Here is a 115343-nt window from a genome sequence, read left to right on the forward strand (position 1 = left end):
TTTAATTTATTGTATTTAAACTACAATTTAATTACATGTGATTTCACTAAATGTAGCTTTTTCTTTAGCTTCCTTCTCGCTATAGTTTGCTTCATTAAAGAGCATAAATTTATCAATTCCGTGTCCTGTAGATCTAGCTGAAACTTGCATTGTATACTCTCCAGCTTTTTTAAACTCAACATACACATTATGTGAATCATTATCAGATGTAGCGGCTTGCCATTTAAAATCTAAGTCGTTTCCACCTCTATAGATTTTAAACCAACCGTCTGCAGATGAACCTTTGGGATTTGGAGTTTTACCACTTCCTTTAGGATATACACGACTTCCATCTTTTTTTTCACCATAGAAGTCATCAGCGTCAGGAAACTTTAACCAACTATCGTTATGTTCTGTACCATTACTTCCTATAGTAACAGCAGTATTCCATAAAAATCTGTAGTTACCAGGATTATTTATTTTTATTGTAAACTCTATTAAACCATTTCCTGGTTTACCTAAAGATTGATCTCCTTCCCAAACATAATATCCTTTTCCAGTAGCTGAGTTACTAGTTTTTAAAGCCCATTTATCTGGTAGTTTTGAGTTTTCCATTTCTACAAGAACAAAACTCTCTTTTTCATTGAAAATAAATTTAGAAGGATCATCGCAAGTTTGACTTACAGGATCACCACTTCCTTGATCTGGATCTGGATTTGTATTATCATTGTCATCTTCTGAACATGATAAAAATAAAAGAGAAGAAATTAATAAAATCGCTAGGGGATTTCTTGTTTTCATGATTTATTTAATTAAAATTACGTTGTCTTTTGGCTTCGAATATAATAATAGCAGCAGCTACAGAAACATTCATAGAATCTATTTCACCCTGCATAGGTATATTTATATTCTGTGTAGCTTGATCTCTCCAGATTTGAGAAAGACCAGTTGCTTCTGTACCAACGACAATAGATGTAGGTTTAGTATAATCTACTTCATGATATTTGTTGGAATTTTGTAAAGTAGCACTATAAATATTTATTTTGTTCTCTTTTAAATACTGAATAATATTTTCTGAAGTATCAACTACTATCTTATTTGTAAATAAACATCCTACGCTAGATCTGATAATATTTGGGTTGTAAATATCTGTTTTAGAGTCAGCAATAAAAATAGCATCCAAATTAGCTGCATCTGCAGATCGAAGCATAGCACCAATATTCCCTGGTTTTTCTATGCTTTCTAAAACTAAAATTAAAGGAGTAGTCTTGTTTAGTTCCAAGTCCTTTAAGGTATGTTTTTTTGTATTCACTACAGCTATTACACCCTCAGTTGAATCTCGGTAAGCTAATCTCTCGTAAATCTCTTTTGTAATTTCTATACAATTGAAAGTATCGAAAATAGTTTCTAATTCATTGTCTGATTGACAAATATCTTTAGCAATTAAAATAGTTTCAACATCATAATTTCCTTTAGTAACAAGAGTTATCTCTCTTTTTCCTTCGACTAAGAATAGTCCTTGTTTTTTACGTTCTCTGGACTTTTCTTGAAGCTTAATTAGATTCTTTATATAAGAATTTTGAAGACTTGTGATTTGTTTCATTACACGCAAAAATACCTATTTATTTTAGTTATAATTTTTTATTTAGTTTTACTTTTTACTGAAATTGTACGTTAACTAAAAAGAACTTATTCTTTGAACATAAAAACTTAAAGTTTAATAAATGGTTAATCTCCCTATTTTATTTTTTCCTGTTAACCAAGCTGTATTTTTATTTACAAATTGTATGGCATAAAAATCTAAATTAGGTAAGTGTTTCCATGTATTGCCTCTATCTGTTGAATATGAAATTCCTGTTTTTCCTACAGTGAAAATTTCATTTCCATTTCCTTCAGGGACATATTGGACACAACTTTTGTAGTTGGGATTCATATTGTTTGCTACAATTGTCCAATCTTTTCCACCATTGGTAGTTATGGCTTTGTTTTTACAATTGTCGTTTGGTTTAGAGTAATCACCTCCAATAATGATTCCATTATTTTGATCGTAAAAATCCACAGAATAAATACCTTGCGGTCCATTACCTTGAACTATAGGAGTAGGGGATACCTGCCAAGTTTTTCCTTTATCTTCAGACTTTAAAACTCGCGCTTTTTTTCCTCCAGAAACTATCCATACAGTATCATCTAAAATTTTAATATTAGTATTACTTGCTGCAAAAAAAGCCTCGCCTGTTACGAATTTAGGTAGATCATTACAAGAAACTTTTTTCCAAGTGTTACCTCCATCGTTGGTGATTACTATAGAGGGACAATCTTCTGTAGGATCGCCAACAGCGATTCCGTTTCTTCCATTATCAAAAAAATGCATGCTGTCATAAAATACTTTTTCGTGTTCTTCTTTATAAACAATCTCATATTTCCTGTTCTTTATCTTATACAATAAAGCTGGATTACCAATACTAAGCGCATAAAAGTCTTTCCCATTAAAGGCCAAACTTCTAAAATGAGGTATAATCGAATCTTGATATGCAATATTTAACTCAGATAATCCTTCATTAATATCATAAAAACCTATTTTACCATTTGAACCAGCGTATACTACATTATTCTCATTTATTGCACTTAGAGCTCTAATACTTGTTTCATTAATCGTAAACTCTTGTATTTCCACACGACTTATTGTACGAGAGGGAGTTAGTTTTTTACAAGATATTGTTAATAATAAGATGAAGATTATAATGATTCTACCTTTCATTTTTTTGATATTTTTATAAAATTAAAAATAGGTAAAACATTTCATGTATATGAACGACGATCAACATAAAAAAAGAGCTTTAGTGATTTCTGGAGGCGGAAGTAAAGGTGCATTTGCTGGTGGTGTAGTAGAATATCTGATGCAAGAAAAGAAAAAAGAGTATGATTTGTTTTTAGGAACCTCTACAGGTAGTCTAATGGTAACTCATTTAGCACTCGGTATGGTTGATCGTTTAAAAAAGTTGTATACCAATGTTACGCAACGAAGCATTTTTAGTAACAATCCTTTTAAAATTAGGAAAGTTCATGGTGTTAAAGTGATTTCAATTCGTCACAGTAATACATTTTGGAATCTTTTAAATGGAAGAAAAACATTTGGAGAAAGTAAGAATCTTAGAAAATTGATTCGAAAAAATATCACTCCTAAAATGTATAGAACAATTCGAGAGCAGCACAAGGACGTTGTGGTCACAGTCTCTAATTTAACCGCTAATGAAATTGAGTATAAATCTATATTAGATTGTTCTTATGAAGATTTTTGTGATTGGATCTGGGGGTCGTGTAATTATGTACCTTTCATGAGTTTGTTGGAAAAAAACTCTTGTCAATATGCAGATGGGGGTTTTGGCTGTTTAGTGCCTATTAGAGAAGCGATTCTAAGAGGAGCAAAAGAAGTGGATGCTGTAATTTTAGAGACTGAAGTAAATCAAATTAATAGAATGCCTTCGAAGAATCCATTTTCGTTAATGTTAGATGTTTTCGGATTTATGTTAGAGCATGTTGAAAAACACAATGTAACTATAGGTAAGCTTTCTGCTCGATATCAAGATGTACAATTAAACCTATATTATACGCCTACAGTATTAACAACTAATTCTTTAATTTTTGATAAAAAACAAATGTCTGGTTGGTGGGAACAGGGATTTGAATATGCTAAGTTAAAAGATGAAGCTATTATGAATGATTTTAGACCAGATCTAATTGATAAAAAAACAGAAGCCTAATGAAATTTGGAAAAGTAGAACAGCCAGAGTTAGTAGATTTTTCATTTCCTGATACACATAAAGATACAATTAGATTACTGTCTGAATTTGATAAGGATAAAGAATTGTCTGTTTTTGTAGGGTGCGCAAAATGGAATAAAGTAGATTTAAAAGGCTTTTATCCAAGAGGAACAAAAGACGAATTAGTATATTATTCAAGTCAATTTAACTCAATTGAATTAAATGCTACCTTTTATCGTCAATTTCCGCCTGAACAATTCGAAAAATGGAAGAATAAAACACCTAATAATTTTAAATTCTTTCCAAAATTAACACAAGAAATTAGTCATTGGAAAAGATTAAATGAAGTAGGGGAGTTAGTAAACTATTATTTAGATGCAGCAACTCGACTAGAAGAAAAATTAGGTACTATTTTTTTACAATTGCATAGTAATTTTGGACCTAAAAATTTTGATCGATTAGAAAACTTTGTAAAAAGTTGGCCCAAAGAAATTCCATTAACAGTAGAGTGTAGGCATACAGATTGGTTTACAGATCCTAATATTTCTAAAGACTTTTTTCAGCTTTTAGAAGATTCAAGTGTGTCAAATACTTTGGTAGATACAGCCGGTAGAAGAGATATGATGCATATGCGCTTAACCAATAATGAAGCTTTTATTCGTTATGTGGGAGCTAATCATCCTTCAGATTATAATCGTTTGGATGATTGGGTTGAGCGACTTGGCGATTGGGTAGATTTAGGTTTACGCAATATTCACTTTTTTGTACACCAAAATTTAGAAGTAGAATCACCGTTGTTGGCAGCTTACTTCATTAAAAAATTGAATACAAAACTAAATGTAAACTTAAAAATACCAAATGAAGACAGTCAGCAGTCTTTATTTTAAATCAATAATAATAATTTCATTAGTTATGTAATCCTCTTTTGAATTTCCTAATTGATTTAATTCAGGGGTAAGACTAGATGCAGTTCCATTAATGATATTATCAATAGCAAAATCAAGCATAGGATCACTTCTTTCTCCTAAAAGTCCCATGTTACCATAATCTTCAGGTAATCCTTGTGTAGCTTCAATAGGAGCTCTTAGTCCATCTCTATTTGTAATTTGAGCGACATAAGGAAAAAGAGCAAAAGTATGATTTACATTGATGTTAACTTTTCTATAATCTTCAGAATCATATAATAAGGTAGAAGCATCATATACGCCTTTAGTAGTTTCTCCAATAGTAATTACATCAATAAGTGGGCGTAATCCATTAATCAATACTTCAGCAGCAGATGCAGTAGCACGAGAGGTTAGGAAAAATACTCTTGGTAAATTCAAAGCATTTAAAAGCATACGATCAGTTGGGGTTCTTTCTACAATAGTACGTTGCAAAAGAGATGAAGGAATGTTAGTATTTACTTTATTATTCCATATTTCAGAGGTTACTATACTACCTTGTAATTGACCAGCGATAAGACTTGCCATGGTTTGTATAGACTCAATATTTCCATTAGAAGCATAACGTAAATCTATAACTAAATCATTTATACTCTCACTTCTAAATGTAGCAAAAGCAGCATTCAATTCATTTAAAAATTGATCATTAAATTCGTTATAACATAAATATCCTATTTTTTGAGTACCTTCCATTAAAACATTAGTAGCAATAACTGGATTCGGAGTTAACGTACCTATAGTGAGGTCAATAATTAGAGGAGCAGGACCAGGAACAGTTATTCTAGGATTTCCATTGTTATAATCATCTGCTAATGTTATAGAGTAACCTCCAGTTCTGTTTAATAATAAGTTTCTAAAATTATTTACATTTAACGTTGTACCATCCACTTGTGTGAAAATCATTCCTCTAGTTATTCCATTATTTGCGGCACTTGTATTAGGATATACTAATTGAACGTAGCCAAATACATTTCCAGAGCCATCTCTATAATCTACGATACCAAACTCCATTCCTGTAGTTTCTACTTCACCAGCTAATCGTCGTTCTAGTATATTAAAATTATTAGTTATGATAGAAATACTATCAGTTACCATAGGTTGAAATACTAAACTCTGAAATAAAACATCTGGATTTTCAAATCCTGCTAAATATTCATTTAATTGTTCACGAGTAGAAAAATTACTATCTGAAAGGTCATTTACTTCACCTTGGAACTTATAATAAGCATTCATACCTCCCCAGACAAAATCATTAATTTCAACTTCTTGTGGGATAATTTCGTCTTTACTACAACTCATAAATAAGAATGCAGATACACTTAAAATAATTATATATTTGAAATACCTTTCCATTGTATCAATCGTTTACATTTACACTAATAACGCAATTTAAATAAAACTTAGTATTATTTTTTAGTTTTTATGTAACAAAAAAAATAGTACGTCGTCGTAAGGGTGTAAAAGTAATTATAACGTTGTGAAAATAATCATAACAATAGTTAAAATTAAGAAAACCAAACAATGAACCAGTCAGACTTTTTAAAAGCTGTATTACCATTTAAAGATAAAGTTTTTCGTTTAGCCAAACGTTTACTTGTATCTGTAGAAGAAGCAGAGGATGCTACACAAGAGCTTTACTTTAAGCTGTGGAGAAATAAAGAAAAGTTGTCTGATTACAGAAATGTAGAAGCTTTTGCGATGACTATGACAAAGAATTATTGTTTTGATCGACTAAAGTCAAAACAAGCCGGTAATTTAACTTTAGTACATAGTAATTATAAAGAGAAAGATACCACGCTAGAGAAGAAAATAGAATATAAAGATAGTGTAAACCAAGTGCATAAGCTCATTGAAAATTTGCCTGAACAACAAAAAATTATTATTCAATTAAGAGATATTGAACAATATGATTTTGATGAAATATGCGAAATGGTGAATATGAAACCAACAGCAGTAAGGGTAGCATTATCAAGAGCACGTAAAACAATTAGAGAAGCATTAATTAAACAACATAACTATGGAGTTAGCTAACATAGAAAAGTTATTAGAAAAATATCTGAATGCAGAAACCACACTTCAAGAAGAAAAAATCTTGAGTGATTATTTCACTACAAATGAGGTTCCTCCTCATTTAGAAGAGTATGGTATGTTATTTGGATATTTTAAACAAAATCAAAGTGAAACCTATACCAAAGCCATTAAGTTAAAACCTGAGAAATCTAAAAGAAAGAACTTTAAATTGCTTTCAGTAGCAGCGTCATTAGCTTTGTTAGTAAGTGTATACGTAGGTAAAAATAAATATGATGAATACCAGGCAAGAAAACAGTTTGCAGAAGTTAAAAAAGCGCTTGAATTGGTCTCATTACATTTAAATAAAGGTAACGAAGCCTTGTATGCTGTTTCTGATAATTTTAATAAAGGAACAGATGCGATTGCAAAGTTAGATACTTACGATAAAACTGTAAAAACAGTAATTCAAAAAGTAAATTATTAATCCAAAAAGTAAACAAGTAAAACCAAGTCAAAAAAAGTAAATATCATGAAAAAAGTTATTATAGTATTAGCATTAGCTTTTATCTCAAATATAGGATTTAGTCAAATTTCAATGTTTGATAAACTAGAAGATTTAGAAGATGTATCTACAGTTGTAGTTACAAAAGATTTATTCGATTTATTAAAGAAATTTCCAGATGCACAATCAGAAGATATGGAAGTGTTTAATACAGCGAAAGGATTAGAAGAACTAAAAGTTTTCTCTACAGAAAATTCAAGTATTGCTGCTGATATGGAAAAAATGGTAAATAAAGCCATTAAAGGAGGTAATATGACTCAATTGATGAGAGTTAAAGATAAAGGTTCTCGAGTTAAAATTTATATTAAAGCAAGTAAAAATAAAGATATTGTAAATGGAGTTCTAATGTTTATAAAAGACTTAAACAAGAATGAAAGAATAGAAGGAGATAAAATTAATTTACCATCTTCAACAATTATATCTTTAACTGGCGAAATTAATATGAACGAATTATCTAAAATAGCTAACAACTATCAGAAAAAATCTGATGGAGAGTAATAAAAGTTGGATTACTCTCCAACTTTTATGCTTAAAAAAACAACACCATTAACAATGAAAAAACTATTTATTTTACCTATTTTATTAATGACTTTGTTCTTAGGATCTTGTAAAAAAGAATCGTTACAAACTTATATAGTAGATCGTAAGGATAATCCAAAATTTATGACCGTTGATTTTTCTACAAACACTATTCCTTTAATGAATGAGTTAGATGAAGAAGGTCAAGAAGCGCTAAAAAGTATTCGAAAAATGAATATTGCATTTTTGTCTAAAAAGAATGCATCTGAAGCAGAATTAAAAGACGAAGCTGTAAAAATTAAGACTATTTTAAAAGCTACCAATTATAAAACATTAATGCGATTTAATGACAAGAGAGGAAAAGGAGCCATTTATTATATAGGTGAATCTGACGCTATTGATGAAATAGTAGGGTTTGTTAATGCGGAAGAAGTTGGAGTAGGAGTGGCTAGAGTATTAGGAAACGATATGAATCCAGCTACTATATTAAAGATGTTGAAAAAAGCAAAAATAGACGGTAGCGGAAATGAATTTGATGGTTTAAGATCCATTTTGCAAGGAATGAAATAAACAATTTTATATCTTCCAAATTAATACACCACAACTTTAGACATTAAAGTTGTGGTTTTTTGATTTAACTAGCCATTAACAGCATTCACACTTTAAATGTTTATTTTTGATCATAGATATAATCATTTATGAGGAAAGTATTTTTTTTAATTGCGATTTGTTTGATGTATCCTATCCAAGGAATTTCGCAACGTGTTTCAGAGTATAGAGGAGAAAAAGATAAAATACATAATCTAATACACACAAAATTAAAAGTAGATTTTAATTTTGAACAAAAAACAATGAATGGGGAAGCTTGGATTACAGCCAAGCCACACTTTTATGCTACAAATACTCTTACTTTAGATGCAAAAGCTATGCTAATTCATGAAGTAAGTATGGACAATCAAAAATTACCCTATAACTACGATAATTTTCAGCTCATTATTGATTTGCCTAAGCGTTATACAAGAGATCAGGAGTTTACAGTTTACATTAAATATACAGCGCAACCAGAAAAGGTAAAACAGAAAGGAAGTAAAGCTATTACTGCCGCTAAAGGATTATATTTTATTAATCCAACTGGAGAAATAAAGGGAAAACCTACTCAAATTTGGACACAAGGAGAAACTGAAGCAAGTAGTTGTTGGTTTCCTACTATAGATTCACCAAATCAAAAAACCTCACAAGAAACTTATATCACAGTGCCTGATAAGTTTGTTACGTTGTCTAATGGTAAATTAGAAAAACAAACTAAAAATGCTAACGGTACAAGAACTGATTATTGGAATTTTACACAAAAGCATGCGCCATATTTATTTTTTATAGGAATAGGAGAGTATGAAATTATTAGAGACACCTATAAAGAAATTCCAGTAGATTATTATGTAGAAAAAAAATACGCTCCTTATGCAAAACAGGTTTTTGGAAATACACCAGAGATGTTAGCTTTTTTCTCTAAAATTACTGGAATAGAGTATCCTTGGAATAAATACGCACAAATAGTCGGAAGAGATTATGTAAGTGGTGCTATGGAAAATACTACAGCAGTAATTCATGGAGAGCGAGCTAACCAAACACCAGGACAATTAATTGATGAAAATGCACAAGAAAATACAATAGCTCATGAAGCCTTCCATCATTGGTTTGGTAATCTAGTAACTACAGAAAGTTGGAGTAATTTAACTGTAAATGAAAGTTTTGCAAATTATAGTGAATACTTGTGGTTAGAGCATAAATATGGTAAAGATGTAGCTGATGCGCATTTGTTTGAAGACGTACAGAGTTATAAAAATGGTGAAAACTATGACAAACATTTAGTTCGATTTTATTATGATGATAAGGAAGATATGTTTGATGCGGTTAGTTATAATAAAGGTGGTACAATTTTACATATGTTGAGGAAGTATCTTGGAGACGAGGCTTTTTATGAAGGGCTAAATACATATTTAACTACCTATAAGTATGGAGCAGCTGAGGCGCATCAATTACGATTGGCATTCGAAAAAGTTAGTGGAAAAGATTTGAATTGGTTTTTCAACCAATGGTATTTTGGAAGCGGACACCCAAAACTAGATATCTCATATGATTATAATCGTTTAAGAAAAACAGTAACCGTTAATATTTTCCAGGTACAAAATCAACAGTTTCAATTTCCTTTGGCAATTGATGTTTTTGAGGAAGATAAAGTAGTACGTCATCAAATTTTTGTAAAAGAGAGTGAATCTTCTTTTACATTACCGTATACAACTCAACCTAAATTGATTCAAATTAATGCAGATGGCGTGTTGCTATGTGATATTATCGAGAATAAAGTACTAAGCGATTATATTTTTCAATTAAAAAATGCTAAACATTATCAACATCAGAGAGAAGCCTTACTAGAAGTAATAAAGAATCAACAAAATGATAGTAAAGCTTTCGATGCTGTTGCGAGTACCTTAAATCATTCAAATTATAAACTTAGAAAATTAGCTTTAGAAAATATTAACTTGTTCAATAAGTATTCTAAAAGAAGGGTAATTGAGAATATTAAAAAAATGGCAAGTAGTGATCCTAAAACTTTGGTGCAAGCAGCAGCAATTGAAACTTTAGGAAAGTTAACTGAGCCAGAGTTGAAGCCTATTTTTGTTAATGCACTTAAAAGTCCTTCGTATACAGTGGTAGGTAAGGCCTTAGTTTCATTGTATTATATTGATAAAAAATTAGCGGTAGTTAAATCCAAAGAACTTCCTTTAGAAGTTAAACAAATTATAGCCACTCCATTAACGCGTATTTATCTAGAAGAAAAAGATGAAGAGGAATTGACATTTATAGCAGGTAATGTAGTAAATGGATTATTTTTGAGTAGGGATAAAAAAGTTAAAGCTTTGTATGAAAAAGCGTATAGTAAAATTGCAAAAAGTAATAACACACAAGCAATTCAAAATCTAGTAGATGATATTGTAGTTAAAGGAAAACAATACGAGCAATATGGGTTTAATAATGTAGGTATAGATATGATGCGTAAAATGGTACAAACTCAAAAATCTGCAAATACAGCAAATGAAGTAAAAAATATTGCCATTATAAAAGATGGTCTGTCTAGATTATTAAAATAAGAGTTAAATATTTACCTTTGGTATAGTACTTGTTTTGTTAGGTAAAACTTATTTTATATGAAAAAAACTATACCATTACTATTATTTATAATCACTATACTTTGTGCATGTAGCAGTGTAAAAACAGCTCAAAAAGCAATTAATTCTGGTGATTATGAAAAAGCTATTACTTTATCAATTAAAAAACTCACTAGTAATAAGACTAAGGAGAAAAATCAGCCTTATGTGGTAATGTTAGAAGAAGCTTTTCAGAAAGCTACTGAAAGAGATCAATCTAGAATCTCTTTTTTAGAAAAACAAAATAATACTGCTAACTTAGCTGAGATTTATGATCTGTATAGAGATTTAAACTACAGACAAGAGCGAATTAGACCGCTTTTACCCTTAAGAATTTTAAAATCTAACCGACAAGCAAATTTCGATTTTAAGAATTATGATGATGCGATCTTAAAAGCTAAAGAAAAATATGTATCTAATTTATATACTGAAGCTCAATCTATTTTTAAACAAGGAAGTTCAAATAAAATATATTATAGAAAAGCTCATAATGAATTTGCTAAACTAGATAGAATATATCCTGATTATAAAAATACAAGTACGTATTTAGAAGATGCACATAATCGAGGAACTGATTATGTATTTGTATCTGTAAATAATGATACAGATCAAATTATCCCAAGACGCTTGGAAGATGATTTATTAGCAATTGATACCTATGGTTTAAATGATTTTTGGACAGTTTATCATGCACAAAAAAATAGAAATATAAATTACGATTTTGATTTAGAATTAAATTTTAGAAGTATAGAAGTTTCCCCCGAGCAAATAAAAGAACGTGAGGTAATTAAAGAAAGAAAAATAAAAGACGGTCATACTTTTTTATTAGATGATAAAGGGAAGCAAGTAAAAGATAGTCTAGGAAATAAAATAAAAGTAGATAAGTTTATAACAGTACGTTGTAGATTATATGAGTTTACACAATTTAAAAGTAGTAGAGTTACTGGTGTAGTTAGATATATAGATAATAAATCCGATCAGATTATTGAACGTTTTCCTATTGAAAGTGAATTTATTTTTGAACATTCTTATGCTGATTATGATGGTGATAAAAGAGCTTTAGATGATCCTTTATTAGATTTAATTCGATTAGAATCTGTTCGTTTTCCGAGTAATGAACAAATGGTGTATGATACAGGTACCGATTTAAAAGAGCGTTTAAAACGTATTATTTCTAGAAATAAATTTAGGAATTAATGGATTTATTTAATCAAACTAATGAATTAAAAAATTTACTACCTAGAGAAGGAACAGTGCATTATCACGGATGTGTTTTTTCTAAAAAGCAATCTGATGATTACTATGAGTATTTAAAGAACTCAATTCAATGGGAAAATGATCAGGCTATTATATTTGGAAAATTAATTATTACCAAACGTAAAGTAGCTTGGTATGGAGAACAACCTTTTGAATATACGTATTCCAATACTACAAAAGTAGCCTTACCTTTTTCTAAAGAACTAATAGAAATAAAGAAAAAAATAGAAGAGGAAACGAATGAAACGTATAATTCTTGTTTACTAAACTTATATCATGACGGATCAGAAGGTATGGCTTGGCATAGTGATGGAGAAAAAGATTTAAAGAAAAATGGTGCTATAGCTTCAGTTACTTTCGGAGCAGAGCGTAAATTTGCGTTTAAACATAAACGAACCAAGGAAGTAGCTTCAGTAGTACTTCAACATGGTTCGTTATTAGTTATGAAAGATGAAACCCAAACACATTGGTTACATCGACTTCCACCTACTAAGAAAATTCATCGTCCTAGAATTAATTTAACCTTCAGAACAATAGAAGAGTAGGGGTTAGTCTTTTTTTATAACATCACCTGATCCAACAGAATTGGTATCAATATATTTAGGATTTCCTTTGTAATATACACTTCCAGATCCAGCTACACTAGCTTTAATTCTTTCAGTAACTGTAACATGAATATCTCCAGATCCAGCTACACTTACTTTTAATGTATTTGTAGTTAAATCATAAGCTTTAATGTTACCTGAGCCAGCTATAGAACATTTCATACTATCAGCAGTACCACTCAAATTGATATTACCAGATCCTCCGATAGAACTTTTTATTGAGCTAGCTTTTACTTTAGTTTTAATATTCCCTGATCCACCTATAGAAAAATCAACCTGATCTCCATTAACTGTTTTTTCAGAAATTATACTACCAGAACCTCCTAAAGAAATACCTTCGATAGCCTCAAAAGGTACAGTAACAGTTAACTTTCTGTTGAATCTTACATTTGTATTATCCTTTATTTTAATTTTTAATTCTCCTCTTTTAACTTCAGTAATGATGTAGGGAATAATGTTTTCTTCTCCTTCTATAGTAACTTTCCCCTCTTTACCATCAACTAAAACTACATTAAAAGACCCACCAACACCTACGCTATCAAATTTACCAACAGACCTTTCTACTTTAGTAACGTTTCCATTTCCACGAATTTTTTTAGAATTCCACCATTGCCCAAAACTAGTATGAATGGTAAAAATTAGTAATGTAAATAGTAGTTTTTTCATTTTTTATTTTATTTTTAAGATGTTAATACTCCAATTTGTTAAAGAAAACTATCAATAAGAAACTTGTCTTTTTTTTTACGGTTCTATACGTAATTATGTCCATTTTTGTGGCTTATCCTATTTATGTAGGTAATCCTAATCTGGAATTTGTTGTCAAACTAGTAGCCCTTTTTTCACTTTCTTTTTTGTATTTAGAGTCAACTACAAAAGTGAATTATTGGTATGTTCTTATCTTATTGTTTTCAATTTTATCTGATTCATTATTTGTGTTTGCGGATAATTTTTTATTTGAGGCATTATTTCTGTTAATTACGAATAGATTTTTATACCTCATTATTATTCATCCTTCAATATTAAAATATTCAGTCAAGAAAATTATTTTTTATGCGGTTCCTTTTGTTTTTACATTTGGGATGATTTACTTGGTATTGTATGAATATGTTCAAGAAATTCAATTATCTGTTTTTATTTTAGGAGTATTATCTATAGTCGTTTTGTTATTTTCTTTTATAGATTTACTGAATAAAAACAGTAAGAAAACGTTATACTTTTTTATAGGAGTTTTAATCCTCCCAATTGCTGATATACTTACCGCTATTGCAAATTATATTGATGAACATTTTAGTTACATTGTAATTTACCATTACATGTATTATGTGGCTAGGTTTATGATTCTCAAATCAATGTTACTAAGGAAGTAACAAATTAATCATTCAATCGGAGAGATACCCCTCCATAACTAGATTTGATATTAATTTTTGAGTTAGATTTTTCTTTCCCAAAAGTTCCTTCATAATACTTTTTTGTAGTCTTTCTTATGGCTTTAAAAGTCTCTACATGCTCATCAGGATACTTAAAACTAGCATAACTAGTATTTACAATAAAGCTAAAACTATTATCACGCGCTGTTCCAATTTTAATTCCAGCATAACTTCCGTCAATAATAACAGAATCAAAACCTTTAGCTAAATTCTTAATTCGTAAACCGCCATAATCAGTATTTATGTTTAAACTTTTTCTTACTGTGCCAATTCGCATACCCGCATAGTCAGAATTTCCTTTTACAGTATTTACATCTTCTACAGCTATGCTACCGTAGTCACTATTAAAATCAACATGGTCTACTTTACCAATTTTTACTCCTGTATAATCTGCATTTACCTTAAGTTTTTCACTTTCATTAATAATTACTTTAGAATAATCTGCATTTACAGAACCTGATTTTACATATTGAAAAACAGAACTACCACAATAATCTAACGAGATTGTATTTGAACTATTTAGTAATTTATCAGTTTGCACAGAACCATAATCACAATTAATGTTCGTTTTTCCTTCAATACTTTCTAATTCTATATTCCCATACTTATTATTCAAATCAGCATTATTAGTAACAGGCATTTTTATGTAATAGTTAATTTTATAATTGATGTTGTTGTTATTACCCCACCAACTCCAATTAGATCTAGTACTTTCAATTTGAGTTCTGGCTTCTACTAAACTTTCACTGGCTTCAAAATTAATTTTGATAGCATCTAATTTACTATTAACTTTATCTAGGTTATTTCCTTTAACGGTAATTTTCACTTCAATTTCCACTACATTTTTATCCCAAGTACTTACATTAACATTACCATACTTATTTTTTATATACACTGTTGCATCTGATCTTACATCAAATTTTCTATTAACTGTTTTTGATTTTTCATGCTTCATTCCATCACTACCAAAAAGTAAAGTAGGAATGAGTACGCATATTAATATTTTACTAAATAAATTCATCGATTTCTATATTTTGTTCTAAGGGTTTGTTACTATTTTCTAATTGAAATAAGAGGTTTTCTAAAATTTGTAATCGTTGTTGGTAGTTATTAATCATACCATGTATAACTTGTCTTTCGTTACCAATATTTTTTAGATCTTTCTTAAAAATCCTAAACTGATCTTCTAACTCTTCAATTTGATCTAAAGCATCTTCAATAATAGTTTCTGTTTCTATATTTCTATACTTTTCTACTTCTTTCAATTCCTGATTAATAGTGGAAATAAAGAATGATTGTGTTTCAGCCATTTCTGGAGATACTTCTTCTATATTAAATCCATCATCATGACTAGAATGGTATTTACCTAGATAAAAACTGACTAAGAAAAGTAGAGAGGCCGCTACACTCATCCATTTCCACGAAATCTTATGTTTAGGTTTTGTTTGTGTATGATTTAACTTTCGTAAAAAGCGATCTTCATGTCCAGAATGAGGTTCATTAACATCAAAATCATTATTTAGAAAAAAATCGTCTAATCTATCTTTCATACTACATGTATTCTATTACTGTCTTTATTCAATATATCTTTTAACTTCTTTTTTGCTCTTGAAATTGTTGTTCTAACATTTTCATTACTATAGTTCAAAATTTGAGCTATCTCTTCATTATCGTATCCTTCAATTAAACTCAATGTTATAATAACTCTATAATTTTCTTTTAATTTTTCAATAGCAGTTAAAACTTTTTGGACGCTTAATGCATTGTAATCAATAGTGTCTGTTTCTGTATCCGTATTAGGAATTACTTCCATTTTCACTTCTTGATACCTATTATTTTTTTTTAGCTGGGTTAAACTTTTATTAATTACTATTCTTTTTAACCATGCACCAAAAGCAACTTCACCTTTAAAACTATCTAACTTTGTAAATGCTGTTAAAAATGCTTCTTGCATTAAATCTTCAGCTTCAAATTCATCCTTTAAAATTCTATAGGCTGAATTATACATAGCTTTGTAATATAGTTTATACACTTGCATCTGAGCAGAAGTGTCATTTTTTTTACAGCGTTCGATTAGTTGATTTATATGTAAGTTTGGTGCTTTCAATACTTATTTTCTACTTCAAAGACAATACTAAAATAACAATGTTACACTTTTCTAAAAAAATAAATTTTTAATAAGTTTTTATAGTTTCTAAAATTAGCAATTCGAATAATATTTATATTTGGCATAATGATTGAACAAGTAAAAATCATAGAATGTCCTCGTGATGCCATGCAAGGAATTAAAAGTCACTTTATACCAACGGAGGAAAAAGCTAGATATATTAATGCTTTGCTAAAGGTAGGTTTTGATACTATAGATTTTGGTAGTTTTGTTTCTCCAAAAGCTATTCCTCAAATGCGAGATACAGCTGACGTGTTACAACTTTTAGATTTATCTAAAACAACAAGTAAGTTATTAGCTATAGTTGCTAATGTAAGAGGGGCTAATGATGCCTGTGTTTTTGAAGAAATTGATTATTTAGGTTATCCATTTTCTATTTCTGAAAATTTCCAAATGAGGAATACACACAAAACTATTGCTGAATCAGTAGATGTTCTAAATGATATTTTGAATATTGCACATAAAAATAATAAGGAAGTAGTTGCTTATTTATCTATGGGATTTGGAAATCCTTATGGAGATCCTTGGAATGTAGAAATTGTTGCAAATTGGACAGAAAAACTTGCAAATATGGGAGTTAAAATAGTATCTTTGTCAGACACCGTGGGTAGTTCAACACCTGATGTGATTGACTACTTGTTTTCAAATTTAATCCCCAGCTATCCAAATATAGAGTTTGGAGCGCATTTACATACTACGCCATTAAAGTGGCATGAAAAGGTAAACAGTGCTTATTTAGCGGGATGTAGAAGATTTGATGGAGCAATCAAAGGCTATGGGGGGTGTCCTATGGCAAAAGATGATTTGACAGGTAATATGCCAACAGAAAAAATGTTATCATATTTCACTACTAATAAGATTAGTACAAATATTAAACCGATGAGTTTTGAGAGCTCTTACAATAAAGCTCTAGAAGTTTTTAATGCCATTTAAGTTATATGAAATTTAGTTTTTTAATAACATTCTTACTAGGTTTTTTAACGTCGTCACATCCGCCTACTGAAGCAGAAGGTGAAACTTTAGGAACTTGGGAAATAAGAAATGGTATTTTTATCGAAAATAATGATGATGAAACCAGTATAGCAAGATATAACTGGAGTGTTTTTTATAGTATTTTTCCTAAAAGAATAACACAGAAGTATATAAAGAGATTAGTGTTAATGACTGACGGAGAAGATGAAAAAACAGGAGCGTTAGGAGCATTAAATGATAAAAATACGGAATGGCAATTAGTGATTGATCCTATTGATGTAGACTTCACTAGTAAAGATAAAATGAGAAGAAATCAATCAATATATACATTGGTTCATGAATTCGGACATTTATTGACTTTGAATCACACTCAAATAAGACCAGGCGAGAAAACAGATCAAAATCCTGATGATCCTTATGTTACACTAGAAGGTATTACTAACAAGTCTAGTTATTTAAATATGTTTGTTGAGGAGTTCTGGGACGGCACCTTGCTTAAAGAGTGGGATTATATTCAGAAAAACTTTTGTTACACTGAACAAAAAAGCTGTTTAGAAAAGCTTTATGGTTTGTACAAGGAAAATTATAATGATTTTATTACCGATTATGCTGCCGAAAGTCCAGAAGAAGATATTGCTGAAAGTTGGACGGCATTTGTTTTAGGTAAGAAAATTGAAAAGCCACAAACCGTGTCGGAAAAGAAAATCAACTTTTTCTATCAATTTGAAGAATTGGTATACTACAGAAAAGTGATTCGCAAAAATATCAAACGTTACCAATAATCTTATTTAAACACTTGCTGTGAAACTCTTTAAATTTCCATTAAGCTATTACTTTTTTATTGTACTAATAGCTTTCTCTTGCAAATCAATAGATCCATTAGCTTCTTCTGAGGATTACAAATTCATAAAAAATCCAAACAATATTTATTTCAATATTATACAACTGAATGATGTATATGAAATAGCTCCAATACAAGGAAATAAGTATGGAGGAATGGCTAGAGTAGAAGCATTACACAAAAAAGTATTAGCTGAAAACCCTAATACTATGTTAGTTTTAGCAGGAGATTTTTTAAATCCCTCTCTATTAGGTACTATGAAAGTTGATGGGGAAAGAGTAAGAGGAAAACAAATGGTGGAAGTTATGAATGCTATGAATTTTGATTTGGTAGCTTTTGGTAACCATGAATTTGATTTAAGCTATGAAAACTTACAGAACAGATTAAACGAAAGCCATTTTGAATGGATTTCATCAAATGTATTTCATAAGCAAGGAGGTAAAAACCATTTCTTTCATAAAGTAATAGAAGGAAAAAAGGAAGCTGTTAATGAAACGTATATTCAGGAGTTTTCAAGTGGAGGAAAAACAATTAAAATAGGTTTTATTAGTGTTTGTATTCCATCGAACCCTAAAAGTTATGTTTCCTATTCTGATATGTTTTCTGAAGCAGAAAGAACGTATAATGAATTAAAAGATAAGGTTGATTTTGTATTAGGATTAACACATTTATCAATAGATCAAGATAAAAAGGTAGCAGCATTGCTTCCTAAGATCCCTTTACTAATGGGAGGACATGAACATACAAATACGTATGAAAAAGTAGGAAATTCATTTATTGCTAAGGCAGATGCAAATGCTAAAACGGTATATATACATCGATTTGAATATAACCCTAAAACAAATGAGCTCAATTTTAAATCAGAATTAAAAACAATTCATGATAAATTTCCTGAAGATCCAAAAGTAGGAGCTATAGTGAACAAATGGCAAAATTTATTACATGAAAAAATAAAAGAGGTTATAGACAATCCAGATGAAAAAATCTATACTGCAAAAGTTCCTTTAGAGGCTAGAGATACACCGATTAGATCTATACAAACTAATATGGGAGAGATAGTAGCGGAATCTATGAGTTATGCGTTTAATAATAAAGTTGATTGTGCTTTTGTAAATGGAGGATCTATAAGAATTGACGATGTTTTAGAAGGGGATGTAACATCACTTGATATTTTTAGAGTGCTACCATACGGTGGACCAGTACTAAAGGTAAAGCTAAAAGGTAAATTATTACAGGAAGTTCTTGATTTTGGAATTACGGCAAAAGGTACTGGAGCATATCTTCAACGTTTTAATATAACCAAAAATTTGTCAGGTGAATGGCTGATAAAAAATTCAAAAATTGATTATAATAAAGAATATATAGCTGCTACATCAGACTATTTATTGAAAGGTTTTGACATTCCTTTTCTAAAACCTTCTAACCCTCAAGTTGTTGATATCTATACACCTAAGACAGGTGAACTTTCTTCAGATGTACGAAAAAGTGTTATTGCTTTTTTAAAGACCAAATAAATTATTTGAAATAAATCTAAATAAAATTTGTGTATTCCATCTTGGGCAGTATATTTGCGTCATCAATATTATTTAAAATAAGTCTTAATAAAATGAAGAAAGTTGTCTTATCAGCGTTAATGATTTCTGCTTTATCGTTTGTTTCATGTTCAGATGATGACGATAATAATATAACTGGACCAGGAGTTAATATTCCAACAGTTAATCAAATCATTACAGGAAATGATTTTTCAAGAGCAAGTAATGGGGATTATAATAATGACTACATAAGTAATTATGCTACGTTATTTACAAGAGATGGTAAACCAACTGTATCTTTTAGCGGACAAACTACACGTTTAAAGCAAACAAAAGAGATAGGAGGGAATTTGAAATCAACTACTAGTGTTGATAATATTCAATTGAAGTTTGAAGGTCAAGATGGTAAAAGTGCTGGTTTTACTGACGCTAGTTTAAATGGAACAACTAAGATTGTTAGAGCTAAAACATCTTCATCTATTGGTTTGTTTAGCACTAACAAAAACGAATCTGGTCAAGGAAAAATTAATGTTGAATTTATTGATGCATTTATTGCTGGTCACCAAGATGTAATTGATAATTGGGCTACTACAGCTGCTGCTGGTCAGGCAGGTACGTTTACTGAAAGTAACGGAACAGATGTTAGATACGTAGATGCTAAAGGTCGTGAATTAGATCAATTATTTACAAAATCTATGGCAGGTGCGTTAGCTTATGATCAAGCGGTTAATCATTATTTTAATCGTTTAGATGATGAAAATGATGGAACTAACAATTACCGTACGTTAAATGATGCTGGTACTGTAGATGATGACAATGCTTATACAACTATGGAGCACCACTGGGATGAAGCTTTTGGTTACATCTATGGTAATACTTCAGCTCAAAACTTAATCTACAAGTATATTGATAATGTGGATGGTTTAACAAAGTTTGCAGGTATTGAACGTGATATATTTGAAGCATTTGTTGCTGGACGTATAGCAATTGTTGAAAAAGATTACGCTGCAAGAGATACACAAATAGATATTTTACGTGAAAAATTAGGTTTAGTAATTGCCGTAAGAGCGGTACACTACTTAAGTGGAGGAGCTAAAATAATTGATGCTGTTGCATCAGGGTCAGGTAAGCGTGAGGATGCTTTTCATGACTTATGTGAAGGATATGGTTTCATAAATAGTTTACGTTATGTAGTTGATGAAAATGATGAGCCATATTTTAAAGATTCTGATGTTGATGCATTCTTAACTACTTTAGATGCAGGTAATGGATTATGGGATGTTACATCTGCAGATTTAAAAAATATTGCAGACGATATCGCAGCTAAAAGTGTTGGAGGATTAGCTTGGACAGTTGAAGATGTAAATCCATAAGAATGATAAAAATGTGTGAAATTTTATTACGCATATATTAATATATTTGCGCAAGGGATGGCCTAAAAGGGTTATCCCTTCGCTGTTTTTACTTTACAAAATTTGAATTTTAAATATTTATGAAAAAAATAGTATACATAGTACCTTTTTTAACACTGCTTTACTTCTTTTCTTGTTCAAGTGATAGCTCTTCTGAAGGAGGAATAGATAATGATGATTTTAATAGAGTAAGTTTAACAACAAGTTGGGTAGATAATTTACTATTACCAGCAACTAATGATCTTAAAAGTAAAGTTATTACATTAAATACTTCAGTAATTGCTTTTACGGATACTCCTGATGCTACTACATTAGCTAAAGTTAGAACAGATTTATTTGAAGCTTACAAAGTGTGGCAACATGTTGAAATGTTTTTCTATGGAAGTAGTTTTTCTTCAGACATGAATAGTTATCCGGCAGATGTTACTAATATTACAAATAATATTAATAGTACAACGGCTGTAAATTTAGATAGAACAGTTTTAAATGCTTCTCAAGGTTTACCTGCGTTAGATTACCTAGTGAACGGTTTGCAAGCTACAGATAGTGATATTTTAGCTAGCTACGCGGAAGCTAAATATAAAGACTATCTTAAATTATTAGCTGAGCGTATGGTAACAATTACTACAAATGCACTAAGTGAATTCGAAGCTAATAAAGAGGCGAATATTGCTAAAGTTGATAATACGATTAGTTCTTATTTTAGTATTCAAATGAATGATTTTGTACAGTATACAGAAAAAGCATTCAGAGAGGCGAAAATAGCAACGCCTTCAGGAACAAGAAATAGAGACATATTTCCAAATATTTCGGTTGCAGCAAGTCCAAATTTTGTGGAATCACTATACAGTCCTGAAAATTCAAAAACATTGTATTTAGAAGCATACGATGCTATACAAGACTTTTATTACGGTAGAAGTTATTCAAGTAACACAGTTATTATTGGAGTACAAGACTATTTAAAAGCTTTAGGAACAACTATTATGGTGAACGGACAAGATATTTTATTAGATACTTATATTCAGGAGTTGTTTGCAAAAATTGATGCTGCTAATACTAATATAACTGATAACTTTTTTGAACAAACTCAAGATTACAACACAAATTTTGATGCTGTTTTTGATGCTATTCAAGAATATGTTGTCGCTGTAAAGTCTAATGTAATTAATGCGTTTAATCTAACTATTGATTTTGTAGATAGTGATGGTGATTAATCAACGTATTCATTCATACTTACATAAAAAATCAAGAGCGGCTACACTAGCCGCTTTTCGTATTTTATTTGGAGTATTAATGTTGATAAGTCTTACGCGTTTTCTAGTAAAAGGTTGGGTTCATAAGCTTTATATTGAACCTAGTTTCCATTTTAAATATTACGGCTTTTCTTGGGTTGTTGATTGGGGTAACTATACTTATCTTTTATTTTTTATTGCTATTTCAGCTTGCATTGGTATTATTTTAGGATATAAATATAGAGTTTCTATTGTTCTATTTTTTGTATCATTTACCTACATAGAGCTTATAGATAAAACCACATACTTAAATCATTACTATTTTATTAGTGTTTTAAGTTTTTTATTATGTTTTTTACCATTAAATGTTGCCTATTCCATAGATGCTTATCAAAAAAAACAAGTATTTAAATATGTACCTGCATGGACTGTAGATAGTATTAAATTACTATTGGGAATTGTATACTTCTATGCGGGTTTAGCAAAATTAAATTCAGATTGGTTATTAAGAGCACAACCGCTTAAAATATGGTTGTCTTCTAAAACAGATTTTCCGGTGATTGGTCGGTTTATGAATGATACTTGGTTTCATTTTGCCATGAGTTGGAGTGGTGCTTTATATGATTTATCCATTCCCTTTCTATTATTATATAAAAAAACAAGACCATTTGCATTTCTATTAGTAGTCGTATTTCATGTCTTTACTCGTATTCTATTTCCAATAGGCATGTTTCCTTATATTATGATATGTGCTACACTTGTTTTTTTCAGTGGAGACCTTCATGAAAAATTTCTAATTAAAATTACCAACTTATTCAGACTAAAATGTAAAGTAAACAATATAAGAGATGTATATTTGCCGAAATTTTACAGAAAAACAATTTTTGTTGTCTGTTTATTTTTGGGGGTACAGCTTGTTTTTCCTTTTCGATATGTATTATATCCTGATGAGTTATTTTGGACTGAAGAAGGATATCGATTCTCATGGAGAGTTATGTTGATAGAAAAAGCAGGATATACAACATTTAGAGTAGTAAAATACGATACAGGGAATAGTTTTACTGTAGAGAATAGTCATTTTTTAACGCCTTTTCAGAGTAAACAAATGACTACACAACCTGATTTTATTTTAGAATACGCCCATTTTTTAGGACAACATTACAAAAAGGAATTAAAAACAGATAATATTGGGATTTTTGCTGAGGGATATATTTCTTTAAACGGAAGAGTCAGTAAGCCTTACATTAATCCAAGAACAGATTTACTAAAAGTTAAAGATGGCTTCAAACATAAAGATTGGATATTACCTTTTGAGGATGAAATTAAAGGTTTATAACGTTGCATTACTTTTTTTTATCTCATTATTTTCAGCTGTAGCTCAAAGCAATCAAATCAAAGTAGTTGATGCAGAAACACAACAACCAATTTCAAGTGTAGAAGTGTACACTAAAGGAGGGGATATTGTAGGAATGACAAATGATTCTGGAACTATAAGTCTATCATCATTAAAAAAAGATAAAAAGTATCGTTTAGTATTTTTTGAATATAATTATAAAACGTTAGAATTAGATATTTTATCGAATATCGATACTAACATCACAGTGAAAATGCAACCATTAGGTGATGTACTTTCTGAAGTAGTGTTAAGTTATAAGAAAAAACAAGCTTTTGGTCTAACAACATTGAAGTCCGTAGAAGGGACACATATTTATGCGGGTAAAAAGTCTGAAGTAGTATTGTTAGATCAAGATTTGGGTAATAAAGCTACTAATAATGCTCGACAAATTTATGCTAAAGTAGCAGGTTTAAATATTTATGATAGTAATGATGGGGGCTTACAATTAAGTATTGGAGGACGTGGATTGGACCCTAACAGAACAGCTAATTTCAATACACGTCAAAATGACTATGATATCAGTGCGGATGTATTAGGTTATCCTGAGAGTTATTACACACCACCGACTGAAGGATTAGAGCAAATTCAAGTAATTAGAGGAGCGGCATCATTACAATATGGGACTCAGTTTGGAGGATTAATTAATTTTGTAACCAAAAAACCAAATCCTAAAAAGCAATTAGAAATAACGAATCGAAGTACCATAGGAAGTTTCGATTTATTTACTAATTTTACTAGTGTAAGTGGTACTACGGGGAAATTAAGTTATTACGGATATTACAATTATAAGCAAGGAGATAGTTTTAGACCTAATTCAGGATTTGATTCTAAAAACGTATTTGCTCATTTAGGATATGAATTCAATGATAACACTAAAATAGAAGCAGAATTTACACATTTAAATTACTTAGCACAGCAAGCAGGAGGGGTGTCAGATGTACAATTCTTAGAAGATCCAAGACAAAGCTATAGAACACGAAATTGGTTTGCTGTGGATTGGAATTTATTTAATGTAAAGTTAATTCATGAGTTTTCCGATCATGTGAATGCTACATTAAGCTTTTTTGCTTTAGACGCTTCAAGAAAAGCGATTGGGTTTAGAACAAATCCGTTAGATGAAAATGCAAATATATTTGAAGTTGATAGCGATGAAGTAGATGAGTTTGGAAATTTTGATTTCGAAAGAGATTTGTTAGTGGGAACTTTTCAAAACTTTGGAGCTGAAGCCAGAGTAATTACAAAATATACTCTTAAAGAACAGCCAGCAGTATTATTATTAGGAGCTAAGTTTTACAAAGCAGATAATACTGCTCAACAAGGACCAGGAAGTAAAGGAATAGATGCAGATTTTAGTTTTAGAACTAACGAATTTCCTGCATACCCAAATCAAAACAAATTTGAGTATCCAAATATGAATATCTCATTTTTTGGGGAGAATATATTTAATATTACAGATCATTTATCCATTACACCAGGTTTTCGATTCGAATATATAAAAACAGAATCTCAAGGTTCATTTTTAAATAGAGCCAATCTACAAGGAAGCAATCCAGTAATATCATTCATTCCAGATAATAATCAACTGGAAAGGAATTTTATTTTATTAGGAGTAGGAGTAAGCTATAAACCTGAGCCTTATTTTGAAACGTATTTTAATTTTTCTCAAAACTATAGATCGGTTACATTTTCTGATATTAGAACGGTAAACCCATCATTTGCTGTTGATCCAAATATTCAAGATGAAACAGGTTTTACCGCAGATTTAGGGGTACGAGGTACTTTAGATAAAACTATTTCATATGATGTAAATGTTTTCTCTTTATTATACGACAATAGAATTGGTCAAGTATTTACAACAGAACCACCATTTAGGGCACAGTGGGTAAGAGGAAATATAGGAAAAGCTTTAATCGTAGGTTTAGAATCTTTAGTACAATGGAATATTAAAGAAAGTTTTTTTGAAGAATATGATAACTTAAAGTTAGATGTTTTTTCAAATTTAGCATTAACTACTTCAGAATATAGTAGTAGTATACGTGCTAGTGTAGATGGAAACAAAGTTGAGTTTATACCTGAAATTAATCTAAAAACTGGAGTTTCATTTGGTTATAAAAATCTATTAACTTCTATTCAATACTCTTATTTATCTGAACAATTTACGGATGCTACAAATTCTGAATATGATCCAAATAATGGAGATAGAGTAGATGGAGCAATTCCTGCATATGACATCTTTGATTTTTCAGCTTCATATACATTTACAAAAAATATAAAATTAGAGTTAGGAGTAAATAATTTCTTAAATAACAGTTATTTTACAAGAAGAGCTACTGGGTATCCAGGACCAGGAATTATTCCTTCAGCCCCAAGAAATTGGTATACAACATTACAGTTTACTTTTTAGCAAGGAAGTTTCATTCGAGTGCCTCAGGAAACAGTTGATGCTCTAAGAAAAAGTTAGCTTACAAATTGATCATTGTTTAATGTTTATTGATAATTGAAAAATATTGTCTTTATGAGGAATGATAATGACCAAGTAATCTTTTTCACTTGTATTTTAAAATTGTTTAAATAACTATAATCAGATTACCTCTCTCGTGTCTCAATCAGAATAACGTTCAATATTGATCATTGTTTATTGATCATTGAAATAGAATCAATCTAAATAAAATAGATTGTAAACACCCTTAAAATAAAATATTGAATTTTATCGTATTTTTATGGTATATAATTGATTATCATGTTTAAAACGGTAAATCTACAAGAAAAGTTAATACATCTTAGAAATAAAGAACTTAGAAAATCAAATATAGATTTTTGGATCAAAGAGATTTTTGAAGAGCTAGATAAATCTAGAGAATTTACAAAGTCAAAGTTATCAAGTTCAAATTCGAATCATACCAATACATTTGATATTAATGCAATAGATCGAAATGCAATCTTTCATATTTCTCAAATTCAAAAGTTATGTATCGATTATAGATTACGTTTTTTAGATACGTCTTTTTTTAAAGGAGAATATCCTGAAGAAGTGATTTCTAAAATACATCAACTAGAACGCACTCATGATACAAAATTAGATGGATTTAAAATTATAGCCCCATCTGTATTATTTCGATTAAAAAAAGCAGATGATCCTATGTTATTCGCTCCTATGGGGAATGATTATTTTTACTTAATTCATAAGTGGGGTAATGACTTACATCCATTACGAAAGCTAAAATTTTGGTTTGTAAAAGATTTAGATAATTTTATTTTTACGTTGTTATCAATCTGTTTCCTATTATCATTAGCAACTCATACTTTTTTCTTTAGAGAACATAGTAATATCAGCTATTTTATAGTATTGTTTTTGTTCTATTTTAAAGGAGCAGTAGGCTTAAGTTTATTATGGGGTGTTTCTCTTGGAAAGAACTTTAATAAATACATTTGGCAAAGCAAATACGATAAAATTTCTTAAAGATCATTTACACGTATGTTTAAGTGTTTGGTTTATGATAATTTAGGTATTTATATTGCAATACTTTTTGCTAGTTGTAGGTAAAAGCTATGAATTCAGTAGTTTATGTAATGTGTCAATTGTATTAATCTCTCAATGTTTTAGAATAAAAAATACTCTAAAATAAGGGGGATAATAAGAACTAAATTTCTAGTCAGTTTATAATTTCTATTTCAAAATTTATTGTACTTTTAAAGTAACCAAACTTTAAAATATCATTAAATATGTTTTTTACTACTAAAAAAGAAAACCAAGTAAAAGTAGACGGAGTAACAATGAATTTACTTGATTTTAGAAAAGTAGGAAGTCTTCCAGCTACTCAATGTACAATTCCTTCAGGTCCTTTAACAAACTCTATGGGACCCTATAAATTTGATAATAAAGAAATATATGTAGTGACTGTGCTTGCTTATATCCCAGATAATGAGTTGGAAACAAAGGTGAAAGACAAGTCAGGTTTAGTGCTAATAAAAGATAAATTATACCTCAATTACAAAGGAGTAAAAGATGTAACAATAATTTTGGCAGATGGGAAACAACAAGAGTTAACATCTAGAAATTTTGTTGTTGAATATGATTGTGATGAAAACACAGATAATTATATTATTTACCAAATTAGATTTGCATATAATTTAGATGAAGGAACAGATCCTGTAGACGTAATTTTTGTACAAGATAAAGATGACGATCCAGAGACAGATAGAGGAACTGTGACTACACCTGCAAAGGATGATGAATAGTAAAATAATTATTCTTTTTCTTTTTAATTCTATCTTTTTTTACCCACAAAAGATACTAGAAAAAATGAATCATAATGCTGAAAAGATCTCTGTTAATAGAGATCTTTTTGCTAAAGCCTATAATTTTTATAAAAAGAAGAATTACGATTCTTGTTATGTATACAGTACTAAAGCATTATCAGTTTCAAAAAATACAAATGAAAAAGATATATTAAATTATATTCAAGGAGTAAGTGCCATAAAAAAAAATCTTTATAAAAAAGCTCTTATAAATATATCTGCTATTTCAGAGGGAGATTATGTGAGTTTAAAAAACTCAAAATTAGGAATGATTTACCTAAATATTAAGAATTACAAGAAATCAATTTTTTTTTATAAAAAATGGGAAAAAAATAATGTAGATACAAAATTGAGTTTAAAAAGAAATGCATTTCATAATTTAGGACTTAATTATATTCATGTTAAGGATTATGGTAACGCGAAAAAGTACTTTGATAAAGAATTAAAGCTTATTCAAAAAGAAGACACTTTATCTTTAATTCGTACAAAAATGGATTTAGCAAACGCATATTATAATCAATATTTAGATGATGATGCGATTCCATTATTTCAGGAGGCCTATGATTTAGCTATATCTTTTTCAGATATAGAGGTGAAACAAAATTCTGCTCAAAACATGGCTGTAGTAGAAAGGAATCGTAAACGTTATAAAGAAAGTGTAGAATATTACGAAGAGTTTATCAAATGGAAAGATTCTATTTGGAATCGCGATAGAATATGGGAACTAACAGAGAAAGATAAGCAACTTGCCGTAGCTCAAAAAGAAAGTGAGATTGCTTTACAGGATGAAAAACTAAAACGTCAAAGAATAGTACAAAGAGGTTTATTAGTAGGAGCAGGTGGTTTACTATTATTTATTGGTCTTTTAGGTTTTTTCTATAGGAAATTGAAAAAGAAAAACGGTTTAATTACGCAACAAAAAGAGGATTTAAACATAGCAAATAAAACCAAGGATTATTTATTTTCAGTAGTATCTCATGATTTGCGTTCTCCTATGAACACCATTAAGTTCCAACATGAGGAACTAAAAAAACACATAACGAATAATAATTTAGAAGGTATTAAGCAAGCCAATAATACAGCAATTACTGTTACCAAAAGTACAAGTCATTTACTCAATAATGTATTGCATTGGTCCTTACAGCAAAGTAATCAAATGACATATAGTGAAAAAGAATATGCATTACAACCTATTATAGAACAAGTGTTGTATGATTATGAGAACTTAATAGAAGCTAATGCAATTGAGATTAAAACGAATTACATCAAAAACTCATTAGTAAAGGTTGATCGTGAATCCCTAAAAATAGTTTTTAGAAATTTGTTAGACAATGCTGTAAAATACATGAAAGGTAAAGGTATCATTACAGTAGAAATTGGAACAGATGATCAAAATATGGCATATGTATCTATAGCAGATACTGGAATAGGAATTTCACAAGAACGATTAGAAAAAATCAATGCGTTAAAAGGAGTTAGTATCGATAAAATAAACCGTTCTGAAGGCGTAGGACTTGGGCTAATTCTATGTCAAACACTAATTAAAAAGAATAAAGGAATCCTAACATTTGAAAGCGAAGAAGGAAAAGGAACCAAGGTAGTTATTCAGTTGCCAGTTTTCAGTGAGCAATGATCAATAAACAGTTATCATTCATCAATATAAACGTCATTGCGATCGAAGTATGAGAGAAGCAATCTGTTTTTCGACAAAGAGGTGGCTTCATCTAATCTGATTATTCCCTTAGGTCCTCGAAAGGAACTTTAAATATTAGACTTTGGACTTTATAACTTTATATGTAACTTTACCTTTATAAAACCATACTACATGAAAAACCTCCGATTACTTTTATTAGAAGACTTAGACCATGAAGCTGAAGACCTAATCAGTTTTTTAGAAAAAAATGAATATGAAGTAATTAGAGTTAAAAATATACAAGAAGCAGAGTCAGAAATTAAAAATAGATTTTTTGATGTCATTATTTTAGATATAATGATCAATGGAAGACCTGAAGGAATTGACTTAGCACAACGATTAAATAAAGAGGGAGTAAATATTCCATTTTTGTTTCTAACCAGTATGCAAAGTCGATCAATTTTCGATGAAGCAAAGCTAACCAACCCATTAGTATACTTATTAAAACCATACAATAAGTTAGAATTATTATATTCTTTAGAATTAGCTATTGAATCATACTATCAACAAAGTAACAGTATTAGTTTCGATACAGATAATGGAGTTCTGAGTCCTAAATATTTGTTTATAAAACACAAAAGAAGTGTTGTTAAAGTAGATGTAGAGGCTATTAATTATATAGATGTAAAAGAAAAATACTGTAATTTACAATGTGATGAAGGAAAGTATTTAGTTAAGCTTTCATTGATAAAGCTAAAAAGTATGCTAAACAATAATAGCTTCCGACAAGTACATCGCAATTATTTGGTAAACATGAAAAGTATAAAAGAAATTTACTTAGAAGATAATTTGATTATACTTAAAAACGGGGAAAAAATTCCTTTTAGTGAACGCTATAAGCATTCTTTTATAAAAGATAACACAATTTTTAGGTAAATGAAAAGGTAACACAATATCCAAAAGAATACCATGTTACCTTAAAAGTATAATCCCCTAATTTTTAATCTATAAAAATAACTTTTGCATCTGTAGCTTTTTGAAAACCAAAGGAAAAACTACCATTTCCAGTCCAGTTTTCATGAATATATAATTGAGCATTGAATTTTTCAATATAATTTCCAAAAGATGGGTAATTAGGCAGTACCATTCGATTACATTCACCTTTTAAATGAATATTTTTATAGGCTTTATCAAAGTCTGGATAATTTATAGTACCTGCAACGTTAAACTTTAAAGAAGACTTTTCCACTAAATGTTTAATTTCTACAATCCCAGAAACTATATTTTCTTCCTGAGAAATAAGTAAAGAAAAATAGCTAATAGGAGTACTAAAATCATTTGTATTTCCTATGAACCCTTTAATAAAGTTTCTATTCTCTACATTCATTTTTTTCTTTCTTAAAACTGTCATAATTCAAATTTTATTTTGTTGTTAAACTAAATCCAACTTTCCCCTAGATAGTTTTAATTATCATGTCTAATTTATTTTAAAAAAGTAATCAATAAGTTGTTTTATCCTTGAGTGTAGCAAAACAAAGAATAAGCGTTTGATTTTGAGGAGTTAATTAAAATGAAAAATCGTTAACGTTTACATAAAGAAAATGTTACAAAAATGTAGTATATTTGTATGCAATTAATTAATAAATAAGAATTGATTGCAATATGAATGCTCATCAAGATAAATTTGTAGGAGAAGGTCTAACTTATGACGATGTTTTATTAGTTCCTGCATACTCCGAAGTACTCCCACGAGAAGTAAATATACAAGCAAAATTCACTAGAAATATTACAATAAACGTACCTATAGTATCTGCTGCTATGGATACAGTTACTGAAAGTGCCATGGCTATAGCTATAGCAAGAGAAGGAGGTATTGGTGTGCTACATAAAAATATGACTATTGAAAAGCAAGCACAAGAGGTAAGAAAAGTAAAGAGAGCAGAAAGTGGAATGATCATCGATCCAATCACGTTACCTTTAGATGCAATTGTAAGTCATGCTAAACAAGCAATGCGTGAACACAAAATTGGTGGGATTCCAGTAGTTGACGCAAATAGAAAATTAGTAGGAATTGTAACCAACAGAGATTTACGTTTCGAAAAGAATAATGAAAGACCGATTACTGAAGTTATGACTTCAGAAAATTTAATCACTACAGCAGAAGGGACTTCATTAAAAGAAGCAGAAATTATTCTTCAAAATAATAAAATTGAAAAACTACCTGTAGTTAGCGGTGATAATACCTTAGTAGGTTTAATTACTTTTAGAGATATTACAAAAACTACTCAAAAACCGATAGCGAATAAAGACAGATTAGGAAGATTAAGAGTTGCTGCAGCTTTAGGAGTAACTTTTGATGTTGTTGAAAGAGCTCAAGCTTTAGTAAACGCAGGTGTAGATGCAGTTATTATAGATACGGCTCACGGACATACAAAAGGTGTGGTTACCGTATTAAAACAAGTAAAAGAAAAGTTTCCAGATTTAGATGTAGTAGTTGGTAATATTGCTACACCAGAAGCTGCAAAATATTTAGTTGAAGCAGGAGCAGATGCTGTTAAGGTAGGTATTGGTCCAGGTTCAATTTGTACCACAAGGGTAGTAGCAGGAGTAGGTTTTCCTCAGTTTTCTGCTGTATTAGAAGTAGCTGCTGCTGTTAAAGGTTCAGGAGTTCCAGTAATTGCTGATGGAGGTATTCGATATACTGGAGATATTCCAAAAGCTATAGCTGCTGGTGCAGATTGTGTAATGTTAGGTTCTTTATTAGCAGGAACAAAAGAAAGTCCTGGTGAAACTATCATTTACGAAGGAAGAAAATTCAAGAGTTATAGAGGAATGGGATCGGTTGAAGCTATGAAACAAGGTTCAAAAGATCGTTATTTCCAAGATGTTGAAGATGATATTAAAAAATTAGTTCCAGAAGGAATAGTAGGAAGAGTGCCTTATAAAGGAGAATTATTCGAAAGTATTCATCAGTTTGTAGGAGGTTTAAGAGCAGGTATGGGATACTGTGGAGCAAAAGATATTGAAACTCTAAAGTCTACTGGAAAATTTGTGAGAATCACTTCAAGTGGTATTAATGAAAGCCATCCACATGATGTAGCAATTACTAAAGAAGCACCTAATTATAGTAGAAGATAGTTTATTGAAAATTATAATTAATAATACAAAAACTCTATTAGTGAAAACTGATAGAGTTTTTTATTTCCTCTTAAAACTAGAATACATCCACAAAATAATAACAAAAGAACACTTTTTATATAGCACCTAATTATAATGTTGTATTTTAAAAGATAATTAACCATTTAAAATTTAAATACGATGAAAAATTTAGGAAGAAAACTATCGAAAATAGAACAAAAAGAAATTCAAGGAGGGAATTTTGGATTGGGAAGAATATTATGCCAAACTGATAGCGATTGTTATAATGCAAGTCCACTTTTAGGTTCAGGAGATGTATATTGTGGTTACGGTATAAGAGGAAGAAGAAAATGTATTTTAAATTAGTTAATAATTTAATTACTTTATCAATAAACACTTACATGTAAATTGTAAGTGTTTTTTTATGCTTTGAAACGGATAATGTTAATTAATAATTAGCTAACCTTCATATAAACCTTTGATATCTTTAAGTTAATAGAAAAGTAAGAATTTTAAGGTGTTTAACCTTTAATCTGAAATTAAAATGAAAAAAATTACGCAACAATTAGTAGTATTAATTCTAACTACTTTAATTAACACTCAACTTTTTGCACAAAGCACAGCAAATGAATCTTTAGACTTAGTCATTTCTTCTACAGAAGTTATACAAGAAAGTACAGATAATGCATCTGCAGCAGTAAGAACTATTACTATAGCTTATATTTTTGGTCAACAACCAAATACAAGCGGTTTTTTAGCTACAATAAATAGGGAGTTATCTATTGTAGAAGAATATTCTGATGAAATGAATCAGTACGCTTATTTTGCGGAAAGATTAAGTGAAAATGATTTAGATACGAGTGATGTAAGAGATGCAGCTTCTCAAATAGAAGGTATTGGTGACTATGTAGAAATTAATGCAAGATCTTTGGCTACGGCTATTGAAGCTGATGATCAAATCGAAGCAACAAGATTAATTAGAGTATTGAATAGATATTTACAAAATATTCAACGTTATGCTGAAGAAGCTAGAGATAATGCGGAAGAATTAAAAGCAATTCCTGCATCATTCAAAGTGAGAATTGAATTGGTAGATTATGCTGGAAATCCTGTATCTGCTGATACTTTACCAGGTTATGTAGCTACGAATACAGAAACGAATGAGTTCTTTTATGCTGGAGAAAATCAAGGAGATCCAATAGATGTGTTTTTAAATCTTTCAGAAGGAACTTACAGATTTGATGCTTACGACGGTTATTTCGATGGAGCAAGTAGTAAAGTTGTAACATTATCAAGTGATTTGGTAAATACCGATGGAGAAATTGTAGTGACTTTAAACTATTGGTCAGAATAAAACTAAATTTCTATAGAACAAAAAAGGCTGTCTAAAAAGTATTTTCAAACGTCATTACGAAAAATTTTAATTTTGAAGTAATCTTGTTAACAGTAACTTAAATTTAAAAGATTCCTTCATATCATTCGGAATGACGACTTTTGAGACGGCCTCTTTTATTCATTCAATAAACCTTCTTTATAAAGTATTGTTCTACTAACAGGTTCTAGTTCTTTTTTTGTTTCCGGATGAATTCCACGATGTGTAAAAAACTCTCCTTTTCCTTCTCTATTTTTACCATACCAATAATTTTCTTTTCTTTCATTATCTTTCATTATTGTAAAAAAAATAGTGCTAGTGTCTACAGCTTTTTTTCTAAAAGCTTTGATGTTTATTTTATATTCTGTGTTGTCTATAGCCCCATTGGTAGTACATGATGTTTTTTCATAATGATCTCCTTTCCATACAATACAATCATAAGAATAAAAAAAATGATTTTCATTAATAACGATAGCAATATAAAGTGTGATGAATAAACTCAAACTTATAGTAACAGTCTTTTTCCAGATACTATTACTTATCGGCAAGGTAATTACTCCTCTGTTTTTTATGATAAAGTCTTCATAATTTTTATACTCTAGATATTCAGAAATTAGATTGAGTAAAGCTTTTTTGGGAGTTCCAGCACCATTTGATCTTTCCTCCACATACTTCTCATAATAATTTTTCATTGTTTTAGAAGTAACTGAAACTTGATCTTTTTTGTATTCTTCAAACTCAGGTCGTTTTAAAATATGCTCTTCAAAGAAGTCAAAATAACCATTTTTATTTTTTCTATCATTTTCTTCTTCTAACTCAAGTTTTTCATACAAAGCTTGCAACAATTCTTTCAACATATTATATGGAAATTGATTTTTCCAAAAATAAATTCTATGGAAAATTTATGGAAAAGGATATCCGTAAAATAGAAAAATATTTTCTATTTCTTTTCTGTTGATTTTCTACAAAATACTGAAAATCAGAGATATGTTTGTGGTGTGATTGATCGGGGAATCAAAATATAAACACTACGATTTTTTCACAATCTATGAGATCTACATCAGCTGACATTTTAAGAAGGGAAGCTTTTAAACGAAGCTGATTAGACACCTCACTTCCCGCGAAAGAGGCGCGCGACTCTTTTAAAATTTTAGGCTTTTCCAAGCACATTTTGGAACTGAGCACTCTTGCTTGGAAAGAACATTAATGCTCAAATTTTAATAGAGAATTTTATTATGAAACGATTATTTATAATATTCGCACTGATTATAGGGAACACCATTTTTACATCTTGTACAGATTTAACGGAGGAAAATTTAGTTACAGATGATTTACAACAAGAAATACAAGGAACAGGAGGTGGTTCAAATGGAGGAAATAATGATCCAGATCCAGATCCAGAACCTGAACCAGATCCAGAATCTGAAAATGGGAATTAAAAGACTTGATATATAATTCATAAAAGTTTTAAATTAGGAGGATGAAATTGTACAAATTAGTCCTCCTCTTTTTTTTGATCTATTATAATTTTTCGTTTGGTCAAGAAAATAATGATATCGAAAAAATTAAAAAGAAAATATCAATAGCTAAAGAAGATCGAGATTTAGCAAGGAACTACTATAAACTAGGTTATACATATAATAAACAAAAACAATTAGACAGCGCTTATAGGTATATTTTATTATCCAAAAATTTACATATAAAACTAAAAGATACTTTAGAGGTAGCAAAAAGATTATATAGTTTAGGGAAAATAGAATATAAGAAAGAATTATATTTTAAAAGCGACTCCACTCTTGTTGAGGCTTTAAAGTTATTAAAAGAGAAAAAGAATGAGCTTAAAATAACTACTTCGATATACAATTTGTTAGGAATTAATGCAAATTTGACGAATAAATACAAACAAGCTATAGAATGGTATAATAAAGCTCTATTGTTGGCAAAAGATTCTGTAAACAAGTATAGATATTTAAATAATATAGCTAATAATTTTATTTCATTAGAAAAATATAATAAGGCTAAAGATATCTTATTCAAGATAAAAACAAGTTCTTATTTTGATAGTTTAAATCTTGATTTGCGATGGAAAGTTATTGATAATTTTAACTATGCAAAACTTGAAAATGGTGAAACAGTAGAAGAAGAGGAATTTTTAAGAATTGCAGAGGCTAAAAAAGAAAAAAACGAAATAGCCAGTTTATTTACAAGTTACTCTTATTTAAGTTACTGTAATAAAAAAAATAAAAATTTAAAAAGAGCTCAATATTATGCGAATTTGATGTATAAACTTTCTTTTGATTATGATAGACCAAATGATAGAGTTTTTGCAATTGATCAAATTTTATCTTTACAACCTGGATCATACTTTAAAAAATTAAGTGAAGAAAGAATGTTTTTATCTGATAGTATAAATAATGCTAAGCAAAAAAAAAGAAACGAATTTGTAACAAATGTTTATAATTACGATGAAGCAAATAGGAAAAAATTAATAGCAGAAGCAAATTACGCAAAAGAAAAAACCAAGCACTTAGAACAAAAATCTCAAAAACAACAATGGATTTTTACAGCCATAGCTTTATTACTGACTTCAATTACCTATATCTATTATAGGAGGCAAAAAACAAAAAAAGAAAAAATAATAGAAGTCTATAAAACAGAAACCCGATTGGCTAAAAAAATACATGATGAATTGGCCAATGATGTGTATTTAGCTATGAATAAATTACAAAATAGTGAAGCAGTACAATCCTCAGAATTACTAGTTGATTTGGATAAAATATATAAACAAACAAGAGACATATCTCATGAAAATAGTCCTGTAGTCACAGGAGAAAAGTTTCAAGAGTTTTTACAACAACTTTTTATAGATTTCTCAACAGACGAGTGTAAAATTATGAATAAAGGGTTGTCAGAAATACAAGTAAATATGCTAACCAAAGAAAAGCAAATTGTAGTATATAGAGTGTTGCAAGAACTTTTAGTAAATATGAAAAAGCATAGTCAAGCTAATTTAGTAGTTATTGCTTTTGAACAAGAAAAAGATAAAATTAAAGTTCGTTATAAAGATAATGGACTAGGTACAGAACTAATCGCTAGCAAAAATGGATTGAAGAATATGGAAACCCGTATGCAATCCATTGGAGGAACAATTACATTTGATTCAGAAAAACAAAAAGGTTTTCAGGCGAAATTCCAATTTAAAAAGTAATTATGTTTCAAAAAGTATTAATAGCAGAAGATGCGGATTTAGCTTCAAGCGGAGTACGTAAGGCCTTAGAAGAATTAGAAATACCTAAAATAGAGTATTCACAATATTGCGACGAAGCTTTTATAAAATTTAAAAATGCAATTCGAATAGAAGAGCCCTTCGATTTATTAATTAGTGATTTATCATTTGTTGGAAATCCTAATACCCAACGATTACATTCTGGTGATGAATTAGTGAAGGAAGTAAAAAGTTTAGATCCTACGCTAAAAACTATACTTTTTTCAATAGAAGATAGACCATTTAAAGTAAAACAATTATGTAATGATTTAGCATTAAATGGATATGTGTGGAAGTCCAATGATGCTTTAAAAGATCTAAAAAAAGCAATTTCTTTAATTAAAGACGATAACTTTTTTATCTCTCCTCAATTAGCTCACGTACTTAGGTCGAAAGAAAGTTTTGAAATAACGTCCTTTGATATTTTCTTATTACAACATTTAGCAGAAGGATTAGAACAAAAAGAAATAAGTGAAGAACTAAAGAAAAAAGGAATAAAACCTTCTAGTACAAGTTCTGTAGAAAAAAGACTAAAATTACTTAAAGAAAACTTTAATGCAAGTAACCCTACCCAATTAGTAGCTATTACTAAAGATTTTGGGTTGATATAGTAATGAGTATTACACTTAATTTACTAAAGTAAAAATATCATAAATAAATATTGTTTAATAATTCACTTACTCTACGGCTACCCGTAGGGTTTTGTTGTTTTATACAGGTAGTTTTGAAATAATATTAATTTCAAAATAGTTATAAAATGACACAAACACCATTAGGAACCATTAGAAGAACTGGACAAAAATGTCCAGAATCAGGAGTATGGGAAGCACAGGCAAATCCATCAGGTACTATTCCATTAACTAAAGGAGAAACATTTCCGCCGCATAATAAAGAAGCGGTAGATTGGAAACTAATTGCTTATGCTTAAAAGTTATTTTTAAAGTAGTTTTTAGACCTTACGGATAGTCGTAAGGTTTTGTTTTTTAGTAAAGTTAGTTTTGAAATGTAATACAATTTGTAGTCGGTTATGTTTTCGACAAAGGTTCTCAAATGCTAACTAATTAACTAACGCCGAATTGGAATCTTATAGGCATATTAAAATTATACTCATATGAAATCTAAAGGAGTAGCTTATTTATTATGGTTCTTTCTAGGGATATTTTCTGGCCACAGATTTTATCTTGGAAAAGTAGGAAGTGGAATTTTATATTTATTAACAGGTCAGTTATTTGGCATTGGTTGGATAATTGATCTTTTTACTCTTGGAGATATGGTTGATAAATATAATTTAATGCATGGATTTATCGGACCACATAAAGGAAATGTAAATCAAAGTCAAAATGTAGTTGTAAATGTAACAGCTCCTGTTCAACAAGCTCCAAGTAAAACAGAATCTTCGATAACATAATTTCTAAAAGTGAACAATAAAACATTCTAGATAAAAATATTGTGTAACAGAAAACTATGATTGAATAAGAAGATCTTTATGAATGATCGGTAAAAAAACAAAACCTTACGACTTCCCGTAAGGTTTTGTTTTTACATAGCGTTAATTTTATCAGTAAAGATTAAAAAACGCATTAATGACCAAGGAATCAAAAATGAAAAAATATGTATTACTAAGCTCTTTTTTAGTATTGGTAGCATGCCTACTCTTAGTACTAAATCATAAAAAAGAAACACAAAAAAAAGCAAAGTATTCAAATAGTAAAGTTTGTTATGTAGCAGTAAAAGCTAGATGTACAGGATCAATCTATTGTCGAGCTTGTAAAAACTGTAGTAGATGCAAATATTGTAATAGTGGAGGGGCATGTGGTGTGTGTACTGATAAACGAAAAAGAAGAACCACAACTCCAGAAGAACAATATACCACAGCACCTAGTGAAGTATCTTTAACTACTAAAATTGCTCAAGTAAAAAAATATAATACACCACTAAGAAGTGGAGCTGATGAAAGTTTTTATGTGATTCAGAATCTAAATAAATATGAAGTTTTAAAAGTTTTAAAACTTGAAAAAGAATGGTTCAAAGTTAAAGTAATACGAACAGATGCAATTGGATTTATTCATTCAAAGTATATAATGATACTTAATAATTAAATAGATAAAAAATGAAAAGCTTTAGAATAAGTATAAGAAAAAGAATTTATATATCATTTTCCCTATTGTTTGTATTATCAGCGTTTCAACAGAAGGAACAAGAAAAAGTTTATATATGCGTAAGTATAAAGAGTGAGAGATATCACTACAACAAAGAGTGTAGAGGATTATCTGGATGCAAATCAAAAGTAAAAATGATTACAAAGAAAAAAGCAGAAAGATTTGGAAGAATTTTATGTAAAATAGAGCGGAAGAAAAATTAGAGAATTTAAAATAAAAAATCAAAAACTATTGGTTAAATGGTATAGGAGTGTACAAAATGTTATATCAAACGGTTTTTGGGAATTAGAAATGTTCCCTGAAGTACATATTTTCAAAAAAGGAAAAAGAATAGCTTCTTTTATAGATGCTTCAGATACAACTAAATCTGATTTTGTAGCCTATCTGAAAAAAATTGAACAATCAAATTAGATTTTTAAATATTAAAATTTAATTTTCACATATTTTATTTGGCTATACGTCAACGTTTTCAACAGGGTTGGCGTTTTTTGTTAATTAAATCATTGAAGTAATTAATAAAAAAATAAACCTAAATACTATATTAGCAGTTCATACAAGAATCTCTACATATTTTATGGCGCAAGAAACAAAATATACCGAAGATAATATACGATCACTCGACTGGAAAGAGCATATCCGTATGCGGCCAGGTATGTATATTGGTAAGTTAGGAGATGGTTCTTCTCCTGATGATGGAATATACATTTTAGTAAAAGAAGTTCTCGATAATTCGATAGATGAATTTGTAATGGGAACAGGAAAAACTATCGAAGTATCTATCCAAGGGAATAAAGTTATTGTTCGAGATTATGGTAGAGGAATACCTTTAGGAAAAGTCGTAGATGTAGTATCTAAAATGAATACCGGAGGTAAATACGATTCGAGAGCCTTTAAAAAATCGGTAGGATTAAATGGAGTTGGTACCAAGGCTGTAAATGCCTTATCTACTTTTTTTAGAGTAGAGAGTACTCGCGATGGAAAATCTGCTTCTGCTGAATTTGAAAGAGGTAACCTAACAAATCAAGATTTATTAGAGGAAACGTCTAGGCGAAGAGGAACTAAAGTGACCTTTATTGCTGATGATAGTATTTTTAAAAATTATAAGTATCGTCCAGAATATATTATTCGCTTACTTAAAAACTATGTGTACTTAAATCCTGGGTTAACCATAGTTTTTAATGGAGAAAAGTATTATTCTGAAAATGGATTAAAAGATTTATTAGAAGATAATAATAACAAAGAGGATATGTTATATCCTATTATCCATTTAAGAGGAGATGATATTGAAGTAGCTATTACACACAGTAAAACACAGTATTCAGAGGAATATCATTCGTTTGTTAATGGACAAAATACTACGCAAGGAGGAACACATCAAGCTGCATTTAGAGAAGCTGTAGTAAAAACAGTACGTGAATTCTATGGAAAAAACTTTGATGCATCTGATGTTAGAAAGTCGATTATAGGAGCTATATCTATAAAAGTAATGGAACCTGTTTTTGAAAGTCAAACAAAAACAAAATTAGGTTCTACAGAAATGGGAGGTGATTTGCCAACGGTTAGGACTTATATAAACGATTTTATAAAAAACAAGCTAGATAATTATTTACATAAAAATACTGAAGTAGCTGAAAAACTTCAAAAGAAAATTTTACAGGCTGAGAAAGAACGTAAAGAATTATCTGGAATTCGAAAGTTAGCAAGAGATAGAGCTAAAAAAGCAAGTTTACATAATAAGAAACTGAGAGATTGTCGTATTCATTTCGGAGATACTAAAAAAGAAGATTACTTAAATACAACCTTGTTTATTACCGAGGGAGATTCAGCTTCTGGGTCTATTACTAAATCAAGAAATGTAAATACACAAGCAGTATTCAGTTTAAAAGGAAAACCGTTAAATTCATACGGATTAACAAAGAAAATTGTATATGAAAATGAGGAGTTTAATTTACTTCAAGCAGCATTAAATATAGAAGATGGATTAGAAGGTTTACGCTACAATAATATTGTAATCGCAACTGATGCCGATGTCGATGGAATGCATATTCGTTTGTTATTAATAACCTTCTTTTTGCAGTTTTTTCCAGAAGTAATCAAAGAAGGACATCTGTACATTTTAGAAACACCATTATTTAGGGTTCGAAATAAAAAAGAAACTATTTATTGTTATTCTGAAGAAGAAAAACAACAAGCAATACATAAGTTAAGAGGGAAACCCGAAATCACACGATTTAAAGGACTAGGGGAGATTTCACCAAATGAATTTGTCCATTTCATTGGAGATAATATTCGTTTAGACCCTGTGATGTTAGATAAAGAAATGTCTATAGATCAAATGTTACAATTCTATATGGGTAAAAACACACCAGATCGCCAAAAATTTATTATCGAAAATTTAAAGGTTGAACAGGATTTAATTGAAGAAGAGAAGTAAAATAAAACTAAATAGAAATATTTCATTTGTAGCAGTTTTTTTAATCCTATTATTACTATTCTCGATTAATTTTAATGATGTAACAAATAGAAGTAATTTTTCATCTTATTTTGGAATTATGGGATTATTAGTCTTTATAATTTTAAAATCGAAGAAATAAACTTCAAAACGTATAAACGTTTATAATACATGAGCGAAGAAAATAACAATTACGAACACGACGAAGAATTAACAAACGAAAACCAAGCTGAAAATGCCGAAACCATCACTAAGGTTACTGGTATGTATAAAGATTGGTTTTTAGATTATGCATCGTATGTAATTCTAGAACGTGCTGTACCGTCTATAGAAGACGGATTTAAACCAGTACAACGTCGTATCATGCATTCAATGAAAGATCTAGATGATGGGCGTTATAATAAAGTAGCAAACATTGTTGGACATACCATGCAGTATCACCCTCATGGTGATGCATCTATTGCTGATGCCATGGTACAAATGGGACAGAAGGAATTGCTTATTGATATGCAAGGAAACTGGGGTAATATCTTAACAGGAGATAGAGCAGCAGCTTCACGTTATATTGAAGCACGTTTATCAAAGTTTGCTTTAGATGTTGTTTTCAATCCTAAAACCACGGAATGGCAACAATCATATGATGGTCGTAAAAAAGAACCTGTAAATCTTCCAGTAAAATTTCCTTTATTACTAGCTCAAGGTGCTGAAGGTATTGCGGTAGGGTTATCAACTAAAATTTTACCCCATAATTTTAATGAATTGATAGACGCTTCTATCAAATATTTAAGAGGTAGAAGTTTTTCTATAGTTCCTGATTTTTTAACTGGTGGAATTGCAGATTTTACCAATTATAATGATGGTAAAAGAGGAGGTAAAGTTCGTGTACGTGCTAAAATTTCGCAATTAGATAAAAAGACCTTGGTCATTACTGAAATTCCTTTTGCTACTACTACAACATCATTGATTGATAGTATTTTAAAAGCTAATGACAAGGGAAAAATTAAAATCAAAAAGATAGAAGATAATACTGCAGCTAATGTAGAAATTTTGGTGCATTTACCACCAAATGTCTCTCCGGATAAAACCATAGATGCATTATATGCATTTACAAGTTGTGAGAATTCAATTTCTCCTTTATGCTGTATTATTGAAGACAACAAACCTATTTTTATTGGAGTTTCTGATGTGTTAAAACGTTCTACAGATTTTACCGTAGAATTATTAAAACAAGAATTAGAGATTCAATTGAATGAGTTAGAAGAACAATGGCATTTTTCTTCTTTAGAACGCATTTTTATTGAAAACAGAATCTATCGTGACATAGAGGAACAAGAAACTTGGGAAGGTGTAATTGAAGCAATTGATTTAGGATTAAAACCTCATACCACACATTTAAAAAGAGCTGTTACCGAAGAAGATATTGTACGACTTACTGAAATTAGAATTAAAAAGATTTCTAAGTTTGATATTGATAAAGCAAAACAATTTATTGAGAGTTTAGAAGAAAAAATAGCAGAAGTAAAAGAGCATTTAGCTAATCTAGTAGAGTTTGCTATTGATTATTTCAAAGAATTAAAATCGAAATACGGAAAAGGTAAAGAGCGTAAAACTGAAATCAGAATATTTGATGATATTGTAGCTACAAAAGTAGTAATGCGCAACGCCAAATTGTATGTAAATAGAGAAGAAGGGTTTATCGGAACTTCCTTACGTAAAGATGAATTTGTTTCTGATTGTGCGGATATCGATGATATCATTGTATTTCGAGAAGATGGTACTATGATAGTTACCAAAGTAGGAAGTAAAACCTTTGTTGGTAAAGGTATTATTCATATTGCAGTTTTCAAGAAAAAAGACAAGAGAACTGTTTACAATCTAATTTATAAAGATGGTGCTCGAGGACCAAGTTATATGAAGCGTTTTAATGTTACGGCGGTAACTAGAGATCGTGAATACGACTTAACTAATGGAAATAAAGGGTCTAAAGTTTTATATTTCTCTGCTAATCCTAATGGTGAAGCTGAGGTGGTAACTATTTTATTGAGAGCTGTAGGAAGTATTAAAAAATTAAAATGGGACTTAGATTTTGCTGATCTAGCAATAAAAGGTAGGAGTGTAAGAGGTAATTTAGTTACCAAGCATAGTATAAAGAAAGTTGAATTTAAAGAAGCAGGTGTCTCTACTTTAAAGCCTCGTAAAATTTGGTTTGATGATACTGTAAAACGTTTAAATGTAGATGAAAGAGGTGAGCTTTTAGGAGAATTTAAAGCAGAAGATAAAATTCTAATTGTAAAACAATCAGGAACGATAAAGGCAGTAACACCAGATTTAGCAATGCATTTCGACAATGATATGATTGTTTTAGAAAAATGGAAACCCAATAAGCCTATTTCAGCAATTTATTTTGATGGACATAAAGAGCGTTATTTTGTTAAGCGTTTTCTATTAGAAACTACAGATAAGGAAGAAACATTTATTACAGATCATGAAAAATCACAGTTACAAATTGTGGCTACTGATTATAGACCTATGGTAGAAGTTATTTTTTCTAAAAGAGCTTTACCAAGTATGAAGGTAAATTTTGAAGAATTTATAGCAATAAAAGGAATAAAAGCAATAGGAAATCAGTTAACTATGGCTAAGATTCGTACAGTTAATTTATTAGAGTCATTACCTTACGAAGAACCTGAGGAAGAAAAGGTTGAAAATATTGAGGTAAATGATGAAGAAACTGTTGTAACTTCTGAAGAAACTAATGAAGATCTAACTAAGCAAGAGAAAGCTAAAAAAGCTTTAGAAGCTGCCATTAAAAAGAAGAAAGAAGGAGGAGATGATGACAGTCAGACAGCTTTATTTTAAGTAGAGAAGAGCATTATTGAATAAAATTGGAAAAATGGTTCCATTTCATTTTGATTTAACAACTCCTTTAGGAATAGCATTGTATGTAATACTAGTACTATTTCTAGCTTGGATAGTATCTAGAATAACTAGATATCTGATTTTATTGGTAATAAAATCAAAAAAATCAGATCGATTTGGAAGAACTAGCATTCAATTCCTACGAAATTCAGTTAAGTTCTTTATAGGTATTTGCGCCTTAATTTATATTGTATTAACAGTACCAATACTTAGAAGTAAAGCTACAATAATATTCTCAGGAGCCGGTATTATCGCAGCTATACTGGGTTTTGCGGCACAAGCTGCATTATCGAATTTAATTGCAGGAGCATTTATTGTAATTTTTAAACCGTTTAGAGTTGGTGATTATATAAAGTTGGATGAAAAAAGAGTAGGAATAGTAGAAGATATTACATTACGTCATACTGTAATTAATAATTTTGAGAACAAACGCTTAATCATACCAAACTCCGTAATCAGTACAGATTCTGTATTAAACCACACGATACAAGATTCCCATGTTTTAAGTTTTAATAATTTTAAAATAGGATTACGAGCTGATATTGATCTAGCGAGAAAAATTATACGAGAAGAAGCTATAAAGTTACCCATGGTAATGGATACAGAAGCTGAATCTATAGACGTTCGTGTAATTGATATCCATGAAAGTTTTATTCATATCCGTGCGTATGTATGGATGAATGAACCTTTTCAAGAATTTAGAGGAAAATGTGCTTTAAAAGAAGCTGTACACAAACGATTTATTCTTGAAGGTGTAGATTTACCTATTCCAATTAATAAAATCGAACACATCGAATAATCCTAAATTATACCAATGCGTTCAATTTAGATAATGAAATTATATTCGCTTTCTCTATAAGATATTACATCTGTGTGTGTTCATACTCTGGATGAGGTTCAGGTATACTATTTTTATCATCACCAATCATTTCTCGGATATCAATTTCTATAGCTCTGGAAATAGTCGTAATAGGTACGTCATTAGCGATGCCTTCAAACGGATTTTCAGATACATCACCAATACGTTCCATGGTAAAGAAAATCCAAGAAATAATTATACTAAATGGAACAGTTAACCATACAAAGTTTTTAACAAGAATACTTTGAAATATATTTTGAGTATTATAATTGGCTAGTGATTGACCAATTTTATCAAATTCAGTCATTAAACCAAATGGTAATAAGAAAACAAAAATCCAAGCAAAAAATAAGTTAAGCGTTGCAAATTGCCTTGGATAAGGGAAATTTTTTATACGTTCTGCTTTTCCTTGAAGTGTGAATAATTCCTCAATCATATTTTTAAATTCGATATGACGGAAATCATCGATTAATCCCTCTAGTTTTAATTCTTTAAAATGTTTAGATTGTAGATTTAGCGTGGCAGTTTGCTTGTTCGTTTTATCTAATACATATTCTTTTTCATCATCAGTTAAATACCCTTCAAGCTCCTGATGTAGTGAATACTGATACTCTTGAATATGCATTTTCTCCATTACTTCTTGATCTGATTTATTATTTATGGTAGTCTCCCAAGGTTTTTTTACTCTTAATGCATGTCTAAGTGAAGTCATCCATGCTACATGACGCATTATGATTGTTTTTTTAATTTGAAAAAACTCAGCATCTGTTCTATGTTGTTCCGCATGTTCATTGGTTATAAAATCATTTACCATAGTAGCTAATAATCGAGAAGCATTTACAATTCCTCCGTATATTTTTCTGGCCTCCCATAATCGACCATAAGAAGCATTATTTTTAAAACCAATAATGAACGCTAGAGCGGTACCTACAAGTCCTATAGGTAACCAAGGTAAATGTAACCATTTCCAATCTAGTATTTCATATAAAACCACCGGAATTGTAGACATTAATACAAATAAATAAATGTATCTCCTTGTCCAGCTCAACATGCGTTTGATGGAGTAATTCTTTTTAGTATACATATTTCTTATTTTTAATTATGTGAAGCAGTGTTATAATTCAGAAAGTAATGATGCTCTTAAAAAGAGCATCACTACAAAATGACCTGGGAATTAACCTAAATTAATCTCTTTGAATCTCTTGCAAGTCAATCAACATATTTTCCCAGTTCTTCTGATTTTCATGATCAAATTGAGCACCATTTTCATCAGCAATAGTGAAACGTTTAATAGCAGGGGTTTTACTTGTTGCTTGGTATAATTGATAAGCTTCTTCGTTTAAAGCTTCTTTAATAGGTAAATCAATAGAAGCATATACAGCACGTTTACAAGCCTCAATAGATTCTGCTGGGAATTTAGCAATACGCTCAGCTAATGCATCTACATAAGCTCCTATTTCATCGGCATCTAATGCTTTGTTAATTGTACCAAATTTTTCTGCTTCGTCAGCATCCCAATCTCTAGCACCTAAAATGATTTCTAAGGCTTTACCTAAACCTGCTTGTCTAGCCATACGAGATGCACCACCACCACAAGGTAGAATTCCCATACCAACTTCCATTTGCATAAATTTAGCTTTTCCTCTAGCTGCAAAACGCATATCTAAAGCCAAAGCCATTTCGTGTCCACCACCACGTGCAAATCCTTCTATTTTTGCAATTGTAGCTTGTGGTACATTACTTAATCTTTCTAAAACAGCTTGTAAGTCTAATAATTTAACTTCATTTCTAGGTACAACTTCTTCAGACATATCTCTTAATAAGTTAGTATCATAGTGGCATACCCAGTAACCAGGGTTAGAAGATTGGAAAACTACTACTTTAACACTTCTGTCACGCTCTAGGCGTAAACAAAGACTGCTTAAGTCTGCCAACATTTCTTGTCCCTGAACATTTACAGGTCCAAAATTAATAGTTACATATAAAATGCCTCCTTTTTGTTCTGCTGTAAACGTTTGAAAATTTTTGTAGTCCATGATTATTATATATTTAAATTTAATTAATGATTCCCGCGAATGTGTGTTGTTTTATTTTACCATTTTCAATGATGTAAGTGTCGGTAGCAAGCTGTACATGGATATGTTCATTTTTACCATGCCAAACAAAATAGACTACATTGTCATGTGTTTCTTGCTTAACAGTTATAAAATCAAAATCTTTAAAGTTTGGAAGAAATTCGTTGTAAAATTCAAAGATTTCATCATGTCCCTTGTAAGTATGATCAGGTGTGATGAATAATGCGTCATCTGTGTAGTCTTGAATTACTTGAGATGGATCTAGTGTATCAACAGCTTTCATATGACTGTCAAATACATTTTGTGGAGTTTTCATTTTACCTTGTTTTTAATTACAATGCAAAATTACATTGGGCTATGAGGTGAAATTTTGTAAGAAATGAAGTAGCTTTAGTAAAAAACTAAGATGTAGGATTAGAAACTGCTATTTTATGGGCTGAACGATAACTACTCGGAGTAGTTCCTTTATAAGAAATAAACGTTTTATCTAAATGACTACTATCTGTAAAACCTAATTCAAAAGCTATTTCAGTTAGAGTTAAATCAGTATATTTTAATCTAGTTTCGGCTAATTTAATTTTATGATTTAAGATGTATTTCTTTAAACTAATTCCCATTTCTTTTTTAAAGTATTGACCAATATAATTCTCTGAAACATTGAATTTAGTAGCAATACCTTTATTTGAAATTTGTTCCGAATCATAAATATTGTAATGAATAAAATCAATTATCTTTTGAATTTTTGAAGTACCTGTTTTTGAACTTGTATAGCTAATGTTTCTCGAAATAATTTGTAGAATAGAATGTAAAGTATTCTTTAAAATGACTTCATCTCTTAAGTTGGAATGATTGTACTCATTACAAAGTACAGAAAATAAATCATGAATATTATTTTCTTCAATTTCAGAATGAAGATTTATATCAGAAGTTCTATTAGTACTGCATAAAATAGTTTCTATTTTTTTAAACCATTCTTTTCGTTGTGTTTGATCTTGATCAGACGAAAAATTTCCAAAAAAACTATTTAAAAACTTTATTGCAGATACCGTAGTAGGTGCTTGAATTTCAAAATTATATTTGTCATTGGGAATCAAAATAAAAATTTGATTATCACCGTAAGGTACTCTATGATCATTAATAATAAGTGTACCCTGACCTTTTTCAATGAATAAAATTTCAAAAAACCGTATAGGCATATATTTACAAAATGCAATAGAAGTAACCTCTTTGAAATGTTGAATCACGATATTTTCAAAAATTGTTCTAGGCATTTTAATTATATTTTAAAATTAGTTTAGTCTTTTTTGTGTAAAGTTAATGAATAACTACAATTAAGAGTTTAGATTTAGTTATCTTTACTGTTATCTCATAACCAAATAAATAATTAAAAATTTAAACTAAAGAAAACACCTTTTGTTTATACCGAGATAAAATTAAATAATCCCCATATTATTAATTTTAATTTTTGAAAAAAGTGTTAATGATTTATAGTGAGGTTTTTTACTATATAATATATAAAGTATTTTGCTCCGTTTTATTTTAAAAAATAATCATTCCATAAAATGGGATTAAACGTTATACTATAATTATCGAACATCTTTCTAAGATTAAAATAAATTAGACATTCTGATTTAACCTTAGTATTAATTTTAAACTACGATAATGATAACGCCAGAAACAACTCAAGATGAAACAAGTAGACTTGAAGAACTTCTGTCTTATAATATCCTTGATACACTATCTGAAAGGGATTATGATAATTTAACCGCTATAGCATCAACTATATGTGAAACTCCAATTTCCTTAATCAGTTTATTAGACGATAAACGTCAATGGTTTAAATCTAATCATGGTTTATCAGTTAAAGAAACTCCAAAAGAATACGCATTTTGTGCTCACGCAATACACAACCCTAATGATGTATTTATAGTTCCAGATTCTAGACAAGATATACGTTTTCATGATAATCCATTAGTGACTGGTGAACCTTTAGTAATATTTTATGCTGGTGTACCTTTATTAAGTAAAAATGGAGCACCTCTTGGAACTTTATGTGTTATAGATCATAAACCTAGAGAATTAAGTGAAAACCAAGTCAATTCATTAAAGGCGCTTGCTAATCAAGTTATGATATTAATGGAGCACAGAAAGAAAGATAAATTATTAAAAGAAACAATAACAGAGCTTGAGAATAGTAAAAAATTTCAAGAGTTGATAATGAATAGTATTCCGGGGTATTTATTTGTTAAAGATGAAAACTTTAGGCTTATTCAAGCAAATTCTGCATTCATTTCATTGTATCCTGAACAAATGAAAGATAAGATAATTGGCTATACAACATTTGAACAATATAGTGATACTGAAGCAGAAGGATTTTTAAAATATGATAAACAAGCTTTTAAAGAAGGTAGATCAGAAGTATATGAAGCGGTAAACTTTCCTAATGGAGAATTAAAAACAGTACACACTACAAAAATTCGTTTTGAAGATGAAAACCATCACAAATTTATACTAGGAATAGCTAAGGATGTAACAGAAAAATTAGAAGAAGAAAAAGTATTGAGTGAACTTTACCAAATAGCTTCTTCTGAAGGTTTTACTTTTGATGAACGAATGTTAGCTACTTTAGAAGTAGGGAAGGAGTACTTTAAACTGGATTTAGGTATTATCAGTGAAATAATAGATACAGAATATATAGTAAAACATATTTCTGAAAATAATGAAGTACAGCAAAATCAAGTTTTTGAATTTAAAGGAACTTACTGTGTACATACTTTTGGAGCCAATGAGGTAAAATCATGGCATAATGTTGGTAAAAGTGAGATTGCTCAGCATCCTTGTTATGAAAATTTTGGGTTGGATGCTTATATAGGGACTACTGTATTTGTAAATAATGAAGCTTATGGTACATTGAATTTTACATCAGTATCAGATAGAAGAACTCCTTTTTCTGAACGAGAAAAATATTTCATGAACATGATTGCCCAATTTGTAGGCAATGAAATAGTAAAAGAAAAACATAGAAAAGAAAGAGAAGAACTAATTAACAACTTACAGAAAGCAAATTCAGAATTAGAGCAATTTGCATATATAGCAACTCACGATATTAAAACCCCCGTAATTAATATAGATAATTATTTGAATTTCTTAAAAGAAGATACCGATATTCAAAACAAGTATTCTAAAACAGCCATAGAATGGATTGATAAATCTATAAAACAAGCTCAGCAAACTATTGGGGATTTAGTATTGGTAACCAGAGAACGAAAACAAAAAAATATTGAACTAGAAGATGTGATATTAGAAGAGATGTTCAAGCTAGCAAAAATAGATTTACAAGCTGAAATTCAAAAGTCCAAAGCCATTATTAAAACAAATTTTAGGAAGTACCCGATAATACAATATAATAAGGTGAAAGGACAAAGCCTCATGTTAAACTTAATGAGTAATGCTATTAAATTTAGATCTCCTGTAAAGCAACTTAAAATAGAGCTCCAAACCGAAAAAGTTGGAGAGTATATTTGTTTATCTATTAAAGATAATGGGATGGGTATTAATTTAAAAAATGATAAAGAGAAAGTTTTTGGTTTATTTAAAAGAGCGCATCCTAGAATACCAGGAAGTGGTATAGGACTTTATATGATAAAACAGTCTGTTGAAAATATAGGGGGTAAAATCGAAGTAGAAAGCAGTAAAGGAAAAGGAAGTGTATTTAGAGTATATTTTAAAGTTTAAATGCTGTAAGTAGTTAGAAAACAGTTAAATTTGTTAGTAATTAACTTCTAACACTACTTAAAATCGTATGTCTAAACTAAACTGTATACTTTTAATTGATGATGATGCAGCAACAAATATGTATCATAAAATTGTTATAGATAGATCTGAGATCGCAAATCATGTTCAAGTATGTATTGATGGGCAAGATGCATTAAATTATCTAACAAATAAAGGAGAATATGTGAACAACGGAGTAACGTATCCACGTCCAGTACTGATCTTTTTAGATATTAATATGCCTGGGATGAATGGATTTGAATTTCTGGATGCATATCAACTTTTACCTGAAGAACAAAAGGGAAACCTTATTATTATGATGCTAACTACTTCATTAAATGAAGAAGATAAAGTAAAAGCAAAATCATATAAAGAGGTATCTGGTTTTTTAAATAAACCGTTAAGTAAGGATGTTTTAGATGGAATAATAGAACAATATTTTTAAGCATATTCTTCTCAGATTATATTTCTACATGATCAACTTTTACAGCGTCATCATTAGGTACAATTTCATAACCTAATTTATCTCCTAGTACTTGAATAAATGAAGCTCCAAGAAAGATAATCTGTGAGGTATAATATACCCAGAGCATTAATAAAGCTAAAACACTTGCTGAGCCAAAAGTTGAAGAAATATGACTGTGTGATATATAGATGGCAATACCAACTTTTCCAAAAAGGAATAATAAAGAGGTTAAGGTTCCTCCCAAGAGGGCAATTTTCCAATGTACAATAGCATCTCCTAAAAATTTAAACATAATTGCAAAAGCGAAAGCTGCAATAATAAAAGAGATGAAATGTTCATATAGATATACAAATCGAAATTCGTTAGATAAGTTTTGAGCATGATGGATTAGAAAAGCATGGATAGTTGTGCTAATTAACAATATAAAAAACAAAGTAATTAGTGTCGCGAAAGCAAAAAAATGTTTTGATAAATAGTTAAGTATACTATTTCTTGGTTTCGCTTTTATATTCCAAATACTATTAAAAGAATTATGTATTTGACTAAACATTCCTGAAGCACTTAAAGCTAAAGTAACAAACCCAATAATTGTTGTCATTAAATTATTATGATGTATATGTTGGTTCTTAATAATTTCTTGAATTTGGTTAGCTCCGTTATTACCTAATGTGTCTTTCAATTGATTATAAATTTCTCCAGATACAGTTTCTTTCCCAAAAAATAAACCTAAGAGAGAAGTAACAATAACAATAATAGGTAATATTGAAAATACGCCATAATAAGCCAAAGCAGCACCCTTTTGAAAGGTGTTACTATTTAAAAAATGATTGAAAACCTCTTTTACAAATCGAATCATTCTATTTGTGCTGTTTTGTTCGTTCTACTGCTTTATAAATATATTCAATAATAAAACTAAAAGTAATAATCCCAAGTGCAATAAAAACATCAATTTTACTAACTGTAAAGTGTTGAATTAATAAAGCTAGCATGGCGAAAAAACAAAGTATTGTACCTATTAAAGGGATACTTTTACTGCTACCTGTGTTTTTAGCCAGCTTAAATCCAACTAAGTTAACAACAGCAAAGATTAATAAAAAGCCAACACTACCAGCAGTTGAAATACTTTCTAATTGTAGTGTATTTACGAGAATAAGGGTTACAACGGCTGTAATAAGTAATCCAACGGGTTGATTCCATAATTGACAAGTAAATTGCTTAGGTAGTTCATCATCTTCAGCAATTTCATAATTTACTCTACTACCTCCATATAATGATGCATTAATTGCTGAGAATGTTGAGATTAATGCAGCAATTGTAATAATACTAAAACCTATTTTTCCAAGCATTGGTTTAGCGGCTTCTGCTAATACATAATCTTGTGCGGTAGCTATATCTTTAAAATCTAATGATCCTACTGTTATTATGGCTATAGTAATATACAAGCATATTACAAATAGTACTGACCAAAAATATGCTCTTGGAATATTTTTTTCTGGATTTTCTATATCAGGTGCGGCATTGGCAATTAATTCAAAACCTTCATAAGCCACAAAAATTACCATTCCTGCAGTAAGTAATTTAAAAGAAGATTCCCAATGTTTAGGAGACAGCTGTTCTAGATATGAATTGCCAATTAGACCGTATAAACCAAAACCAACAAACGACAGCAAAATAATAAGTTTAATAATCACGGCATAGGATTCTATTTTTCCGACTACAGCTATACTATAATAATTAATGGCTGTTGCCAGAATTACAATGCTAGAAGCGTAAATATGAGAGTCTAAAACCTTATTATCGGTTAACTGAAATAAATTTGGTGCATATGAACCAAAAGCTGATGCATAAAGCGCCAGCATGATGATGTAACTTATCCAAAGTAAATTGTTAATTCCCCCGCTAAAAATTCCAATTCCAAAACCTTCATTAATAAATTTAACCGTACCACCTCTATCTGGATATTTAAGAGATAATTTTACGTAGCTATATGAAGTGATCAAAGCAATTAAACCTGCAATTAAAAAGGAAATAGGAGTTCCACCTTTTGCTAATGCCACAGCCAACCCAAGTACGGCAAAAATACCTCCACCGACCATACCGCCGATTCCAATTGAAATAGCTTCTTTTAATCCAATTTTTTTACTCATGTTTAATTTGGTTTTAATTCTTAGTTGATTTAGGCAACAAATTATTGATTTTTGCTATTCCAATTGTTAAGGTATCAATAAGGTTGATAATAAAAAAATCAAGCTTATAAATAGGCTAATAATGATTTACTCAGTAGTTAATTCCTGTAAGAAACTTTCAAAACTTTTAGTAAAATCAATGTAAACTTGTCCTGTAGCTGGTCCATTAAAGCCAGTATGTATTTTTCGTACTTTTCCTTTTTTACCAATAATAATAGTAGTAGGATAAGAGAGTACATGATTCAACATAGGTAACTTCTCTTGAGCTGATATTTTATTGGATGATCCATATTGTGCTAATAACACTGGATAAGTAATACCGGTTTGTTCTTTCATTCTGTTGATATATTCAAAAGCTTCTTCAGGCGTTTTAGCAACTTCAAAAGCTAATCCTACAAATTCAATCCCTTTGTTTTTATTTTTCGTATAAAATTCAGAATAATATCTGCTTTCATCTAAGCAGTTTGGACACCAAGATCCCATAATTTGGACTACAACAACTTTGTCTGTATAGTGCTCGTCAGTTAAAGAGACTAACTTTCCTTTTTCATCAGGAAAAGAAAAAGTAATACCATCATATCCTTTTTTTAAGTAGGTTAATGTTTCTGCATCAGGTAACTCATAAGTGTTGTTCAATTTAGCTGTAAATGGTTCTTTCCAATGGTTTCCAGAGTAAAAATGACCATTCATTGTTGAGTCGTTAACTTTAGCCGTAAAATAAAAAGCATGAGCACCATCAAAAGTAGAAAGTTGTAATACATCGTTATTCAATACACCTTCTAAATACCTATAGTCTCCAGTAGTGGTTCTAAAAGTTCCAGTAACTTTTTCCCCTTCTTGCTTAAAAATTCCCTTAGCTATATAACGATCTTCTGCTACATCAGGACTAAATACGGTTTCCCAGCTCCCTGTGATATTAGTTTTCGGTGCTCCAGAACTAGTAAAACGTTGATTACCTTTTGTAGCTGTAAAAGGAACAATTCTATTTAAACTCTCTTTAACAAATTCACCAGATAACTTGTCATTGTCAATTTTAGCTTTTAAATATCCCTCAAAATAAGGCATTTGTATACGTACTGAATCATTTACATATTCAATTTCATGGACTTTAATTACTTCTTCAGCATTAAACACAAGTAATTCATTAGTAGTAACGACTTCAAAGGTAAACGGTATTTCTTGTTGATCTTGTATTTGTAGGGTAGCTCTATATAATCCTTTTTCTAATTTTTGAATAGTTTTGGGTTCTGTTTTACATGAAAGTAACAAGATAGAAGCAAGAATAAAAGTGTATAGTTTCATAAGATATATTTGATGAACAAATATAATTGAATAAGTTATGAAAAAGAAAATCGCCTAACATTACATTAGACGATTATGGATAAATATTGTAAGTAGAGCTTACTCTTTACCAATCATGGTAATATCTTGAGTTTCTCCAATTTTTTCGAAATCAATGATCATACCATCAGTTTTCTTAAGGACAAAATTAAGGAGCATTGTACCAATAAGTCCAGCAATAAAACCAACAATAAAATAAAAGATAGGTATAAATATTACTGCAAAAATACCACCACCAAGGACAGCTCCAAATACACCCATTTCACCAGATGCAGCACCGAATATACTTCCGAAAAGCATAGCAAATCCAGCTATTACCAGTCCAAATAGTCCAAGTAATGCACCGTGAACAATTCCAGCTTTTACAGGATCAATTTTCTTTAGTTTAAGTTTTAAGTTACTCATAATGTTAGTCAATTTTAATTAATAATTCAAAGTTTATTCTTTTCTGATAAAGTTAATTTCATCAGTATTTCTATTTTTTAAAATTACTTTTCTATATATTAAATCTGTGAAAGCTGAAATAAAAAATGATGAAGTATAAAAAGAACCAATACTCTTGTTATTAAACCTTTTCATCATAGTTTTCATAGCTTTTAAAATGTTTTGATATATTTTAAACCTGAATTGTTTATTTAAAACAATCCGCGCAATTTTAATTCTAAATACTTGTTTATTGTATTTCCAGTTAGTTCTTTAGGTTTTGTTAGTACTGCTTGAATACCATATTTTTTCAGTTCGTTAGCAATTTGTTTTTTTTCGTACATAAATTTTTCTGCAATAATCTTATCATAGACGTCAATAACATTTACTGCTTTTTCATTAACTATTTTATTCAATTCAGTATTTTGAAAAAATACGACTAACAGGAGATGATTTTTAGCAATAGCTCTTAAATAAGGAAGTTGACGACGTAAAGCATCTAAGGTTTCAAAATTGGTATACAAAATCAATAAACTTCTACTAGGTATTTTTCGTTTAATAGAAGCATAGAGTAAGCTGTAATCGGATTCTAAAAAGTTTGTTTTAATATTATATAAAGCTTCTGAAATTAAGTTCATTTGTGAGTTTCGTTGCTCAGCAGCTATAATATTATTTATCTTTTGTGAAAATGAAAACATTCCTGCTTTATCGTGCTTTCTTAATATGGTATGACTAACAGCTAAGGTTGCATTAATAGCATAATCTAATAAGGTAAGATTTTCAAAATGCATTTGCATGGATCTACCTGTATCAATAATCGAGTATACAGGCTGTGATTTTTCCTCTACATATTGATTCACCATTAATTGATTTCGTTTCGCAGTGGCTTTCCAATTTAGAGTTCTGATATCATCTCCATTTACATATTCTTTAATTTGTTCAAATTCCATGGAATTCCCAATGCGCCTAATTTTTTTATTTCCGTAACTGGTAATATCGTTAGAGATTGCTTTTAATGAAAAATCGTTAAGTTTTAAGAATGAAGGGTAGCATTTGATGTTCTTTTGTTCCCCTAAAACAAATTTACGAGTAGCAAACTGTAGAGGAGAAGTGGTATATACATTCATAAAACCAAAATCATAATCTCCTCTTAAATTTGGAGTGACGGTATATTTTAATTCTTGTTCTTCTTGTGGTTGTAACTGTTTAGTGAGCTTAAAGTATCGCATTTGTAATTGGTAAGGTAGCTCTTCTAAAATTTCAGTATGTATTTTTATTGTATAGTTGCTTTGAATATGTAGCGTTATAGTATTTTGATCTCCATTGGATAATTTTTCAGGCAAAACTCTATATCCACTTACTCCTTTTTTTACAGAAAAAAGAAGAATAAGATCTAATAGCGCTAAAATACAAATACTAAATAAAGCTACTTTAGCAACTATAAAAAATACTGGAATGAAAAAGCCAATAACAAATAAAGCTACAACAATACCTAGCGCATAAAAAAAGCGATTGTTTAAGAAAAAAGATGTGAAAAAGTTTTTCATTAACTATTTTTTATCTCGGAATTTCTACAGATTCAATAATTTGTTCAATAATTTGTTGACTGGTTACACCTTCCATCTCACGTTCAGGAGTTACAATAACTCTATGTTCTAAAACAGGAATAGCAGCATTTTTAATATCTTCAGGAGTTACAAAATCACGACCCGCAATTGCAGCAAATGCTTTAGATGCTTTTAAAATTGAAATAGTAGCCCTTGGAGAAGCTCCTAAAAATAAAAATGAATTAGAACGTGTATTTACTACTATATTGGCTATATATTTTAGTAAATCTTGTTCAACTTTTATATTCGTAATTAATGCTCTGAATTTTAAAATCTCTTCCGCTGTAATTACCTTTTCTACCTGATCTAGTTTTTGAGCTTTAAGTAAAGCTTGTTCTCTGGTAACAATCTCTAACTCTTCTTCAGCAGTAGGGTAGTCTACATTAATTTTGAATAAAAAACGGTCTAATTGAGCTTCTGGTAATCGATAAGTTCCTTCTTGCTCAATTGGATTTTGTGTAGCTAGTACAATAAATGGAGGTTCCATTGCATATCGAGCCCCATCAATAGTAATTTGCTTTTCTTCCATTACTTCAAAAAGTGCAGCTTGAGTTTTGGCAGGTGCTCTATTTATTTCGTCAATTAAAATCATATTAGAAAAAATAGGTCCTTTCTTAAATTCAAATTCAGAAGTTTTGACATTAAAAACCGAAGTTCCTAAAATATCAGAAGGCATTAAATCTGGAGTAAATTGAATTCTGCTAAAATCTATATCCATAGCTCTAGAAAGCAATTTTGTGGTCATTGTTTTTGCCACACCAGGTACTCCTTCAATTAAAGCGTGTCCGTCAGAAAGAATAGCAACAATTAATAAATCAATCATACTTTTCTGACCTACAATTACTTTATGTAATTGTGTTTTTATTTTATATACGCTTTCTTGTAATTCAGAAAGATCAATTCTATTTTCAAAGGCTAAACCGTCGTCTGTTGGGGTTGTTTCTTCCATATGTTATTGTTTTTGTTTAAAAAAGTTCTCAATTAAAGTGTTTAAGCGTACAAGCTCATCTTGAGTTATTTGAGACCTTTTATTTATTGTAGTAATCGTATTTATCAAATATTTTGTGCTTTGCACTGTGTTTCCTGATTTAGCTGCTAGTTTTTCTATAAAATCAGTATTTAAATTTCGAGTATCTAAATGATAATTGGTTCTAATTTTCTCTAAGAAATACGTAATCTTTTTAGTCACTAAGTTTTTGTGATTGTCTTCTTTCAAATACAAATTGGCAATAGTATGTGTAAAATCTTGTGTTGAGTTTTTTAAGGCTTTTAACTCTGGAATTGCTCGTTGTTTTCTTCTTGCATTTAGCAGTAAAAAAGTAAGTAAACCAATAAAAGCGATATATAAAGCCCATTTTAAAGTTGGGTGCTTCATAAAGAATTTTAAAGGAGAGGTATCATCTTTTTGCTTATTATTTTTACTGAATTTTACCTGAGGATCCCAAATAATAGTTCTATTATCAGGTAAATAAGACAAAACATTCTCTACATATTCATGTTTATCTTTTAATAAATAATAATTGGTAAACGCAATAGGTTGTGTATGCAAATAAATATTTCCTTGTTCATGTTTTACCTTAATAAAATTAGCCTGCTTATTTGAAGGACCTATTTTTTGTGTACCTAATACAGTTGTATTGATGGTATCGTATTTAGTAAAATAATTTCGTCTTAAATTTCTATCATAGGTGAAGGTATTCTTTTCAAAATTATCTCCATTTAAATATACAATACCTCCTAAAGTCCTTAGTTCATCAACAGTATAGGCTTCTTCATCCAAATTTTCAACATCAAATTGTAATTGTTCTTTTAAATATTCATCAAAATAATTCAAAGACAAAAACATATCATTTCCCGCGGCTACAAAACTTAGTAAACGATCAATACTAGTATTATCTAACCGATATGCATATGATTTTACACATAGGTAATTTGCATAATCAGCTTCATTATCGTAGTAGATATCAATAAAATGATCGTAAATATGCTGTTGTAAACTAATAAAGTCATTAGGTTTAAAAATTCCTTCAAGTTCATTAGCAATTATATAAGTACCAAAAGGAGCTTTAGATCTTTCCCTAAAGTTTTCTCTCCAATCTGTTTTTTTACAGCTTATGGTTAAGAGAATTAGCGCTATAAGTAAAAATGTATTTTTCAAGTTCATAGTTAGTTATAGCTTTTTTATAAATGATTCATAATTAGTTTCTATAACTTGAAAGTTGGTCTGGTCTACATTAAATTCACCATACCAAACGTAATCGTATATGTATAGTAGGTAAGAAAACTGTTTTCTTAAATCTTTTTTCTGTAAATCGAATATATACTCTGAGTTTGTTTTGTCTTTATCATAAGTGATAAGTTCTTTATCAGACATTTTTTGTAGTAGTAATAAATAATAATAGCGCGTAGCCATTCTAAAGTCACCTTTTTGTTTAGCAATTTCTAAAAGCTTTGTATAGTTTTTATCTTTCAAATAAAATTCTTCTTCGGAAGATAAAATTGAAACGCGTTCTATTTTTTTCTTTTTCTTTCCAAATGTAAATCCTTCACCACCAAGAATACTCTTTACTACAATAAAAATTACTAGAGCTGCTAGTAGGTAAGGAAAAACAAGCTTAAAAAAACCTACGATGACAGAAAAAATACCAGTAGGCATATTGATTTTAGGAGGTTGTTTCATTTCCTTTACTTGTTTAGGACCACTATCTTTATAAGTAAATTCATTTCCATTATAGGTGGAAGGTAAATCATTTTCAAATTTTCGTTCAGTAATAGTTACCTTGCTTTTATCAGTATACGTTGAAGTTTCTTCAATACTATCTTCTTGGGCAAACACCAAAAAACAAAAGAAAAAAGTAAGTAGGGATATTAATAGTTGTTTATTCATTAGGTTAATTGATGTTTAGCGGCTACTTTATAAGGGTAAATAAGGTAATAGTAGGTTATTGTAAATAAACAAAATAAAATGATAAATAGGCAAACTATAGTTGGAACTTGATTATAGAAACGAGTAACATAACCTTCCAAAAACGCAGCTATAAAGGTGAATGGTATGGTGCTTAAAAAAATAAAAAAAGCTTCTCTTAACCCTTTTTTAAAAGATTCCCATCGTTTTAAAGCTCCAGGAAATAATATACTAGCTCCTATAATATAGCCACAACCTGCTTCAATAATCATAGCGAAAATTTCATACGTTCCATGAATCCAAATTCCTTTTAAACTATCAAAAAGAGAATTATTTTGGTAAAAAAACGCTTGAAAAACTGCAACCATAATTCCATTTACTATGATATAATATCCAGATCCAATTCCCACAAAAAGCCCAGATAAAAACATGTTTAGTCCTACACGTAAATTATTATTAAAAATACCAATAAAACTTCCCCAGTTGCTTCCGCTTTTATATACTGCTAAAGCATCACCACTTTCAATATTTTCGATAGTTTGGTCTACGTATCTATTTCCTAAGATTTGTCGTGCGAAATTTTCATCATTGAATGTGGAAATAATACCGATGAAGAAACACAGAAAAAAGAAAATAAATGAGATGTACATGTATTTTCTATACTTATAGAGTAGTAGAGGAACTTTGGTTAAGAAAAATTCAAAGAATAAATTTTTGCTTTGTTTTTTAGTATGATATATTTTACTGTAACTCTTTTTAGCCAGCTTATTTAAATAGGGAACTACATTACTTTTAGGATAAAACGATTGTGCATAAGACAAGTCATTCATTATCTTAATATGTAGATCAGCAATTTCATCAGGATTTTTCTGAATATTATTTGAAATTACTTCCTCTAATTCAAGCCATTTTTCTTTATTTTGCTTTATAAAAGCGATCTCTCTCATGGTAACAAATGTAAAAATTGTAAGAAAATGCTACAAGTAAATACTACACAAAATGTTAAAATAAACTTTGCAATGGCGAACGTGGGGCAACGTTTGCTAGCTTTTCTAATTGATAATGCTATAAAAGTAGGATATTTTTATTTTTTAGCGAAATTTATTGATTTTGATGGTTTTGATGATGTAATTGAAGGAGATTCTTGGTCTAGAGCTGCTATTTGGATTTTATGTTTATTGCCTATCACGTTTTACTCTTTGTATTCTGAAGTGTTAATGAATGGACAAACGTTAGGAAAAAGAGTATTAAAAATTCGAATTATAAATATTGAAGGGTTTAAACCCTCTTTTTTAGATTATACGATACGATGGTTTTTGAGAGTAGTAGATTTTAATTTTTTTGTATTGGTTTTTGTGTTGTTTTATAGTACGTTGAATAATAGTGAATTATACATGATTTTATACCTCTTATTTCTTGTAGGAAAAATGATTGGTTTCTTTATGATTGTGTTTACTAAACATAATCAAAGAATAGGGGATTTTGCAGCAAATACTGTCGTAGTATCATTGAGAGATGAAGCAAGTTTTTCTAATACAATTTTAGAAAATATTAAAGAAGATTATAAACCTAGGTTTCCGAATGTAATTAAACTATCGGATAATGATGCTAGAATAATAAAAGATACATTTACAAAAGCTCAAAAAGTTAACGATTACAACACGTTAATAAAATTAAGAACTAAAGTAGAAGAAGTTACAAGTATTACTAAACCTAAAGATGTTACAGATATTCAATTTTTAGATACGGTACTTAAAGATTTTAATTACTACACTCAGGATAAATAATAAGTGAATCTATACATTAGATTGTATACTTAAAAAGAATTAGTTGAGAGAAATCCAATCATTAAGAAACGATAAATTGTTGAATTATTTTCCTATGGTGTTAGGAATCATTTCTGGTTTTTCTGTATTCTATTTTTTGTATTTCTTTGGTGCATATGGAATACAGAAGGGGATTTCATATTCTGGTCACTCTCATTTTTTTAGAAGTAGTTGTTTTGGTTTGTTAACTTTTGGCTACCTAACAGTTTTTGAAATGTTGATAAAGCCTAAAATTACTATTACCTCTATTAGAGATAAGGTATTGTGGTATATAAGTCTAGTAATTTTAGGTAGTCAATTTATATTTATATTGTTCAATTATTTTTGGAACTGGCAAGAATGGAATGTAGAAGCTTATCTTTTGATTGTTAAAGAATTTCCATTAATGATGGTAATGCCATTTACATTTTATCTAATTGTCGAACGTTTTGTAGGAGGAAAGAAAGAAAAAACGAATTATATAGTATTCAAATCGGAAAACAATAAAGATCAATTAAAAATAAAAATAGAGGATTTTTTATATGTTAATTCTTCAGGTAATTATATTACCGTTTGTTATGCTACAAACAATACGGTCAAAGAACATTTAATTAGAAAGACCTTAAAGTTTCTAGAAAAAGAATTAGTAGTTTTTTCAAAAATCAAAAGATGTCATAGAAGTTACTTGATAAATACTTCAAATATTCAAACCATCAAAGAAATTAAAGGGAAAGTATTTGCGGAAATGAAAGGAGTAAGAGTTCCTGTTTCAAAACAATATCAAAATCAGTTTCTTTAAGGAATTATTTTCGTCACTCATATCGATTTTTCATCACTTAGTTAGGTTAAATTACTGTATTATAATTTGTACTCTTCATATTTGTGCTAGAATAAAGTTATAGATGAGAAAGCCATTTTTTACACCTTATATTTTTTGTTTATGTATTTTGATAATTGTTGGTTGTCAATTCAAAGAGAAATCAGAAGTCATTACTTCTAAAAAAACAATTCATCAATTAGATTCACTATTCCAAAAAGAGTATAGAGAAGACAAGTTTCATGGAGGAATAGTAATTACTCAGAAAGGGGAGACATTATATGAAAATTATTTTGGCTTAGCGGATCGTTCATGGAATATTGTGGTTGATGAAAATACTAAATTTGATATTGCTTCAGTGAATAAATCTATGATTGCTGCACTTACTTTGAAAGCAGTAGAGAAAGGAATGTTAAATCTAGAAGATAAATTAGTTGGTCTATTATCACCATACAGCTATTCTGGTAGTTTCCATTCAGAAATTACATTACATTATATGCTTTGTCATCGATCAGGTTTACCAGATTATGATGCAGTGACTAAAGAATTGAAGAATAATAATTATCTAAAATTTAAAAGATCACAATTTACAAACGAAGCGTATGTTGATTTTATAAGCAGGCTAACTCCAGTGGCAAATCCAGACAAGAAATTTTATTATAGCAATTTTGGATACCACCTAATAGCTATTATCCTAGAAAAAACATACCACAAACCATTTGATGTAATTTTAAAAGAAAACTTAACTCAACCATTAGGGTTAAGGAATACGGTATCAGCTAGTGATAATGGAAAAATTATATCAAAGCTAGCTAAAGCATATACTTATAATAAAAGTGCAGTAGAATGGTCTCAAACTCCATTTATTGATCTAAGCTTGGGGAGGAGAGTGTTTTCAACAGCAAAAGACTTAAATAAATGGGCACAAGTTATGGGGAATCCAGGTTGGTTATCGAAAAAATCATTAGAGCTATTGACAAGTAATTATCAAACGGTCAATCTTGATAATATAAGTTATGGCTATGGCTGGTTTGTATTTGATAAAGAAAATAGGGGGAGCGTTGGATATTTAAAAATTTCCAAACCCTATATAATCCATGGCGGAAGTACAGATGGTTATAAATCAATGTTGATCAATATTAACAAGCAAGAATATGTAATTAGCTTTTTAAGTAATGTTGGTAATAAAACCAATGAAATGGAATTAGCTCAAAAAATAGTTAACATTTTAATCCACTAAATCATGATAAAAAAACAAAGAAGGTTCGTAGCAGTATTAGTGATATTTTTCACCGTGCAAATTTTTGCCCAAAAAGAAAAGATAATCGGTTTTTGGCAAATAGAAAAAGTTGTAGTCGGTGATAAAAATAGGACTCCAGTAGCAAAATGGACCAAAATCAATAATGATGGAACCTATCAATCAGGTAATGGGTGGTTACAAAACTCTAAAGGAAAATGGAATTATGATACCAAAACTAATCAGTATTCTACAATAGATTCCTTAGGTATATTAGATGAATTTGGAGGTTTTGATATTTCTTTTCAACATACAAAGATGTATTGGAAAAGAGAAGAAGAAGGAGCTAAGGTTGAAGTTACTTTAGTACCAATTCAAGAACTACCGATCTCACCGGCTGATTATCTTGTAGGGATTTGGGAGTTGATAGACATGAAGAAAAACAATAAAAATATTGTGAATAACGAAAATAAAAGTCAAAAACTATTCATCCGATGGGATAGGATTTATATAAACTTTAATCAAGGAAAAAAGAAATTAACTGGATACTGGCACATACACGGGCACAAACCTGAAATCACATTCATACCACATTCTAAAACACAACAGATTGAGAGTTGGAGAGTAGTGGTAGATAAAGAACAATTACTATTACTGGGAATATCAGAAACAAATAGAAATGTTGAGCGTAGATATATTAGACGAAATACTTTCTAATAGGTTTAGAATGATTCTCTATTAACAAAAGTTTGTCTTTACGAACGAAACGAAGTATAGTGAAGTAATCTGTCAATGTTGAATATGCAATAATATGCAGCACTATAAACTAAAAGATCACTTCGGTCATTTCAATCCCTCGTGAAGACAAAGCCAAATGTCTTTGAAATGAAGTTTTTAATCATAAATATGTAAAAGAACACCGTCAGTTTTCTCTTCTGTTTTAGTTACTATATACAGATTTGTATAATTACGTTCATCAATTTCCTGATATTTATCTGAACCTAATATCTTGTTAGCTAGAAATGGAATTGTATTACTATGACCAACGATTAATACAGTTTTACCTTTTGTTTCTTTAAGGAAGTTTGGATTAAATAATTTTCTAGCTTCGTAAATTTTTACCTCCAAGTTTTTTTGCTTTGCAGTTGGTATAGCTGTATTTCTAGTTCTATTGTAATCGGTAGAATAGATGATGTCAAATTGTACATCTTCAAACACTTTTGCCCATAAATTAGAACGTTCTATACCTCTTGTCGTTAAATCAGGATCTTTTTTAGTTGTGAGTATTTTATCGGCATGTCTAATCAAGTAATACGTTGTAGTTTGAGAAAAGCTGAATTGGATACCAGCTATAATCAGAAAGGAAAAAAGTATTTTTCTCATCAAATAAAGTTTACTACGAATTTATAAAAAAGGGGAGAATATAAAAAAACGTCAAACTATTTGAAACTTTTGTTTTTTCTAGTTTGACGTTTTTACATAGGTAATCTATTACTCTTCTTCTTGACTTACTGGATTTCTAAAAACTAATTTTCCATCAAATTCATCCAAAAGAATTAAGCTTTCATTAGAAATGCGTCCTGCTAAAATTTCCTTAGACAATAAATTCAATACTTGTTTTTGAATGACTCTTTTTACAGGTCTAGCACCAAATTCAGGTTGAAATCCTTTCTTAGCTAAATAATTTACAGCTTGTTCTGTAGCATCTAAAGTGATATTTTGAGCTGCAATCATCTTTTTAACGCTGTTCAATTGTAATTTTACAATAGCTTTAATATTGCTTTCCGATAATGGAGTAAACATGATAATATCATCAATTCTATTTAAAAATTCAGGTCTTACACTTTGTTTTAATAATCCAAGAACTTCTTCTTTGGCCAATTCCATAGTCGTATCGATATCACCTTTCATATTTTCATATTTGTCTTGAATAATATGACTACCCATGTTTGAGGTCATGATGATAATTGTATTCTTAAAATCAGCTACTCTACCTTTATTGTCTGTTAATCTACCTTCATCTAAAACTTGTAATAGAATATTAAAGGTATCAGGATGCGCTTTTTCGATTTCATCTAAAAGTATCACCGAATACGGTTTTCTACGTACAGCTTCTGTAAGTTGTCCACCTTCATCATATCCAATATATCCTGGAGGCGCACCTACTAATCTACTTACTGAATGTCGTTCTTGATATTCACTCATATCAATACGTGTCATTGCATTTTCATCATCAAATAAATATTCAGCAAGGGCTTTTGCTAATTCTGTTTTTCCGACTCCAGTAGTTCCTAAGAATAGGAAAGAACCGATAGGTTTATTAGGATTTTGTAATCCTGCTCTAGAACGACGTACTGCATCAGAAACAGCTTCAATAGCCTCTTCTTGTCCTACTACACGCCTATGCAGCTCTTGTTCTAACCGTAGTAATTTTTCACGTTCAGACTGTAGCATTTTAGTCACAGGAATACCTGTCCATTTCGCAACTACTTCCGCAATATCGTCATAGGTAACTTCTTCCTTAATTAATGCATTCTCACTTTGAGTAGCTAGTATTTTTTGTTGCTCTTCTAATTGCTCTTGAGCTTCTTTAATTTTGCCATACCTAAGTTCTGCTACAGTACCATAATCACCATTTCTTTCTGCTTTTTCAGCTTCAAGCTTGTAGTTTTCAATATCTGTTTTTAAACTTTGAATAGCATCAACTACATTTTTTTCAGATTGCCATTTCGCATTAATTTCATTTCGGTCTTCTTTTAGATTGGCTAAATCAGCATGTAGCGATTTTAATTTTATTTCATCGTTTTCACGCTTAATAGCTTCTATTTCAATCTCGAGTTGCATTATCTTTCTATCTAATACATCTAAATCCTCAGGTTTAGAATTGATTTCCATACGAAGCTTAGCCGCTGCTTCATCCATTAAATCAATAGCCTTATCTGGTAAAAAACGACTTGTTATATAGCGATGCGATAATGAAACCGCTCCAATAATAGCTTCATCTTTTATTCGTACTTTATGGTGTGTTTCATATTTTTCTTTAATACCTCTTAAGATTGAAATGGCACTTTCTGTATCAGGCTCATCTACAATTACCTTTTGAAAACGACGTTCTAAAGCTTTGTCTTGTTCAAAGTACTTTTGATATTCGTCTAATGTAGTTGCTCCAATGGCTCTAAGTTCTCCACGAGCTAATGCAGGTTTTAAAATATTGGCAGCATCCATAGCGCCTTGTCCACCACCAGCTCCAACAAGTGTATGGATTTCATCAATAAATAAAACGATATCTCCCTCAGCGGTGGTTACCTCTTTTACTACAGATTTTAAACGCTCTTCAAATTCTCCTTTAAATTTAGCACCAGCGATAAGGGCTCCCATATCTAAAGAAAAGATTTGCTTTCCTTTTAAATTTTCAGGAATATCTCCTTTTACAATACGATGTGCTAAACCTTCTGCAATAGCAGTTTTACCAGTACCAGGCTCTCCAACCAAAATAGGATTGTTTTTAGTCCTTCTCGATAAAATTTGAAGCAAACGTCTAATTTCTTCATCTCTACCAATAACAGGATCTAATTTTCCGTCTTGAGCTAATTGGTTTAAATTTTTAGCATATTTATTCAAAGCATTGTAAGATTCTTCAGCATTTTGAGAGGTTACACGGCCTCCTTTTCTTAGCTCTTCTATAGCTGCTTTTAAGTTTTTACTAGTTATACCTTGATCTTTTAAAAGTTGAGCAATTTGGCTCTTTGACTCATGGATAGCTAAAATTAAATGCTCTACAGAAACATATTCGTCATTCATTTTTTTAGCTATAATAGAAGCTTCATTTAAAGTTTTTACAGCTTCTCTAGATAACATAATATCAGTACCACTAACTTTTGAAAAACTATTCAGTTGCTTTTCAAGAATTTGTTGTATTAAGTCATTATTTACGTTTAATTTTTTCAGTAAGAAAGGAAGTACATTTTTATCAACTTGATATAGTGCTTTAAAAAAATGCTCATTTTCAATTTGATTGTGCCCATATTCTTGAGCAATTTGTTGTGCAAGTTGAACTGTTTCTTGCGATTTTATGGTATAGTTATTAAAATTCATCTTTTTATTTTTTTCTTTGCAATAGTCAAAATCAATACCAACTAAAAATACTAACTTTTTAAAGACAATTTGTCTTAAATAATAAAGTTTTAAATGACTTTTTGTCAAAAGTGAAAGGTTGTGTTATAACTAACGACAACAAAAGAGATTAAATACGTACTATGAGTTTATTTGGAAGTTTTTTTAAAAAATCTGCAGACACTAAAGAAAATAAAAATGAAAGTAATGTGAATTGGATTCCATTAACTTCTGTAGCACAATTAAAAGAAATTGATACTGTTTCTAAACAAAAACCAGTCATTGTTTTTAAGCATTCTACACGTTGTGCTATAAGTAAAAATGTAATCAAGAATTTTGATCGTTCATTTCCCACACAATTAAAAGATAAAATCAACGTTTACTATCTAGATTTATTAAATCACAGGGATACCTCAAATGAAATAGGGTATAAGTACCAAGTGTTGCATCAATCTCCTCAGCTTTTATTAATTCACAAAGGAAAAGCGGTTTTACATGCATCACATTATGATATAGCACAAATTGATTTGGAAAAAATCGTTAAATAATTGTAAGGTTATGTAAATAGGTTGTATTTTTGAACTTTCAAAAAAATTAACCTTTTGAGCGATATCCAAACTAAGAATAAGGTAGGTAAAAGCCTATACGATTACCAAAAAGAAGCATTATTCAATATCTTTAAAAGTTTTGAAAATGCTCCTGAAAATTACCACTTACTCTATCAGCTACCTACTGGTGGAGGTAAAACTGTTATTTTTTCCGAAATCACCCGTCAATATTTAAAGCACTATCAGAAAAAGGTGCTTATTATGACACACCGAATAGAATTATGTAAGCAAACCGCAAGGATGTTAGGTGAATTTGGTGTGGAAAACAAAATAATAGATAGTAAGGCTAGTTTAGATGACCAGGCTGATTATGACTGTTTTGTGGCGATGGTGGAGACCTTAAATAATCGTTTGAATGATGATATTCTTGATATATCAGATGTTGGATTAGTGATTATTGATGAAGCGCATTACAATTCCTTTACTAAATTATTTAAGTTTTTTAACAAGTCATTTATCTTAGGAGTTACAGCTACACCTTTAAGTTCTAATATTAAAATGCCGATGAAAGATAATTATGATCATCTTATCGTTGGTGAAAGTATAGCGGCTTTAATAGAGAATGAATACTTGGCTAAAGCAAATGTATATTCTTATAATGTTGGTTTAACTTCTTTAGAAGTTGGAGCTAATGGTGATTATACCGTAAAATCTTCTGAAGATTTATATACAAATACAAACATGCTTTCTAAGCTTTTACAAGCTTATGAAGAGAGAGCAAAAGGAACAAAAACATTGATCTTTAATAATGGTATTAATACATCTCTGTATGTGTATGATACATTTAAAAGAGCTGGTTATCCTATAGCGCACCTAGATAATACCAATACTAAAAAGGAAAGGGACGCAATTTTAAAATGGTTCAATCAAACACCAAATGCAATTATTACTTCAGTAAGTATTTTAACGACTGGTTTTGATGAGCCTTCTGTACAATCTATTATATTGAACAGAGCTACTAAATCATTAACATTATATTACCAGATGATTGGTCGTGGATCTCGTATTTTACCAGGGAAATCTACGTTTAATGTAATAGATTTAGGAAATAACTTCCATAGATTTGGTCCTTGGGGAGCAGATTTAGATTGGCAGAAAATGTTTAGGGCACCTAATTTCTATCTAGATAATCTGTTAACAGATGAGGATATAGAAAGTGGCTTTAAATATGAACTTCCAGAAGACGTAAAGAAAGAATTTGCAAACACTAAGGAAGAAGATCTGTATTTTGATGTTAAAAAAGTATACATAAATACAATTCAATCAGGTCAGAGTTCTAAAAAAGTACTAGAAAAATCTATAGAACATCATGCTAGAATGTGTACAGAAAATAGCGAAGATGTTTTTGATGCATTGATATTAGCAAAAAAATTAGGAGGTGATATAGATGATAGAATACACAGATACTCTAAATGTATTTGTAAGTCCACTCATAATTTTATCGATTGGTTGCAAGACGATTATAGAAAAAAATTAAATTCATATTTAAGAGCTAATTTTGATGAGATTTATGAAGATATTCATGGTCATCCACCACCAGAAGAATAAAAAATATAATTAAATAATAACGCCTTGTTATTTATTGTAAAGAGTTGAGAACTCTATTTAAACTACGTAATGTAATCCCTAAATAGTCAGCAATGTCTTTTTTAGAAAATACAGTTTCGTAATTTGGATAGAGTTCTTTTAGTTTCAAAATATTTTGTTCAATAGAATACGATTGTTGAAAAGAAAGTCTTGGAGCTTTATAACTAATTTTTGCAACCATAGATTGTATGACTAATCTATTAAAGGCTGTATCATTTTCAAGTAACTCTAGATAATGTTGGTGCGAAATTTTAAATACTTCTACATCTGTAATTGCTTCAGTAGAGCAATAACTTAACTGATTATTAAATACTTCCAATTCGCCAAACTGCATGCCTTCCCCAAAAAATTCCTGAATAGATTCTTTACCATTTTCATCAGTAAAATAACATTTAGCAATTCCTTTATGAATAATATACAATGAATGATACCTTTTATGATCTTTTAAAATAACTTCTTTGGAAGTGTAATTTTCAATACTAAAGTAATGAGGGTGTAGCAATTGTAGTTTCTTTAAGTAGGTTAAAAAATCAATGTTTGTTCGTATCATGTATTGAGTTGGGACAATTGTCCTTTTATACGTAAATAATTAAGCTGTTTTTTGCACTATCAAATATATAACTAAAAAGAAACTGTACTTAAAAATGAGTAAACTTTTAAAACAAATTCAATTTATTAAGGAAATTGACAAACTAAAATATATTCAAAGAAAAACCAAGTTATTTCATAGTGATCGACATGAAAATGATGCGGAACACAGTTGGCATTTAGCTATGATGGCCATGGTTTTATCAGAACACACGAATGCACAAATTGATGTATTAAAAGTGATAAAAATGGTATTAATTCATGATATTGTTGAAATAGATGCTGGAGATGTGTTTCTTTTTGATACTACAAAAGGTCATGTAAATACTGAAGAAGAATTAAAGGCCGCAAAACGTATATTTGGTATTTTACCACAAGAACAAGCAGACGAATTCATTGCAATTTGGAAGGAGTTTGAAGAAGGTGAAACCAACGAGGCAAAATTCGCAAAGGCTATAGATCGATTTGAACCGCTTTTACAAAATGTAGAAAATGGAGGAGGAGCTTGGAAAGAGTTTGATATACCCGAAGAGAAAGTATTAGAAAAAACTAGTATAATTGAAAAAGGATCAACAACAATTTGGGGATATTCTAAACAAAGAATAACAACATTATTTAAAACAATGTAAATGAAAGAACCGAGAGTATATACACTTAATTTTGTTTTAGTTTGTATAAGTTCCTTATTATTTTCAGCAAGTTTTAACATGTTAATTCCTGAACTGCCTAATTATTTAAGCAATTTAGGTGGAGCAGAATATAAAGGATTAATTATTTCGTTATTTACCTTAACAGCTGGTTTGTCTAGACCTTTTAGTGGGAAATTGACAGATTCTATAGGCAGAAAACCTGTAATGATATTTGGAGCTGTGGTGTGTGTGGTTTGTGGGTTTTTATATCCATTGTTAATTTCCGTTTCAGGTTTTTTATTGCTAAGATTATTTCATGGATTTTCAACAGGATTTAGTCCAACAGCAATATCTACTTATGTTTCTGATATCATTCCAGAAAATAGATTAGGAGAGGCTATGGGAATACAAGGTATTTCTTTTAGTACAGGTATGGCAATTGGTCCAGCATTAGGAAGCTATATAAAATTATACACCTCTTATGATGTATTATTTTATTGTTCATCTTTTATGGCTCTTTTATCTATAGGATTAATCTACAGACTTAAAGAAACGGTTTCCCATAAAGAACGATTTTCTTTTGAAAAATTAAAAATTTCAAGACACGACATATTTGCTAAAGAAGCATTGCCTCCTGCATTTATTAAGTTTGTGAGTTACCTTAGTTTTGGGGTGATTTTAACGTTAATACCTGATTGGAGTGAGCATTTAGGTACTATTAATAAAGGAACATTTTTTATAGTTTTCACAGTAGCTTCTTTATTTGTGAGAATCTTAGCAGGTAAAGTATCAGATATGTATGGTAGAGAAATTATTATTGCCATAGGTTTAGTAGTTCTTACTATTGGGTTGGTTTTAATAGCAACCTTACAAAGTATTACAGGTTTAGTAATAGCTGCATCTGTATACGGATTGGCCATTGGAATATTATCACCAACAATAAACGCTTGGACAATAGATTTGAGTAAAAAAGAAACCAAAGGAAAATCAATAGCAACCATGTATATAGCATTGGAAGCAGGAATTGGTATAGGAGCATTCTTTTCAGGATGGTATTACGGAAGTAATATAGAACATATTCCAATCTTATTTTATATATGTGCTAGTACTGTAGTAGTGGGATTAATTTTTATGGGAAGTAGATTGAAATATAAGTAACGCTAATCTCGTTTAAAGATAATAGTGTCACTTCGAGTGAAATTCATTGGAGTAGAGCGGAAATGAATTTTATATCGAGAAGTTAAAACATCATTCTCGATAGCTCTGCTGAATTTGATTCAGTACAGTTTTACTGGTGATTTCGATAAACTCAATTACCATTTTTATTCAAAATTCATGTTAATTTACGTATTGTTATAGATAAAGTCACTTTTGATATTTAATAAAAAAAGGAGCTAAAAATAGCTCCTTCATATATTTTTTGTAGAAAAATTATAATGGTTTTGCAGGTAATATTTTACCAGTACATTCACCAAAACCAATTCGTATAGCATCATTCTCTGCGTAACCTCTCATAATCACTGTATCATGATCTTGGATAAACTTACGTTCACTACCATCATTCATTTTAACTGGGTTTTGTCCTCTCCAAGTCAATTCTAACATAGATCCATAACTATCAGGAGTTGGACCAGAAATTGTTCCACTTCCCATCATATCACCAGCTTCAACAGGACAACCATTAACCGTATGATGCGCTAATTGTTGTGCCATTGTCCAATACATATACTTAAAGTTAGAGTTACATACAACAGTTTCTTGCTTATTTTCAGGTTGAATAGCCATTTGTAAATTAATATCAAAACTATGTTTACCTTCGTGTTGTAAATAGGGTAAAGGGCTAGGTTCTTGCTTTGGATTATCCACTCTAAAAGGTTCTAAAGCATCTAAAGTAACTATCCAAGGAGAAATAGTAGAAGCAAAGTTTTTACCTAAGAATGGACCTAATGGTTGGTATTCCCAAGCCTGAATATCTCTTGCTGACCAATCATTAAATAAAACTAATCCGAAAATATAATCTTCAGCTTCATTCACAGAAATTCGATCACCTAAATCATTAGAAACAGTAGTAATAAAAGCCATTTCCAATTCAAAATCTAGTAGTTTTGATGGACCAAAGTTTGGCGAACCACCTTCTTCAGTTGGTTTAGACTGTCCTACAGGTCTTCGTATAGGTGTACCAGAAGGAATAATAGAAGAACTTCTTCCATGATATCCAATAGGAATATGTAACCAGTTTGGTAATAATGCGTTTTTAGGATCTCTAAATAAACTTCCTACATTGGTAGCATGCTCTTTACTAGCATAAAAGTCAGTATAATCACCAACTTGTACAGGTAAAAGCATTTCAATTTCATCCATTCTAAAAATCACTTTATCCTTATGATCTGCATTATCTCTAAGTTTACCATTTTTTACGTCAAAAATGTCAGCGATTCTATTTCGTACTAAACGCCAAGTTTTTCGTCCGTCAGCAATAAAGTCATTAAGTGTATCTTGTAAAAATATATCGTCGGTTAATGGAATTCCTTCAAAATATCCTAATTGATGTAAAGCTCCTAAATCAATTGCATAATCACCAATTCTTGTACCAATAGTAATAATGTCATCACGAGTTAAGAAAACACCAAAAGGTATGTTTTGTATAGGAAAATCTGAATTTGTTTCAACTTTCAACCACGATTTTCTATTTGGGTTATTAGCTGTTATTTCCATTTTTTGTTCAGTTAATTGTTCTTATCAAACCTACATAATTTTTTCCATTTGAAACAAACTTTACTGAGGGAAAAAAGAGGATATTTTTTATACTTTATTTCGGAAAACAAATATGTTCTTCATTATTAGTGCAATTCAAAGTGAAATAGTACTTTTGCCGCAAAATAAACTAGCATCATGCAATCCATAAGAAATATAGCAATTATTGCACACGTAGATCATGGAAAAACTACCTTAGTAGATAAGATAATTGATCAGGCTAAAATATTAGATGAACGTAAAGAGCGTACAGATTTACTTTTAGATAATAATGACTTAGAACGTGAAAGAGGAATTACTATTCTATCTAAAAATGTATCAGTAAATTATAAAGGTGTAAAAATTAATGTGATCGATACACCTGGGCACGCCGATTTCGGAGGAGAGGTAGAACGTGTATTGAAAATGGCTGATGGTGTTTTGTTATTAGTAGATGCTTTTGAAGGGCCAATGCCGCAAACGCGTTTTGTATTAGGTAAAGCCTTAGAACTTGGATTAACACCTATAGTAGTAGTTAATAAAGTAGATAAAGAAAACTGTACTCCAGATTTAGTACATGAAAAAGTATTCGATTTAATGTTTGCTTTAGAAGCTACGGAAGAGCAATTAGATTTTACTACTATTTATGGATCTGCCAAGAATGGTTGGATGAGTACGGATTGGCAACAGGAAACAGATAATATTATTCCTTTATTAGATGCTGTTTTAGAGACTATTCCTGAAGCACCTTATAGAGAAGGAAGTCCTCAAATGCAAATTACTTCTTTAGACTACTCTTCATTTAAAGGTAGAATAGCTATTGGTAGAGTATATCGTGGAGATTTAGAGAAGAATAAAGATTACATGTTATGTAAAGCTGATGGTACTACTAAAAAAGTTCGTATCAAAGAGCTACACGTATTTGAAGGAATGGGTAAAGCTGAAACAGATAAAGTACGTAGTGGTGATATTTGTGCAGTAACTGGAATTGATGATTTTGAAATTGGAGATACTATTGCTGATTTAGAAAATCCTGAAGCTTTAGATAGAATTGAAGTAGATAAACCTACTATGAGTATGTTATTCACCATTAACAACTCTCCATTCTATGGTAAAGAAGGAAAATATGTAACTTCTCGTCATTTACGTGATCGTTTATATAAGGAAACTGAGAAAAACTTAGCATTACGTATTGAAGATACAGATACGGAAGATAAATTCAATGTGTTTGGTCGTGGAATTCTTCACTTATCTGTATTAATTGAAACAATGCGTCGTGAAGGTTATGAATTACAGGTGGGACGTCCACAGGTAATTTTAAAAGAAGTAGATGGAGTAAAATGTGAGCCTTATGAAACATTAGTGATAGATGTACCAGAAGAGTTAGCAAGTAAAGCAATTAACTTGGTAACTATGCGTAAAGGAGATTTATTAGTTATGGAACCTAAAGGAGATTTACAACATTTAGAGTTTGATATTCCTTCTCGTGGTTTAATTGGTTTACGTAATAAATTATTAACGGCAACCCAAGGTGAGGCAATTATCAATCACCGTTTAAGAGGATATGATGCCTATAAAGGAGTATTTTCAGATTTAGTAAATGGAGCTATTGTTTCTTCTGAAAGTGGAAAAGCAACTGCTTATGCTATTGATAGATTACAAGATAGAGGAAAGTTTTTTATAGATCCTAACCAAGAGATTTATAAAGGGCAAGTAGTAGGGGAGAATGCTAAGCAAGATGATTTAGCCGTAAACCTTATTAAAGGGAAGAAGTTAACAAATGTACGTGCTTCAGGTTCGGATGATGGTGTTAAAATTGCTCCAAAAATAGACATGTCTCTTGAAGAATGTATGGAGTATATTAAAGATGATGAATACTTAGAAGTTACTCCAGAAAGTTTACGAATTCGAAAAATTAACTTTAGATAGAGAATCTTCTTAAGAAACTGTTAAAAAACATCCTTTTAGGGTGTTTTTTTATATTATGACAATTTTTGTTTAATATTTGAGTTATAATTTTAAACAAAATTTATATATTTGAATAGTCACAGATAAAAATGTGACAATTTTTTGGCCAAAACAATTTTTGTTTATATAAATTAAATAAAAGTTAAACAATTTCTTTTACTAATCCTTAAACATAATCAAATAATGTTACTTAAAACAATCAAAAAAGCAGTAGTTCTAAGTGTAATCTTAGGATTTGGATTCTTAACATCTTGTAGTGATGATGAAGATGATAAAGTAGTAGCAAGTAATACTATAGTAGACGTAGCTTCGGGAAATAATTCTTTGTCTATTTTAGTACAGGCCTTACAAAAAGCTGATTTAGTATCAGATTTACAAGGTGCAGGACCTTTTACCGTATTTGCACCAAGCAATGATGCATTTCAAGCGTTATTAGATTCTAAAGCTGCTTGGAATTCTTTAGATGATGTTCCTGTAGCTACATTAAAAAATGTTTTATTATATCATGTAGTAGCAACAAAAGCATTATCAACAGATTTATCAAACGGGCAAACCTTAACTACATTAAGCCAAGGAACCTTAACAGTAGACACAAGTTCAGGAGTGAAAATTACCACAGGTGCTGGACAGTCAGTATCAGTTACAACGCCAGATGTAAATGCTTCAAATGGAGTAGTACATATTGTTGATCAAGTATTTTTACCTGGTAATATTCAAGATATTGCTGACTTAGCAGTATCTACTCCAGATTTAAGTACTTTAGTACAAGCGTTAACCAAAGCAAATTTAGTATCTGCAGTACAAGCTGACGGACCATTTACTGTATTTGCGCCAACTAATGCTGCTTTTCAAGCTTTATTAGATTCTAATGCATCATGGAACACTCTAGACGATATTGATGCTGATTTACTAAAAAATGTATTATTATTCCACGTTATAGGAGGTAGTGCTATCAAATCAACAGATCTTTCAGATACCTATGTAAATACATTAGCAGTTGGACCAAATGATGAACCACTTTCATTACAAGTTGAAACTACTGGTGCGATTGAGTTTAATGGAGATGCTAAACCAGTATCTGGTTTAATAGATATTGAAGCAACAAACGGTGTTGTTCATGTAATAGATAAAGTAATGTTACCACCTAATGTTGTAACCTTAGCATTAAACAATGCAGGATTTACTTCTTTAGTTGCAGCCTTAACAGATTCAAGACATACTACAGATTTTGTTAGTGTATTATCAGGAGATGGACCATTCACAGTGTTTGCACCTACTAACGATGCTTTCCAAGCGTTACTAGATTCTAATTCAAGCTGGAATTCATTAGCAGATATTCCTATTGGAACATTAGATAAAGTATTAAAGTACCACGTAGTAAGTGGATCAAATGTACAAGCAGATCAATTAATGAATGGTGATGTAACTACTTTAGGAGGAACAATTACTGTAGATTTAACCAACGGGCCACAAATAAAAACAGAAACAATGCAAACAGTTAATATCTTAGTAGGAGCAGCTACTAATGATGTACAAGGAACAAATGGTGTAGTTCATGCTGTGGATGCGGTATTAGTACCGACAATCCAGGTAGCTAGATAAACATTATTTTTTGTTAATAGTAGAAAGCCACTCGTTAGAGTGGTTTTTTTATTTAATATCTTTGCCACATGAATGAATTTGATCAATTATTTCAAGTATTACAAGATAGCGTAGAGAACGACATTTTTGTAAAATTGACCTTAAGTAAACCGATTAGTAAAAGCTTTAATTTACCCAATGTTTATGTGAGATTGGTAAGTATAAAAAATGAAAAGCAATTACAGTTTACATATCGATATACAACTAATGATCAAACAAAAAACTATAGTATAGACGAAGCTTGTGACGAGCTGGAATCATTATTATTAGAAAAATTTAAAGCGGCTACTTTATTTACGCTTGAAGAAGATCTACAAGTTATGATTTCTAAGAAAAAGAAAGTAAGCTATCGAAAAAATGCACCAAGCTTTAAAAATAAACTACCTGAACACCATGATAAAGCAAAGGAGAAGCGAGTAAATCTTGCTGCGTCATATTTGCAACATTTAGGTATCACAGACAAAGCCCATAAGGTTATTCCTAAAATGGCGGATAAATATCGCCAGATTAATAAATATCTAGAGGTAATTGAAAGTTTAATCGCTTCTTTAGATAAGGATAAAAAGTTACAAATTGTAGATATGGGTTCTGGTAAAGGCTATTTAACTTTTGCTTTATACGATTACTTGGTGAATTTAAAAGGCTATAACGTATCGATTACAGGAATTGAATTAAGAGAATACCTCGTAGAGTATTGTAATGATATTGCTAAAAAAAGTGGTTTCGATCAGTTAAATTTTATTGCACAACGTATACAAGAATACGATAACGATAAGATTGATATTCTAATAGCCTTACATGCGTGTGATACGGCTACAGATGATGCAATTTATAAAGGTTTAATGGCAAAGTCTGAACTCATTATCTGTGCACCGTGTTGCCATAAACAAGTACGTCAACAAGTAAAAGGAAGAGAGCAGGAGAGTCCGTTATTAAAATACGGAATCTTTAAAGAGCGTCAATTCGAAATGATTACCGATACCATTCGAGCCTTAATTCTAGAAAAGTTCAACTACAATACCAAAGTTTTTGAATTTATCAGTAGTGAACATACACACAAAAATGTCATGTTGATTGGTAGTAAGTCTAGCAAAAAGAAAGATATTGAAAGTATCGATAAAAAGATAGAAAGCTTAAAAGAACTGTACCATATCGATCATCATTATTTGGAGACGTTGTTGTAGGTTTTATTTAAATAATGCTTCTAAATAGATTCAATTGAGAGAGAACTATTTAATCCTTTTGCTTTTGTTGTCGGTTTTCTAAATACATAAACATATTTAGAATATCTATTAGCTCCATTTTTTGAAGGTCTATTTATAGTTCCTTTATTACTAAAATAAGCTTCTACTTCATTAGCATCTTCCATAGTTTCTGCATCAAAAGTTTTCCAAAACTTTAGACCTAGAGCGTTTACTCTATGCTCTGCTTTCCTTCTTTTAGTATCATTAGTGATTCCTACATACCAAGAATTTAATCTTGGTTTTTTAGAATTCATTGATTTGGATATGTGTTTTGAAATTTCAGATTTAATAGAAGTTTTGTTCATAAGGTTTATTATTTAAACTACACGATTTTGTATAAATGTTACTAAAATATCATTTATATTTTAACTTACTTCTCTAAATGCTTTTGATGAAATTCCTAGTTCTTGATCTAACCAAACTAAAAATATCTTTGGATATATGTCACCATGAACTAATATTTGTCTGTAGCAATCTCTGAATTCTTTTCTTTCAGTTTTTTTTGAGCTGCTGACTATTTCTTTAGCCCAATTCTTCCAGCCTTCAAGTGTTCCATCTTTTTTTACGATTTTTTTATTCAGCCAGACATGAAAAAGGATGTTTAAGTGTTGATAACAAACAATGCTAACATTTTGATCTACATTTTTAACTGAAAGCCCAGAATCTAAATTATGTATTTTTAGATTCCAGTTGTGTTGTTCTATTAATTTAATCAAAGAATTATAATAACTCTTTTTTGTATTTCTGTTGGCTATTATATAACTAACTATTCCTGTTATTATTGCTCCCATTAATCCACCAAGTACGGCAAGTAAAATATCATTCATTTGTTTATTTAATTATAATTAGTGGTCTTGTATATGAGTAGTAATCGATTTTCTCTCCAAACCTTTTGGTTTTGCGTTGACCTTTATTTTATGTTTATACTTTCTTTTTGATAACTTAAACCATTATTAGTATATACATTGTTAACAACTGGTCTTTTTCATCCTTTTACAGACTATACTTTTTCTTTAGCAAAGAATAGTCTTTTCTATTAAATTTGGTTTTGAAACTACCTAGAATTTTCTTTTCAGATTCTGGTGTCCAATAAATTTTCAGCTTTTCCTTTGCTCTTGTAATTGCTGTATAAAAAATATTATGTGAAATCATTTCTTCCACTTCGTCAGTTATAACAACTTTTACAGAATTATATTCTAGTCCTTGTGCTTTATGAATTGAAACTGCATAAGCAACTTGGAAAGGTATAATATTACTAGAGTCATCATCATCATCATCAGTACTCTTGTATTTATCTACTGTGAATCGAATGACAGAGTAGCCACTTTCAGCATTATCTAAAAGTTCAAAATCATACTCTTCAGTATCAAATTCATTAAGTACAAAAAATACTTCTATGTCAAACTGAATTTTATCTTCAAGTAATTCAATGCCATAAATTTTACCTTTTAGATTATTATAAATTAAAGGTGAAAATCTGCCTGATTCATTAAAAATGATAGGATCATTTACTTTGTAAGTATGAGTTCCCCAAACAAAAGCTTGATTACTATTGCTACTTTGAAGAAATGAGTTTACATTATTAATACCATAAAGTCCATCATAATTAAGGCAAAGAATTATTTCATCATTTTCTGTACTTTGAAAAATAGAGTTATCAAGAGTGGTAGAATATTGATTTTTTGTTAAAGTTTCTAAAATCGAATCTTCAATATTTCTGACTCTTTGCCAAAGACGCAGTAAATTTTGATTATTACTTCTATAGGGTTTTTCAAGTTCAAAAACAGATGATTCTGGAATAAAATATTTAATTAGACTAAACCAATTACCAAATAATATTGATTCGATTTGAAAAATATCACCAACTAGAATAAGTAATCTAAATTTTGCCTTATTAAGTATTTTAAGCATATCAGAGTTGCTGACTGTACTACACTCATCAATAATTAAAATATCGTATTCATTCTCGTGACTCCAAGAGAATTTAGTTATTGTTTTAAAAGTACAATTTCCAACTTTTATGTTTCTCTTTAAATTGTCAACAGCAGGATTTGTATTTGCTAAATATAGTTTATTTTCTTTATCAAAAAAGTTAGAAACATGGTTGATCATTGTTGATTTACCTGTTCCTGCTGCACCATAAATTAAGGCAACTTTAGAATGTTCAAACAAGTTTTTAAGAGCAGACTTTTTTTCGCCACAATCTATAAGATATGAAGTAGATTGAAGCCAAGAATTAATAGAGTTTTTGTAATTTTTGATTCCATCTGACGATACTTCTTTCAATTTTTCCATGATATTATAAGTATCGGCTTCATAACCTTTTATGAAAACATGTTTTTTATAAATTTCAATGCACCTATTTTTGTGTTTCCAATACAAATTATCATTCCATTTCTCAATTAGATCTTCTATATTTTCAAAGTTTTCAATTTCACTAATTTGAGTGTATAATTGTCCCTTTTGCTCAGTATTATTCTTAATATGTCTAGCTAAGATTTCATGTTTTCTATTATCAGTGTTAATGGATGCAAGGAGATCACTAAGTTTAGGGTTATGATTTATTAAAGCTGAATTAAAAGGCATTTGGTCAAAAGGAATACAACCATATTGTAATTTTAGATTTGATAACAATTCGCAAGAAACGTGATTATATTGCTTTTTAATTATCTTATTGTTAAGTCTAAGGAGTAAATATCTTATAACATTGTGACCATCACTTGTATTTTTGCTCATTTCTCGACATTTATCTAAAAGTTTGAATATGCGAGAGACTCTTGCTTTTTCAGTTACTGTTTTTTTTACGTAGTCATAATACCAATCATTCAAGTTTATTACTTCTATCAAGTTTAATCCTGAAGATGTTAGGTATTTCATTAGCTCGTATGATTCTTTACCATTACTAATTTTAGAGTTTATTCCAAATATTTTTGCGAAGTTGTCTATTTCACAAGGTCGTATCGAAACTTCCCAATCGTCTATTATTTTTATAGGCATTCTTTCATCCAAAATTTCAATATAGTCTGTGCTAATGGATAGCTTAACTGCATAATTACCAAGAATGTTAATTTTTGTAAACGCTATGATTCTATCAAACTTGCTCGTATAATCGTTCGCTCTCTTGAAAGTAACTTCATAGTTTATTCCTCCGTTCACAAAAAAAGGTTTTATCTTTTGAACGTAATACCTGTCTTTGTAGTCACTTTTAACTCGATTCTCTTTAGGCTGATTTATCAATTTAGATATTTTTTCATAATATTCCCTAAGATTTAAATCTGTTTGAATTGGAAATCTTTCAAGGTTATATAAAACTTCTAAATTATATGTATCTTTTAAGAAGGATTTAATTTTTATTAAATATTCATAGTATTTTAGTAATAACCTTTCTGAACTTTCTTCATTTAAAGTGTAATGAGAAGCTGTAATCTGTAAGAGTTTATGAAACCTTGACAAGAATTTTAAGTCGCCTCTAGCTTTTATATATTCAATAGCATTTTGAATATTCTCATACTTATTGCTTAATTCTGTATTTTGAGTATCTTCAAGAATTATTAATGCAATATGCTCAACGAAATTCCTAAGTTGTGATAGTATATTTTGAGATAATAGACCTCTTTCCTCTATATCGAATTTCTCTATATTTTTACATATGGTTTTGTCAATATTGATTATATGAGAGGTTATTTTATTCATCTGAATTGGTTAGGTTTGGCTTATTGCTAACTGTTTATATATTACTGTTACTACGTTAATACAACTATAGTAAGATGCATAAACACACTTATTAATAAATTAAATAAATTCAGAAAAAAGTAAAGGAATAGGAGGTTTTATCTATTGCTTTTTCATTTTTCGAGTATCAAATAAATAAAAAGCTAATAATAAAAACAAAAGGATATCCGTAAAGGAATGATAAAGGGGAAAAACACCCTAAACTATTTTTAATAACAACTTATCGTATATTCCTTGTAGGGTACATTTTCAATTCCACAAACTCCTCCATGATGTGAGCAACTACCTCTACCTGTGGAAGAACTTGTAGTGCCATCGCAACATCTAGACCTTTTATAATATCTAATTCTAGCTGTTAATTCTCTATATTCATGGCATGCATTTGTATTGCCAAAATCCATTGATTTTTTAAAATACATTTTTGCTTGTCTTTTATTTTTACTATTCAGATATGCTATTCCAAGGTTGTATAAAAAAATGTCATTTTCAGGTGCTGCATCAACAGCTTTTTTAAATTCGGATATCGCCTTATTTTTTTTCTTGATGTTCGTGTAAAGAATTCCAGCTTTATTACTGTACTTTCCAGTTGTTACATATTCATTGCTTAACAAATCATAAAGTCTGATTGCCTCGATTGTATCTCCTATGGTAAGGTATTTTCTAGCTGCATAATCAATCACTTCAATATGTTTAAGAGAACCCTCTTTGTAAAGTTGAATTTCTTTTGATAATAATTGTCTCGCTTTTTCTTCTTCTCCGTGATTTAAATCCCATTCAATCATTTTTCGGATTCTTGCATCTTTTTCAGTATCTGATTTTGCTAGTGCAAGAGTTTTATTAAAATCTTGATTACTTTGAATCGTATCTTGAAGTTCGTGAAGTATTTTACCCCTCAATTCATAATAATCTGAATTTGTACTATCTAATTGTATCGCTTCATTAACTTTTGTCAATGCCAATTCATAATTATTTGTATCGTAATTTAACTCCGCATCTCTAAAAAAGTCATCTTTAGTTTCAGGAATTAAATTACTAATTAAACTTATCCCAAAGAATATAGCTATTAAAGTCGAGCATCCTTTTAAAGATCCTTTTCCTTTTATTTGTTTTGTTTCGTTCATAATATAATATAACTGAATGTAAATTCATTTTTCGAGTATCAAATAAATAAAAAGAGAATAGCAAAAACATACGGGTAACCGTAAAGAGGTAAAATCTCTCAAATTTTTTAAAAGAATGTAATAATAAAAAATAGACATTTTAATCGCTTTATATATCTGCGATCTCACTGATGCTATTTATAACAGTTTAGAAACAAAACTTGAATTAATTGTTTGATAGTTTTTAGTCATAAGTAAGTATGCTAAAAGGTATTGGTTGATTTAACAAAAGTATTTTATTCTTTTGTCCAATATGTTTTCCCAATAATAAAATCATTATTATAAGGTTGAAGCCAAACACCATTCATTTCTTTTCTATTCATATGTATAATTAATGCGATAACCCCATTTATAGCATTGTGATTTTCCATACCTAAAAACTCTAAAGTAATTGTGTTGTTATTGTGTATTTTACCTAATAAGTTATAAGAGACATTAGATGTGTTTTTTACTTTTACTTGAATTTTCCCCTTATTAATTTTATCAATTATTATTTTTTCTTCAAGGATTTTTTCTTCAGATTTTCCATTAGTTTCAAACCATCTAACACTCCATGTTCCTTCTAGATCTTTGTTCGATTTTCTAAAATCTAATAAAGTGAAAAGGTCTTTTTTGAAAGCTGTAATTAAGCTGCCAATCACTACTCCTAAAGCTCCTATGGAAGCAGCTATTATTGTATTATCCATAATTTGATTTCTAAATTATTTTAGTATTGTGTATATAATTAAAACCAGAAAAAAGTAAAGGAATAGGAGGTAGATATCTATTGCTTTTTCATTTTTCGAATATCAAATAAATAAAAAGCTAATAACAAAAACAATAGGAAAATTATAAAAGGGGAAAACACCCTAAACTAATTCTTAACAAAAGAAATTAAATCTCCAAAGTCCAAGAATAAATTAGACTTAATGATAAGATTACTTCGTCTTACTCAAAGATATTCTGCTGTGGTCATTACGAGGTATTGCCTGATTTTATGATGGCAATGACGAAGTAATTTTAATAGTTTAAAGTGCTGTATATTGTGGTGAGTTCCCAATAGATAGATTGCTTCACTCCACTGTGTTCCTTTCGCAAAGACTTTCTATTATGGTTATTACGCCCGAAACTTAGTTTATAGGTCAGAGTTTGTTCGTAATGACTATAAAAGCGGTGGTTGAGCCTGTCGAAATCACCAGAAAAAAACAACTTTTACAAATCAATCTCTTTTAAGGCGTTAATATTATTGCGCTCTAAGAAAGCGTCAATAGTTTCAAAATGCTCTATTACACGTTGATCTTTAAATTCAAAAACTTTTTGAGATAAACCTTGTAGGAAATCACGATCGTGAGAAACCAAAATTAAAGTTCCATCGTAATCTAATAAGGCTTCTTTAATCACATCTTTCGATTTTAAATCTAAGTGATTTGTAGGCTCATCTAAAATTAATAAATTCACAGGTTCTAGTAATAATTTCACCATTGCCAAACGTGTTCTTTCACCACCAGAAAGCACTTTTACTTTCTTTTCTAAATCGTCTCCGCTAAACATAAAACGACCTAAAATATTTTTAATCTGCGTACGAATATCTCCTTCAGCCACTTCATCAACTGTTTGGAAAATCGTTAATTCAGGATCTAATAATGAAGCTTGATTTTGAGCAAAATATCCAACTTTGGCATTATGACCTAATCCACCTTCACCTTCAAAATCAATCTCACCCATAATAGCTTTAATCATGGTCGATTTTCCTTCACCATTTCTACCCACAAATGATACTTTCTCACCACGAGCAATGGCAAAACTAGCGTCTTTAAAAACTACATGATCTCCGTAAACTTTTGTCAATTCATTAACTTTAACCGGATAATCACCAGATCTTGGAGAAGGAGGGAAGCGTAATTTTAAAGCAGAAGTATCTACTTCATCAATTTCTACAGGAACTAATTTTTCTAACATACGCTCACGAGAAGCTACTTGATTGGTTTTAGAATACGTTCCTTTAAATCGCTCGATAAATGCTTTCGTTTCTGCAATAAATTTTTGTTGTTCTTCGTAAGCTTTTAATTGGTGTGCTCTACGTTCTTTACGTAATTCTAAATAATGTGAATAATTCGCTTTATAATCGTGAATTGTTCCCATCGTAACTTCTATGGTACGATTGGTAATGTTATCAATAAACGCTTTGTCGTGAGAAATTACAACAACAGCTTTTGCTTTGTTCAATAAGAAATTTTCTAACCAAATTACAGATTCAATATCAACATGGTTTGTAGGCTCATCTAATAATATTAAATCAGGCTTTTGTAATAAAATTTTAGCCAATTCAATACGCATACGCCAACCACCACTAAACTCAGAAGTTGCTCTGTCGAAGTCTTCAGGTTTAAAGCCTAAACCTTTTAAAGCCTTTTCAACTTCAGCTTCATAGTTAATCTCTTCTAAAGCATAGTATTTTTCACCTAAGTCAGAAACACGTTCTATAATTTTCATGTATGCTTCAGATTCGTAATCGGTACGTGTTTCTAATTGCTTGTTTAATTCATCCATTTCAGCTTTCATATCAAAAACTGATTTAAATGCTTTTGAAGCTTCTTCTTTTACAGTACAATTATCTTCAATCAATAAATGCTGAGGAAGGTAAGCAATTACGGTATCTTTAGCACAACGAACTCCACCTTTTGTAGGAGAAGTTAATCCTGCAATAATCTTCATCATTGTAGATTTTCCTGCTCCATTTTTTCCCATTAAAGCGATTTTATCACTTTCATTAATCACAAAAGAAACATCGCTAAATAAGGCACTTCCGTTAAACTCAACCGTTAATTGGTCTACTGATATCATACTGTTATTTTATAATGTCGCGAAAATACTAATTTTACAACTGCTGATCTTTGAATTTTAAGAGAAAGTATTTGGAGCATATTTAATTGTTATAGTTTTTATTTTGTTGTCATTCCGAATTTATTTCGGAATCTCATCTAATTAATAAGTTTGAGTATACAATAGAAACCTGAAGTTAGATTTTGACGGAATTAATTTTTAATGATAATTGAGAGACTCAATCAGACATTCTTTATTTTTATTCTGAGTGTGCCCTGATTAACATGGAAGGAAAAACGAAGCAATCTTAATTACCTATGAAGAGATTACTTCAGTCGTGTCGTTCGGCTTCGCTCAAGCTACTCCTTCGTAATGACACATTCTTTTTGGGTATAATTTTAACCCTGCAATAAAATCAAACATTTAAACGTAAATTGTTTAATAAAAAACATTTTAAAAAAATAGTTGTATATTAAAATAAATATCCTTTAAATTTGCATGCGTAAAATAATTACAATGACATTTATTCAATTACATCACCATCATCATCACATTTGCACTCAGGCGAATTGATAATGATATGTATGTAATTAACAATCATAAAATTTAAAATCCGTTTGAGTAAGTCAAGCGGATTTTTTAGTTTTATAAACTATTAAAAATCTAAAGATTTACTCAAACAACAACACAAACTAAAAAATGAGTAAATTAAGATTAGCCGTTCAAAAATCAGGTAGATTAAACGAAGAGTCCCTTAAATTGTTAAAAGCTATTGGTATTTCTATTGACAATGGTAAAGATCAATTAAAAGCTTCAGCTAGAAATTTCCCCTTAGAGGTTTTCTTTTTACGTAATGGTGATATTCCGCAATACTTAAGAGATGGAGTAGTAGACATTGCGATTATTGGAGAAAACTTAATCGTGGAGAAAGGCGAAAGTATCGAAGTAGTTGAAAAACTGGGTTTTTCGAAATGTAAAGTTTCTATCGCAGTTCCAAAAACATCAAACATTTCAAGTTTAAAAGAATTAGCAGGAAAACGTATTGCTACTTCATACCCAAAAACTGTAGAGAAGTTCTTAGAAAAAGAAGGAATTACTGCTAATTTACACATTATTAACGGATCTGTTGAAATTGCACCAAATATTGGTTTAGCTGATGCAATTTGTGATATTGTATCGAGTGGAAGTACATTATTCAAAAACAATTTAAAAGAGATTGAAGTGTTATTAAAATCGGAAGCTGTTTTAGTAAAGTCGCCAAAACTATCTGAAGAAAACGAAGCAATTTTACAAAAAATTCAATTCAGATTACAATCAGTTTTAAAAGGTAGAGAGAATAAGTACGTATTATTAAATGCACCGAATGAAAAGTTAGAAACAATTACTAAGATTTTACCAGGAATGCGTAGTCCTACTATTTTACCATTAGCTCAAGAAGGATGGAGTTCTGTACACTCAGTAATTAATAAGAATGATTTCTGGGATGTAATTGATGAATTACGTGAAGCAGGAGCTGAAGGAATTCTAGTTTGTCCGATCGAAAACATGGTACAATAAAATTTACCGTCATTCTGAAGGAGTTGTGCGACTGAAAGAATCTTTTTAATAGTAGTAGATTGCTTCTTTGCACTGCGTTTCAATCGCAATGACATAAAAATAATACAAATGAAATTATATAACAATCCAGATCAGAAAGAATGGTTAGACTTGTGTAAAAGAGCACAGTTTGATAAATCTACACTAGATGAAGCTGTTACTAATATTCTGGAAGATGTAAAAGAAAATAAAGACGAAGCTTTATTCAAATATGCTGAACGTTTTGATGGTGTGAAATTAACTTCTTTAACTGTAACTCAAGAAGAGATTGAAGCCGCAGCAAATGAAGTATCTGAAGATTTAAAACAAGCAATTGTTTTAGCGAAAAATAATATTGAAAAGTTTCACGAATCTCAGAAAGAAGCTCCACAAAAAATAGAAACCACCAAAGGTGTAGAATGTTGGAGAAAATCTGTAGGAATCGAAAAAGTTGGTTTATACATTCCTGGCGGAACAGCACCGTTATTTTCAACAATTTTAATGTTAGCCATTCCTGCTAAAGTTGCAGGGTGTAAAGAGATTGTTTTATGTACGCCACCAAATAAGGAAGGAAAGGTAAATCCAGCAATTTTATACACGGCAAATTTAGTTGGTGTCACTCAAATTTTTAAAGTAGGAGGAGCACAAGCAGTCGGAGCAATGACATACGGAACGGAAACTATTCCGCAAGTATATAAAATTTTTGGACCAGGAAATCAATACGTTACTAAAGCGAAAGAATTAGCACAACAATCTGGAGTGGCTATTGATATGCCTGCTGGTCCAAGTGAAGTGTTAGTTATAGCAGACGAAACATGTAATCCTAGTTTTGTTGCGGCAGATTTATTATCGCAAGCAGAACACGGAGTAGATAGCCAAGTGATTTTATTATCAGATAGTAAGACTGTAATTTCAGAAGTGAATAAAGAAGTAGAAAAGCAATTAGCAGCATTACCAAGAAACGAAATTGCTCAAAAAGCGTTAGAAAATAGTAGATCATTGTATTTTTCTGATATGAATACTTGTACAGAGTTTAGTAATGAATATGCTCCAGAGCACTTAATTATTGCTTCTGAAAAAGCTGATGATTTCATTGATAAAATAACTAACGCTGGTTCTGTTTTCTTAGGAAACTATAGTTGTGAAAGTGCTGGAGATTATGCTTCTGGAACTAATCATACGTTACCAACCTACGGTTATGCAAAGAATTACAGTGGAGTTTCGTTAGATAGTTTTGTGAAGAAAATTACATTTCAAAAATTATCTAAAGAAGGAATAAATAATATTGGAAATGCTATTGAGTTAATGGCAGAAGCAGAAGGTTTACAAGCGCATAAAAATGCAGTAACGTTACGATTAACATCGTTGAAGTAAATTTCGTAAAATATAAATGTCAGTTCGAGTATTTTTATGGAGAGATATCGTAATAAAAATGTGTCGAGAACAATTCAATTACTTCTCGATAGCTCTAATGAGTGATAGTCGAAGTATAAAATTATTCTATATTTCATTGCGAATAATTTCACTCGAAGTGACAGTAAATTAACCAACTAAAACTATTTATATAAAATGTTTAGTTTAGAAAATATAGTTAGAAAAAACATTTTAAATCTAACACCATATTCATCAGCAAGAGATGAATTTAAAGGAGCTGCAGATGTATTTTTAGATGCGAATGAAAATCCTTACGGAACGTTAAATCGTTATCCAGATCCACATCAAAAAGAAATCAAACAAAAACTAGCTACACTTAAAAATGTAGAAGCAAACCAAATCTTCATAGGAAATGGGAGTGATGAAATTATTGATTTAGCATTCAGAATTTTCTGTGAGCCAGGAGTGGATAAAGCATTAACATTTTCACCAACCTATGGAATGTATGATGTTTCAGCAGGAATTAATGATATTGAATTAATCAAGCAACCTTTAATTAATGATTTTCAGATCAATTTAAATCAGTTGCAACCGTATTTAGATGATCCAAAAGTAAAAATCATTTTTGTTTGCTCGCCTAATAACCCTACCGCGAATTCATTCAATATAGAAGATATAGTGTATATCTTAGATAACTTTGATGGAATTGTAATCATAGATGAGGCTTATATCGATTTTAGTGATCAAGAATCATTTGTGGCTAAGATAAATCAATACGAAAACTTAATTGTTAGTCAAACTTTTAGTAAAGCTTGGGGATTGGCAGGAGTTCGTGTTGGGGCGGCGTATATGAATGCAAAACTAATGGGTTTATACAACCGTGTTAAGCCACCATATAATGTAAGTCAATTAAATCAGGAAGCTGTTTTAAAATCATTAAGTGATGTAGAAACATTCCAAAAGAATGTAGAAGTCATTTTAAAAGAAAGAAAAGCTTTAAAACAAAAATTAGCTTCATTAAAGATAGTCAACAAGATTTATCCTTCAGATGCTAATTTTTTGTTGGTGAATGTTGATTATGCTAATGAAACCTATGAATACTTAATAGATAAAAAAGTAATTATCAGAAATAGAAATAAGTTAGTTGATAATTGTATTCGTATTACAGTAGGCTCACCTGAAGAGAATGAGAAGTTAATTGAAGCATTAATTACAAAGCAATAATTTAAAATAAGACCTCGCGGGTTTTAAAAACCCGTGAGGTCTATAAAATAGTATAAAGAAAGGATCCTGAATCAATACCGAATCGAGTTCAGCATTTGTTCAGGATTGATTAACAAGTTAATCATGAAAAAAGTATTATTTATAGATAGAGACGGAACTTTAGTATTGGAACCACCAGTAGATTATCAATTAGATAGTTTAGAAAAGCTAGAGTATTATCCAAAGGTATTTCAATACATGGCTAAAATAGCCGCTGAATTGGATTATGAATTAGTTATGGTAACCAATCAAGACGGATTAGGAACAGATTCTTTTCCTGAAGATACCTTTTGGCCACCACAAAACAAAATTATAAGTGCTTTTGAAAAAGAAGGTGTGGTGTTTTCGGCAGTACATATCGATAAAACATTTCCACATGAAAATGCACCTACACGTAAGCCAAGAACAGGTTTGTTAACGCAATATTTCACTGAGGAATATGATTTAGAGAATTCCTTTGTGTTAGGAGATCGTATTACTGATATGGAATTAGCAAAGAACTTAGGTGCTAAAGGAATTTATTTATCTGAAAATCCTGAATTAGGTACGGATGAAATTGAAAGTTCTAAGCAAGAAATTTACGATTGTATTGCACTTACAAGTACAGATTGGGAAAAAATATACGAGTTTTTAAAGTTAGAGGATCGTGTTACTGAGATAACAAGAAATACCAATGAAACTCAAATTTATATCAAGTTGAATTTAGACGGATCAGGAAAGAATGATATTGATACTGGATTAAAATTCTTTGATCACATGTTAGATCAAATCGGTCGTCATGGAGCTATGGATTTAACGATTAAAGTAGACGGAGATTTAGAGGTAGATGAGCATCATACTATTGAAGATACTATGATTGCTTTCGGAGAATTGTTCAACAAGGCTTTAGGAAATAAGTTAGGTATTGAGCGTTATGGATTCTGTTTACCAATGGATGATTGTTTAGCGCAAGTAGCTGTAGATTTTGGTGGAAGGAATTGGTTAGAATGGGATGCAGAATTTAAGCGTGAAAAAATAGGAGATATGCCAACAGAAATGTTCTTTCATTTGTTCAAATCGTTTACAGATGGCGCAAAATGTAATTTAAATATTAAAGCCGAAGGCGTAAATGAACATCACAAAATTGAAGGAATTTTTAAAGCATTTGCCAAGGCAATGAAAATGGCCGTAAAACGAGATGCGAATAAAATGTTTTTACCATCAACGAAAGGGATGCTTTAACTTGTAAACGTCATTCCGAGGAATTAAAGTGACGAAGGAATCTATTTTTAATTTACAGATTACTTCATTCCACAAGCTTCATTCGTAATGACGCATAAATTGAAATAATAATGAAACTAGTAATCATAGACTACGGAGCAGGAAATATAAAAAGTATTCAATTTGCTTTTAAACGTTTAGGTGTAGATGCCGTTTTGTCTAATAATATAGATGAAATTCGAAATGCTGATAAAGTTATTTTTCCAGGAGTTGGAGAAGCAAGTTCTGCGATGGAAAAACTAATAGAAAGCGGATTAGATAAAGTGATTCCAACCTTAATACAACCTGTTTTAGGTATCTGTTTAGGAATGCAGTTGATGTGTAATTCATCAGAAGAAGGAAATACTAAAGGTTTAGGGATTTTTGATGTAGACATCAAACGTTTTTCAAACGATGTGAAAGTACCTCAAATGGGATGGAATACAGTAACAGAGTTAAAATCTGAATTGTTCACTGGCATAAAAGAAGATGAATACATGTACTTAGTGCATAGCTTTTATGCAGAAGATTGTGAGTATGCTATTGCTTCAACTGAATATGGAGTAAAATATGCTACAGCTTTACATAAAGACAATTTCTACGGAACGCAATTTCATCCTGAGAAAAGCGGAGTAGAAGGGGAAAAGATTTTAAAGAACTTTTTAGCGCTTTAACTTTAAATAAAATGGAGAATAGAACGAATTATAAAAAATGGGCCTTTAAACTGTTATTGTACATTATTATCATCAATATATGTGCAGCTTTTTTACCTTTTTTACGCATAGCTTAAATATCTTGGTTTTATCTATTATAGCAGATATACTATTTTTAGCAGGTATTGCATTAACTATTGCATCAATTAAGAATAAAGAAGAGAAAGATTATCAATATTATTTTTCAATTACTGGTTATCCTATTTTAATAGTATTATTCGTTTTAATAACTTTTATACTTAAATAAATGACACAAGAAGAGAAACAAATCATTTTAGAAACCTATAAATGGATTAAAGTTAAAAAGTATATAGATGATGAATCTCTATCTTGGGAAAAGCGTTACAGAAGACTAGAAAAACATCATTTAGAAGAAACCAATTTTTTAATCGAAAAAATTAGAGAAATAGTAAAGAAGTTATAATTTGAAATTTTTCATTGCGAATTTAAAGAAGCTAATCAATTAACGGATTGCTTCGTGCCTCGCAATGACTAAAAGATAAAAGCTTCAAATCCAGAATTAAAAACATTAGTAATTAATTAAAAATCCTGAAACGAGTTCAGGATTGATTAACAAGTTAATCAATGAGAATAATACCCGCCATAGATATTATAGAAGGAAAATGTGTTCGCCTAACAAAAGGAGATTACAATACCAAAAAAATATACAATGAAAACCCATTAGAGGTTGCTAAGGAATTTGAAGATGCTGGAATCGAATACTTACACGTAGTAGATTTAGATGGGGCTAAAGCCAGTAGAATTATTAACTATAAAGTATTGGAACAAATTGCTACCAAAACCAATTTGAAAATTGATTTTGGAGGCGGATTAAAATCTGACGAAGATTTAAATATCGCTTTTGAATCTGGAGCTAATCAAATTACTGGAGGAAGTATTGCGGTAAAGAAGCCAGCAATATTTGAAAGCTGGATCCAAAAGTTTGGAGCAGAGAAAATAATTTTAGGAGCCGATTTTTATCCAGATGACCAAGGAGGTAAAATAGCAATTAGTGGTTGGCAAGAAGAAAGTAATTTGGAACTCATTCCATTTATAACCAATTATCAATCAAAAGGGATTCAATATGTGATTTGTACGGATATTTCCAAAGATGGAATGTTACAAGGACCAAGTTTTAAAACTTATGAAGAGATTTTAAATTCTTCAAAACAAATCAAGTTAATAGCTTCCGGTGGAATTTCAACTTTTGATGAATTACCAAAATTAGCTGAATTAGGATGTGAAGGAGTGATTATTGGAAAAGCTATTTATGAAAATAAAATTAGCTTACAACAATTAGAAAGTTTTATACTCAATACCTAATACAATGAAAGCTGAAATGCTGAAAGAATTTACAGAACAAATAGTATATCGATTAGACGAAAGTACTAGAATGATTAACATTAGTTTTCAACAACTGGAAGAAGAGGATATTTGGAAAAGAATCAACAATTCCTCTAATAGTATTGGAAATTTAATCATTCATTTATGTGGTAATATTACACAATATGCAATTGCTTCTTTAGGAAACACAGAAGACAAAAGAAATAGAGATTATGAGTTTGAGGCAACATCTGGATATACTAAAGAAGAACTATTAAGCAAACTAGAAACTACGGTTGAAAAGGCAAAATCTATAATTTTGTCTTCTTCAGAAGAAGAATACATGAGGAAAAGAAATGTACAAGGATTTAATTTTTCAGGAATTGGAATTGCAATTCATGTTACAGAACATTACTCATATCATACAGGACAAATAGCTTTTTGGACCAAACAATTAAAAAATAAAAGTTTAGGCTTTTATGATGGAATAGATTTAACCATTAAAAACGAAGAATAAGAATGCTAACTAAGAGAATTATACCTTGTTTAGATATAAAAAACGGAAGAACCGTTAAAGGTGTCAATTTTGTCAATCTGATCGATGCTGGAGATCCTGTTGTACTAGCTAAGCAATATGCAGAATTAGGAGCAGATGAATTGGTGTTTTTAGATATTGCGGCAACACTAGAAAATAGAGGAACTACCTTAGATATGGTAGAAAAAGTAGCAGAACAAGTAAATATTCCATTTACTGTTGGTGGCGGAATTTCTTCTGTAGAACATGTAGATGCTTTGTTGAAATGTGGAGCTGATAAGGTTTCTATCAATTCCTCTGCGGTAAAGCGACCAGATTTAGTCAATGAATTGTCTCAAAAATTTGGAAGTCAATGTGTGGTGGTTGCTATAGATGCTAAACAAATTGATAGCGAATGGAAAGTACATTTAGCAGGTGGAACTATTCCAACAGAATTAAACTTGTTTGATTGGGCAAAAGAAGTAGAAAAAAGAGGCGCAGGAGAAATCTTATTTACTTCAATGGATAACGACGGAACAAAAGCTGGTTTTGCCAATAAAGCTTTAGCAAAATTATCTGAGGAGTTAAATATACCCATTATTGCTTCTGGTGGTGCAGGTTCTATTCAACATTTTACAGATACGTTTATTGAAGGAAAGTCAGATGCAGCACTAGCAGCGAGTGTTTTTCACTTCGGAGAAATCCCAATTCGTGAGTTAAAACAAGCATTGAGAGATGAGAATATACCTGTTCGTTTGTAAATGAATGTGATGTAAAAAAGATAATACTTTGTCAGTTCGAGTGATTTTTTTGATGATTTCGCACCGTCGAAATCATCAAAAAAATTGTATCGAGAACAATATTGAGTTGCTTCTCGATACTAAATTATTTTTCATTTCATTACAAATAATTTCACTCGAAGTGACAGTTAAAATTGTAATATGAAAAAGAAAAAACTATTTCTAGATGACATTAGAACCATAGCAATGGTTTATGGTCAATCTGAAGAAAAAGATTTTGATATTGTAAGAACATATGACGCATTTGTAGCTTACATTCAAAAAAATGGGTTGCCTGAATTTATTAGTTTTGATAATGATTTAGGGCTCGATACTAACGGAGAAGTTGCACCAGATGGATATGCGGCGGCTAAGTGGTTGGTGTATACATCTGGATTGGATTTGAAGAATTTACAATTTAAAGTACATTCTGCAAATCCAGTAGCGGCGGAACAGATAAGAGGGTTATTAAATAATTATATAGAATTTTTAAATAAAAAATAAATGTCACCTCGAGCGCAGTCGAGAGGGTTTAATAAGTGATGTAAATTAGGTCTCGACTTACTTTATAAGTTATCTTCAAACGAAATAAACTTCGTTTTTCGATAATGCTCGACATAACAATAAAAACATAAAAATGAACATAGATTTCAACAAAAGTAGTGATGGGTTAGTACCTGCTGTGGTTCAACATAATAATACCTTACAAGTGTTAATGTTAGGCTATATGAACCAAGAAGCATTTGAAAAAACTGAAAAAGAACAAGTCGTTACCTTTTTTAGTAGAAGTAAAAACAGATTATGGACCAAAGGGGAATCGAGTGGTAATTTTTTACATGTAAAAGAGATTCAAATCGATTGTGATAATGATACGATATTAATTAAAGCAGATCCTAAGGGACCTACTTGCCATAAAGGCGATACGTCTTGTTTTGCTGAAGAAACTCCAAAAGGATTTTTATATGAGTTAGAACAAATCATTCACGATAGAATCGATAATGATGTAGCATCATCATATACAAATAAGCTTTTTAAAAGAGGAATCAATAAAGTAGCTCAGAAAGTAGGAGAGGAAGCAGTAGAATTAGTTATAGAAGCTAAAGATGATAATGATGAATTATTTACGAACGAAGCTGCAGATTTAATGTATCATTATATTATTTTATTAAAAGCAAAAGGATTTACCTTAAAAGATATTGAAGCTGTTTTAAAAAGTAGACATTAATTTTTTTGACATCCTTTAATTTCTGACTAGGTCAAAGAAAAACATAAGATAATCTCTAAAGGCAAATGCAAATACAAGAAAGATAATAAACACGATGTATTTGTGTATGCCTTTATTTGTTTCTACGTTAAATAACTTGGTGTAAACAAACTGGATAAAATAGAAAACCATTGCAATGGATAAATAAGTCAAGAATAGTAGTAAAAGAGTTATCATAGAGCAATTTTAATAGAAAACAAAGATATTTTATTTATATGGAATTTTCAACGGCTAAAGTGAATAACTCAAAAGTAAAACTTTGGACTATTCAAGATGAAAAAGGTTGGAATGAACTACAAAACAAAGGAGTTTTAATTCCAGAAGAAAAATACATTCTTCCTGAATGGAAAGAAGGTTATTCTTGGCTAAAATTTCAAATGATTACAAGAATTGGAAGCCCCAAACATGCGCATCAGCTCCCAATTTGGGCATGGTTTCAGTATTATGATGTAAATAAAAGAAGGCTAGATCTTAGAAGATCAGGTCATATACCTAAAGGAGAAATAGGTTATAGAATAGAAATTGAGAAAGAGGAAAGCGAAATTTTATTGTCTGATTTCGTATTATGGCATTGGCCTTTATGTTACAAAGATTATTTAGCAAGTTCAGAAGAAGAAGAAGTTAAAAATGAGAAAGAAGGGATTATTTTTACATATGAAGAAAGGAGTAAAAGTTGGGAGAAAATTTTTGATATGAATTTTAATGTAGACTATTATACTTCATCATTTAAAGACAAAAAAATACAAGCTACCTTTTGGAATCTAACAACTGAAGATATTATTACAGTTGATAAGTTAACAGCTAGATAATACAGTACTTTAAAAACCAAAGAATTCCCAAGCTCTTTTTTCAAATTTGTTTTACGTTCATGAATTAATAGCTTACGTTCATTAATTAGGTGTTTTTTAAGATCGTTTATCTACATAATATTGGGATATAATTCAATTATAAACTAAATATTATGTTAGAAAAAATGAACATTAAAGGAGCAAAAGCTTTAAATAGAGAAGAATTACAAAGCGTTAATGGAGGTGTAACGGTTACTTGTATATTCCCAGATGGAACATCATGGGAAGGTAATGGTTCAGCGGGTGATGCTTTGGGTATGATAAACCATTGTCATAGCTCAGGAGGAACATTTTCAATAAGAAATAGATAATTCATAGATCAAGCAAATTGTTATGAATTTTAAAATGACTGTACATTTAACTTATTGTACAGTCATTTTTATATTAAAATTTACTTTTTAGTGAATTTAAACTTCATAATGCCAAAGAAATAAGTAAAAAATACAGACCAAGCACTTAATTTTAAACTCGGATTTTTCCCTAACCCTAATCGTTTTATCTGTGCTTCATACCATATAATATTCATTAATCCATCTATACCCTTTACACCAGTGGTATTCATTTTAGCTTTAAAATCAGATCTACTTTCGTTTATGATCTCATTCCCAATATTAGGGAATAAAGTAAAAGGACGACCAAGCCCTATTATATCTAATTCATTAGAAGCTACTGCGTCTTGCATCACAGAAACTGTTCTAAAACCACCAGTTAACATCAAAGGTGTATCCGTAATTTTTCTTGCTTTTTCTATATATTCTATAAAATAGGCTTCTCGCTCACGAGTACTTTTGCGGTTTCCTTTCATCATTGCAGGAGCTTCGTAGGTTCCTCCTGAGATTTCAATCAAATCAATACCTTCCTTAGAAAGAATTTGAATCACTTGCATCGATTCTTCTTCAGAAAAACCACCTTTTTGAAAATCTGCTGAATTCAGTTTGATTCCTATTGGAAAATCAGGACCAACTTGTTTTCGCATTTCTCTGTATACTTCAACTACAAAACGAGCTCTGTTTTCTAAATTACCACCCCATTGGTCTTCTCTCACATTGGCATAAGGTGATAAAAATTGACTCACTAAATATCCATGAGCTCCATGAATTTGAACTCCTGTAAATCCAGCTTCCTTTAAAACTGCTGCTGTGATACCAAAACGTTTGATAATATCTTGAATTTCTTCTTCTGTTAAGGCTTCTGGTATTTTAGTGGTTGCTTTTTTTCTTCCTTTAGACTTTAAAGGTATAGCAGAAGGGGCTTTTAAAACACTATTAATTTGATCCATGGCTTGTCTACCAGGATGATTAATTTGTACCCACAAATGTGTATTGGTATCTTTTACAGAAGCAGCCCATGCCTTTAATTTTTCAAGGTGTTGTCTATCTTCTACGACTACATTCCAAGGCTCTCCTAATGCTTTCTGATCTATCATTACATTACCTGTAACTAATAACCCTGCTCCACTTTTTGCCCATTTTGCATAGGCGTTTATAAGCGTTTGACTGGGTTCATGGTTTTTGGTAGATAGATTTTCACTCATTGCAGATTTCGCAATTCTATTGGAGATTACCGCACCGTTTGGTAAAGTAATGGAATCGTTTAATTTGGTCATAATTGTATGTAGAAAGTGTGTATGTTAAAATGTTTTGGTCTAAATGACCTCTTAAAAGTAATGATTTTTATTTACTATGTTACGAAGTGTTTTGAAGTTTCAGATCTTCAGTATGTTAGATCTTTTATTTAGAAAACTATTGAAAATACTAGTAATGAATGTCTATTTTTGTGATTTCCAAATTCGATGAAGAATTCACTTTATGAAATTTAGTTCGACTATACAATCAGATTATACACCTAAAAACTTAGCGATAAAGTTAACCAATAAAGGAGAGCAACATGTGTTGAAAAAACATCCTTGGGTATTTTCGAATAGTATTGAAAAGATTAGTAATGATCCTAAAACGGGAGATTTAGCGATTATCTTTAGTAAAAAAAAGAATAAAGTTATAGGAATTGGCTTGTATGATACTGAATCTCCAATTCGTATAAAGATTATATATAATGAAAATGCTAAAGCAACAATAAATGAAGGTTTTTTTCATGCTAAAATAGAAACAGCATATGCAAAAAGAGAAAAGTTACTAGTAACAAATACGAATAGTTATCGATTACTGTTTGGAGAAAATGATGGTTTTCCTTCTTTAATCGCAGATGTGTATAACCAAGTGTTAGTGGTGAAATTGTATTCAGAAATATGGTTGCCTTATTTAGAATCTATTTTAAAGAGTTTACAAGAAGTTTCTAAAGCACAAACTATTGTAATTCGATTAAGTCGTAATGTAGAAAAGTCTTCAAATCATAATTTAAAAGATGGAGATGTGGTGTATGGAGTTTTAGACAATGAAGTAGTACAATTTGTAGAGCATAACGTAAACTTCTCTGCAAATGTGATTAAAGGACATAAAACAGGCTATTTTTTAGATCATAGAGCAAATAGAAAACGAGTAGGAGAGTTAAGTACAAATAAAACAGTATTAGATGTGTTTTCTTATGCAGGTGGATTTTCTGTTCATGCTTTGTATAATGGAGCTAAAGAAGTAACTAGTTTAGATATTAGTAAACAAGCATTAGAAATTGCTGTTGAAAATGGAAAATTGAATGACTATTCAGGTATTCATAAAACTATTGCAGGTGATGCTTTTGAAGAATTGAATGTATTAATTCGGAAGAAAGTTACTTTTGATGTGGTAGTCATCGATCCGCCTAGTTTTGCAAAGCAAGCTTCAGAAATAGAACTGGCAAAAAAGAAATATGCACAGTTAGCAAAATTGGGAGTGAAATTGGTTTCTAAAGGTGGGATGTTAGTTTTGGCTTCTTGTTCTTCTCGAGTGATTGCTGAAACTTTTTTTGAAATAAACGATAAGGCTTTAAAAGCTTCAAAACGAAGGTTTAAAATGATTTCAAAAACATATCATGATATTGATCATCCAATAGGCTTTCCTGAAGGAGCTTATCTGAAATGTGGTTATTATCAATTTTTAGACTGATTTATAAAATTTCATATTGGAATAAGGCTTATCTTAGACCAATGAAGAGACAACAACTACTTATTCTATTAGCTTTTTTTTCGATATATTTTATATGGGGCTCTACCTATTTATTGAATAAAATAGCAGTTGCAGAATTACCTCCACTATTATTAGCGTCTATCCGATTTGGATCAGCAGGAATATTAATTTTAATCATAGCTAAATTATTAAAACAATCGCTCAAAATTACCAAACGACAACTGTTAAACTCTACTGTAGCTGGTTTTTTATTTTTAGTATACGGAAATGGTGTTTTTGTTTGGGCATTAAAATATGTTGATAGTGGTTTTGCGGCACTATTAGCGTCTACACAGCCATTATTTGTATTATTCTTACTTCGCTTAATAGATGGACAGAAAATGCAGCGTAAATCAATTATAGGGGTCTGTCTAGGAGTTTTAGGAATGTATCTTTTGGTGAGTCAGAAAACTATATCGACTTCTGAAGGTATGATTTTAGGAATTTTTATGATTCTTTCTTGTGTATTGAGCTGGAGTTATGGAAGTGTATTTGTCTCAAAAGCAGATTTACCTAAAAACTTCTTTGTAAGTACAGGGTACCAAATGACTATTGGGAGTATTTTACTAATCTTTTGGAGTCAGATTTTTGGAGAAGATGTAAGTACAATCTTTGCTATTAGTTACAAAGTTCAGTTATCAATAGTAATGTTAATTATTTTTGGAAGCATCATTGCATTTACTTCATTTAATTATCTATTAAAAGTAGTTTCTCCAGAAAAAGTATCTACTTCTGCTTATGTAAACCCAGTGATCGCATTATTATTAGGCTGGTATTTTTTAGGAGAAAAGTTAACAAATCAGTCTATAATAGCATCTTGTGTTTTGCTAACAGGAGTATATTTTATTACTTCTAGAAAAAGGATTACCAAACAAAAAGTTCGACCATCTCAAAAAACATGATATACTACAGGTAGGGTTTTTTCGTTCTTAGTTGTAGTATATATATAATCACCCTAAAACTAAAAGTAAATGCTTAAGAACAAAAAACTAGTAACGTATGCTATATATAGTGGAGCAACGTTAATTTTAATGATGAGTTTATTCTTTTTAATGGTAAAGTATTTTAAAACAGTACCAATGATTTAATTTTCTTTTACCACCATACCACAAAGAATTTATGTAACTCTCCATTTGTCTGTTTTAACCAGCACAACGGAGAGTTTTCTTTTTGTAAGAACGTATGCAATCGACCTTTAAAATCCTCAAAGTTTAACCAATCTACATGGGTATGTGGTTTCACTAGCCAATTAAGTTTAGTGGGAATAAAAAACTTGGCAGTTTTAAATTCTTTTAACTCTTTTTCGTAAATATAAAAGCCTTCAATACATTCATTATTGATTAGTGGAAAAACAGTGTTTCTTTCTTTTAGATGTGGAAAAAGTTGCGCTTTAAAATATACTTTCTGTTCAATATCATTTACATCTAAATTGTATTCTTTGAGAACTTTTTTAGTTTTTTCGTGATGTAAAAGAGGAAGTTGTTTATGAATAAGTTTATTGTATTTTAAATCAAAGCTATCTCTTCTGTTAGGACCAACCCAATGTTCTATTTCTTCATTTCCTACAGTAGCATCGTATAAGTAAAACTTATATATAATTTCTAAATGCGTTGGTTTTCCATTATCAAGTAAGATGCAATCAAGTTCACCTATTGTCAATTTACCATCTTGTATTTGTAAATTTTCAATAAGTATTTCAATATTTTCATTTTCAGAAATCTGATGAAATACAAATTGTTCAACTAGTTTTCCTAAACGTAATTGCAATTGATTTTTAACTTTAAATAAGCTTACGTAATTACATTGATAATCAGTGTTTTGAATGTTTTTATGTAAAGTATTGATCCATAGTGATTTAGTTTCGCAAAAACCTTGATATTGTAATTGTATTTCTTTGTTTTTAAAATGCATTAATGTTAAAATAATTCTAAATAATAAGACATGTGATTTGTAAACTTGGTGTAAAAATACAAATAGCCGTATTTTTATAGTATGATTAATCAGTTTAAAAAAGGACTTCGTTTTGAAAAGTTTGAAGAGAAACAAGTTCCACCATTTGATAAACTTTTTGATATCTTCAAGGAATTAATCACATACACTTCTGGTGATTTTGATGAAGCTTTTGAATGGTTGACTCAATTAGATAAAGAATACAATTTAACTACACCTGAATATACTTTAGATGATTTTTTAGAAGATTTAAAAAAGAAAGGATATATACGAGAGGAGTTTGATGATCCTAAAGACGGAGAAGGAGATGGAGAAGGAAAATTAAAAATTACTTCTAAAACAGAACAAGCTATTCGACAGAATGCGTTAGATCAAATCTTTGGTAAATTAAAGAAAAGTCGTTTAGGTAACCATAAAACAAAAACAATTGGTCAAGGTGATGAACATACTGGAGAGTTTCGAAATTATCATTTTGGTGATGCTTTAGATCGTATTTCCATGACTGAGAGTATTAAGAATGCTCAAATCAATAATGGAATAGGAAATTTTTCACTCACAGAACAAGATTTAATTGTTGAAGAGACTAATTTTAAGGCGCAAATGAGTACGGTGCTAATGATTGATATTAGTCATAGTATGATTTTGTATGGAGAAGATCGAATAACTCCCGCTAAAAAAGTAGCTATGGCTTTAGTAGAGTTGATAAAAACTCGTTATCCGAAAGATACTATAGATATTTTAGTTTTTGGAAATGATGCATGGCCAATTGCTGTAAAGGAACTTCCTTATTTAAAAGTAGGACCTTATCATACCAATACAGTCGCAGGTTTGCAATTAGCTATGGATATCTTACGAAGAAAACGAAATACGAATAAGCAAATATTTATGATTACAGATGGTAAACCTAGTTGTTTACGTTTACCAGATGGCACTTATTATAAGAATAGTAATGGTTTAGATAGTTATATTGTAGAAAAATGCTATAATATGGCTTCGCAGGCTAGAAAATTGCATATTCCTATCACAACTTTTATGATTGCGCAAGATCCGTATTTAATGCAATTCATTCGTCATTTTACTCAAGCAAATCAAGGTAAAGCATTTTACACGGGATTAAAAGGTTTAGGAGAAATGATTTTTGAAGATTATGAACAAAACCGTAAAAAAAGAATAAGGGGAGCTTAGTCAGGTCAGAAATTATTGAATATTGTAAAAACAAAGAAATTAAAAGGGTAGATGTTAAATTTTATTTTCAACAGTCAACCTATAAAAACATAAAACGAATCAGATACACAAAAGCTAAAAAAGCATAATAACGTATGGATATTAAAAAAAGTAAAACATTAGGAGAGTTAAAGAAATCAGGTTATCAATCTCTTTCCATTAAAGACGAATTAAGAAATAACCTTATACAAAAGCTAAGAAATCAAGAAACAGTATTTGAAGGGGTATGGGGATATGAAAACTCAGTGATTCCAGAATTAGAAACTGCGATTTTATCAAAACATAATATCAATTTATTAGGACTAAGAGGACAGGCAAAAACACGTTTGGCTCGTTTAATGGTATCCCTTTTAGATGAGTACATTCCTGTAGTAGAAGGTTCTGAAATTAATGATGACCCATTACAACCTTTATCTCGTTATGCAAAAGAACTCATCAAAGAAAAAGGAGATGATACACCGATTACTTGGTTGCATAGAGATGAACGTTTTTTTGAAAAGCTAGCAACTCCGGATGTTACAGTAGCAGATTTAATTGGAGATATTGATCCAATTAAAGCTATGAATTTAAAGCTAAATTATGCAGATGATCGTGTAATTCACTTCGGAATGATTCCTAGAGCTAACAGAAGTATCTTTGTAATCAATGAAATTCCCGATTTACAGGCACGAATTCAAGTTTCCTTATTCAATATACTTCAAGAAGGAGATATTCAAATACGTGGCTTTAAATTGCGTTTACCGCTAGATATACAGTTTATTTTTACTGCCAATCCAGAAGATTATACAAATAGGGGAAGTATTGTAACGCCATTAAAGGATAGAATTGGATCTCAAATTTTAACACACTATCCAAAATCAGTTGATATTGCTGAAAAAATTACAGAACAAGAAGCAAATATTTTACAAGGACAAAAAGATACAATTCATGTTCCAAAACTTGCAAGACGATTGGTGGAACAAATTAGTTTTGAAGCTAGGAAGAGTGAGTATGTGGATGTGAAGAGCGGTGTAAGTGCTAGAATGAGTATTTCTATCTTTGAAAATTTACTAAGCACAGCTGAGCGTAGAAGTTTATTAACTGAGGATGACACAACGTCAATTAGATTATTAGATTTCTTTGGAACTATCCCCGCGATTACAGGTAAAGTAGAGTTAGTTTATGAAGGAGAGCAAGAGGGAGCTGATGCTGTAGCTCAAATTTTAATAAGTAATGCAGTAAAAACTATTTTTGTAGAGCTATTTCCAGAAATAAAGAAGTTGAAGCGAGAAGATGAAAAAACTCCGTATGACGCCATTTCACAGTGGTTTTACTCTAGCGAAGCTATTGAATTATTAGATGATATGGATGACACTTATTTTAAAGAGCAATTAGATGTAATAAAACCTTTAGATCAATTGATAGCTAAATATCAACCTGAGTTCCCTAAAGAAGATATGTATTTCTTAAAAGAGTTTATTTTATGGGCGCTTTCAGAATTTAAAATTTTAAATAAAGAGCGTTTTACAAAAGGATTTCAATTTAATGATCCTTTAGCAAATTATATTAGAGGTATTTAGCCAAAATTCAATTTTAAAAATATAAAATGAACGGATTGTGAAAAGCAATCCGTTTTTTATGAATTTTTGATTAAAAATATCTTGTTAGCTAACAGTTTTAACGTAATAGTGTAATTTTACCTTTAAATTCCTGAAAATAAAGAGGTCTTTGCGAAGGAGTGCAACGGATGAAGCAATCTTTGTCTTAAAAACGAGATTTCCGTTATTAAATTAACAGATTACTTCTTCATTTCACTACGCTTTATTCATTGTAAAGACTTGATTTGTTGATTTATAGGTTTTAAAAAAAGTATTCATAAACTCACATAATTTTAATGAATTTAAATTTTTATTTCGAATTTATTAATTTACATTACTATTGATGATTTAATATAATTTTGTATCAATTGTCTTAATCTTAAATGCCTGTGAGGAGATAATTGTATCATCATAACAAAAGCCATATCATTTTCTAAATCAATTTTGAAATACGTACCTACAGCTCCTCCCCAGCCATATACTTTTTCAAGTTTGTTTTCATTGATACCTCTAATAGCAAACCCTAAACTGAAACCATATTCACCATAAGGGAGTCTTAGACGTTTTTGATATTTTCTTACCTCTTGTAGATGATCTTGTAGCATTAAATCTACTGTTTGTTTCTTCAGTATCTGATGTCCATTTGCACTACCTTTATTCAACAACATCTGGCAGAATTTTAAGTAATCATATGTTGTTGAAATCAATCCTCCACCTCCATTAAATAACGTTACTGGATTGGTGTATCTATTATTTTTATAATCTTCAATCGCATATAATCCAGATTCCTCTCGCCAACTATAGCCGACTGTAAATCGTTTTATTTTTTCTTTGGGTAATTGAAAATGGGTGTCATTCATTTTCAGTGGCCCTAAAATATTATCCTTTAAATAGGTATTTAAGCTTTTTCCTGAAAGTACCTCAATTAGGTAGCCGCAAATATTGGTTGAATATCCATATTGCCAATTAGTTCCAGGCTCGAAGAGTAGAGGAAGTTTACTTAATTTTAGTACAAATTCCTTATTTGTAGTTGCAGCTCCTAGATTTTGTGCTGCGTACAATTGATTAAGTTTAGTATTTCTACTACGTCCGTAATTAAATCCTGAAGTGTACCTTAATAAATCAATGATACGAATTGGTTTTTTTGCCTTAATTAATGCAGAATCTGAATAGATGTACATTTTTTTAAATTCTGGAATATATTTATAAAGAGGGGCTTATAATTTGAATTTCTTTTTTTCATATAGCTGCAATAATGCTACAGAAACTATAGGCTTTGTCATTGAGAAAATCCGAAATATACTTTGTTCATCAATTTGTTGTTTTTCATCTATGTTTGAGTATCCGTAGCTATCAAATTGAACTAACTTCCCGTTTTTAATAATAGCTATTTGAATTCCAGCAAGTTTTCCGTTGTCTACTAGTTTATGAAAATGATTATTCATTTTCTTTAGACTGTCAGCAGATAATCCAACATCTTCCGGCTTAACTTTTGCAAAATTTTGATTTTGACTATGGACAAATGTCCAGCAAGACATAACTATTAATAATAGAGAGAGTTTTTTCATTGTATTTATCATATTAACGACTCCAACACATCTCATATACCTGTTTTTCATAACATTAAAGTTACTGTTTTTCTGTTAAGAGCAAAAACTAACAATTATGGTTATTTCGCTATTTACTATTAAGTTGCTAAATATCTTTTTCCCTATTTTAATTCGATAGTATCATTAACATAAATCTTGAATAAGAAATTCTTGTCAGTTCGAGTGATTTTACAGAATGATAATGAAGTGAAATTTTATCGAGAACAACGTATTTATTTCTCGATACAAAATTCATTTTCGTTTTACTCTAATGAATTTCACTCTAAGTGACACCTTTATTCTTAAACGAGATTCATGTATTATCAATATTAGGTCTCAAAAATTATTTTTAAGAATACTATCATGCTGTTTTTACTATTCATATCAATTTTCCATTTTTGGATGTATATGTATATACAAACGCTTCCAGAGCTCTATTACATACACTTCAAATTCTCTTACATACCAGTGTTTTTAAACTTTAAAGCAAAAAACTAAACCACCTCAAATCATACGATTTTTGGTGGTTTAGACATCCTCTAAACAAAAACTTTTATCTATTCTTTTTCTTTTGACTGCTTTTTTAATACTTCTACAACTTTTTCACTAAACGACTTTTTCTCTGTCTTAGATAATTTTTTCTTTTGCTCATCAATGTAATTTTTCCTCTTTTTAGATAACTCTCTTAATTTCTGTTCATTCTCTTTTCGTTCTTTTTTTAACTTTTCTAATTCAACTTTAATTTCCTGTTTACTTTTTCCTTTAAAATCGCTAGGTAATTCTTCTTCAGCAATTTCTTCTATTTCAACTTTATCGTCTATATAATCTGTAATTAACTCTTTATTTCCATATGATTTTTTTCCTGCTTTACTCATTTTGTAAGAAGCTCTAGAACTATTTGCTGTTTTTGAACTTTTTTCATAAACCTCTAATGACTTTTCTTTCTTTAAGTAATTAACAGATTGTTCTGCTTTTGTTCCGTAATACACTCTAGATTGATCAATAGATTTTGAAACTTCATAAATTTCATCGTCATAAGGTGTAGCTATAACCACATCTGAAGCATGTTGATCTAAATGTAAATACTCTCCATTAGTACAACTGGCCATTTTTCTAAAATGAACGATTGCTTCTGCACAAGATTTTCCAAGTTTGATAGTGTTAATTGTAATTCCTTTTCTAGCAGCTTCTTTGCAGCTTAATGTATATTTTACATCATCTTGATAATCCATATGTGGAGGACAATCACCCACAACAAAAATGGTTTTATAGGTTTTTTGCTGCTCAGACCATTGTATATCACTCACAGCTTCATGTAATGCCTGATTTACACTTTCTGGCGTATCGCCACCTCCGTCAGCTTCAATTTGAAGTAATTTATCGTATACTTCATCTAAATCAGTTGTTAATTGAATTTTCTTCGTTACAAAAGCATCTCTTTTATCACGATAAAAGATCATACCTAACTTTAAACTTTCAACATCATTGCTTTGAGCTAGTTCAGAAACAATATCCCAAATTTTTTCTTTAGCAGTTCCAATTAATCCACTCATGCTACCTGTAGCATCTAAACAAAAGACTAATTCTACATTTTTTCCTGAAGTAGGATGATCATTTGTAGCTAATGTGGTTATTATTATTGCTTTCTCTTTTTTGGTTTCACTTTTACATTGAATACTTAAAAGTGAAAAAAATGTGATTAAAATAACTTTGTTCATCATGTTTTTTTGTCAAAACTAGTGGAGAACAAATGGTTGTACAATGTAGATTGAGTGAAGTTTATTTTTTGATGAGTAAAAGGGCTAAAACGATTAGCGTAAACTATGTAGTAGATCTATTTTTCTATATAAATGTCTAAATCAATTGTTTTAGAATCAATAGTATAAGAGGGGGATTTTTGCCAAATTGTCCAACCTGTTTTTTTCCAGGCGCTAGGTACAATAGGGGATGAGGTATGCTCATAATCAGCTACCCATAAAGGATATCTTCCAAATTTTTTACTGGTAAGATTTTTATTAGCAAAGAAATATGTGCAGTAAATCATAGGTTTACGATTTGATAATTCTTCTAGAGTGTGAAGGAAAATAAATAAATCAGTTTGTATGCGTTTAATATCCGATAGTTTTGAAGTAGATCCATCATCACCACCAGTTTCTATATCTACAACAGGAGGGAAGTCATGAGGTTGAATATCTTTTATCTGATTCCAAAAATGAATTGCTTGTTTTTTAGGATCATCATCTAAAAGATAATAATGATAAGCTCCTCTTTTTAAGTTCTTTTTTCTAATTTGTTTCCAATTGAAATGAAATTTTGGATCTACATAATCTAAACCTTCAGTTGCTTTACAGATAACAAACTGTATACTGTCGGGTAATTTGTCGTTAAGAAGATTACCATTCCATTTAGAGATATCGATTCCATAGTATTTTTTACTTTTCTTTTGAGGTCTAGTTGTTAGATTAAGTTTTTTAGTATTTATTTTTTGATGTAATTGTTGAATAGATTGATGGAGTTCTTTATTGTTTTTTGTGTTCTGATATTGAATAAAGAAAAGAATTGACGCTAATAATAGTCCTAATCCAATTGGCAACATATTTTGCCTTCTAAAGAATGGAGTAGTTTCTTTTTTGGAGTCTATTTCATCTAAGATATGTTGAATTTTATCAGATATAACAATATTTCCTATTAAGTTTTTAATAATAAAATGGCTATCATTAAATTGAATTCCTTTGTAAATGATTTCTCCTTTTGCATTTTTAATTTCCTCTGGCTTGTCAGTATACAATCCATCATTGTTTAAAAGAATTTTATCTTTTTCGAGTTTTGGTTCACTAAAAATAGAACTTAAAAAATACATTGGTTCTTTAACAGAATGTTGTTTTCTGAAAATTGAAATTACTCCTCGAGTATTTAAAAATTCTAGTAAAGCTAGTAACTGACTAAATTGAACAATAGCTTCTTTTTGTGTAATTGGGTTGTTATAAATTTTGTTAGTTACAAAATAGATCGCATATTGTTCTCTTAATTGAATGATTAAAGCTTTTTCATTTTCAGGATTAAAAAAGACCTTTTCTAATACATTCTTTAAGCTTATAATTCCTTCTTTACGGAAAGAATTAATACCACGTAATAGTTTTATTTCAAAATCATTAAAGCTTTTCATGATAACTTAAATTGTAGTAAGGTTGGTCTGTTTTTAAAAAATGAGTCTACCTAAAAAAAGTAATCAGCTAAGTATTATTAGTAAAGGCTAAATTAATTTATTAATACTTTTTTAGATAGACTCTGTTATTTATATAATTTTAATTAGTTGAAAACTAATCGTTAAGATTTAGAACCAGCATCATTATTCGCTGAAGCTGCATTAGCGCTACTAGATGATGAATTTTTAGTTGAGCTATTGGTATCATCTGCACTTCCTGCTTGGTTGTATTTATTTGGATAATATTTAGCTAACCAAGCTCTTGCAATTTCAGATTGAGTTATAGGTTTTAGGTAGTAATTAATTGGTACCCCTAAATTTTTTCCACCTGCAATACACTTATCCACATAATCTTCCATGGCTGTCATCATCGAATTGGTATCAATAACTTTGTTTTGCCCGTCATCTATCTCAGCGACTCCGCTTAAAGTTGCCTTTATTGTAGCATTTTTTAAAGTAATCATTTGCTGACCAGTTCTTGCTGCTGCTGCACCTTCAGCAATAGTATTATTTGCGCTCGCTGTTGCACCTTGTAATGTAGCAAGTTCTTCCATAGTTTTGGCAGGATCAAAATCTGAAAAGCTTTCAACAGCCATTTTTACTTGATTTGATTTTATAGATGGAATGATTCCCATAGTAATTAAAGTGGCATGAGAAGTTACATTTTGTGTACTTAGTAAATTTTTAGCACTATTAGAAAATGTTGAGCTCACTCCGAAAGAACCAGTTTCTGTGGCAAACCATCCACCAACATCAAAAGTTTCTTGCATTGAAGCCGCAATAGATTCCATGCTTTGACTAGATTGAGATTGACTAGTATTTAAAATATGAACCATACCTACAAAAGAAGATCCGTAAGTAGCTCCAGAAAGCACAGAAAACGAATGATCTTGTTTGGTATTTGCTTTTGCTTCAATTTTAGCAATAGAATCTACATCATTTGTATTAATTAGGTCGTTAGGATACATGGCATTCCAAGATCTTACTGCTTTGTCCACATCTAATACATAAGGGGCAAAAACCTGTGCATTTTTGTGAGTACAGGTCAGCGTAATAACTAAAGTACCTACTATGCTGTGTCTTGCATATTGACTATTCATTTGTTCTTGTGCAGTAGCGCTGGCTTGTGAAGATTGACCTTCTCCAAAAATACTTAACGATTCTTCAATAAATGAAGCTACCGTGGCTGCATGACTAGCTGAACTTTGTGTATTCTGATCAAATGAAAAATATTGAGTATTCATTTGTAATGAATCACTAGAAATAGGCATTTCTTTCAATTGGCTTTTATTATAATCTATAGGACTTTCGATAGATTCATTTACAGCATTTATTTTGGCTTTTAAAGGTTGAATAGCTTTTTCAGCTTTAATTTTAGCTTTTCCATAAGCTACTGCTGCTTGTTGAACTTGTTTTGCAATTTGCTGAGATTCTCCTACTAAATCATTAGTGTCTATGCCCATACCTATAGTTTCTTGTATGGTCATGTCTACACTTCTCTTTAATGAAATTAATGAGTTTAACTCACTTTCTGCAGCATTTGCAGGTGCTTGCAGTTGAGAAATTTTTACAATATTGTCTAATTTTTCTTTTGATACGATGTTTCCTAAAACTAAGGAAGGATCGTATGGAATAGTAGATGGCATGAGTTATAATTTTAAGTTTCTACACATAAAATTATAGTTATAATAGGGGTTTTTGATTTAAAATAGCTTAAAGACTCTTATTTTGATAATAAGCGTTTATGAAAATAACTTTAACGTAAAATTAAATTAAGATATTAATGTCTCAGTTATTTTATCGATGATTATTTTTTTATCATCTTTAAAGTTAAACCAAATAGTTTCTGGATCTCTTCTAAACCATGTGAGTTGTCGTTTGGCAAAGCGCCTAGAATTCTTTTTAATTTCTGAAATGGCAAAATCTAAATCACAATTACCATCAAAATATTCAAATAATTCTCGATATCCAACAGTTTGCAAAGCATTTAAATGTTTGTATGGGTAAAGTGATTTGGCTTCTTCTAATAAGCCATTTTTCATCATAATATCCACCCGTTGATTGATGCGATCATAGATGATTTCTCTGTCGGCAATTAATCCTATTTTGATAGATTTGAAATTTCTAGGCTCTTTTTCTTTATTCACAAAAGAGGAGTAAGGTTTCCCTGTACCTATACAAATCTCTAAAGCCCTTATCAATCTATGGGGATTAGTAATAGCAATATTTTGATAGGTAACAGGATCTAATTCTTTCAATTTATTTTGTAGAGAAAGAATACCATTAGTTTCTAATTCTGAAGTAAGTGTCGGTCGTATGTTTGGATCTACTTCTGGGAAAAAATTTAACCCTTTAAGAACAGCATCTACATACAAACCACTTCCTCCAACCATTATTTGAACAGGTTTCTTCAGAAATAATTCATCTAAGGTTTTCAAAGCATCTTTTTCAAAACTACCAACGTTATAATCTTCAAAAACACTTCTGTTCTGTATGAAATAGTGTTGGGCCGCAGCTAATTCTTCAGGTTCAGGAACAGCAGTTCCAATAGTCATTTCCTTGTAAAATTGTCTGGAATCACAAGATAAAATATCGCAATTAAAATGTTGAGCTAATTGGATACTCAATGCTGTTTTTCCGATAGCAGTTGGTCCAACTATAGTGATTAAAGTATTCATTACTCGTGTAGTTTATTTCCACAGTGATAGCAAAATTCGGCATCATCACGATGACCTTCAGCAGCGCAATTTGGACAAGCTTGTGTGTTAAGGTTTATATCATTTTGTTTGACAATTTCTGAAGAAACAATTCCAGTAGGTATGGCTATAATGGCGTAACCTAAAATCATAATAACACTGGCTACAAACTGACCAAAAGGAGTTTCAGGAGCAATATCACCATAACCAACGGTAGTTAAGGTTACAATGGCCCAGTAAACACTTCTAGGTATACTAGTAAAGCCATTACTTGCTCCTTCAATTAAATACATAACTGAACCTAAAATTACACAAATAATTAACACGAAGAATAAAAAAACAGAGATTCTAGCTCTGCTGGCTTTAAGTGCTTTAGCCAAGTTTTGAGATTCTCCTATAAATCGAGTTAGTTTTAAAATTCTAAATACTCTAAGTAAACGTAATGCTCTTAAGGCAACGAGTGTGTGTGTGCCAACAAAAATTACAGAAAGGTATTTAGGAATTGTAGATAAAAAGTCAATAATTCCATAGAAACTAAAAATATATTTAGAAGGTTTATTAATTGAAATGATTCGTAAAATATATTCAATGCTAAATAGAATTGTAATTATCCATTCCGCAATATTTAGTTCTTCCTGATATTTTTCTCCGATGGTATTTACACTTTCAAGCATTACTATAGCTATACTAAATAAAATAGCTATCAGAAGAATAACATCAAAGAGTTTTCCTGCTGGCGTATCAGCTTCATAGATTATTTCCTGAAGTTTTTGCTTCCAATTTTTTTTAGGTTGAATAGTATTCAAAGTATAAACATTAGTAAAACAATATTACAAATTATTTTCTAGTTCGTATCGTACAATTTTGTCGACATTATTAGTTACTAAGTAATTTTTAATAATAGTTTTAGCTAACATTTTATTCTCAATTGGAGTAAGAACATTCTTTAGAATTTCAATCTGATCAGTTTGGTAGGAAAGATTTGTAAATGCATAACCAATTACTTGATTGTGTTCTATTAAAATAACACTTTTTTCTTCTGGAATTCTACCGTTATTAATGATTAAAAAATGATCATTAGCGAAATTTCGGGTAGTCAATTTCCTTTTCCTAATAATGTTATGCTTAGGTTTTAATTTATCTAACTCTAAATAATATTTTAATCGTGTAAAAAGTTGATTTCCTGTTTCTTCATACGTAACAGTATCTACTTTTTCTCTTATCTTAACAGCTCTTCTAGAATCTTTTAAAAATAATTTATTAAGTTCTGAACGTACATTTTTTCCTCTTCCTAAAAAAATAACTTTACCTTCTTCATTATGGACGTAGAATACACCTTCAGTTTCAGGTAATTCTTGGATAATAGCTTTAATTTTTAATTTATGGTTTCTATTATCCACATATTTTATTGTACGTTGTATAATATCTTTACCATGATCTTTTTCCAGAATTAATTTGAATAACTTAACTGTGGCAAATGCATCTCCATTGGCTCTATGTCTATCGGTGATTGGGATACCTAGTCCTCTGCACAATTTCCCTAAACTATAAGAAGGTTGTTCTGGAATTAGTTTTTTACTTAAAGAAACTGTACATAACGTATTTCTAAAATAATCATAGCCTAGTCTACTAAATTCAGTTTTTAAAACTCTATAGTCAAAAGAAGCATTATGAGCAACTATAATACAATTATCAGTAATTTCAACAATACGTTTGGCAACTTCATGAAACTTAGGAGCATTACGAAGCATTT

At 30.1% G+C, this 115343-nt stretch carries 106 protein-coding genes and 2 pseudogenes (1 of these 108 running past the window's edge); 65 read left to right on the plus strand and 43 right to left on the minus strand.

All coding sequences use genetic code 11. The features are described from left to right. Positions 1 to 27 precede the first annotated feature (27 nt). The 3 genes from BVC87_RS09865 to BVC87_RS09875 all read right to left on the minus strand — a co-directional run bounded on the left by BVC87_RS09865 (position 28) and on the right by BVC87_RS09875 (position 2737). Complete coding sequence (locus BVC87_RS09865; protein WP_075342209.1) at positions 28 to 780, minus strand: hypothetical protein; 753 nt, start codon at positions 778 to 780, stop codon at positions 28 to 30. Between the two features lie 7 nt (positions 781 to 787). Continuing rightward, positions 788 to 1582, minus strand: coding sequence for a TrmH family RNA methyltransferase (locus tag BVC87_RS09870; RefSeq protein ID WP_075342210.1), 795 nt, complete (start codon positions 1580 to 1582; stop codon positions 788 to 790). 114 nt (positions 1583 to 1696) lie between these two features. Next, positions 1697 to 2737 (minus strand): WD40/YVTN/BNR-like repeat-containing protein, encoded by a 1041-nt coding sequence (locus tag BVC87_RS09875; RefSeq protein ID WP_075342211.1) that lies wholly within the window; start codon positions 2735 to 2737, stop codon positions 1697 to 1699. Positions 2738 to 2786: 49 nt separating this feature from the next. Between BVC87_RS09875 and BVC87_RS09880 the strand changes: the two genes are divergently transcribed. Together BVC87_RS09880 and BVC87_RS09885 are read left to right on the plus strand one after the other, a co-directional pair. Further along, positions 2787 to 3740: a patatin-like phospholipase family protein gene (locus tag BVC87_RS09880; protein WP_075342212.1), complete on the plus strand. Its 954-nt coding sequence runs from the start codon at positions 2787 to 2789 to the stop codon at positions 3738 to 3740. Next, positions 3740 to 4627: a DUF72 domain-containing protein gene (locus BVC87_RS09885; protein WP_075342213.1), complete on the plus strand. Its 888-nt coding sequence runs from the start codon at positions 3740 to 3742 to the stop codon at positions 4625 to 4627. The genes BVC87_RS09880 and BVC87_RS09885 overlap by 1 nt, the downstream gene beginning before the upstream one ends. Here BVC87_RS09885 and BVC87_RS09890 read toward each other — a convergent pair. After that, entirely contained in the window at positions 4619 to 6037 is a 1419-nt protein-coding gene (locus BVC87_RS09890; protein WP_075342214.1) for a S41 family peptidase, read from the minus strand. The two genes, BVC87_RS09885 and BVC87_RS09890, sit on opposite strands and share 9 nt — an antisense overlap. A gap of 168 nt (positions 6038 to 6205) precedes the next feature. Here BVC87_RS09890 and BVC87_RS09895 point away from each other — a divergent pair, with 168 nt between their 5' ends. From BVC87_RS09895 to BVC87_RS09925, 7 genes are all read left to right on the plus strand, one after another. After that, entirely contained in the window at positions 6206 to 6715 is a 510-nt protein-coding gene (locus BVC87_RS09895) for an RNA polymerase sigma factor (RefSeq protein WP_075342215.1), read from the plus strand. Next, complete coding sequence (locus tag BVC87_RS09900) at positions 6702 to 7178, plus strand: hypothetical protein (RefSeq protein ID WP_075342216.1); 477 nt, start codon at positions 6702 to 6704, stop codon at positions 7176 to 7178. Before BVC87_RS09895 ends, BVC87_RS09900 begins: the two co-directional genes overlap by 14 nt. Before the next feature lie 45 nt (positions 7179 to 7223). Continuing rightward, a complete protein-coding gene (locus BVC87_RS09905; protein ID WP_075342217.1) occupies positions 7224 to 7754 on the plus strand; it encodes a DUF4252 domain-containing protein in 531 nt (176 codons plus the stop codon). Positions 7755 to 7808: 54 nt separating this feature from the next. Continuing rightward, entirely contained in the window at positions 7809 to 8345 is a 537-nt protein-coding gene (locus BVC87_RS09910) for a DUF4252 domain-containing protein (protein WP_075342218.1), read from the plus strand. 128 nt (positions 8346 to 8473) lie between these two features. Continuing rightward, positions 8474 to 10924, plus strand: coding sequence for a M1 family metallopeptidase (locus BVC87_RS09915; protein ID WP_075342219.1), 2451 nt, complete (start codon positions 8474 to 8476; stop codon positions 10922 to 10924). 57 nt (positions 10925 to 10981) lie between these two features. Next, complete coding sequence (locus BVC87_RS09920; protein WP_075342220.1) at positions 10982 to 12178, plus strand: hypothetical protein; 1197 nt, start codon at positions 10982 to 10984, stop codon at positions 12176 to 12178. Continuing rightward, positions 12178 to 12783 carry an alpha-ketoglutarate-dependent dioxygenase AlkB family protein gene (locus BVC87_RS09925; RefSeq protein WP_075342221.1) on the plus strand — a complete coding sequence of 202 codons (606 nt, stop codon included), beginning with the start codon at positions 12178 to 12180 and terminating at the stop codon, positions 12781 to 12783. Before BVC87_RS09920 ends, BVC87_RS09925 begins: the two co-directional genes overlap by 1 nt. 3 nt (positions 12784 to 12786) lie before the next feature. On the opposite strand, the gene BVC87_RS09930 is transcribed toward BVC87_RS09925, so the two are convergent. Then, positions 12787 to 13509: a head GIN domain-containing protein gene (locus BVC87_RS09930; RefSeq protein ID WP_075342222.1), complete on the minus strand. Its 723-nt coding sequence runs from the start codon at positions 13507 to 13509 to the stop codon at positions 12787 to 12789. A gap of 95 nt (positions 13510 to 13604) precedes the next feature. Between BVC87_RS09930 and BVC87_RS09935 the strand changes: the two genes are divergently transcribed. Continuing rightward, entirely contained in the window at positions 13605 to 14210 is a 606-nt protein-coding gene (locus BVC87_RS09935; protein WP_075342223.1) for a lysoplasmalogenase family protein, read from the plus strand. Positions 14211 to 14214: 4 nt separating this feature from the next. Here BVC87_RS09935 and BVC87_RS09940 read toward each other — a convergent pair whose 3' ends face one another. From BVC87_RS09940 to BVC87_RS09950, 3 genes are read right to left on the minus strand one after another with little or no spacing between them, the layout of a single operon-like run. After that, positions 14215 to 15291, minus strand: coding sequence for a hypothetical protein (locus BVC87_RS09940; RefSeq protein ID WP_075342224.1), 1077 nt, complete (start codon positions 15289 to 15291; stop codon positions 14215 to 14217). Beyond that, a complete protein-coding gene (locus tag BVC87_RS09945) occupies positions 15278 to 15820 on the minus strand; it encodes a hypothetical protein (protein WP_075342225.1) in 543 nt (180 codons plus the stop codon). Before BVC87_RS09945 ends, BVC87_RS09940 begins: the two co-directional genes overlap by 14 nt. Then, positions 15817 to 16377, minus strand: coding sequence for an RNA polymerase sigma factor (locus tag BVC87_RS09950; RefSeq protein ID WP_075342226.1), 561 nt, complete (start codon positions 16375 to 16377; stop codon positions 15817 to 15819). The genes BVC87_RS09945 and BVC87_RS09950 overlap by 4 nt, the downstream gene beginning before the upstream one ends. Before the next feature lie 126 nt (positions 16378 to 16503). On the opposite strand from BVC87_RS09950, the gene BVC87_RS09955 reads away from it, so the two are divergent. The 11 genes from BVC87_RS09955 to BVC87_RS10005 all read left to right on the plus strand — a co-directional run bounded on the left by BVC87_RS09955 (position 16504) and on the right by BVC87_RS10005 (position 30690). Then, the gene (locus BVC87_RS09955) at positions 16504 to 17370 is read left to right on the plus strand and encodes a hydroxymethylglutaryl-CoA lyase (protein WP_099098848.1); all 867 of its coding nucleotides are present in this window, start codon (positions 16504 to 16506) and stop codon (positions 17368 to 17370) included. A 5-nt stretch (positions 17371 to 17375) separates the two neighbouring features. Then, entirely contained in the window at positions 17376 to 18191 is an 816-nt protein-coding gene (locus BVC87_RS09960; RefSeq protein ID WP_075342227.1) for a hypothetical protein, read from the plus strand. Positions 18192 to 18210: 19 nt separating this feature from the next. Next, positions 18211 to 19764, plus strand: a complete 1554-nt coding sequence (locus BVC87_RS09965) for a bifunctional metallophosphatase/5'-nucleotidase (RefSeq protein WP_234974655.1) — start codon at positions 18211 to 18213, stop codon at positions 19762 to 19764. 92 nt (positions 19765 to 19856) lie between these two features. After that, entirely contained in the window at positions 19857 to 21155 is a 1299-nt protein-coding gene (locus BVC87_RS09970) for a DUF4856 domain-containing protein (RefSeq protein WP_075342228.1), read from the plus strand. A 119-nt stretch (positions 21156 to 21274) separates the two neighbouring features. Next, a complete protein-coding gene (locus BVC87_RS09975) occupies positions 21275 to 22408 on the plus strand; it encodes an imelysin family protein (protein ID WP_075342229.1) in 1134 nt (377 codons plus the stop codon). Next, the gene (locus tag BVC87_RS09980; RefSeq protein ID WP_075342230.1) at positions 22398 to 23762 is read left to right on the plus strand and encodes an HTTM domain-containing protein; all 1365 of its coding nucleotides are present in this window, start codon (positions 22398 to 22400) and stop codon (positions 23760 to 23762) included. The genes BVC87_RS09975 and BVC87_RS09980 overlap by 11 nt, the downstream gene beginning before the upstream one ends. Continuing rightward, positions 23743 to 26226, plus strand: a complete 2484-nt coding sequence (locus BVC87_RS09985; RefSeq protein ID WP_075342231.1) for a TonB-dependent receptor domain-containing protein — start codon at positions 23743 to 23745, stop codon at positions 26224 to 26226. The genes BVC87_RS09980 and BVC87_RS09985 overlap by 20 nt, the downstream gene beginning before the upstream one ends. Before the next feature lie 336 nt (positions 26227 to 26562). Continuing rightward, positions 26563 to 27282, plus strand: coding sequence for a hypothetical protein (locus tag BVC87_RS09990; RefSeq protein WP_075342232.1), 720 nt, complete (start codon positions 26563 to 26565; stop codon positions 27280 to 27282). A gap of 263 nt (positions 27283 to 27545) precedes the next feature. Further along, on the plus strand, positions 27546 to 28061 hold the full coding sequence (locus BVC87_RS09995) for a hypothetical protein (protein WP_075342233.1): 516 nt from the start codon (positions 27546 to 27548) through the stop codon (positions 28059 to 28061). A 64-nt stretch (positions 28062 to 28125) separates the two neighbouring features. Then, a complete protein-coding gene (locus tag BVC87_RS10000) occupies positions 28126 to 29754 on the plus strand; it encodes a tetratricopeptide repeat-containing sensor histidine kinase (RefSeq protein WP_075342234.1) in 1629 nt (542 codons plus the stop codon). Between the two features lie 192 nt (positions 29755 to 29946). Beyond that, positions 29947 to 30690: a LytR/AlgR family response regulator transcription factor gene (locus tag BVC87_RS10005; RefSeq protein WP_075342235.1), complete on the plus strand. Its 744-nt coding sequence runs from the start codon at positions 29947 to 29949 to the stop codon at positions 30688 to 30690. 64 nt (positions 30691 to 30754) lie between these two features. Here the strand turns inward: BVC87_RS10005 and BVC87_RS10010 are convergent, their stop codons facing one another. Beyond that, positions 30755 to 31165 carry a DUF1842 domain-containing protein gene (locus tag BVC87_RS10010; protein WP_075342236.1) on the minus strand — a complete coding sequence of 137 codons (411 nt, stop codon included), beginning with the start codon at positions 31163 to 31165 and terminating at the stop codon, positions 30755 to 30757. A 251-nt stretch (positions 31166 to 31416) separates the two neighbouring features. Between BVC87_RS10010 and guaB the strand changes: the two genes are divergently transcribed. The 3 genes from guaB (at position 31417) to BVC87_RS10025 (ending at position 34246) form a co-directional block, all read left to right on the plus strand. Continuing rightward, positions 31417 to 32892, plus strand: coding sequence for an IMP dehydrogenase (gene guaB, locus BVC87_RS10015; RefSeq protein WP_075342237.1), 1476 nt, complete (start codon positions 31417 to 31419; stop codon positions 32890 to 32892). Between the two features lie 180 nt (positions 32893 to 33072). Then, a complete protein-coding gene (locus BVC87_RS10020) occupies positions 33073 to 33258 on the plus strand; it encodes a hypothetical protein (protein ID WP_075342238.1) in 186 nt (61 codons plus the stop codon). A 178-nt stretch (positions 33259 to 33436) separates the two neighbouring features. Continuing rightward, a complete protein-coding gene (locus BVC87_RS10025; protein WP_075342239.1) occupies positions 33437 to 34246 on the plus strand; it encodes a hypothetical protein in 810 nt (269 codons plus the stop codon). A gap of 155 nt (positions 34247 to 34401) precedes the next feature. Here the strand turns inward: BVC87_RS10025 and BVC87_RS10030 are convergent, their stop codons facing one another. Continuing rightward, complete coding sequence (locus BVC87_RS10030; protein WP_075342240.1) at positions 34402 to 35121, minus strand: hypothetical protein; 720 nt, start codon at positions 35119 to 35121, stop codon at positions 34402 to 34404. A 378-nt stretch (positions 35122 to 35499) separates the two neighbouring features. Here BVC87_RS10030 and BVC87_RS10035 point away from each other — a divergent pair, with 378 nt between their 5' ends. The 10 genes from BVC87_RS10035 (at position 35500) to BVC87_RS10080 (ending at position 45858) form a co-directional block, all read left to right on the plus strand. Next, positions 35500 to 35703 (plus strand): hypothetical protein, encoded by a 204-nt coding sequence (locus tag BVC87_RS10035; RefSeq protein ID WP_143569755.1) that lies wholly within the window; start codon positions 35500 to 35502, stop codon positions 35701 to 35703. Between the two features lie 41 nt (positions 35704 to 35744). Then, positions 35745 to 37472, plus strand: a complete 1728-nt coding sequence (locus tag BVC87_RS10040) for a tetratricopeptide repeat-containing sensor histidine kinase (RefSeq protein WP_143569756.1) — start codon at positions 35745 to 35747, stop codon at positions 37470 to 37472. A 2-nt stretch (positions 37473 to 37474) separates the two neighbouring features. Then, positions 37475 to 38140: a DNA-binding response regulator gene (locus BVC87_RS10045; RefSeq protein ID WP_075342243.1), complete on the plus strand. Its 666-nt coding sequence runs from the start codon at positions 37475 to 37477 to the stop codon at positions 38138 to 38140. 146 nt (positions 38141 to 38286) lie between these two features. Then, entirely contained in the window at positions 38287 to 38457 is a 171-nt protein-coding gene (locus tag BVC87_RS23690) for a hypothetical protein (RefSeq protein ID WP_200799182.1), read from the plus strand. A gap of 183 nt (positions 38458 to 38640) precedes the next feature. Next, a complete protein-coding gene (locus tag BVC87_RS10050; protein WP_075342244.1) occupies positions 38641 to 38937 on the plus strand; it encodes a TM2 domain-containing protein in 297 nt (98 codons plus the stop codon). A 175-nt stretch (positions 38938 to 39112) separates the two neighbouring features. Further along, positions 39113 to 39628, plus strand: coding sequence for an SH3 domain-containing protein (locus BVC87_RS10055; protein WP_075342245.1), 516 nt, complete (start codon positions 39113 to 39115; stop codon positions 39626 to 39628). A gap of 291 nt (positions 39629 to 39919) precedes the next feature. Continuing rightward, on the plus strand, positions 39920 to 40099 hold the full coding sequence (locus BVC87_RS10065) for a hypothetical protein (protein WP_075342247.1): 180 nt from the start codon (positions 39920 to 39922) through the stop codon (positions 40097 to 40099). Between the two features lie 163 nt (positions 40100 to 40262). Beyond that, the gene (locus BVC87_RS10070) at positions 40263 to 42122 is read left to right on the plus strand and encodes a DNA topoisomerase IV subunit B (RefSeq protein ID WP_075342248.1); all 1860 of its coding nucleotides are present in this window, start codon (positions 40263 to 40265) and stop codon (positions 42120 to 42122) included. Between the two features lie 189 nt (positions 42123 to 42311). Then, positions 42312 to 44999, plus strand: a complete 2688-nt coding sequence (locus BVC87_RS10075; RefSeq protein WP_075342249.1) for a DNA gyrase/topoisomerase IV subunit A — start codon at positions 42312 to 42314, stop codon at positions 44997 to 44999. A 34-nt stretch (positions 45000 to 45033) separates the two neighbouring features. Then, on the plus strand, positions 45034 to 45858 hold the full coding sequence (locus tag BVC87_RS10080) for a mechanosensitive ion channel family protein (RefSeq protein WP_075342376.1): 825 nt from the start codon (positions 45034 to 45036) through the stop codon (positions 45856 to 45858). Positions 45859 to 45922: 64 nt separating this feature from the next. On the opposite strand, the gene BVC87_RS10085 is transcribed toward BVC87_RS10080, so the two are convergent. The 4 genes from BVC87_RS10085 to BVC87_RS10100 all read right to left on the minus strand — a co-directional run bounded on the left by BVC87_RS10085 (position 45923) and on the right by BVC87_RS10100 (position 49264). Beyond that, complete coding sequence (locus BVC87_RS10085; RefSeq protein ID WP_075342250.1) at positions 45923 to 47002, minus strand: bestrophin family protein; 1080 nt, start codon at positions 47000 to 47002, stop codon at positions 45923 to 45925. Between the two features lie 100 nt (positions 47003 to 47102). Continuing rightward, positions 47103 to 47954, minus strand: coding sequence for an enoyl-CoA hydratase/isomerase family protein (locus tag BVC87_RS10090; RefSeq protein ID WP_075342251.1), 852 nt, complete (start codon positions 47952 to 47954; stop codon positions 47103 to 47105). Positions 47955 to 47973: 19 nt separating this feature from the next. Further along, complete coding sequence (locus BVC87_RS10095) at positions 47974 to 48309, minus strand: nuclear transport factor 2 family protein (RefSeq protein WP_075342252.1); 336 nt, start codon at positions 48307 to 48309, stop codon at positions 47974 to 47976. Between the two features lie 85 nt (positions 48310 to 48394). Beyond that, a complete protein-coding gene (locus BVC87_RS10100) occupies positions 48395 to 49264 on the minus strand; it encodes an AraC family transcriptional regulator (protein WP_075342253.1) in 870 nt (289 codons plus the stop codon). Between the two features lie 391 nt (positions 49265 to 49655). On the opposite strand from BVC87_RS10100, the gene BVC87_RS10105 reads away from it, so the two are divergent. Together BVC87_RS10105 and BVC87_RS10110 are read left to right on the plus strand one after the other, a co-directional pair. Beyond that, positions 49656 to 51728: a GAF domain-containing protein gene (locus BVC87_RS10105; protein WP_075342254.1), complete on the plus strand. Its 2073-nt coding sequence runs from the start codon at positions 49656 to 49658 to the stop codon at positions 51726 to 51728. A 67-nt stretch (positions 51729 to 51795) separates the two neighbouring features. Beyond that, positions 51796 to 52212 (plus strand): response regulator, encoded by a 417-nt coding sequence (locus tag BVC87_RS10110; protein ID WP_075342255.1) that lies wholly within the window; start codon positions 51796 to 51798, stop codon positions 52210 to 52212. Between the two features lie 16 nt (positions 52213 to 52228). Here the strand turns inward: BVC87_RS10110 and BVC87_RS10115 are convergent, their stop codons facing one another. From BVC87_RS10115 to BVC87_RS10155, 10 genes are all read right to left on the minus strand, one after another. After that, entirely contained in the window at positions 52229 to 53089 is an 861-nt protein-coding gene (locus tag BVC87_RS10115) for a YihY/virulence factor BrkB family protein (RefSeq protein ID WP_075342256.1), read from the minus strand. Position 53090: 1 nt separating this feature from the next. Then, positions 53091 to 54380, minus strand: a complete 1290-nt coding sequence (locus BVC87_RS10120; protein ID WP_075342257.1) for an APC family permease — start codon at positions 54378 to 54380, stop codon at positions 53091 to 53093. A gap of 126 nt (positions 54381 to 54506) precedes the next feature. Then, the gene (locus tag BVC87_RS10125; RefSeq protein ID WP_075342258.1) at positions 54507 to 55721 is read right to left on the minus strand and encodes a peroxiredoxin family protein; all 1215 of its coding nucleotides are present in this window, start codon (positions 55719 to 55721) and stop codon (positions 54507 to 54509) included. A gap of 99 nt (positions 55722 to 55820) precedes the next feature. Beyond that, a complete protein-coding gene (locus BVC87_RS10130; RefSeq protein WP_075342259.1) occupies positions 55821 to 56165 on the minus strand; it encodes a hypothetical protein in 345 nt (114 codons plus the stop codon). A 33-nt stretch (positions 56166 to 56198) separates the two neighbouring features. Next, a complete protein-coding gene (locus BVC87_RS23385; protein WP_159439340.1) occupies positions 56199 to 56342 on the minus strand; it encodes a hypothetical protein in 144 nt (47 codons plus the stop codon). 53 nt (positions 56343 to 56395) lie between these two features. Continuing rightward, positions 56396 to 57730 carry a DUF58 domain-containing protein gene (locus BVC87_RS10135; protein ID WP_075342260.1) on the minus strand — a complete coding sequence of 445 codons (1335 nt, stop codon included), beginning with the start codon at positions 57728 to 57730 and terminating at the stop codon, positions 56396 to 56398. 10 nt (positions 57731 to 57740) lie between these two features. Further along, a complete protein-coding gene (locus BVC87_RS10140) occupies positions 57741 to 58739 on the minus strand; it encodes an AAA family ATPase (RefSeq protein ID WP_075342261.1) in 999 nt (332 codons plus the stop codon). 3 nt (positions 58740 to 58742) lie between these two features. Then, the gene (locus tag BVC87_RS10145) at positions 58743 to 59948 is read right to left on the minus strand and encodes a DUF4350 domain-containing protein (RefSeq protein ID WP_234974656.1); all 1206 of its coding nucleotides are present in this window, start codon (positions 59946 to 59948) and stop codon (positions 58743 to 58745) included. A 12-nt stretch (positions 59949 to 59960) separates the two neighbouring features. Further along, on the minus strand, positions 59961 to 60677 hold the full coding sequence (locus tag BVC87_RS10150; RefSeq protein ID WP_143569757.1) for a hypothetical protein: 717 nt from the start codon (positions 60675 to 60677) through the stop codon (positions 59961 to 59963). Continuing rightward, positions 60677 to 61642, minus strand: coding sequence for a stage II sporulation protein M (locus BVC87_RS10155; RefSeq protein ID WP_075342264.1), 966 nt, complete (start codon positions 61640 to 61642; stop codon positions 60677 to 60679). Before BVC87_RS10155 ends, BVC87_RS10150 begins: the two co-directional genes overlap by 1 nt. Positions 61643 to 61669: 27 nt before the next feature. Between BVC87_RS10155 and BVC87_RS10160 the strand changes: the two genes are divergently transcribed. From BVC87_RS10160 to BVC87_RS10175, 4 genes are all read left to right on the plus strand, one after another. After that, positions 61670 to 62482 carry an RDD family protein gene (locus BVC87_RS10160; protein WP_075342265.1) on the plus strand — a complete coding sequence of 271 codons (813 nt, stop codon included), beginning with the start codon at positions 61670 to 61672 and terminating at the stop codon, positions 62480 to 62482. 43 nt (positions 62483 to 62525) lie between these two features. Next, positions 62526 to 63299 carry a LytR/AlgR family response regulator transcription factor gene (locus BVC87_RS10165; RefSeq protein ID WP_075342266.1) on the plus strand — a complete coding sequence of 258 codons (774 nt, stop codon included), beginning with the start codon at positions 62526 to 62528 and terminating at the stop codon, positions 63297 to 63299. Between the two features lie 103 nt (positions 63300 to 63402). Beyond that, positions 63403 to 64557, plus strand: a complete 1155-nt coding sequence (locus tag BVC87_RS10170) for a serine hydrolase domain-containing protein (RefSeq protein WP_075342267.1) — start codon at positions 63403 to 63405, stop codon at positions 64555 to 64557. A gap of 3 nt (positions 64558 to 64560) precedes the next feature. Beyond that, on the plus strand, positions 64561 to 65271 hold the full coding sequence (locus BVC87_RS10175; protein WP_075342268.1) for a hypothetical protein: 711 nt from the start codon (positions 64561 to 64563) through the stop codon (positions 65269 to 65271). A 177-nt stretch (positions 65272 to 65448) separates the two neighbouring features. On the opposite strand, the gene BVC87_RS10180 is transcribed toward BVC87_RS10175, so the two are convergent. Beyond that, positions 65449 to 65937 carry a SixA phosphatase family protein gene (locus BVC87_RS10180; RefSeq protein ID WP_075342269.1) on the minus strand — a complete coding sequence of 163 codons (489 nt, stop codon included), beginning with the start codon at positions 65935 to 65937 and terminating at the stop codon, positions 65449 to 65451. A 108-nt stretch (positions 65938 to 66045) separates the two neighbouring features. Next, entirely contained in the window at positions 66046 to 68649 is a 2604-nt protein-coding gene (gene clpB / locus BVC87_RS10185; protein ID WP_075342377.1) for an ATP-dependent chaperone ClpB, read from the minus strand. Positions 68650 to 68810: 161 nt separating this feature from the next. Between clpB and ytxJ the strand changes: the two genes are divergently transcribed. Both ytxJ and BVC87_RS10195 read left to right on the plus strand, forming a co-directional pair. Further along, positions 68811 to 69215 (plus strand): bacillithiol system redox-active protein YtxJ, encoded by a 405-nt coding sequence (ytxJ, locus tag BVC87_RS10190; protein ID WP_075342270.1) that lies wholly within the window; start codon positions 68811 to 68813, stop codon positions 69213 to 69215. A gap of 54 nt (positions 69216 to 69269) precedes the next feature. After that, positions 69270 to 70823, plus strand: coding sequence for a DEAD/DEAH box helicase (locus BVC87_RS10195; protein WP_075342271.1), 1554 nt, complete (start codon positions 69270 to 69272; stop codon positions 70821 to 70823). Positions 70824 to 70854: 31 nt separating this feature from the next. Here the strand turns inward: BVC87_RS10195 and BVC87_RS10200 are convergent, their stop codons facing one another. Further along, on the minus strand, positions 70855 to 71412 hold the full coding sequence (locus BVC87_RS10200) for a Crp/Fnr family transcriptional regulator (RefSeq protein ID WP_075342272.1): 558 nt from the start codon (positions 71410 to 71412) through the stop codon (positions 70855 to 70857). 94 nt (positions 71413 to 71506) lie between these two features. On the opposite strand from BVC87_RS10200, the gene BVC87_RS10205 reads away from it, so the two are divergent. Together BVC87_RS10205 and BVC87_RS10210 are read left to right on the plus strand one after the other, a co-directional pair. After that, positions 71507 to 72079, plus strand: coding sequence for an HD domain-containing protein (locus BVC87_RS10205; protein ID WP_075342273.1), 573 nt, complete (start codon positions 71507 to 71509; stop codon positions 72077 to 72079). Further along, positions 72080 to 73237 carry an MFS transporter gene (locus BVC87_RS10210; protein ID WP_075342274.1) on the plus strand — a complete coding sequence of 386 codons (1158 nt, stop codon included), beginning with the start codon at positions 72080 to 72082 and terminating at the stop codon, positions 73235 to 73237. A 273-nt stretch (positions 73238 to 73510) separates the two neighbouring features. Here the strand turns inward: BVC87_RS10210 and fahA are convergent, their stop codons facing one another. Next, the gene (gene fahA, locus BVC87_RS10215) at positions 73511 to 74794 is read right to left on the minus strand and encodes a fumarylacetoacetase (RefSeq protein ID WP_075342275.1); all 1284 of its coding nucleotides are present in this window, start codon (positions 74792 to 74794) and stop codon (positions 73511 to 73513) included. A 177-nt stretch (positions 74795 to 74971) separates the two neighbouring features. Here fahA and typA point away from each other — a divergent pair, with 177 nt between their 5' ends. From typA to BVC87_RS10230, 3 genes are all read left to right on the plus strand, one after another. Continuing rightward, positions 74972 to 76741, plus strand: coding sequence for a translational GTPase TypA (gene typA / locus BVC87_RS10220; protein ID WP_075342276.1), 1770 nt, complete (start codon positions 74972 to 74974; stop codon positions 76739 to 76741). A gap of 222 nt (positions 76742 to 76963) precedes the next feature. After that, complete coding sequence (locus tag BVC87_RS10225) at positions 76964 to 78382, plus strand: fasciclin domain-containing protein (protein ID WP_075342277.1); 1419 nt, start codon at positions 76964 to 76966, stop codon at positions 78380 to 78382. Between the two features lie 68 nt (positions 78383 to 78450). After that, positions 78451 to 79605 (plus strand): class I SAM-dependent methyltransferase, encoded by a 1155-nt coding sequence (locus BVC87_RS10230; protein WP_075342278.1) that lies wholly within the window; start codon positions 78451 to 78453, stop codon positions 79603 to 79605. A gap of 20 nt (positions 79606 to 79625) precedes the next feature. On the opposite strand, the gene BVC87_RS10235 is transcribed toward BVC87_RS10230, so the two are convergent. From BVC87_RS10235 to BVC87_RS10260, 6 genes are all read right to left on the minus strand, one after another. Then, on the minus strand, positions 79626 to 79919 hold the full coding sequence (locus BVC87_RS10235) for a GIY-YIG nuclease family protein (protein WP_143569758.1): 294 nt from the start codon (positions 79917 to 79919) through the stop codon (positions 79626 to 79628). Positions 79920 to 80030: 111 nt separating this feature from the next. Continuing rightward, positions 80031 to 80492, minus strand: coding sequence for a hypothetical protein (locus BVC87_RS10240; protein WP_075342280.1), 462 nt, complete (start codon positions 80490 to 80492; stop codon positions 80031 to 80033). 166 nt (positions 80493 to 80658) lie between these two features. Beyond that, positions 80659 to 83358 carry an ATP-dependent DNA helicase gene (locus tag BVC87_RS10245; protein WP_075342281.1) on the minus strand — a complete coding sequence of 900 codons (2700 nt, stop codon included), beginning with the start codon at positions 83356 to 83358 and terminating at the stop codon, positions 80659 to 80661. 248 nt (positions 83359 to 83606) lie between these two features. After that, positions 83607 to 84518: a hypothetical protein gene (locus BVC87_RS10250; RefSeq protein ID WP_075342282.1), complete on the minus strand. Its 912-nt coding sequence runs from the start codon at positions 84516 to 84518 to the stop codon at positions 83607 to 83609. Positions 84519 to 84793: 275 nt separating this feature from the next. After that, positions 84794 to 85243: a hypothetical protein gene (locus BVC87_RS10255; protein ID WP_075342283.1), complete on the minus strand. Its 450-nt coding sequence runs from the start codon at positions 85241 to 85243 to the stop codon at positions 84794 to 84796. A gap of 505 nt (positions 85244 to 85748) precedes the next feature. Next, positions 85749 to 87380 carry an ABC-F family ATP-binding cassette domain-containing protein gene (locus BVC87_RS10260; RefSeq protein ID WP_075342284.1) on the minus strand — a complete coding sequence of 544 codons (1632 nt, stop codon included), beginning with the start codon at positions 87378 to 87380 and terminating at the stop codon, positions 85749 to 85751. Positions 87381 to 88058: 678 nt separating this feature from the next. Here BVC87_RS10260 and hisG point away from each other — a divergent pair. The 14 genes and pseudogenes from hisG (at position 88059) to BVC87_RS10320 (ending at position 98562) form a co-directional block, all read left to right on the plus strand. Further along, positions 88059 to 88916 (plus strand): ATP phosphoribosyltransferase, encoded by an 858-nt coding sequence (gene hisG, locus BVC87_RS10265; RefSeq protein ID WP_075342285.1) that lies wholly within the window; start codon positions 88059 to 88061, stop codon positions 88914 to 88916. A 108-nt stretch (positions 88917 to 89024) separates the two neighbouring features. Continuing rightward, complete coding sequence (gene hisD / locus BVC87_RS10270; RefSeq protein ID WP_075342286.1) at positions 89025 to 90308, plus strand: histidinol dehydrogenase; 1284 nt, start codon at positions 89025 to 89027, stop codon at positions 90306 to 90308. 195 nt (positions 90309 to 90503) lie between these two features. Beyond that, positions 90504 to 91532, plus strand: a complete 1029-nt coding sequence (gene hisC / locus BVC87_RS10275; protein WP_075342287.1) for a histidinol-phosphate transaminase — start codon at positions 90504 to 90506, stop codon at positions 91530 to 91532. 123 nt (positions 91533 to 91655) lie between these two features. Next, the gene (gene hisB / locus BVC87_RS10280; protein WP_075342288.1) at positions 91656 to 92792 is read left to right on the plus strand and encodes a bifunctional histidinol-phosphatase/imidazoleglycerol-phosphate dehydratase HisB; all 1137 of its coding nucleotides are present in this window, start codon (positions 91656 to 91658) and stop codon (positions 92790 to 92792) included. A 110-nt stretch (positions 92793 to 92902) separates the two neighbouring features. Then, positions 92903 to 93484: an imidazole glycerol phosphate synthase subunit HisH gene (hisH, locus tag BVC87_RS10285; protein ID WP_075342289.1), complete on the plus strand. Its 582-nt coding sequence runs from the start codon at positions 92903 to 92905 to the stop codon at positions 93482 to 93484. A 121-nt stretch (positions 93485 to 93605) separates the two neighbouring features. Next, a complete protein-coding gene (locus tag BVC87_RS23390) occupies positions 93606 to 93770 on the plus strand; it encodes a hypothetical protein (protein WP_159439341.1) in 165 nt (54 codons plus the stop codon). Further along, a complete protein-coding gene (locus BVC87_RS23395; protein ID WP_159439342.1) occupies positions 93771 to 93947 on the plus strand; it encodes a hypothetical protein in 177 nt (58 codons plus the stop codon). A gap of 161 nt (positions 93948 to 94108) precedes the next feature. After that, positions 94109 to 94846: a 1-(5-phosphoribosyl)-5-[(5-phosphoribosylamino)methylideneamino]imidazole-4-carboxamide isomerase gene (hisA, locus tag BVC87_RS10290; protein WP_075342290.1), complete on the plus strand. Its 738-nt coding sequence runs from the start codon at positions 94109 to 94111 to the stop codon at positions 94844 to 94846. Positions 94847 to 94850: 4 nt separating this feature from the next. Then, a complete protein-coding gene (locus BVC87_RS10295) occupies positions 94851 to 95363 on the plus strand; it encodes a DinB family protein (RefSeq protein ID WP_075342291.1) in 513 nt (170 codons plus the stop codon). 2 nt (positions 95364 to 95365) lie between these two features. Continuing rightward, on the plus strand, positions 95366 to 96121 hold the full coding sequence (hisF, locus tag BVC87_RS10300) for an imidazole glycerol phosphate synthase subunit HisF (RefSeq protein WP_075342292.1): 756 nt from the start codon (positions 95366 to 95368) through the stop codon (positions 96119 to 96121). A 180-nt stretch (positions 96122 to 96301) separates the two neighbouring features. Continuing rightward, entirely contained in the window at positions 96302 to 96643 is a 342-nt protein-coding gene (locus BVC87_RS10305) for a cyclic-phosphate processing receiver domain-containing protein (RefSeq protein WP_075342293.1), read from the plus strand. A gap of 118 nt (positions 96644 to 96761) precedes the next feature. After that, a pseudogene (gene hisIE / locus BVC87_RS10310) lies at positions 96762 to 97364 on the plus strand (bifunctional phosphoribosyl-AMP cyclohydrolase/phosphoribosyl-ATP diphosphatase HisIE); the annotation flags it as partial. A 254-nt stretch (positions 97365 to 97618) separates the two neighbouring features. Continuing rightward, positions 97619 to 98212 (plus strand): DUF3841 domain-containing protein, encoded by a 594-nt coding sequence (locus BVC87_RS10315; protein WP_075342295.1) that lies wholly within the window; start codon positions 97619 to 97621, stop codon positions 98210 to 98212. 152 nt (positions 98213 to 98364) lie between these two features. Further along, positions 98365 to 98562: a hypothetical protein gene (locus BVC87_RS10320; protein ID WP_075342296.1), complete on the plus strand. Its 198-nt coding sequence runs from the start codon at positions 98365 to 98367 to the stop codon at positions 98560 to 98562. Positions 98563 to 98642: 80 nt separating this feature from the next. Here the strand turns inward: BVC87_RS10320 and BVC87_RS10325 are convergent, their stop codons facing one another. Beyond that, positions 98643 to 99857: an NADH:flavin oxidoreductase/NADH oxidase family protein gene (locus tag BVC87_RS10325; RefSeq protein ID WP_075342297.1), complete on the minus strand. Its 1215-nt coding sequence runs from the start codon at positions 99855 to 99857 to the stop codon at positions 98643 to 98645. Between the two features lie 202 nt (positions 99858 to 100059). On the opposite strand from BVC87_RS10325, the gene BVC87_RS10330 reads away from it, so the two are divergent. Both BVC87_RS10330 and BVC87_RS10335 read left to right on the plus strand, forming a co-directional pair. Beyond that, complete coding sequence (locus BVC87_RS10330) at positions 100060 to 101289, plus strand: class I SAM-dependent rRNA methyltransferase (protein ID WP_075342298.1); 1230 nt, start codon at positions 100060 to 100062, stop codon at positions 101287 to 101289. Positions 101290 to 101330: 41 nt separating this feature from the next. Continuing rightward, positions 101331 to 102251: an EamA family transporter gene (locus BVC87_RS10335; RefSeq protein ID WP_075342378.1), complete on the plus strand. Its 921-nt coding sequence runs from the start codon at positions 101331 to 101333 to the stop codon at positions 102249 to 102251. 193 nt (positions 102252 to 102444) lie between these two features. On the opposite strand, the gene BVC87_RS10340 is transcribed toward BVC87_RS10335, so the two are convergent. Next, positions 102445 to 103260: a DUF1853 family protein gene (locus tag BVC87_RS10340; RefSeq protein WP_075342299.1), complete on the minus strand. Its 816-nt coding sequence runs from the start codon at positions 103258 to 103260 to the stop codon at positions 102445 to 102447. A gap of 81 nt (positions 103261 to 103341) precedes the next feature. Here BVC87_RS10340 and BVC87_RS10345 point away from each other — a divergent pair, with 81 nt between their 5' ends. Further along, positions 103342 to 104484 (plus strand): vWA domain-containing protein, encoded by a 1143-nt coding sequence (locus BVC87_RS10345; protein ID WP_075342300.1) that lies wholly within the window; start codon positions 103342 to 103344, stop codon positions 104482 to 104484. Positions 104485 to 104618: 134 nt separating this feature from the next. Continuing rightward, on the plus strand, positions 104619 to 106082 hold the full coding sequence (locus tag BVC87_RS10350; protein ID WP_075342301.1) for an AAA family ATPase: 1464 nt from the start codon (positions 104619 to 104621) through the stop codon (positions 106080 to 106082). Between the two features lie 347 nt (positions 106083 to 106429). On the opposite strand, the pseudogene BVC87_RS10355 reads toward BVC87_RS10350, so the two are convergent. The 7 genes and pseudogenes from BVC87_RS10355 to BVC87_RS10390 all read right to left on the minus strand — a co-directional run. Beyond that, positions 106430 to 107719: pseudogene (locus BVC87_RS10355) on the minus strand (serine hydrolase domain-containing protein). A 527-nt stretch (positions 107720 to 108246) separates the two neighbouring features. Next, positions 108247 to 109410 carry a vWA domain-containing protein gene (locus BVC87_RS10365; RefSeq protein WP_075342304.1) on the minus strand — a complete coding sequence of 388 codons (1164 nt, stop codon included), beginning with the start codon at positions 109408 to 109410 and terminating at the stop codon, positions 108247 to 108249. Positions 109411 to 109523: 113 nt separating this feature from the next. Next, positions 109524 to 110855 (minus strand): glycoside hydrolase family 25 protein, encoded by a 1332-nt coding sequence (locus BVC87_RS10370; protein WP_075342305.1) that lies wholly within the window; start codon positions 110853 to 110855, stop codon positions 109524 to 109526. Positions 110856 to 111016: 161 nt separating this feature from the next. Next, positions 111017 to 112540 carry a hypothetical protein gene (locus BVC87_RS10375; RefSeq protein WP_075342306.1) on the minus strand — a complete coding sequence of 508 codons (1524 nt, stop codon included), beginning with the start codon at positions 112538 to 112540 and terminating at the stop codon, positions 111017 to 111019. 126 nt (positions 112541 to 112666) lie between these two features. Further along, a complete protein-coding gene (gene miaA, locus BVC87_RS10380) occupies positions 112667 to 113572 on the minus strand; it encodes a tRNA (adenosine(37)-N6)-dimethylallyltransferase MiaA (protein ID WP_075342307.1) in 906 nt (301 codons plus the stop codon). Then, complete coding sequence (locus BVC87_RS10385; protein ID WP_075342308.1) at positions 113572 to 114396, minus strand: ion transporter; 825 nt, start codon at positions 114394 to 114396, stop codon at positions 113572 to 113574. Before BVC87_RS10385 ends, miaA begins: the two co-directional genes overlap by 1 nt. Before the next feature lie 24 nt (positions 114397 to 114420). After that, positions 114421 to 115343, minus strand: the 3' portion of a protein-coding gene (locus tag BVC87_RS10390) for a 3'-5' exonuclease (RefSeq protein ID WP_075342309.1). It continues 175 nt past the right edge of the window; 923 of the gene's 1098 nt are visible here — the last part of the coding sequence; the start codon falls outside the window, past its right edge; the stop codon is at positions 114421 to 114423.

The sequence above is a fragment of the Tenacibaculum agarivorans genome, assembly GCF_001936575.1.
GTDB classification, from domain to species: Bacteria; Bacteroidota; Bacteroidia; order Flavobacteriales; family Flavobacteriaceae; genus Polaribacter; species Polaribacter agarivorans.

Coding starts and splice junctions, on each gene's coding strand:
- BVC87_RS09865 (WP_075342209.1), bottom strand. CDS start 780: ATGAAAACAAGAAATCCCCTAGCGATTTTATTAATTTCTTCTCTTTTA.
- BVC87_RS09870 (WP_075342210.1), bottom strand. CDS start 1,582: ATGAAACAAATCACAAGTCTTCAAAATTCTTATATAAAGAATCTAATT.
- BVC87_RS09875 (WP_075342211.1), bottom strand. CDS start 2,737: ATGAAAGGTAGAATCATTATAATCTTCATCTTATTATTAACAATATCT.
- BVC87_RS09880 (WP_075342212.1), top strand. CDS start 2,787: ATGAACGACGATCAACATAAAAAAAGAGCTTTAGTGATTTCTGGAGGC.
- BVC87_RS09885 (WP_075342213.1), top strand. CDS start 3,740: ATGAAATTTGGAAAAGTAGAACAGCCAGAGTTAGTAGATTTTTCATTT.
- BVC87_RS09890 (WP_075342214.1), bottom strand. CDS start 6,037: ATGGAAAGGTATTTCAAATATATAATTATTTTAAGTGTATCTGCATTC.
- BVC87_RS09895 (WP_075342215.1), top strand. CDS start 6,206: ATGAACCAGTCAGACTTTTTAAAAGCTGTATTACCATTTAAAGATAAA.
- BVC87_RS09900 (WP_075342216.1), top strand. CDS start 6,702: ATGGAGTTAGCTAACATAGAAAAGTTATTAGAAAAATATCTGAATGCA.
- BVC87_RS09905 (WP_075342217.1), top strand. CDS start 7,224: ATGAAAAAAGTTATTATAGTATTAGCATTAGCTTTTATCTCAAATATA.
- BVC87_RS09910 (WP_075342218.1), top strand. CDS start 7,809: ATGAAAAAACTATTTATTTTACCTATTTTATTAATGACTTTGTTCTTA.
- BVC87_RS09915 (WP_075342219.1), top strand. CDS start 8,474: ATGAGGAAAGTATTTTTTTTAATTGCGATTTGTTTGATGTATCCTATC.
- BVC87_RS09920 (WP_075342220.1), top strand. CDS start 10,982: ATGAAAAAAACTATACCATTACTATTATTTATAATCACTATACTTTGT.
- BVC87_RS09925 (WP_075342221.1), top strand. CDS start 12,178: ATGGATTTATTTAATCAAACTAATGAATTAAAAAATTTACTACCTAGA.
- BVC87_RS09930 (WP_075342222.1), bottom strand. CDS start 13,509: ATGAAAAAACTACTATTTACATTACTAATTTTTACCATTCATACTAGT.
- BVC87_RS09935 (WP_075342223.1), top strand. CDS start 13,605: ATGTCCATTTTTGTGGCTTATCCTATTTATGTAGGTAATCCTAATCTG.
- BVC87_RS09940 (WP_075342224.1), bottom strand. CDS start 15,291: ATGAATTTATTTAGTAAAATATTAATATGCGTACTCATTCCTACTTTA.
- BVC87_RS09945 (WP_075342225.1), bottom strand. CDS start 15,820: ATGAAAGATAGATTAGACGATTTTTTTCTAAATAATGATTTTGATGTT.
- BVC87_RS09955 (WP_099098848.1), top strand. CDS start 16,504: ATGATTGAACAAGTAAAAATCATAGAATGTCCTCGTGATGCCATGCAA.
- BVC87_RS09960 (WP_075342227.1), top strand. CDS start 17,376: ATGAAATTTAGTTTTTTAATAACATTCTTACTAGGTTTTTTAACGTCG.
- BVC87_RS09970 (WP_075342228.1), top strand. CDS start 19,857: ATGAAGAAAGTTGTCTTATCAGCGTTAATGATTTCTGCTTTATCGTTT.
- BVC87_RS09975 (WP_075342229.1), top strand. CDS start 21,275: ATGAAAAAAATAGTATACATAGTACCTTTTTTAACACTGCTTTACTTC.
- BVC87_RS09980 (WP_075342230.1), top strand. CDS start 22,398: ATGGTGATTAATCAACGTATTCATTCATACTTACATAAAAAATCAAGA.
- BVC87_RS09985 (WP_075342231.1), top strand. CDS start 23,743: ATGAAATTAAAGGTTTATAACGTTGCATTACTTTTTTTTATCTCATTA.
- BVC87_RS09990 (WP_075342232.1), top strand. CDS start 26,563: ATGTTTAAAACGGTAAATCTACAAGAAAAGTTAATACATCTTAGAAAT.
- BVC87_RS09995 (WP_075342233.1), top strand. CDS start 27,546: ATGTTTTTTACTACTAAAAAAGAAAACCAAGTAAAAGTAGACGGAGTA.
- BVC87_RS10000 (WP_075342234.1), top strand. CDS start 28,126: ATGAATCATAATGCTGAAAAGATCTCTGTTAATAGAGATCTTTTTGCT.
- BVC87_RS10005 (WP_075342235.1), top strand. CDS start 29,947: ATGAAAAACCTCCGATTACTTTTATTAGAAGACTTAGACCATGAAGCT.
- BVC87_RS10010 (WP_075342236.1), bottom strand. CDS start 31,165: ATGACAGTTTTAAGAAAGAAAAAAATGAATGTAGAGAATAGAAACTTT.
- guaB (WP_075342237.1), top strand. CDS start 31,417: ATGAATGCTCATCAAGATAAATTTGTAGGAGAAGGTCTAACTTATGAC.
- BVC87_RS10020 (WP_075342238.1), top strand. CDS start 33,073: ATGAAAAATTTAGGAAGAAAACTATCGAAAATAGAACAAAAAGAAATT.
- BVC87_RS10025 (WP_075342239.1), top strand. CDS start 33,437: ATGAAAAAAATTACGCAACAATTAGTAGTATTAATTCTAACTACTTTA.
- BVC87_RS10030 (WP_075342240.1), bottom strand. CDS start 35,121: ATGTTGAAAGAATTGTTGCAAGCTTTGTATGAAAAACTTGAGTTAGAA.
- BVC87_RS10035 (WP_143569755.1), top strand. CDS start 35,500: ATGAAACGATTATTTATAATATTCGCACTGATTATAGGGAACACCATT.
- BVC87_RS10040 (WP_143569756.1), top strand. CDS start 35,745: ATGAAATTGTACAAATTAGTCCTCCTCTTTTTTTTGATCTATTATAAT.
- BVC87_RS10045 (WP_075342243.1), top strand. CDS start 37,475: ATGTTTCAAAAAGTATTAATAGCAGAAGATGCGGATTTAGCTTCAAGC.
- BVC87_RS23690 (WP_200799182.1), top strand. CDS start 38,287: ATGACACAAACACCATTAGGAACCATTAGAAGAACTGGACAAAAATGT.
- BVC87_RS10050 (WP_075342244.1), top strand. CDS start 38,641: ATGAAATCTAAAGGAGTAGCTTATTTATTATGGTTCTTTCTAGGGATA.
- BVC87_RS10055 (WP_075342245.1), top strand. CDS start 39,113: ATGACCAAGGAATCAAAAATGAAAAAATATGTATTACTAAGCTCTTTT.
- BVC87_RS10070 (WP_075342248.1), top strand. CDS start 40,263: ATGGCGCAAGAAACAAAATATACCGAAGATAATATACGATCACTCGAC.
- BVC87_RS10075 (WP_075342249.1), top strand. CDS start 42,312: ATGAGCGAAGAAAATAACAATTACGAACACGACGAAGAATTAACAAAC.
- BVC87_RS10080 (WP_075342376.1), top strand. CDS start 45,034: ATGGTTCCATTTCATTTTGATTTAACAACTCCTTTAGGAATAGCATTG.
- BVC87_RS10085 (WP_075342250.1), bottom strand. CDS start 47,002: ATGTATACTAAAAAGAATTACTCCATCAAACGCATGTTGAGCTGGACA.
- BVC87_RS10090 (WP_075342251.1), bottom strand. CDS start 47,954: ATGGACTACAAAAATTTTCAAACGTTTACAGCAGAACAAAAAGGAGGC.
- BVC87_RS10095 (WP_075342252.1), bottom strand. CDS start 48,309: ATGAAAACTCCACAAAATGTATTTGACAGTCATATGAAAGCTGTTGAT.
- BVC87_RS10100 (WP_075342253.1), bottom strand. CDS start 49,264: ATGCCTAGAACAATTTTTGAAAATATCGTGATTCAACATTTCAAAGAG.
- BVC87_RS10105 (WP_075342254.1), top strand. CDS start 49,656: ATGATAACGCCAGAAACAACTCAAGATGAAACAAGTAGACTTGAAGAA.
- BVC87_RS10110 (WP_075342255.1), top strand. CDS start 51,796: ATGTCTAAACTAAACTGTATACTTTTAATTGATGATGATGCAGCAACA.
- BVC87_RS10115 (WP_075342256.1), bottom strand. CDS start 53,089: ATGATTCGATTTGTAAAAGAGGTTTTCAATCATTTTTTAAATAGTAAC.
- BVC87_RS10120 (WP_075342257.1), bottom strand. CDS start 54,380: ATGAGTAAAAAAATTGGATTAAAAGAAGCTATTTCAATTGGAATCGGC.
- BVC87_RS10125 (WP_075342258.1), bottom strand. CDS start 55,721: ATGAAACTATACACTTTTATTCTTGCTTCTATCTTGTTACTTTCATGT.
- BVC87_RS10130 (WP_075342259.1), bottom strand. CDS start 56,165: ATGAGTAACTTAAAACTTAAACTAAAGAAAATTGATCCTGTAAAAGCT.
- BVC87_RS23385 (WP_159439340.1), bottom strand. CDS start 56,342: ATGATGAAAAGGTTTAATAACAAGAGTATTGGTTCTTTTTATACTTCA.
- BVC87_RS10135 (WP_075342260.1), bottom strand. CDS start 57,730: ATGAAAAACTTTTTCACATCTTTTTTCTTAAACAATCGCTTTTTTTAT.
- BVC87_RS10140 (WP_075342261.1), bottom strand. CDS start 58,739: ATGGAAGAAACAACCCCAACAGACGACGGTTTAGCCTTTGAAAATAGA.
- BVC87_RS10150 (WP_143569757.1), bottom strand. CDS start 60,677: ATGAATAAACAACTATTAATATCCCTACTTACTTTTTTCTTTTGTTTT.
- BVC87_RS10155 (WP_075342264.1), bottom strand. CDS start 61,642: ATGAGAGAGATCGCTTTTATAAAGCAAAATAAAGAAAAATGGCTTGAA.
- BVC87_RS10160 (WP_075342265.1), top strand. CDS start 61,670: ATGCTACAAGTAAATACTACACAAAATGTTAAAATAAACTTTGCAATG.
- BVC87_RS10170 (WP_075342267.1), top strand. CDS start 63,403: ATGAGAAAGCCATTTTTTACACCTTATATTTTTTGTTTATGTATTTTG.
- BVC87_RS10175 (WP_075342268.1), top strand. CDS start 64,561: ATGATAAAAAAACAAAGAAGGTTCGTAGCAGTATTAGTGATATTTTTC.
- BVC87_RS10180 (WP_075342269.1), bottom strand. CDS start 65,937: ATGAGAAAAATACTTTTTTCCTTTCTGATTATAGCTGGTATCCAATTC.
- clpB (WP_075342377.1), bottom strand. CDS start 68,649: ATGAATTTTAATAACTATACCATAAAATCGCAAGAAACAGTTCAACTT.
- ytxJ (WP_075342270.1), top strand. CDS start 68,811: ATGAGTTTATTTGGAAGTTTTTTTAAAAAATCTGCAGACACTAAAGAA.
- BVC87_RS10200 (WP_075342272.1), bottom strand. CDS start 71,412: ATGATACGAACAAACATTGATTTTTTAACCTACTTAAAGAAACTACAA.
- BVC87_RS10205 (WP_075342273.1), top strand. CDS start 71,507: ATGAGTAAACTTTTAAAACAAATTCAATTTATTAAGGAAATTGACAAA.
- BVC87_RS10210 (WP_075342274.1), top strand. CDS start 72,080: ATGAAAGAACCGAGAGTATATACACTTAATTTTGTTTTAGTTTGTATA.
- fahA (WP_075342275.1), bottom strand. CDS start 74,794: ATGGAAATAACAGCTAATAACCCAAATAGAAAATCGTGGTTGAAAGTT.
- typA (WP_075342276.1), top strand. CDS start 74,972: ATGCAATCCATAAGAAATATAGCAATTATTGCACACGTAGATCATGGA.
- BVC87_RS10225 (WP_075342277.1), top strand. CDS start 76,964: ATGTTACTTAAAACAATCAAAAAAGCAGTAGTTCTAAGTGTAATCTTA.
- BVC87_RS10230 (WP_075342278.1), top strand. CDS start 78,451: ATGAATGAATTTGATCAATTATTTCAAGTATTACAAGATAGCGTAGAG.
- BVC87_RS10235 (WP_143569758.1), bottom strand. CDS start 79,919: ATGAATTCTAAAAAACCAAGATTAAATTCTTGGTATGTAGGAATCACT.
- BVC87_RS10240 (WP_075342280.1), bottom strand. CDS start 80,492: ATGAATGATATTTTACTTGCCGTACTTGGTGGATTAATGGGAGCAATA.
- BVC87_RS10245 (WP_075342281.1), bottom strand. CDS start 83,358: ATGAATAAAATAACCTCTCATATAATCAATATTGACAAAACCATATGT.
- BVC87_RS10250 (WP_075342282.1), bottom strand. CDS start 84,518: ATGAACGAAACAAAACAAATAAAAGGAAAAGGATCTTTAAAAGGATGC.
- BVC87_RS10255 (WP_075342283.1), bottom strand. CDS start 85,243: ATGGATAATACAATAATAGCTGCTTCCATAGGAGCTTTAGGAGTAGTG.
- BVC87_RS10260 (WP_075342284.1), bottom strand. CDS start 87,380: ATGATATCAGTAGACCAATTAACGGTTGAGTTTAACGGAAGTGCCTTA.
- hisG (WP_075342285.1), top strand. CDS start 88,059: ATGAGTAAATTAAGATTAGCCGTTCAAAAATCAGGTAGATTAAACGAA.
- hisD (WP_075342286.1), top strand. CDS start 89,025: ATGAAATTATATAACAATCCAGATCAGAAAGAATGGTTAGACTTGTGT.
- hisC (WP_075342287.1), top strand. CDS start 90,504: ATGTTTAGTTTAGAAAATATAGTTAGAAAAAACATTTTAAATCTAACA.
- hisB (WP_075342288.1), top strand. CDS start 91,656: ATGAAAAAAGTATTATTTATAGATAGAGACGGAACTTTAGTATTGGAA.
- hisH (WP_075342289.1), top strand. CDS start 92,903: ATGAAACTAGTAATCATAGACTACGGAGCAGGAAATATAAAAAGTATT.
- BVC87_RS23395 (WP_159439342.1), top strand. CDS start 93,771: ATGACACAAGAAGAGAAACAAATCATTTTAGAAACCTATAAATGGATT.
- hisA (WP_075342290.1), top strand. CDS start 94,109: ATGAGAATAATACCCGCCATAGATATTATAGAAGGAAAATGTGTTCGC.
- BVC87_RS10295 (WP_075342291.1), top strand. CDS start 94,851: ATGAAAGCTGAAATGCTGAAAGAATTTACAGAACAAATAGTATATCGA.
- hisF (WP_075342292.1), top strand. CDS start 95,366: ATGCTAACTAAGAGAATTATACCTTGTTTAGATATAAAAAACGGAAGA.
- BVC87_RS10305 (WP_075342293.1), top strand. CDS start 96,302: ATGAAAAAGAAAAAACTATTTCTAGATGACATTAGAACCATAGCAATG.
- BVC87_RS10315 (WP_075342295.1), top strand. CDS start 97,619: ATGGAATTTTCAACGGCTAAAGTGAATAACTCAAAAGTAAAACTTTGG.
- BVC87_RS10320 (WP_075342296.1), top strand. CDS start 98,365: ATGTTAGAAAAAATGAACATTAAAGGAGCAAAAGCTTTAAATAGAGAA.
- BVC87_RS10325 (WP_075342297.1), bottom strand. CDS start 99,857: ATGACCAAATTAAACGATTCCATTACTTTACCAAACGGTGCGGTAATC.
- BVC87_RS10330 (WP_075342298.1), top strand. CDS start 100,060: ATGAAATTTAGTTCGACTATACAATCAGATTATACACCTAAAAACTTA.
- BVC87_RS10335 (WP_075342378.1), top strand. CDS start 101,331: ATGAAGAGACAACAACTACTTATTCTATTAGCTTTTTTTTCGATATAT.
- BVC87_RS10340 (WP_075342299.1), bottom strand. CDS start 103,260: ATGCATTTTAAAAACAAAGAAATACAATTACAATATCAAGGTTTTTGC.
- BVC87_RS10345 (WP_075342300.1), top strand. CDS start 103,342: ATGATTAATCAGTTTAAAAAAGGACTTCGTTTTGAAAAGTTTGAAGAG.
- BVC87_RS10350 (WP_075342301.1), top strand. CDS start 104,619: ATGGATATTAAAAAAAGTAAAACATTAGGAGAGTTAAAGAAATCAGGT.
- BVC87_RS10365 (WP_075342304.1), bottom strand. CDS start 109,410: ATGATGAACAAAGTTATTTTAATCACATTTTTTTCACTTTTAAGTATT.
- BVC87_RS10370 (WP_075342305.1), bottom strand. CDS start 110,855: ATGAAAAGCTTTAATGATTTTGAAATAAAACTATTACGTGGTATTAAT.
- BVC87_RS10375 (WP_075342306.1), bottom strand. CDS start 112,540: ATGCCATCTACTATTCCATACGATCCTTCCTTAGTTTTAGGAAACATC.
- miaA (WP_075342307.1), bottom strand. CDS start 113,572: ATGAATACTTTAATCACTATAGTTGGACCAACTGCTATCGGAAAAACA.